The sequence below is a fragment of the Flammeovirgaceae bacterium SG7u.111 genome (genome assembly GCA_034044135.1).
GTDB lineage: Bacteria > Bacteroidota > Bacteroidia > Cytophagales > Flammeovirgaceae.
The window spans coordinates 6,415,343-6,530,685 of the sequence record CP139021.1; the positions used below are offsets into that span (position 1 = coordinate 6,415,343).

The following is a 115,343-nucleotide window of genomic DNA, read 5'->3' on the forward strand; positions in this document are numbered from 1 at the left end:
CATCAATTACATTTTGGCTACCTACCTGAATTTCTTCTGATAAATATCCAATGTAACTAAAAACTAAAATGTCTTCTGGGTTAGCTTTGATGGAGAACTCTCCATCTATGTTGGTTGTAGTACCACCTGTCGTACCCTTAATTATAATATTCACGCCCGGTAAGAGACCACCGTCATCTGAGCTTGTAACCACACCCGTGATCGAGCTTTGAGCTTGCAAAGCAACCATAGCCATCAAAACAAAAAATAAGGTTAAGCCTGGCCTAATTTTCCAGTAATTCATTTTCATATATTTACTTTTAGTAGTTAAGAAATAATTAGTATTGTCAAAATCAGTCCGATGATCAGCATTGCTAAAATCATCATCCTTCGAACTAATTTTCTTTGATATAATTTAACCTGATTCATACCAGAATACTCTTTTGAATCAAATGTAGGGGGGAATAAAAAAAGAAGAACCACTCCAATGTAACCAAGCAGCCTCGGTAATGATACCAAGGTTGCTTTTGTGTTACAAATGAACACGGTATTTGTTACTTATTGGAAGAAGAAGAGTCGGGAGATTCCGAAAAAGAAGCCATATACTTTGTTGGTGTTTGTCCAAAATACTCCTTGAATTGTTCTCTGAAATAGTCTGCATGCTGGTATCCTACGGAATACCTGACCTCTGAAATACTCAACTTACCAGTCTTGAGCAACTGCGCTGCGTATTCTAACCGGATTTTTTTAATAAACCCAACAGGAGTTAGGTTTGTTAATGCTTTTATCTTTCGATAAAGGTGCACTCTGCTCATCCCTACCTCGTTGGCTATTGACTCAACAGATAGATCCGATTCTGAAATATTCTTGTTTATATAGTCAATCGTCTTATTCAGAAAAGCTTCATCTACAGAAGTCACCGACACGTCCTCTGGAACCAGTTTAAATGTATTTCCTGTTTGTTCTCGAAGAGCAATTCTTTGGTCGATTAAATTCCTTGTTCTTGCCTTAAGCAAATTGCTGCTAAAAGGCTTCGTCACATAATCGTCTGCCCCCGTTTCAAACCCTTTTATCTGAAAAGTAACCGCAGTTCGGGCAGTAAGCAAAATTACAGGAATATGGCTAGTTCTTTGGTCAGTCTTAATTTTTCTACATAATTCCATTCCATCCATCTCAGGCATCATCACATCGCTAATGATGAGCTCAGGTGTGCCCTCAAGAGCTTTTTCAAAACCGACCTTCCCGTTTGGCGCCTCAACCACCTCATATTCTGATGAAAACAGCTCTACCAAAAGGCTTCTAACCTGTTCGTTATCTTCTACAATCAGAACCGTATATTTTTCATTTCCTCCCTCTACCTCTGTATTTTGTCCACTTTGCGCAGGCTCTCTATGGCTCGGTTGGCTTTTGTCGTCAACATCAAAACTTTTGGTATACAAAGAAATATCCTCGCTACTTTGAAAATCGTGGATAATTTGGGTATCGGTCAAATGCTCTTTTCCTCTTGGAATCCTAATTGTGAACTTTGTGTTTCCTGGTTTTCCTTCTTGAGCTTCCACGCTATCCACCTGAATAACCCCTGAGTGCAGCTCCACAAATTTTTTGGTGATTTCCAGCCCGACCCCCAACCCAAGTCTCCTTCGTTTAGTATCTTTTTCAGTTTGATAAAACCGATCAAAAATATTTTCCAATTGATCTGCCGGAATCCCCACACCGCTGTCTGCCACTACAATTTCCACATACCCATTTTTGTAACGCTTTTGCTCTTCCTCTTGCAAAGCTTCTTTGGCAAACTCTGCTACGCACAACTCTATTTTTCCTCCTTCAGGAGTAAATTTTAGTGCATTAGAAAGAAGGTTATACATCACAATCTCCATTTTGTCACGATCAAACCATAACTGCGTCTGTTCATTGTTGAATATTACTTCAAAATCAATTTTTTTCTGGGATGCCGGTTCCCGAAAGGCCAAAGAAATTTCTTTGACAAAAGAGCTTATATTTCCTTCTGCTGCCTCCAAAGCCAAATGTCCTTTTTCTAGCTTTCTCAAATCGAGCAGCTGATTAATAAGCTGAAGCATCCGCTCTCCATTTCGTTGGATGATTCCCAGTTGGTTTTTAAGTCGAGGGCTTCCAGAAGTATTGGTTATTAAATTCTCCAATGGAGCCAAAATGAGCGTTAGAGGAGTTCTCAGTTCATGGGATATATCAGTAAAAAATATTATCCTTTGCTGGTGCAATTCGTTTTCTTTTTCCCGCTGCATGTGCTCCCACTCCAAATTGCTTTTTAACCTTCCCCATTTCGAAGCAAAAACGAAAAACAAGTACAACAGACCCAACAATACCACAGCGTACATAATATATGCCCAAACCGTCCTCCACAATGGAGGTGAAACAATGATGTGTAATATATTCTCGTTTGTCCCCCAATCACCTACATCATTCGTTGCTTTTACCTTTAGCGTATAATCGCCTGGTTGTAGCTTTGAAAAGCTAATTCTTCTTTGGTTACCAATTACATTCCATTCTTTGTCAATAGGATCTAACTTATAGGCATAGTTTATTTCATTGGGCTCAAAGAAGTTCAAACCCGCAAATTCGATTGAAAAATCTGAATACGAGTACGCTAAAGATATTTTAGTATTTCTCTTGAGAACTAGGGAATCAAAAGAGCTCCTTACCGATGAGTCGGAAACGAGAAGGGTTTTGAAAACGACGTCAGGATGGTTTACGGTTGTTGTTACGTCCTCAGGAAAAAAAGTGGTGAACCCATAAGACCCTCCAAAAAACAGTTGCCCACTTTTTGCTTTGTACGCACTATTGGGGTAGTGTTGGTATCCTTGAACTCCATCAGATTTATTAAAATTCATGATTTTGTTTACGACCAACGACTCCTTTTCTGGATCACGAATTAAATCTAGCGTCGAAATACCTTTGTTGGTACTAACCCATAGTTTTCCATTGTCATCTTCCAAAATTCCATTAATGGTATTGTCAGCCAAACCATCGCCAATGCTGATATTTATTATTTCTCCAGACTGGGTATCATAAGCTAAAAGTCCCCTCCCTAAAGTCCCTATCATCAACACGTCTTCTTTTGACAGCAGCATGCTAAGCACCTCAAGATTTCGGGTTTTTTCAAAAACGGCATCGGTTTTTAGTTTCTCTCTAGTAAAAAGCCCCTTTTCGGTATCAAAATACTCCAGCCCCCTTTCCGTACCAACCCATAAATTTCCTTTTCTATCTTCGGAAATAGCCCAAACATGGGAGTCTACATATTTATCTGTCTCATTTTCAAGCTCAAAGTAGGTAATAAATGACTTATTAATTTTATCATATTTCTTCAGCCCTCCTCCTTGAGTCCCAATCCAAATTTGCTTTTTAGCATCTTGGTAGATAACCTGGATGTGATGATTTCCAATAGAACTTTTACTATCAGGTTTATCTCTAAAACTAAAAGAATTACCAGATTTTGTATTCCAAATACTTAAACCAACAAACCCTCCGGCCCAGAGGTTACCGCTTTCATCCAGTAAAATAGATTTGATTGTATTTTCAATCAACCCAGCATGCTCTTCATAATAATGTTCAAAAACACCCGTAGACACATTGAAAAAGTTCAAACCGTTTTCAGTTCCTATCCAGATATTCCCCGACGTATCTTCACAGAATGAAGAGACGAGGTTGTCACTAAGCCCTTCATTAGAAATTATTTCTTCTTTGTAATGCTTGAACCTGCTAAGGGCAGAATGCGTGTAATTCACGCCTCCGTTATAAGTTGCTATCCATATTCCTCCTTCTCTATCTTCGTATATATCTCGAACAGAGTTCTGGCTTAGCGATTTATCGTCATATTTGTTATGAGTATAAATAAAAAATTCCTCATTCAAAGGATCATAAATACTCAAGCCACTGAATGCGCCTATCCAAACAGACCCATTGGAAAGTTGTTTCAAAACCCGAACCCTATTACCAGGCAGGGTATTTTGGTCATCCGAATCACTAGTAAAAACCTCAACAGAATCTTTACCACTGCCCAATACAAAAACCCCAACATCTTCTGATTCAGTTGCAAACCAATGATTCCCCTGCTTATCAATAAGCAAATCTCTAAAAGGCTCACCGCTCTCAAATACTGGGAGGTTTCGAGGGCTGAACTGTTCTATTTCCAAACCATTTTCCAGCCTATAAACGCCTTTATTAGTACAAAACCACAAAATACCATCGTGCCCTTCTACTATCTTATAAACACTCACATCAGAAACTAAACTAAAACTATCTCCTCGTTCATCTAGCTTGATGAACTCTTGAGAGGAGGGGTTGAAACAGTAAACCCCTGAAGATGTACCAAGCCACAAATTATCATGTCCATCTTGGATAATAGAATGAACAAACAGTTCTTGAGTATTGGTGTTGGGGGGCTGGAATCTATGGAAGCCTTTATTCTCATTTACATACAAATTCAACCCTTTAGATGTGCCAACCCAAAGCTGCCCATTGTTCGACCTATACAATTCTGTTATTCTACTACTGCTCAGGGAAAGAGAATCAGCCCCATCATTCCTAAAAACAGTTAAGTCATATCCATCGTACCTATTTAGCCCATCATTTGTTCCAAACCACATGTACCCTTCATCATCCTGAATTATGCTCCAAACAGTATTATTTGAAAGCCCTTCTTCAATACTGAGATGGCGAAACTTGAGATCTTGGCAATAAGCTACAGTATCCCAAATACCAAAACTTAAAATGATGGCGATAAAAGATAGTTTTATGTAATGTTGAATCACAACAATAAGATGTTTTATCAAAAACTAGTGACATGCAGTTCAAATGTAGTATTTCGGGCATGATATGACAAACTGTTCTTGGTATCAATTAATCCCCAACAAATTAACAAGCCCCATTTTAATAAAACAACTCTTTGTTATAAGATCCATAATTAACTTTACCCTATTCTACTCACACTTTTTAGCAACAGTTTTTATGTCCAAAAAAATAGGAAACAGATATTTTCCCATCATTACCCGATACACACTCGACAGCAAGTACATTTATGTGTAACTACCTTAGCTCGACTTTAGGCTTTTTGAAAACCCAACTATTGCCTAGAAAGCAAATTGACTGGATTTTCACATTTAATTATCAACTTCGTTCTTAAAAGAGTGGAAAAAACGAAGTTGATAATTATAAAACATGTCTTATTTTGCTTTAAACAAAGCTTTTTGACCGTTGGCAAATGGCTAAAGTCGAGCTTAGAAGCTGTTTTGAAATATACCGTTATAATTCTCAAACAGTTCTTTATCATTTCTTCCTCCTTTTTATTGCCAGTTCCCTTGTTTCCAGCGGAAATTCATCGTGGTCTGTCCTAATATCTTTTAGCAAACCGAGCATCTCCTTTAGCTTTTTTGGCTCTTTTAGAGCCAAATCATCCGTTTCTCCAATATCACTTGATAGGTTATATAGCTCAGGATCGCCATCCAGTTTCCATACAAGTTTGAAGTTATCTTTGCGTATGGCCTGAATAGGACCTTTGCTCTCATTAAACTCCCAATATAAATACTCGTGCTTTTGCTGATTCTTTTTGTCCCCCATCAGCTCAGGCATAAAGGAGATTCCATTAATATCCGTATTCAAAGGCTCAACACCAGCCAAATCGCAAGCAGTAGGTAAAAAGTCCCAAAAAGCTGAAATATGTTCACTTTGAGTACCCGGCTCAATATGTCCTGGGTATCGGACAATAAACGGGATGCGTATTCCCCCTTCGTACAGTTCACGTTTCCCGCCCCTCAACTGTCCGTTACTGTTAAAGAATTTGTCTTTCTTCTCGTATTCTGGTCCATTGTCACTAGTAAAGAAAACGATCGTATTCTCATCAATCCCTAGCTCTTTCAGCTTGCCGAATAAGTTGCCTATATCCCTATCCATACGAGAAACCATTCCGGCGTAGGTAGTATTTCCCTCCTCATCATTTTTATAATGCCCTTTGGTATTCATCTTCCGCTTGGGCCAACCAAGCTCCATATAGGGTGTTTTTGACTCTTCGGGTACGGTTAATTCCAAATGTGGAATAGTCAATGCCAGATAAAGGAAAAATGGATTATCCTTTTCCTTCTCTATATAATTTAGCGCCTCTTCAACAAATAAATCGTGTGTGTACTTGCCTTGTTTCAGTGCAAAATTATTTTCTTCCAAAATATATGGGTCATTGTTCTGATATAGCGTATCCCAATAGTAATGGTGGGCATGGCCATGTTTTTTGTACCCTAAGAAATAATCGAAACCATGTTCAGAAGGCATATTCCCTTTGGTATTTCCTTCCGAAAGCCCCCATTTCCCAATAACAGCAGTTTTATATCCAGCTTTTTTGAGCTCAGTAGCAACAGTGGATTCATTTGGCTTTAAATTGACCGGGCTACCGCTATGCGTCCAAACCGGATTTCCCCTTACCGAAGCATGTCCTTGGTCGTAGCCTGTAAGCAGGCTTGCTCTTGAGGGCATACAAACAGTAGAGCCAGAATAATGATTCGTGAAGGTTACTCCTTCGGCTGCCATTTTATCCAGATAGGGTGTTTTGATTTTTTCCTGCCCATAACAGCCCAAGTCTGCATAGCCCAGGTCATCAGCCATGATGAAAATAATATTTGGCTTGGATGGGCTTTCAGCTTTTTTGTTCTTTGTGCATGAGCCGAACAAGAAAACAGAAAATACCAACCAACTAAAAACCAGTAATAAAGACCTTTTTTTTGTATTCATATTTTACTTTGTTTCAAATGGTTGGATTGTATAATTGTAATAATATTCGCTCGGAAGCAGCTGGTATATCAAATGCGGTTCGTCTCCCCAACTATTATCACCTCCTATGCCCATCATTCCGTAATCAATGTTTAGGTAAATTTCGTTGCGTTTTTTCAAGTCGAACTGGTGTTGCATATTATCCTTTTTGTTTACTTCATTATTATAATCGCTCTTTTTATAATACTGAGCTCCAAAACACAAAACAGGCTCGCCACTCACTGTAAACCCTATCTTATCATTTTGGAATTTCACCCAGCGTACATCAGTCCGATAACCATTTTCCTGTGGGCGGATGTATGGAAAATACAGGCCATCGACCGTGTTGGAATAGAGCCCAACAAATGCTGATGACTTACGGTCTGAATAGTTCTCGTGCGGGCCACGTCCATACCACTCCACATTTTCTAATGAGGAATTTATTACAAGCTCGTTACCAACACGTGGCATATTTGGTTTTCGCACATTAGGAGCCTGAACAATTTTATTTTTAACTTCAATTTTTGCAGAGGCATACACATGAAATTCTGTAAAATAAGTAAGGTTAACTTTGGGCATTTTTCGCTCTACAGAAATAACAAGCTCTTTACTGTCGAGTTCTTTAACTTCAAAACTTGTCACTTTCGCCTCCTGATTGGCATCTTTCCAGACTTTCCTCTTCTTCACCATGTTAAAACCATAATCATTGTCGGTTGGTACACGCCAGAAATCAGGTAAGGGACCTTTCTTAATTATTACCTCTCCAAGAAATGACATGGTGTGAAATGTCCCTTCCTGCTTATCGAAAGAGACAACCATATCCCCAGCAGTTACCTCAATGCTCAACTCTTTTTCTTCCCATTGAAGTTCTCCCACATTTTCAGGGGTTTCTTGCCCTATTCCTGCTTTTAGCAAAATCTGCTCAGTTGCAACAACATGCCCCTTAGGCAGCAGATCAGTTTCTTCTTTTTGCAGAAAATAGAAGTTTACAAAATACTCTCGCCCGTCGTTTTCAAATCTGCCCAATTCAATTTCAATCTCTTTTTTTGCTTGAGGTTCCAAATCGACAGAACCAACGGATTTTGTTTCAACAACTTCGCCATCAGCCAAAATCTCATAGCGATAACCATACTCGCTAAGGTTGGTGAAGAAGAATTTATTGTAAATTTCAAAGAGCCCTTTTTTTACATCAATCGCCGAAACCGAAACATTCTGATACACTTTTTTTACTTCAAAAATGTGTGGGTTTGGTTTACGGTCTGGCCCAACCAAGCCATTCAAACAAAAGTTATTATCATTTCGCGAACCTTCTGGCTCTAGGTCACCACCGTAGGCAAAATATTCTTCGTCTGAATCGTTTTTAGCAACAATTCCCTGATCAACCCAGTCCCAGATGAAACCTCCCTGAAGTGCCGGGTATTTTTCAATAGCCTCCCAGTAATCTTGCAAATTGCCTACACTGTTTCCCATGGCATGAGCATATTCACATTGGATTGCCGGGCGGTAAATCCCAGGCATTTTTGCATAGTTTTCCAACTCCCATTTGCTAGCGTACATCGGGCAATAAATATCGGTATGCCTTCGTAGGCTAGCTTGCTCGTATTGCACAGGGCGGTAGTCATTTTCTTTCAACCAATCATAACCAGCTTCAAAGTTACAGCCATCTGCCGCCTCGTTCCCTAGTGACCAAACAATAACCGATGGATGGTTTTTGTCACGTTCGTACATACTCTGAATGCGGTCGAGATGGGTCAGTTCCCACTCGGGTAAATCGGCAATATGCGGCAATTTGTATGGCGCTTGTTGTGCTGCACCCATTCCGTGCGATTCGATATTTGCCTCATCACAAATATATAAACCATACTTGTCGCAAAGTTGGTAGAAATAAGGATCGGAAGGATAGTGACAAGTACGAACAGAGTTGATATTATACTTTTTCATTAATTTAATATCTTCTTCCATCAGCTCTCTTGTGATGTAGTGGCCAGTAACAGGGTCGTGCTCGTGACGATTTACCCCCTTTACCAATACCGCTTTGCCATTTACCAGTAGCTGTCCATTTTTAATTTCAGTAGTTCTAAAACCTACTTTTGAACTATGAACCTCAAGCACTTCACCCTTCTTGTTTTTTAAAGTGATGAACAGGTCGTATAAATTCGGTTGCTCTGCCGACCATTTTTTAACATTTGGCACTTCACCTTGAAGGGTACTTATGCCTTTGCCATTTTTCAGTTTCAAACGAACATTTCCACTGAACTCTCCCGTTTCCCCTTTCAATAAATACTCGACATTTACAGTTTCGCTTTTGCCTGCTACAGAAGAAATTTTTGTTTGGAGATTAAAAATCCCATTTGTGTAGTTTTCATCCAAAGAAGCAATCACTTTGAAGTCTTGCACCCTCACTTTAGGAGTCGAATACAAATAAACGTCGCGTTCAATGCCGCTTATCCTCCAAAAATCCTGACACTCGAGAAATGACCCATCCGACCAGCGATAAACCTCAACTGCCAATGTGTTTTCACCCTCTTTCAAGTATTTCGAGATATTCCATTCGGCTGGTGTTTTTGAACCTTGGCTATATCCCACCTTTTCTCCGTTCACCCACAAATACATAGCTGACTTCACAGCACCAAAATGAATAAACACCTCTCGGCTTTCCCATCCAGCCGGAATAGAAAATGTTTCCCTATAGGAGCCAACCGGGTTGTAATCATCCGAAATATAATCCATAAACGGAGGGACGGGACGTTTTCGAGGAGAGAAGTCAAATGGGTGGTTCATGTACATCGGAATTCCGTGCCCCTGAAGCTCCCAGTTTCCAGGTACTTTAATTGTTCCCCAAGCCGAATCATCAAAATCAATTTTATAAAAATCAAGGGGTCGGTCAGCTGGTTTTCTGACCCAGTTAAACTTCCAGCTTCCATTTAATGATTTATAAAATTTTGATTCTTGCAAATCGAAAGAACGTGCATTCTCTTTACTCGCAAAAGGGACTGAACTTACTCGGGGTTTTTCCTTATTGATACCAACCACAGATGGGTTTCGCCAATCCTGAGCTGTTAAATAATTGTACGTCAAAAAGCAAAAAAATGCGATAATTACTGTCTTAGCCATTTTATTAATTTCAATTTACTAGGTTAAACTATTTTTTACCTGCAAACCCGACCCTGTTTTTGTTCGGGATGCCTAATCCTCCTTATTCCAATGTACTTAGTAGCACTTGCCAAGGTTGAACGAATCCTACTCTACTAAAAGCAGCTGTAGATTCGGTCCGCTTTGCCCTGTAGTTCGCAATTCTATATGGTTGGCCCCAGCCACCAAAGCCTGAACAGTAACTACTTGTTTCCAGTTTGAACTCCACGAACCACTTGGTTCGAAAGTAAGAGTTGCCACTTTTCTATCATTAATAACAAGATCCATCGGGCGCAACGATTTTTTATCATTACTGGCATAACTTATTTTTAAAGTAAATTGTCCAGCACTCCCATCATTCTCCTGGTACCAAGTTACCTTTCCTTCTTTCCCCTTAAAATCGAGGTATTTTATATCCTTGTTGGCCTGAGCAGAAGCTCCAGAGAAATCGGCATCAACGGCTCTCATTCCGCTAACATGTTTTTCGGTTTTACGAATTGGCTTTTCCCAACTAAGCCCCAAGTCTTTGTCAAAACGTTCTTCCATGGTTAAAATAACTTTCCCATTTCTTACTACTATGGCTTTAACCAAAGTTCCCAATTGGACAGAAAAAGGTTCTTTGTACAAATCACTGTTTTCTGTAGGTTGGCTGCCGTTGGTGGTATAAAATACTTTATAGGTTTCGGGCGAGCTCTTTCCATTCAAACTAATAGACTGAATATCTATACTTACCCTATTGGAAGTTAGCAGTTGTTTTTCGCCAAGTATGGCACCCGCAAAAAGGGTACAAGGTTCATCTGCATTATCGTGCTGGTAAAATGCCCGTGTTAAGCCCATAAAAGCCTTTTTGGTATCAACTCCAATGTTTCTTGTAGTATCAACAGGGTCGCCATTTTCTAAAGCCAGCAATTTAGCTGAACCAGCTAGGTGGAAGTAGACCTTGTTTTCACCATAAGGATATAAAACGCCCAGTGAATCGGTGATAGCAATAGTGACTATTTTTAAGCCTGTATTTTCTTTTGCATTCTCCAAACTCAGCTTCAATTTCGCTGGCTTCCCAGACGTAGTATGTGACGAACGCTCCACTTCTTTTCCGTTTTTATACCCGATGGCAAGCAAAGTCCCCTCCTCGTACGGAACCATCCATTCGCACTGCATCTCATCCCATTTAGTACCTGGCTTATTTTTTCCTAAAGATTTTCCGTTGAGGAACAACTCTACCTCATCACAATTGGAATATACCCAAACAGGAATCTCTATTCCTGCTTCCATCAACGGATGCGTCCAATGGGGTAAAATATGCACCATCGGTTTTTCTGTCCATTGGCTTTGGTAGAAATAAAACAAGTCTTTCTCGAAACCTGCAACGTCAATTGCCCCACCCATAAAAAGACGGAAGGGCCAGCCTCCATGAACATAACCGGCTTCGCCATAGTAATCGAAACCGGTCCAACGGAAATGGCCGCTGTACCAAGGCAAATCGCGCATTAACTCCCAATTTTTACGGGCCGAAATGCGAACCATCCCATTATCGTAAGATGAATTAAAGTGTTGCTTCCCATTTACCCATGTATCTTGAGAAGCCCACTCGTAATGAAATATTTCTTTTTCAGTTAAATCTGGCAATTCAAAAGGTTGCTGGTTCTTATTCGGATAGCCATCTCTGAACCAAGTTTGTGTACGATAGTACCCACGTGTTTGCCAAGTGTGTGGCGCTTCGGTAGCTACAAAAGGTTTATCGGGCCGCTTTTTAGTATAAAAACCTTGCTTTTCACTTCCTCCATTCACCCCAAATACATCCATGTACTGCGAAGCACTATGTCCCGATGTTACTAGCCGTGTTGAATCTATCTCGTGGCATTTGGCAACCAGTTTTTCCCCTATCTCTCCTCTTGTTTCATTTCCTAAACTATAAATTACAATAGACGGATGGTTGCGGTTTCGCTTCATCCATTCCGTTAAATCAGCTTCCCACCAACTACTAAATGCCTGTGCGCCATAATCCTCTCGGGCTTTACGCTTCCAACCATCAAAAATTTCATCCATTACCAGAAGTCCCATTTCGTCGCACAGGTCGTAAAACATTGGGGGATAAGGGTTGTGAGCCGTCCGGATGGCATTTACACCCATTTTTTTCAATAATTCCAATTTCCATCTAAGTAGAGGTTTTGTCCATGCTCCGCCAACTGGTCCGCCTTCATAATGCTCACACACTCCCAGCAGCTTAGTGTTTTTTCCATTTAGCCAAAAACCAGTTTCATTTTTCCATTCAATTTTCCGGATCCCATAGTTTGTGACAACCTCATCAACGAGCTTATTATTCACCCATAAGCTACTGGTTATTTTGTACAAATAGGGTGAATCGGGACTCCACAAATTGACTTGTTTTAACGTAAATTCTTTAACGGCATTCAATTCAGCATTCTCCGTCCACTTTAATGGTGTCCGGTCGTGCTTCAAGAGGTTGCCCGATCCATCGGTAATAGACGTTTCCAGTACCGCTTTTACTTTCTTTTTAGTGGTATTTAAAAGCTCTGTTTTAATTTTTAAGCTAGCTTTCTCTGCCGAGGCAAGGGGTGACGTTATGGAAATTCCGTTGGGTGCAATGTATTGTTTATCAGTTACTATTAACCTAGCAGGGGCGTAAATTCCACAAGGGTGGTACCAACGCGCTGACGGTTCTTTGGAATTATCAACACGGACGGCAATACTGTTTTTGCCTGGCTTGAGGTATTCTGACAAATTATAGCGGAATGAAATATAACCGTACGGACGCTTACCCAAGTGATGCCCATTAATCCAAACTTCGCTGTTCATATAAACTCCATCAAATTCAATTTGAACATGTTTGGATTCCCAGTCTTTCGGAACATTAATACTGGTACGATACCAGCCAATCCCGCCTTCAAAATAACCGCCATTTGCACCTTGCGCACCATTTCTGACAACGCCTTTTTCATGCGCCCAGTCATGAGGAATACTTAGCTTCCGCCACGCTGAATCGTCAAAATCTGAACTTGAAAAGTGCGGATCATCTTCTAAGATAAACTGCCAGTTGGAATTCAAACTTATGTACTCACGTTGTGAATAAACATTTGTGTACAGAAACAAGGTAAATAATATACAAAGTAAAAACTTAACTCTACTCATCTCTTAATTGATTTGTGTTGTTCTTTTAGCCGAAATTGAGGGGGAGTAGCTTCAAAAATAATTTTTATTTCTTCAGCCCGTCAGAATATTAAGCGCCACATTATCAAACTTTGAAATATACAAATTGTGCAAAACCCATTACAATACACTACAACTATATCTCTGAAGTCTATTCCTTTAAAAAAATTTCGATTACAGGTATTTCTACATTCGGTTTGTTTGTAGGCAATATCAGGTTAATATCGTTATCACTGGTTTCCTGCTGAACCCAATGCCCATAAGGCTTACCAACTTTAATCTCTGATGCATCATGAAGAAACTGAGCATATTTGACTTTACCGCCAAACCCACGCATTAAAAAGTTTTTCATAGGGTAGTCGAGAAGGTGCACATATAACCTATTTGTTTTAGAATTATATGTTAACAATGTATTGTCTGGTATCAAAAATTCACTAGGAGCTTGTGTACACTCATAAATAGAACGACTATTATATTTCATCCACTCCCCCATCTGCTCTAGGGCTTTATCAGCACGATGATCGAAAGTTCCACGAGCTGTTGGCCCAATATTTAATAGCACGTTACCACCTTTGCTCACCGATTCGATTAACAAAACCAGTAGTTGCTTTTTATCTTTCCATGTATGCTCGTCACGATAGTACCCCCATGACCCTGAAAAAGTCTGACAGGTTTCCCAAGGAATGCGCACTCCGTTTTCCTCAGGCCACTTTTGTACTTTAAACTGCTCTGGTGTGGTGAAATCCCATCCGCCTGCATACTCCTTTAAGTCTGAACGATCGTTTACCAAAATTCCGGGTTGTAGATTACGAACCATTTTCATTAGCTCAATGGCTCCCCAATCATCCTTATCTTTTCCAAATTTCCCAGGATACGAGTAATCGAGCCATAAAACATCAACCTTTCCATAGTTAGTAAGTATTTCACGAACCTGATTTTTTAAATATTCACGATAAATACTCATATCTCTGCCCTTGTTCAGTTCATCGTATTCTTTTGGTGTATAGTTTGATTTTTTGGGGTAAACCTTATCAATAGTAAATTCAGGATGATGCCAATCGATAAGTGAATAGTAAAAGCCTATTCCAAGTCCTTCAGCACGGAAAGCATCCACCCATTCTCTTATAATATCTTTCTTGTAAGGCGTGCTTGTTATGTCAAAGTCGGTATATTCCGAATCGAACATACAAAAGCCATCGTGGTGCTTTGTTGTAATTACTGCGTATTTCATTCCGGCAGCTTTTGCTTTTTTTGCCCATTCTGTTGGGTCGAACAGATCAGGATTAAAAACCTCAAAATACTTTTGGTATTCCTCATCCGACATCTTTTCATATTTTTTCACCTTCTCGTGCCGGGCAGCCTGTGCATAAAGCCCCCAATGGATAAACATACCAAACCGGGCATCTGTCCACCACTGCATTCGTTCTTTTTTTGCTTCTTCGGTTTCGTCCCAGATTTTCTTCTGAGAAAAAGAGTTTTGACATATTACCGTCAAAAACAGGATTGCTAGTACTATTTTCTTTATCATTATTTGATATTATTTATTTAATCAAACTATTTATGTTGCCTGTTAATTTACTCGGCATATTTTATGTATTGAACCGCTTAAAAATTTTATAAATGGATGTTGGTAGTTTTCTAAAAAAATAATGAAGGGGATAAAAAAAGAGGGTTTCATTTCGATAGGTTTTGCTTGTCCAACTAGAAGATCTTCAACTGCTTTAGTAGCCGTAAAATGAGTCACCACAACTTCTTCCATCAATGAATTGCAAGTCCCTAAACAAACAAGACGAGTGCAATAATGCCTGCTGCCATTAATATGAACAGTGTATATAGGAAGTATATAAAAATGCCCATCCGTCTTATTTGCTTTTGTTTTTTCATCGTACACTCAACAAATTTTTAAATCCAGATGGAAAACTAGTAGGAAGAGTATTTTACGATTAACACAAATTCGTATGATGCTAACACAAATTCATATTCGGCTATTATGAGTCATTAATGCCCCATTTTTGATAAAAAATGACCCTATAAAAGGTTATGACCCGTAAGACTAATAAGGGGTCAAAGAACTATGGTTGGGGAAACATCAATCAAGATAAAACCCAGTATGGGTTTCACTTTTGTAGTTTTGGCAACTTAAAATCAAAACAATGCCGCATAGCCTATCCCGTATTTCGGCAGGATATTGCAAAATTTCAGCTAATAATGAGGTTTCTGCAACCCATACTGGGTTGTTTTATATAATTTGAAACTTCCTACAATAATGGGACCCTCAGCAGGGCTCTTTTCTCAAAACCCCTACAAGATTAGCACGGGAGGGGCCAGGCTTCGTCGAGAGCCTGGTGGCCTACGAACCATTAACTCTTCAAAAAAATAATTCAGCTATTTTTGGGCAGCAAACTGACTAGGAGTCATCCCGTACATTTCCTGAAAACACTTTGAAAAATAGGATCTGTTATTAAAACCTACCTGATAAATGACATCGGTAATATTTGAGCTAGAACCTTTCAGGAGTTGACTTGCTTTTTTTAGTCGAATGTTTCGTATAAACTCATTCCCCGAAAGCCCGGTTATGGATTTGATTTTTTTATATAATGCAGAATGACTCATGCCCATAGATTTGGCTAAAAAAGTCACTTTAAGATCAGAATCAGATATATGAGCTTCGATAATATCAGTTACTTCAGAAATAAAATTTTCATCAATTCCCGTAGCCGTAATATCAGAAGGGTTGATTAGTGTCCCCTTATTAAACTTTTCACTAAGCAGTTTTCTCGAATTTATTAAGTTCTCAACCCTCGCTAAAAGGTGTTTGGTAAAAAATGGTTTGGTAATATAATCATCCGCGCCCTCTTCAAGTCCATCTAGGACATTCTCAGGTGAGTTCTTAGCTGTTAACAATATTACAGGAATATGACTTGTATCGAACTCGGATTTGATTTTATGACAAAATTCTAATCCATTCATCACTGGCATCATGATGTCGGAAATGATTAGTACAGGATTATGCTCTCTCGCCAACTCAAAACCTTGCTTCCCGTTTTCAGCTTCCATTATCTGGTATCGTGTTACCAGGTTATCACATAGGAATTTCCTCATATCATGATTGTCTTCTACTACCAATAGAAGTGGGTGCCCCTTACCCAAAGTTGAATTGGGAGGATCAGCTTTAGGTTCAATGGTTTCCAGCATTTGTTCTTTCACAAAGGGTTGTTCAACCATAGCGGCTTTTCCATTTGCGACAGACTCCACAGCCAGAAGCGGAATGAGGACACGAAAAACGCTTCCTTTTCCCAGAGTGCTATGGACTAGAATTTTCCCTTCGTGCAATTTGGCATAGTCACTACTCATGGATAAGCCAATACCAGTACCTTTCTGAATATTATTATCTAAGCCCTCTACGTGGTAGAACCGCTCAAAAATATGCTCCAATTGGTCCTCGGGAATCCCCTTACCGGAATCTGTTACGGAAATCTCAATATACTCGGTTCCTTGTTCTTGAATAGGGTAAGATAATTTCACCTCTACCTTCCCATTCCTCCCCGAATATTTGAATGCATTCGTAATGAGGTTAAATAAGATTTTATCAATTTTATCCTTATCAAATTGGCATAAAAGCTCCTTGTAATTAGTTACAAAAGAATAAGATACACTTTCGGCTTTTGCCAGTTCTATAAAATAGGTATAAATATCCTCAACCATTTTGACCATATCCCCATTTTGCAACCTAAGTTCTAGCCCTCCTTGCTCCAGCTCCCGCATGTCCAAAATTTGGTTAACTAGCCTCAGAAGCCTTGAAGCATTCCTTTTCATCATTTTCAACTGACCTAATACCACCTTATCTGAAAGTCTCTGAATCATTTGGTCAACAGGTCCTAATATGAGCGTGAGAGGCGTCCTGATTTCATGAGATATATTAGTGAAGAATTCCATTTTTAATTGATGCAATTCTTCATCACGTTCGTGCTGCAGCTGTTCAAATTTGATCTCATTCTTGAGTTTCGTTCTAATAATCGTCTGCCGGGTAGCCAATCCCCCAACCATAATTAGGGTAAGAATATAGGATATAAAAGCAGTAGTAGATGCCCACCACGGAGTGTCTATGTGGACTTTTATTATTCTTGTTACATCACTCCAAATCCCATCTGAATTAGCTGCCTTCAGACTAAAAATGTAATCTCCAGATTTAAGGTTGGAGTAAAGAGCCTTTGGATAAGCGCCATCAGTCATCCTCCATTCGTCATCGAAACCGTTAAGGCGATAAGCAAATTGATTGGATTTTGGTGAAGCAAAATGAAATGCGGAAAAAGTAAATTCAATGGAATTCTCGCTATATCTTAAGCCCAACTCATCGGTCAAATGCACTACCTTGTTGGTCAGCCTTCTGCCATTAAACTCGTCTTTAGCGCTTAGCTCATTATTATTAATGGTGATTTTTGTTACAAGAGGAGCAGAAACATATTTATCTTCATGAATTTCAATAGGGTCAAATGAGATATAGCCATCTAAGCCTCCAAAATAAATAATACCTTGCTCATCTCTGAATGAACTATTCTTCACGAATCTTTTAATTGCCAAATCGGTCCCTACCATATATCGTTTAGCAATCTTGTCCTCTTCATCTAATTCGATAATGCTGTTAGTACTGGAAATCCACAGCCTACCCGTTTTTATATCCTCTTCTATACTATAAATATCAATATTCTCCAGCTCTGATACCTTTTCAAAATGATCCGATTTTGAGTTCAATTTATAAGCTCCATGCCTTGTACCAATCCAAATTTGCCCATTGCTATTTGGGTATAGGCAAACGATATTAACCACGTTCTTTTCAATTGACTCGCTGGCCAACATGTATTGAGTAATTGAGCCACTACCAATCGAGTATTTATAAACTTCGCCGAACCCTCCAATAATCCAAACATCATCTTCCTTTCCCCGAATGATATCATTGACTTGTATGTCTTTCAAAAAGATAAAATCTGGATTCGATACTTTTCCATCTAAAAGATCAGACGAATTAATATCAAATTTCAGCAATCCTTTACCGCTTGACCCTACCAAGTACTTATCAGGCTCATATTCGAGAATGGAGGAAACATATTTTGAAACCCTAAAATCTGTTTGAATGTCAAAATACAGAAAGTTATTCTTTTCAGGGTCATAAAGGCTTAGCCCTCCTGTAGTACTTACCCATAGGTTATTTGAATGATCTGAATATATTTCACCGATAATATTAGACCCCAAACCAATATCCATTTGTTGGGTGTACCATTGTTCATTTCCTTCAGTATCAATTTTAATAAGCCCTGAAGAGCCGCCTAACCAAAGGCCTACATTTTCTTGTTTGTAAATCGCAGTCACTTCAGTCCCTGTAGCAGCTCCAGACTGATCGATCTTTGCAATAGGGTAAAGATCAAACCGCTTTCTATTGAGGTTATAACTTGATAGCCCGTTGTTTGTACCACACCACACCAACCCAGACCTATCCTTATAGATATCGATAACAACATCGTTGCTCAAAGAATTACTCAGGAATGGATTGTGCCTGTAAGTGGTGAACTTTTCCTCATCAATATCAAATATTGACAAGCCTTCATCAGTCCCCACCCATAATTGATTACTTGAAGGACTCTCAATGGATTTTATTGTATTATTAAATATCCCATCATACCCTAACTCTTTTCGAAATACCTTAAACTGTTTGGTCACCAAGTTAAACTTAGCCAATCCTGTTTGCATGCCTACCCAAAGCATGTCAGGATCTTCTCCTCGGTGAAGGGATATTACAAGGTTGTTGATCGGGTCAAAATCCTTTCTCACCACAGGATAATAATGACGAAATGTTTCCGATACAGGATCAAACTCGTTCAACCCATCAAAAGTACCAATCCAAAGATGCCCATTGCTATCTTTCGTTATTGCTCTTACAATATTGTGAGATATACTCTGACTAGTTGCTGTGCCTTGCTGATACTTTTTGTAAGACCCATCCAAAGGATTAAACTTTATCAACCCTTCATTTGAACCCAACCAAATTACAGAATCTGATTTGATAAAAATTGCACGAATAAAATTTAACTGTTCCGACCCTTCTAATATAAAAGATGTAAAAGCTCCAGATTCCCTTGAATATTTGCTGAACCCTTGTCCTGTACCCAGCCACAAGTCATCAGCATTATCACTGTCAATGCAATTAACTGTTGAGTTGACCAGGCTTGTACTATCGTTGGGTATATGAAAAAAGGTTTTCATATTATAACCATCATAACGGTTTAGACCATTACTAGTACAAACCCAAATGAACCCATCCTCATCTTGATGAATGTCATTGACCATAGGGTCGGATAGCCCTTCAGCAACACCCAATTGATTGAATATAGGGTTTTGAATTCCATACAAATAATCAGAACTGACTAATAAAATAGTCCAAATGATAAAGTATCGTCTGATCATTCTATTTAATTTCTTAAGTCATAATAGTAGCTACAAAAGCTTCAATGCTTTATGCCTGTCCAGAAAAATCTGATTTACAATTATAGTAAATTAATCAGCTTCGTAGTAGAACTTGCTTCGTACTGAAATAAATTGATAGGCAATCAACTTATTTCAAAAAGTGGAAAAGTGGAAAAACAAAAAAAGGCAGTCACATTTCTGTAACTGCCTGATTTTCAAGAGCCTCCTCCCCGGATCGAACGGAGGACCTACTGATTACAAGTCAGTTGCTCTACCAGCTGAGCTAAGGAGGCTTGCTTTTTGATTAGCGAGTGCAAATATAGATATTGTTTTATTTTTGTCAAATATCCACCTGGAATTTTCTTATTTTTTTTCTTAAAAGGGCCATAACTAACAGATTACCAGTAAGTATAATCTCATATTTTTTCCATAATCATACATTTCACCTTTCCCTTCTTATATTTGTCGCCTATCAAAATTGATGTAAAACACCATTCCCTATGACAAAAAAAGAGAAAGCGACCGAGATCATGAATATGCTCGAAGAGATTTACCCCAAAGTCCCTGTGCCTCTTGATCATTCTGATCCATATACCTTGCTGGTTGCGGTACTGCTTTCCGCCCAATGTACCGATGTACGGGTCAACCAAATCACTCCCAAGCTTTTCTCAAGGGCAAACAATCCTTACGACATGATAAAACTGTCTATCGAGGATATAAGGGAAATCATTAAACCTTGTGGGCTTTCCCCTTCCAAATCGAAAGCGATCTGGAACTTGTCGAATATCTTAATAGACAAACACGGTGGCGAAGTTCCACAGACATTTGAAGAGCTGGAGTTTTTGCCAGGCGTAGGCCACAAAACGGCTTCGGTGGTCATGTCACAAGCTTTTGGTGTTCCTGCTTTTCCTGTAGACACCCACATCCATAGGCTCATGTACCGGTGGGGCTTATCGACAGGCAAAAATGTAGAACAGACGGAAAAAGATGCCAAAAAACTCTTTCCTAAAGAAAAATGGAACAAATTGCATCTTCAGATCATCTTTTATGGCAGGGAATATTGCCCAGCAAGGGGCTTCGTATTAGAAAAATGCCCCATAACAAGTAAATTCGGGAGGAAAAGCTTCATCAATAGCTTGAAGTAAACCCCAGATTTTTATACATAAGCTATTCACTTTATTTAATTATTTACAACTGAAGATTATGCTACATAAACTATTAACTTTTTCACTATTGATGACCGTATTGGCATCTTGTGGTACTCAAAAAAACGAATCCCCAGCCGAAGAAGAAATTGTGGAAACTGAAACCGAACCTCAACTTATGAACCTATCCGCTACGCTCGAACTAGATGCGAAGGCACAGCTTGGTGAAGGTGCTATTTGGCATCCTGAAGAAAAGAAATTCTACTGGATAGATATAGAAAACAAAAAGCTCCACATCTATGACCCTGCCGATAAGTCTGATAGAGAAATAACCATGCCTTCGCGCATAGGTACCGTTGTCCCGGCCAAAGAGGGGGGCGTACTCGTCGCATTGGAAGGAGGTATTTTCCATGTGGATTTGGAAACAGAAAACCTTACCTTGCTCAATAACCCTTTGGAAGGGCAAGAAGCCATCCGCTTCAACGATGGAAAATGTGACCCTCAAGGACGTTTTTGGGTAGGCAGTATGAAACTTGACCAATCTGCCAAGCAAGCAGATTTGTACAGGTTTGATACGGACGGCACCGCTCATCACATGCTTGACAGTATTACTATTTCAAATGGAATAGTTTGGTCTCCAGATCACAAAAAAATGTATTATATTGATACGCCAACAGGGAAAGTCCAAGGGTTTGACTACGATGCCGAAACAGGTGAAATATCCAATGGAGAAGTTGTTGTTCAAATACAAGAAGGAATGGGCTACCCAGATGGCATGACCATAGATAGTGAGGGAATGCTCTGGATAGGCATGTGGAATGGCTTTGGAGTAACCCGATGGAACCCAAATACAGGGGAGTATTTAGGCAAAGTAGAAGTACCTGCTCAAAATGTGACAGCTTGTGCATTTGGTGACGAAGATTTATCTACCCTTTACATCACTACGGCTAGCATAGGTACAGACGCCCAAACACTTGAGAAATATCCACATTGCGGTGGAGTTTTTTCTGTGAAAACGAACTTTAAAGGCAGCCCAGCTTTTTATTATGCTGGCAAAACCTCCCAATAAAAACACAAAAGGGGTTGGCAAACCTTTTCATACTTTTGCCAATCCCTTTTGCCCTATACCTTATAATCTCATACACAATTAAAGCGATCCAATCAACTAAACTTTAAGCACTCGCCATGCAACTAGTTTGTAGGTCCTGAAAACCAGTAAACTGTTTGTCTTTGCGTATAAATGTCTACATTTGTGAACTATTTTTAATCCAACATACTATAAAATGTTAAAGGATTATTTCTTAAAAAGGAAAATAAATAAAGCTTTACAGAAGGAAAAGAGCCCACACACCACCTTGAACTATGATGATGTTCGTAAGGTGGGTGTATTGATATACCTTCCCAAAAAAGAGCAACACAAGTATATTAACAAGTTTGTGAGCGATTTGAAGGGAGAGGGAAAAGAAGTGGTGGCCTTAGCTTGCTTTGACAACAAGGCTCCGGAAGAAGCTTTCAATTTCAGATTTCATTACCTCAGCCCCGAACATGTTTCTTTTTGGGGAAACATCACTTCAGAAAATGCCTTGAGCTTTGCAGAAACCAGCTTTGATTATTTGTTTTGCATCACTGCCGACCCAGATATGATGGGCGTTCAATACGTATTGGCACATAGCAAAGCCAAATGCCGAGTAGGTATCTACCAAAAAGGCATGACTAATTTTTATGAGCTAATGGTCGCACTGAAAGAGGGAGAAAGCATTGAAAAGGGTATTAAGGACATGAGGCATTATACGAAAGCCATTAATAAAAATGAATACGAAATGGCTTAAGCAGCCTTAGAAAGGCTTTGATCAGGACACCCTTTCTAAGCATTAATTTTCATTTAGTTACCTCAAGTAGGGACTACTTTTTATGACTAAATTATTACCAGATTATTGAGAAATGGCAAATTACATTCAGCAATATAGCGGAACAGGAGTAGCGCTGGTCACCCCTTTTGATGGCAATGGAGAAGTTGATTACCCAGCACTTAGGAAGCTGCTGAACCATACCACTCCACATGTAGAATATTTAGTCGTAAATGGCACTACAGGAGAATCTCCTACTATTTCTGTTAGCGAAAAGGCGAAAATTTTAGAATTAATCATAGAACATGCTGGTGGCAAACCGGTGATGTATGGAGTTGGCGGAAACAATACTGCCAACGTAACTAAAGAACTTAAGGAGCTATCTTCGACAGGAATAGACTCAATATTGTCCATTTCTCCTTACTACAACAAACCTTCACAAGAAGGTATTTACCAACACTACATGGCTGTGGCTGATGCTTCGCCTGTACCTGTTTTAATGTATAACATACCGGGCAGAACTGCTTCTAACATGTCTGCCGAAACCACTTTGAGGTTGGCAGAACACCCCAACATTATGGGGTCGAAAGAAGCTGCGGGAGACATCACCCAGTGTTTTCAGATAGTAAAACATAAACCAGAGGACTTTCTACTTGTTTCTGGTGACGATCTAATGGCTCTTTCTATGATGGCTATTGGCGGAGCAGGTGTGATCTCGGTTATAGCCAATGCATTTCCTGCCGAGTTTAGCGCTATCATCCGCAAGGCTCTGGAGGGAGATTTCAAATCTGCTCACCAAGACCTTCTTCCATTTGTTGAAAATACCATTTTGCTATTTGAAGAAGGCAACCCTGTTGGGGTAAAAGCAACCCTTGAGCTACTAGGGCTTTGCAGTTCACAAGTAAGGCTGCCTTTGATGAAAGGATCGGAAGAGCTAAAAAGAAAAATATCAAAAGCACTGGAACAACTACAAAAACCTGTAGCATAATAGCTTTATATAAGCGATAAAAAAATGGGCCGCTCTTTTAAGGAAAGCAGCCCATTTTGCATAAAAGAGATGACTTACTAGAACGTATCCGTTTCAAACTCGATCACTGCCTCCGAAGTATTTCCTAAAAGATCGTGGGCAATTATTTTTATGCTGTATTTCCCATTCTTTTTAAACCCTTGAACCGGCGCTATATAACGCTGCATTTTTCCTTCATCTATCTGGTATTCTACATAGTCCACACCCACTTCGGTATCTATAGCCGCTAAAAAGATAGTTGTATAAGAAGGATATTTCCCCTCAGCATTTGGCGTAATAGCATGTTGCGAAGTAATAGTTGGACCTTGAGCATCTACTATAAAATAGGCATCCAACATATTTTTATTATTTACATTATCATACCCATTAAAACTCAACTTGTTCAAGCCAACTTTCTCAATGGAAATTGGAGACTCATAATCCAACTCTCCTGCTTCGTCATTTAGGCTATACGTGATTTTTTGAACTCCCGATTCTTTATCACTGGCAGTTAAGACAACCTTTGTCTCAGGTGAAATGTAAACCGTATCTCCTTTGTCAAAAGTAACCCCTTCAAAAGAGTGGCTGATAGTTGGGCCAGTAAGGTCAACATAAATTACCCCAACGCTATGCTCGAAGTTTCCATTAACTTTGTTATCCGTACTATCTATAGCATAAAATTTCACATTATGAATACCAGAGCGGTTTGGTAAGTAAAAAGGACCATCATAGGTAATAAAAGAATCAGAATTTATGGCATACATCAAATCTTTAACTCCCGATTTATTATCTACTGCGGTAAGTTTCAGTTTTGTTCTTCCAGAGAAATATACCCTATTCCCAACTATAAACTTATCTCCCAATACGTCTGCCGACATAATAGGAGCACTTTTATCAAGATAAAACTCTACCGACTTCTCTTCTTCTTGATTTTTGACATTATCAATAGAATAATAACTCAATGTATGGTGGTCATCCGATAAATATTTGAAGGGAATAGCCCCTCCTTTGTACAACCTATATTCCTCGTTATCGAATTTATAATACGTCTGCGCCAAACCCGAAACCGAATCTCCTGCGGTCAAATAAATAGAAGAATTGACTGAAACTATACCCTCCGAAGAAATCCCAACAATATTGTGGAATGACTCGGGAGGAGTGGTATCCACTATAAACTTTTTATCCTGAGCCACTTCAACATTTCCTGTTTTGTCAACAGCATAGTATTTATAAGAGTACTCCCCCTCTTCAGTAAAATCATATTCCGCATACTCTGTATAAGCGCTACCATTCACCGAATGATAAACCTGACCTAGACCCGACATTTCATCTTTAGCCATTAATGTTACCGAAAGTCCTTTTCCATAAAACCGCCCTTTTGAAGATGAATACGTTGGAGCATTTACAAAAGAGGATGATGTTTTAGGAGCTAGACCATCGGCATGGATCATGAACTTATCGATGTCATTCGTGATGCTATTAGCATGTTTTAATACATGGACACCGTGCCCTTCTAAATAAACCCCCTTAGGTTTGTTAGATTTTAGCTCAAGGCGTTCTCCATCAGGACTTGTAGATATATACAGATAAACAGGTTCTTCAGCTTGCTGAAAATAGCGCCCTGCTGTATCCAAAAAAGCATTTTTAGGATGTTCCAGCTGGTTTTGCGAATAACAAAGGCTCGCAGTAGCAATAGCTAATGCTAGTGTAAAGAATACTTTCATCTGTCAAAAAATTATGAACAAAGCAGTTAAAAATTAAATCCTAATTAGTTTAACGGTAAAACAACCCTAAACTCCGAGCCTTGCCCCTTGACACTTTCTACCTCTATCCTCCCACTCATCGCCTCCACCTGCAATTTTACCAAGTAAAGCCCCAAACCTCTTCCTCCTCCAAACCTAGTCTTTCTCTTATAAGGCTCAAAAATCTGATCATAATCGCCTTGATCTATCCCTATTCCATTATCGATGACTTTCAGGCAACAGGTCTCACTATTAGACGAAGATACAACCTGAATTTCAGCATTCTCGTTTAGCTGTTTATATTTTGCCGCATTTGAAATAAGATTAAACAAGATATTTTCCAAATACGCTTTAACCGATTTGACCGTGGGCAATTCGTCGAAATCTACTTTAAGTGTTGCCTTGGACAACTCTAGCTCATCTTTTAAAGAAGCGGTTACACAAGAAGTAATTTTTTTTAAATCTATATATTCCAGAGGAAGTTCTTCATTTTCAGCAATGTTTAGTAGAACTGTTATTTCTTTCACCACCATATCCATTCGACCGACTGTAGAAACCAAACCATCAAACACTTTGGCATTCAAAGGGTCTGCAAGGTTTTCTTGGTTGATAGTCTGGCTCAACCCCAAAACTGTAGCTATTGGACCTCTTAAATTGTGGGAAATGACATGGGAAAACTGGGATAGCTCCAAATTTCTTTTTTTCAACTTAATAACCGTAGTCTGCAATTCTTCTGTTCTAGCCGCTACTTGGGTTTCTAAATCCTCGTTCAACGCTGTTATTTGAGCATTTTGCTTGTCGAGGGAATGATTCAACTTCTTATTTTTCCGATAACCTATAAAAAGTAATATTGAAAAAACAAAAACAAACCCAAGACCTATGGAGATTATTTTTGAAAGAGACTTTTGATAAACCACTTCCCTTTCTCCATCTAATATTCTTGCTTTATCTAGCTCTCTTTCTTTTTCCAAAAGAGATACGGCAAGATCCTGCTTACTCATTTTTTCCATCAAGCCTTTCACCTCTTTATTGAGCATAGAAACCTCTTCCTCCTTTTCCCTAAGTTGCTTCTCTGCCCTCAACAAAGCCAGCTCTTTTTGCTGTTTTTCAAGCTCAAGGCGCAAAGCCCCTATTTTTGTCTCCTCTACCTCCTTATTTGCCTCTTCAACTTTCTCTCGCTGGATCATCTCATGAAATGTACGGTAGAGGTTAAAATAATGGATTGCCTGCTCTTCATTTCCCGCTTTTTCGTAGGTTTCGGACAACATCCCATAGCAGCTTTTCATCTGCGCCGCATCGCTCATCTCGGTAGCTAGCGCCAATGCTGCCTCAAGATGTTTTGCAGCTTCTTGGTGGCGCGTAAGGTTATTCAGCACCACCGACTTATTTATATGTGTAGAAATTATTTCTGGTTTGGCCCCATAAGCCAACCGGTATTCTAATGCTTCGTTAAAATACCCAAGAGATTTTTCATACTCCTCAATATCCGAATAGATCATCGCTAAATTGCTCTGAATTTTGGCAATCCCACTCTGGTTATCTATCAACTCATTCAGTTCTACCGACTTATCAAAATATAGGATAGCTTTACCGTGGTCTTTTTGCTCCCATGCCTTTATTGCTGCTTCGTTCAAAAAGCGCGTAGCTTCCTTGTAATCCTTTTTTTTCTCAAACTCAGCAGATTTCTTTAACAAAGCCTGTACATCAGACTCATAATCAACGTTTTTTTGACCATAAGCAAAGAATGGCATAAAAAACAATAAAAAAACGAGTATTTTTCTATTCAACATCGCTGATCAAAACAAATAGTATTCGTTGGACTCTATTGCAAAATTAGATACAGAGGCAATAGCATGATAAAAAGTCATATCTGAAACTCAAAGATACCTATTTCAGATTTCTAACAACCTAAGCTTATACTTTGTTGTAAAGTATTCCATGTTAATAATTCGTATGTTTTTTAAACATTTACAACCTTATCTGTACAATTTTACTTATAACTTCCACCTATCTAAAGTAAACGACTTCTATTACTTTTTTTTGAGAAATAGAAATCTTATATAGACTAATCTCAGAGTAAATTTAAGATAAATATTTTCAAACATCGCCCTAATCAAGATGAATATTAGAGAAGCTACAGAATATGACTTTGAAAAAATTTGGCCATTTTTTCACTCTATTGTTTCTGAAGGAAAAACCTACTCTTATCCTCAAAACACCACCAAAGAAGAAGGAATAGAGCTTTGGATTAAAAAGCCAAGAAAGACCTATGTATACGAGGAAAATGGAGAAATACTAGGAAGCTATTATATCCTAACCAACAAACTAGGAGCAGGAAGCCATGTTTGTAACTGTGGGTATATGGTATCGCCAAAGGCAAGAGGCAAAGGCGTAGCGACCGCTCTTTGCAAGCACTCTCAAAAAACAGCCTTGGAACTGGGCTACAAAGCCATGCAATTCAACTTTGTTACCTCTTCCAACGAAGGGGCGATCAGGCTATGGACAAAACTTGGCTACGACATTGTTGGTAGGCTACCAAAAGGATTCAACCACCCCACCAAAGGCTTTATTGATGCTTTGGTTATGTATAAATGGCTGGTTTAATCCACTATTTTCAGCATTATTCGTTATATTTATTGAGAATCAAATTCACTACGGGATTTTTTTAGCCCTTTTTATCACTCACAAATACATACTATCAACTATGAAACTCACTACTTTAACAGTTGTGCTACTTTGCACTACAGTGAGCCTTTTTGCCCAGCCGACCAAGCAGGTAAAATACGGTAATGTGCAATGGCTCCAATATTACAACCAAACCAACATCAGCGAAAACTGGAGCTTGCTAGTGGACGGTGGCTACCGTTGGTCTGAACAGTTTTCCGCTAGCTCGCAATATGTAGCAAGAGCCGCAGCAGGGTACTATTTGACTGATGATATAAGAATAGCGACTGGAGTTGCGCACCTCGGTTTTTATTCGGACGGAGAGGTCAATAGAACAGAAATAAGACCGTACCAGGAATTAAGAATAAGGCAGAAACTCAATCGTATTGGATTCAATAACCGGCTGAGACTAGAGCAACGGTTTTTCCATATCAAGGCAACAAAAGAGGCGAAGGCTTCCGATTCATTCAATTACCGGTTCAGGTATCGCTTCCAGTTTGCAATCCCCCTTGTAAAATCATTTCCCAACCAGCCCGACCAAGCGCTCTCGCTCCAATTAGGCGACGAGATATTCTTGAACGCAGGCAACGAGGTGGTTTATAATATTTTTGACCAAAACAGAATACTTCTAGGCACTACATACAAAGTGAGTCCACACTTGGCATTTAGCTTTACTTACAGCAATACTTTTGTAGCAAAAAATATTGCTGAAACCTATACCCATCTTGATATTTTTTGGGTAGGGATCAAACACAAAATTGATCTTACAGAACCGGTCAATTAAGACAGTCAGGTAAAAAACATGCATGAGCATTGAGCTGCCCATGCACGTTTGTGACTATTCAAACCCAAACTCGGTAAGGTAATCGGCTTCTGCTTCCAGCACAGTTCTAATCTCTTCGGTAGTGTAATCTAATCCCTCTAGCATGGCTGAAGTACGGATGAATCTTACTATTTTATTGTGGCTCGTCCCTTCATAATCTGCTCCAGCAGTTTTTTCATAATAACGGTTTTGGTATTCCAAAATCAGAAATACATCATTGGGACTTAAGTCTTCTTGGTAAGTATCGGGCAAGTGTTCGAAAGTCCCATTCAATACACCTTCAGGAGAATACATTTGTACAGATATCATAAGCTTTTTTAGGTTTGGTTAAATCTATCGCTACTAATATCCGAAGTCAGACCGTAAGCTATTTATGTTGTCATTTTTTTGATCAAAAAACACCTAATATAATTATAATAAACAATCTTGTAAGTGATAGCAGCCCTATCTCTCTCCAAACCCCTTTATTAAAAATCTTTGAATTGCATTTGGGAGTAAAGCAGCAATGTTTTACTTTTGCAGCGGCAAGTCGATACGACCAGCTCCTGAGAACTCCCCCAGGTCCGGAAGGAAGCAAGGGTAATCGGTCGTAGCGGTGCGATATTGGCTTGCTTTTTTTTATGACCAACCAATAAGATAACCAACAACATGCCCTTTGGCATGTCCCGACGATGAACTAAGCGGTTCGGAATGGAATTGACTAACACAACCAGTTTGGTTTGTTGGGAACAAAATATAGCTTTCCCCCTTTACCTATTCTTTCATTTTTAAACATCTTAAATTCCAATGAAATTCTTCATCGACACGGCTAATCTTGACGACATCAGAGAAGCTAAAGATTTTGGTGTGCTTGACGGCGTTACTACCAACCCTTCGCTTATGGCGAAAGAAGGCATTAATGGCAAAGAAAACATTCTTAAGCACTACGTAGATATTTGCGAGATTGTAGGAGAAGGTGATGTTAGTGCTGAGGTACTTTCTACCGACTTCGATTCTATGGTAAAAGAAGGCGAAGAGCTTGCTGCTTTGCACCCAAATATCGTGGTAAAAATACCTATGATAAAAGACGGTATTAAGGCTATCAAATACTTTACTGACAATGGTATCCGTACAAACTGTACGTTGGTATTTTCTGCTGGTCAAGCTATTTTGGCTGCAAAAGCTGGTGCTGCTTATGTTTCTCCGTTTGTAGGAAGGCTTGACGACATCACTTTTGATGGAATGGAGCTTATCGAACAAATCGTTGACCTTTACGATACTCAAGGGTTCGCTACTGAAGTATTGGCTGCTTCTATCAGATCTGGCCTGCACATCGTTCAAGCTGCTGAGCTTGGTGCTGATGTAGCTACTTGCCCACTTAGCGCAATCTTAGGATTGTTGAAACACCCATTGACTGACAGTGGCTTGGCTAAGTTCTTAGAAGATGCAAAGAAAATGTAGTCTTTGTATTTAAGAAAAACAGTTGGAACGCCTCTTGTATTCACAAGGGGCGTTCTTTTTTTGCACCTGCCCCATTCATTTCTTTACAAGAAAATGGGGTATCTTACTTTTTGAAAGGATATTTATAATAAACATTTTACTTTTGAACACACTTACTCTCATAGGTGTTTTGATAGCGAGCTATTAAGCAGCAACTTTAAGTTTAATTGTCAGACATATGCATATCATTAAAGTAAAAGGAAAGGCTAAAATCCCTGATTATATTCAGCTTCGCGATGATGACTTTGTGTTGGTTGCCTATTTTAGGGCGGATCGACCCATTAAAAAGCCCGAAAAATATGGGCTAGAAGGAAAAGAAGAAGCTTTTCAAGAGTTGATAGATTCCCTTCCTTTTGGTAAAATCCAAAAACTGGAACTATAAGCTATTTTTAAAGAAAGGTCTTTCAATTATTAACTCAGATTCAATTGGCAGAAGACAACGAAAACATCATAAGTGTAAGGAATACCAGCATTGTTCGTGAAGGGAAAACTGTTATTCGTAACCTGAGTTTCCAACTAAGAGAAGGAGAATTTGTATACCTCATTGGAAAAACGGGCAGCGGCAAATCATCTATCCTCAAAACGCTATATGCTGACCTAGAGCCGCTGGGCGGAAGTATTCATGTGGCGGGCTATGACCTTGGCAAAATCTTGAAAAAGCAAGTTCCTTTCCTTAGGAGAAAACTGGGAATCATTTTCCAAGATTTCGAGCTCCTCGACGATCGCTCCGTAGAAGAGAATCTCACCTTTGTGCTAAAAGCTATGGGCTGGGCGGAGAAGCAAAAAATAAAAGATCGCTCTCATGAAGTATTGGAGCGGGTCGGCTTGCATAACGTGAGCCACAAGCTCCCCCACCAACTGTCGGGCGGTGAGCAGCAGCGGGTCGCCATTGCCAGAGCATTGCTCAACGATCCACTCGTGATTTTAGCAGATGAACCTACGGGCAACCTCGACCCAGAGGTAGCCTACGAAATACTAGACCTTTTTGCCAAAATAAACCAGAATGGAACTGCCATTTTGATGGGTACGCACAACCACTCCTTTTTGCGAAAGCTTCCGGCAAGAGTACTTTATTGCGAAGAGCAAGAACTCAAAGACGTAAGCAAAGACAGGGTGGAAAAAAGAATGGGTTGATTTAGGGTTTAGGGTTTAGGGTTTAGGGTTTAGGGTTTAGGGTTTAGGGTTTAGGGATAAACGAAAACTATTTATTTAAAGAACAAAAAATAAACTTTCCATAGAAAAAATGAAGAGACAGAAAGTAAGATCGACGACGGTATTGGCAGTAATGCATAATGGAAAAGTAGCAATTGGGGCAGATGGCCAAGCAACCATGGGCGATACTGTAGCCAAAGGAAATATCAAAAAAATCCGCAAGCTGAGCAATGGGAAAATTGCCGTTGGATTTGCCGGCTCTACCGCCGATGCTTTTTCACTATTGGAAAAGTTTGAAGAAAAACTAGGTGCTTACGGTGGCAACTTGAAACGAGCTGCTATAGAATTAGCCAAAGACTGGCGTACAGATAGGTATTTGAGGAAATTGGAAGCCATGATGATCGCTGCTTCTAAAGAGGAAATATTAGTTATTTCGGGCACTGGAGATGTACTAGAACCAGATAACGAAATAGCTTCGATTGGTTCGGGAAGTAACTATGCTAAGTCCGCTGCTTTAGCACTGAAAAAGCACGCCACTTCTATGAGCGCTGAGGAAATGGTGAGAGAAGGCTTGACCATAGCCGCAGATATTTGTATCTACACCAACCACAATTTTGTGATAGAAACACTGGACTAAACTACTTATTGAAACATGCCAAAACCTTTCCTCATATTGTTCGGGTTTTTCCTATTGGGAATAAGTTCTGCTGGGCTTTGCCAGCCAGATACCCTTCGGTATGAGGACGGTGCTTTAAAAGCTTTTGGAAAACTAAAAAACGGGAAAAAGCAAGGAAAGTGGCAATCATTCTACCCAAATTCTGTTCGGAGCGCAGTAGAGTTTTACAAGCAAGGCGAACTCGATGGCTCTTGTAAATACTACTCTTTTGAAGGGAAGTTACTTAGTGAAGAACAATGGAAAATGGGCTTGCCCCACGGTGAGGCCAACTATTACCTCCCAAACGGAAAGCTTGAAAAAAGCGGTAGCTACTTAAACGGAGCTTACGAGGGAGAGTGGAAGTTCTATTACGAATCGGGGCTCTTAAAAAGGCAAGGGAGCTATAGTTCAGGTTTGCCCAATGGCAAATGGACTTTCTATCATGAAAATGGGAAAAAGTGGCAAGAAGGCAACTTCATAGCAAGCAAAGAAGATGGGCACTGGGTTTTCTATACTGAAGAAGGAAAAATAGAATTTGAAGGCAATTTTGAAAAAGGCAAAAAAGTAGGAGAATGGTTTAAATACAACAAAAAAGGGAAGAAAAAGCCTATGAAATACTAAGCTTTCCCTTCCCTTTTATACAAGCATAAATAATCCTCCTTAACTTAGGTTAAAAAGCTCCGATTTCTTTGTTTATCCCTTCATACATTTCCTCATTTTTCTGCACAACCCTTGGAGCTGCCATTCTCTTCCCTTCAGCACTAAACGCCCCATTTTCAATATAATACAAGGCTTCTTTGAGACAGTCTTCATCCACATCCCCAAAGTCATAAGTCAAGCCATCTGGCACTTTTACATCGGCAGGGATACCGTCAAAATATTCAGCTACGCCATCAGCGTTGGTAATTTTGAAGGTAATGGGGGTAAATACATAACCATCGAAGCGGAAAGAGCTCGCCCCTACCGGCTTACCATAGCTGTCATCTCCTACGGTTTTTACATCTAAGTAAGGCTTCAGTCCATTTATAACTACCTCACTAGCCGAAGCAGAGCTTTTTGTCGTGATGATTACCACCTTATCGAAATCAAAACTATAAGGTGTTTCTTCGAAGTTTACAGGAGTATTTTCGTCAGCTTTTTCTTCATTGAAGGTGATTTGTACCAATAACTCATCTTTGAGAGTTGGTGGGGCTATAATACTAGAAAGATATCCGGCAATATTGAGCAAGCCTCCTCGGTTATAGCGAAGGTCTAACACCAATTCATCCACTCCTTCAGCAGCAAAAAAATCAAACGCTTCATTCAAATCCTCTTTAGATCGTTCTATGAAATTGTTAAACACCACGTAGCCCACTTTCTTATTTCCCAATTCTATCACGCTCCTATGGGGGACGGTAGTAATATCCACCACAGCCTTTGTCATTTGTAACTCTTCCTCCGCTTCTCCAGTTTTTTTCACTTTAAGGCTTACCGACACCCCTGCTTCGTCCGCACCAAATGCAGCATTAAAATTTGATATAGCTTGGACAGGCACTCCATTCACTTCCAAAATCTGCATTCCTCGTCTTAGCCCTGCTTCGTAAGCAGGCGAACCCTTGTACACCAAACTTACTCTCAATTCTGTATCTGAAAGCCAAGTGCTGGCAAAACCCAAGCCTACATACTCGGCAGATACATAATATTGATCAAAAGCCACCTCTTCTTGGATACTGCTCCATTTGTCTTTTGCATTCCTAAGCGAACTAATGAGCGCTTCGGGACTATCGAAATCATTGACATCAACCTCGGCTGAGAGACCATCGTTCCACAAATACCAATCAGTCATAACAGCTACTACCTTGTTTTTAACCGTAACATCTATCGGCTCCACATCATTTTCCTTGCAAGAAAAAACAGAGAGTAACAAGACAAATGGTAAAAGCAGTTTGCTGATCTTCATAGTATAAATTGATTAAGTGAATCCTCTTTACTAAAGCTCTTGTTGCTTGTATAAGTTTGAATAATAAACAAAAACCCCGACAATAAGAGTATTGTCGGGGTTGAATGGTTGCAAAATGTATGCAAACTTATTTTTTCTTGTTCTGCTGCTTCATTGCATCTTCCAATCGTTGTTGGAAAGATGACTTCTTCTTGTTCACATTCTTCTTCTTATTCTCATCCAAAATCTTTCTGATTTTGCTATCATCTACAAAACGCCTGATCAATAACTGCTGACCAACAGTGATTACGTTCGAAACGAAGTAATAATACGTAAGACCTGAAGCGAAATTATTAAAGAAGAACATAAACATTAGCGGAGTAATGTAGCCAATTGTTTTGGCTGGTCCTTGCGCCGCAGCGTTCATTTGATTGCTATAATAGGTATATCCAATCTGAGAGATTGCCATCAATAAGGTGAATAAACTGATGTGGTCACCATAAAATGGGATCTCGAAACCAAAATTATAAATAGAATCGAATGAAGATAAATCTTCTGCCCAAAGGAAACTTTGTTGCCTAAGCTGGATAGCATTCGGGAAGAAGTTGAAAAGTGCCAAGAATACGGGCATCTGCGCCAACATGGGTATACAACCGCTTATCGGGTTCACACCTACTTGCTGGTAAAGCTTCATCTGTTCAGACTGCACTTTTTGCATATCGTCACCGTGCTTCGCTTTGATCTCATCTAGCTCTGGCTTCAATACTTTCGTCTTGGCCATTGAGAAATAAGATTTGTAAGTAAGAGGGAAAAGAAGTGTTTTTACGATGAAAACAAGAATCAAGATAACGATTCCGTAGTTACTGAAAAGTCCTTCTAAGAACTCGAAAAGAGGAATAACCAGATAAAGGTTGATAGTAGCGAAGAAAGCCCATCCAAGATAAACGTTGCGCTCAAAGCTAGGAGCTACACCTTCACAAATATCATAATCATTCGGTCCGAAATAGTATCTTATATTTCCATCATCGCCTTTCAATGACTTGATAGGCATTTTGAAAGCCATCTCACTGGCTTTTACTACTGTCTGATCTTCGGCAGGCACTACCGAAGCAACTTCTACATCTTCGAAAGTCTTATCGGTAATGATGGCAGAATTAAAGAACTTGTGCTTGAACGAAACCCATTTGGCTGGCAATTCAAGTTTCTTAGTTTCCTTATCATTTGAACTCACATTCAAATCATCGAAATTGAGGTCAGCCGTAAGGTAATTGACTGTAGATCGGGTACGACTCTGGTCGATTGCCTTCTCAAGCTTCGGCATTTTGTAGAACCAATAATAGTCAACATCTTCAGACTGGATCACATTATCCAAGCCCGCTGTCTCCCACGTGTAGTCCATCACAAAACCTGTTTTTTCCAAAGAGAAAACTCGTTTAAAACTTTGCTCACCCTGAGTAATGGTAAAGGCAATTGAATTCCCTTCTCTCTCTACTCCGTAGTAAAGGTCGTTTAGGTCAATATCACCTACATTAGATTTTACCACTTCAGACATCGTGCTACTTTCTTCACTTATCAGAATCAAAGGCTCTTTCAAGTAATCCACGTAATTCTTAAGCAATACATTTTTGATTTTTGCTCCGTGAGTATCGAAAGTAACTACCATCTCATCGTTTTCAAGCTTTACCTCTTCAGAAGTACCACTTACCGCAGTAGCAAAAAATCCGAATTTTTCTTGAATGGCTGAGTCGGGTAAATCATCAGTAATGAGAGGAGCTTGCTCAGGGCGTATTTTTTCTTCTACTGGTGTGTCAATTACTTGTTCGGCTGCTTGCTGGCCTTCAGTCTGCTGAGGCGCTTGTTCTTCTGGGTTGAAAAAGAAGAAGTATGCCATCAGCAGCAAAGAAATCAGCAATAAACCTGTGACGTTATTTTTATCCATTATAAAACATTTTGCAGACCTTTAAAAGTGGCCCAAATTTGATTTCATTTTTTGAAAAATCTTGCACTTTGGCATATCTGAAAGCTTTTGCCAAAAGAACATTTTTATTCGGCTGCAAAAATACAGCTTTTTTGATCAATTCAGGCTTTGCATTTTGATTAATTAGGCAATTGTGGATGAGAGGTAAAAAATAACCCCAAAACCTTCCTGTTTTGGGGTTGAGTATATTTTAAATAGATTGTAAGAACCTGGTTGAACAGAGCCCCTACTCTTCCTCACACTTCATTATTGGTTATCACCCTTTTCTAATTTGCTTTTTGCAATAGCAGCAGCTACAAAACCTACAAAAAGAGGATGAGGGTTCTCTACTGTACTTTTAAGCTCTGGGTGGAACTGCGAACCAATGAAGAAGGGATGACCTTTCACCTCCATGATTTCAACCAATCCGGAATCAGGATTGATACCCGAAGCTACCATTCCCGCTTTTTCGAACTGCTCTAGGTAGTTATTATTAAACTCATAACGGTGACGGTGGCGCTCCGAAATACTTGTTGTCCCGTACACTTTATGAGCAAGGCTATTCTTTTTCAAGTTACATTTGTATGCACCTAGCCTCATTGTACCGCCCATTTGCTTTAGGTTCTTTTGATCTTCCATAATGTCGATCACCAAGTTTTTTGACTCTGGGTCAAACTCTGCCGAATGAGCATCTTCTAGCTGGAGAACATCTCTTGCAAAACCAATTACAGCACATTGCATTCCTAGACAAATTCCGAAAAATGGGATGTTATTGTTGCGGGCATACATCGTAGCCTTCACTTTTCCGTCTATCCCCCTCTCTCCAAAACCTGGAGCTACCAGCATTCCGTCTAAATCTTTGAATGTAGTTTCGAGGTTATCCTCTTCTAGCTTTTCAGAATGAATCCATTTTACGTTCACCTTGCTTTCGTTCATGGCTCCCGCATGAATCAGCCCTTCTATAATCGATTTATAGGCATCTGGCAATTCTACATATTTACCAATCAAACCGACATTGACCTCGGTAGTTGGATTTTTTAGCTTACCCAAAAAGTGTTTCCACGAATCTATATTTGGCTCAGGCTCTTGTGGTAAGCGGAATTTATCGAGTACTATCTCGTCCAACCTTTCTTTGCGCATCATCAGAGGCACATCATAAATAGTTTCCGCATCTAACGATTGGATAACAGAATTGTAATTTACGTTGCAGAAAAGAGCGATTTTACGCTTCATATCCGAAGGAAGTGGGTATTCGGTACGGCAAACCAAAATATTAGGCTGCACCCCTGCTTCCGAAAGCGCTTTTACAGAGTGCTGGGTTGGTTTGGTCTTGAGCTCTCCAGCAGATTTGAGGTAAGGAACCAAGGTCAAATGAATAACAATTGAGTTATTCTCACCCAAATCCCAGCGTGCTTGGCGCACAGCTTCTATAAACGGTAAAGATTCGATATCACCTACACAACCACCAATTTCAGTAATGACGATATCGTAGTTTCCAGTTTCACCCAACTTAAACATGTTGGCTTTGATCTCATCGGTAATATGCGGGATTACCTGAATGGTTTTTCCCAAATAGCCGCCTTCACGCTCTCTGGTGATCACATTATTGTAGATCCTACCTGTAGTAACATTGTTCGCCTGAGAAGTAGGCACGTTCAAAAAACGTTCGTAATGCCCTAAATCCAAATCAGTTTCAGCGCCATCGTCCGTAACATAACACTCTCCATGTTCATAAGGATTCATTGTGCCCGGATCGATATTGATATAAGGATCGAATTTTTGAATAGTGACCGAATAGCCCCTTGCCTGCAATAATTTGCCCAGTGAAGCTGAAATAATACCTTTACCCAATGAGGATGTCACACCTCCTGTTACAAAAATGTACTTTGCCGAAGCCATTTCTCTGTCCGCTTGTGTTGTGTATAAAAAAAGAAAACCACCCTTGTAGCCCAAGAATTCCCAAAAAAATGGGCATTACATGAAAAAAAGAGAGGTGGTATGATAGGCAAGACCGGGATATTCCCAGCGGTTTGTTTGCCCTTGCAAAGGTATAGCAAAAAAGCCCTTTCGCAAACTTTTTAAATGATAAGGCATTTTAACCTCATGAAACAAACAAGGCACAACTCACTGAAATACAGAAACAAATAAGAAATAACATAAAACAATGCCCTTTTTTAAAGCGGGTTTTAACGCTTGTTCACAGCAATTGGACAAAACTTAATTAATCTGTACCAAAACAAAGAGGCCTTCGTTGATTTGATGAAAAATGCCTAAAAACAGGCTAGCATTTAAATCAACAGTAATTCAAATTTATTATGCGCTCACCTGAAATAGATAAACTATACGATACTTACAGAAGGGTAAAAGTTTGCAAAGTTAATAATGAGCAATTTGGAACATTAGTCCTTTTTTTCCCAGCATTGCTAGTTGTTGCTTGCGATGGAGTGGTAGATGATGAGGAATGGGTTTATGTTAAATACTTGTCAAAATTCATTGCGGACACCTTTAAAGACCAGCTTTCAGAAGAAGAAATTGCCGCTCTGCAAGAAAGTATGTTTGCCGAATTGGAGTTTTTAACTAAGTATTTATCAGACTGGGAGCAGAAGTTTTTGAAAGTATTGAAAGAGTATTTAGCCCATAACTCTCATGTAAAAGAAGATGTGGTTGACATCTTACACATGTTTGCTGAAGCTTCAGAGGGAGAGTCTGATGAAGAAGAAGCTAAAATTGAAGAGTTGACAAATTATCTCGAGTTGTCTGAGATAAACATCTAAAGACCCGTTTATACATAAGTATAATACTTAAAATAGAGTAAAAAGAGAGGTGCTTCACCTCTCTTTTTTTTGTACTAACCCTTTCTAAAACAGCTATTACTGCCCATTTAAATACTATTGCAAAAAAGAAGCATTTCTGGAAAACCCAAACTTTAACCTAATTTTTCAATCGGATTGTGAATAAAAACAGATTAAAAAGTTAGATTAATCGTAAGCAATCCTATTTTTGATTCATCGACCTAACCTATTAGTATATCCTATGTGTGGAATAGCAGGATTTGTTTCTAATTCATTTTCCAAATCAGATTTGGTAGGCATGACGGACCTCATTAAGCATAGAGGCCCTGATAGCGATGGTTTCTTTTATGATGAAAAGAAACATGTCGGGCTTGGCCACCGGAGGTTAAGTATCATTGACTTGAGCAATGCAGCCAACCAACCTTTCTACTCCGAAAATAGCCGGTATGTAATGGTTTATAACGGAGAAGTGTATAACTTCAAAGAAGTTGGCAACCAAATTTTGGCAAATAAGGGTAACGAACCTATACCCCACTCCTTCAAAACCCACTCTGATACAGAAGTACTCATTGAAGCTTTTGCAATGTGGGGTACTATGAAACTACCCGAAAAACTGAATGGCATGTTTGCTTTTGCCATTTACGATAAAACAGAGGAAAGACTCTTCCTTTTTAGAGACCGAGTAGGAATTAAGCCTCTTTATTATTTCCACCGCGAAGGAGAAATAGCATTTGCATCCGAGTTAAAATCACTTGTGAAACTCTTGAAAGGCAAAAGAAAGCTCACGATCAACCAAAGTGCTATCCACCAGTTTCTTTACCTTGGATATGTACCAGGTGAACAAACCATCTACAATGAAATATCGAAATTCCCAGCAGGGCATTGCGGCATTTTTGATAAGGGAAAATTGCACCTAGAGCAATACTGGAGTCCTGAAAAAATCATCAGAAATGAAACTACCACAAATGAGGAAAAGGGAATCAAACAACTGGATGAACTGTTAACTAAATCGGTAGAGCGAAGAATGATCGCCGATGTGCCTTTGGGTACTTTCCTAAGCGGAGGAGTTGATTCAAGCGTGGTTACTTCCATTGCTCAAAAACTAAGCGACAGGTCCATTAATACATTTTCCATTGGTTTTAAAGAAGCAAAATTTAATGAAAGTGAGTGGGCGGAAAAAGTCGCAAAGCACTTGGGTACAGAGCATCATCCCTTTCTTCTTTCTGAAAAAGATGCTATCGAACGGGTTGATTTAATCACTAAATCCTATGACCAACCTTTTGCCGACGCCTCGGCAGTACCGACCATGCTGGTCTCTGAAATGGCTCGTAAGCACGTAACAGTAGCACTTTCTGGCGATGGAGGAGATGAACTTTTTATGGGCTACGGTATGTATCAATGGGCAAAAAGGCTTTCTAAACCACACATTAAATATGGTTCTCCATTTTTAAAACTTGGGCTTTCTCTTTCTCCCAAAAGCAGAGACCAACGAGCTGCCTGGATGTTTGCTTGGAAAAACTCTCAACGAATAAAAAGCCATACCTTTTCACAAGAACAATATTTCTTTTCGGAAAAAGAGCTGAGCAAAATACTGAAAAATACTCCTGAAGAATTACAATGGATAGATGAAGGCTTTGGGAAATTGAACAGAAGCCTTTATTCTGATGAGCAGCAAGCTCTTTTCGATCTTAAAAATTACTTAAAAGATGACCTACTTGTAAAAGTAGATATTGCATCTATGCTTCATTCCCTTGAAGTTAGGGTCCCCCTACTCGATCACAAAGTAATCTCATTTGCACTCAACCTTCATAAAGATCTGAAGTGGAAAAACAGTACTAGTAAATACCTTCTCAAAGAGGTTTTGGCGAAATATATTCCTCAAGAGCTCATCAATAGACCCAAGTGGGGCTTTGGGATTCCATTAGGCAATTGGCTCAAAGCTGACTTAAAATATTTGATAGATGAATATCTTAATCCAGAGATAATTGGAGACTATGGAATAGTAGAACCTGCTATAGTAGAGAAACTCAAACGTGCCTTTTTTGAAAAAGGAAAGGATTACTTATACAATAGACTTTGGGCATTGGTCATTCTCCACAAGTGGTTAAAAGAGAATGAAGCTTAGAAAAAAGAAAGCTAATTGCTAAAAAACTCTGTAGCCTAGCTACCAAAAACAAAAAACCACTTGTCAGCTGACAAGTGGTTTTTTAATTCAAATAGCGTTATTTTTTTTATGTTTTCAGGAAACTTAGTCCTGCAACTCTCGGTCAGTTCTGAAACGTTCCTTAGAATCCAATAGCGCTTCATATTCATCCATTGAAGCTACTCTTGCACCTTGGAACTTCCTGATTCCTGTACCTGCAGGGATTAAGTGTCCAACAATTACGTTTTCTTTCAGACCGTTCAATTGGTCCATCTTACCTCTAATAGCAGCCTCACTCAAGACCTTAGTAGTCTCTTGGAAAGATGCGGCAGAGATAAAGCTGGTAGTATCCAACGATGCCTGCGTAATACCTTGAAGGTTCGGTCTTGATACTGCTGGTTGAGCATCTCTCACCTTCACAATATTCAAATCACGACGCTTCAAGTTAGAGTTTTCGTCTCTCAACTGTCTTGCCGAGACGATCATTCCAGGGCGCATTGTAGCAGAATCACCTGCTTCAGTCACCACCTTCTTGTCCAATATCTGATCATTGGTTTCCCTAAACGTGAACTTGTCCACATTTTGGTTATTCAAGAAGATAGTATCACCACTATCAACAATCATTACTTTCTGCATCATCTGCCTAACGATCACTTCAATGTGCTTATCATTGATACCCACACCTTGCAATCTATAAACATCCTGAATCTCGTTTACCAAGTATTCTTGAACCGCTGTTGGACCTTTAATAGCAAGAATATCAGATGGTGTAATCGCTCCATCAGAAAGAGGCATACCTGCTTTCACAAAGTCATTTTCTTGTACAAGAATATGTTTTGAAAGATTCACCAAGTATCTTTTCTTCACACCTTCTTTAGACTCTACAAAGATCTCACGGTTACCACGCTTAATAGCGCCATAAGAAACAATACCATCAATCTCACTTACTACAGCTGGGTTAGATGGGTTACGTGCTTCAAACAACTCAGTTACCCTCGGCAGACCACCCGTAATATCCCTGTTTTTGCTTATTGCTCGAGGGATTTTCACAAGAATCTGACCTGCGGTCACTTTTTCACCATCTTCTACTGCTAAGTGGGCATCAACAGGAATGTTACTACTTACACTTTCCCCATCATCTGAAACAATGATCAACGTTGGGTTTTTCGCTTTATCTTTAGTTTCAATGATTACTTTTTCACGGTGTCCAGTCTGCTCATCATACTCCTCACGGTAAGTGATACCTTCTTCAATAGCTTCAAATTCTACGTGACCGTTGAATTGAGAAAGGATAACAGCATTAAATGGATCCCAGAAACAGATAGTATCACCTTTCTCGACCATTGCACCTTCAGGTACTTTTAGGAAAGAGCCGTATGGCAAGTGATTGTTAATTAAGGTTCTACCTTCTTTATCAACAACTTTTACCTCACTAGTACGTGACATTACTACATCTAACTCTTCCCCTTCAGGACCTTTAGATGGTACAGAACGTAACTCTTCGTAAACAACCTTACCGGCAAATTTTGCTCTGATACTTGCATCTACAGCAATGTTCGATGCCGTACCACCAACGTGGAATGTACGTAGCGTAAGCTGAGTACCTGGCTCACCAATTGATTGAGCTGCGATAACACCAACAGCCTCACCATTTTGAACAGGATTACCCGAAGCAAGGTTGCGACCGTAGCACAAGGCACAAACACCTTTTCTCGTCTCACAAGTAAGTACTGAACGTATTTCTACAGCTTCAATAACTGTTTCTTTATCAATATAAGCAGCGATGTCTTCTGTTACCTCTTCGCCAGAAGCCACAATAAGTTCGTCCTCATTAAGCGGGTTATATACATCATGTACAGAAACTCTACCTACTATTCTCTCAGCCAATGGCTCAATAACATCATCGTTATCTTTAAGAGCCTCTACTGTGATACCTCTTAAAGTACCGCAATCATGCTCAGTAACAACTACATCTTGCGCTACATCAACTAGCCTACGAGTAAGGTAACCAGCATCGGCAGTTTTAAGAGCCGTATCTGCCAAACCTTTCCTCGCACCGTGAGTAGAGATAAAGTACTCTAGTACATCTAGCCCTTCTTTAAAGTTTGAAAGAATTGGGTTTTCGATGATTTCACCAACAGAACCTTGAAGGTTTTTCTGTGGTTTTGCCATCAAGCCCCTCATGCCTCCAAGCTGCCTAATTTGCTCCCTAGAACCCCTTGCTCCAGAGTGCATCATCATATAAATAGAGTTGAAACCTTGTTGGTCATGCTCCATCTGATTCATCAGCGTAGCAGTCAGCCTCATGTTTACTTTCGTCCAAATATCAATAACTTGGTTATAACGCTCATTATCAGTGATAAGCCCCATCTGATAGTTAGCAGTAACTGTCTCTACGTCTTCCTTAGCACCTACAATCAAGCTTTCCTTTTCTTCTGGAATAACAATTTCATCCAGACCGAAAGAAAGACCACCACTATATGCCATTCCAAAACCTAAGCCCTTGATATCATCCAAGAACTTGGCAGTTTTTGCCATACCCACAATCTTAAAGATTCGAGCAATAATTTTTTGGAGTGCTTTTTTGCTAAGAAGCTCATTTACATAACCCACTTCTTCGGGTACAAACTCATTGAAAAGTACTCTACCCGCTACAGTTTCTATGATTTCAGTACTAAGCTCACCTGTTTTATCATTACGAACTTTCGTTCTGATCTTGATATTAGCATGCTTAGATACCCTTCCCTCATTAATAGCAATAGTAGCTTCATCAGCACCATAGAAAGTAAGACCTTCACCTGGCACCTCTTCTTCAGGAGTTGTCCTTTTACCTTTAGAGAGATAATAAAGACCTAATACCATATCCTGAGAAGGTACCGTAATCGGTGCTCCGTTAGCAGGGTTCAATATATTGTGTGAAGCTAGCATTAGCAATGATGCCTCTAGCACAGCTTCGTGACCTAGTGGTACGTGTACCGCCATTTGGTCACCATCAAAATCGGCGTTAAATGCAGTACAAACAAGTGGATGTAACTGGATAGCTTTACCCTCAATAAGCTTAGGCTGGAATGCTTGAATACCAAGCCTGTGAAGCGTAGGAGCCCTGTTCAAGAGAACTGGATGACCTTTCAAGACGTTTTCCAAAATATCCCAAACTACAGGATCTTTGCGGTCTACAATTTTCTTTGCAGACTTCACTGTTTTCACAATACCCCTCTCAATCAGTTTCCTGATTATAAAAGGCTTGAACAGCTCAGCAGCCATGTTTTTAGGAAGGCCACACTCGTGGAGTTTCAATTCAGGACCTACTACGATCACCGAACGACCAGAGTAATCGACCCTTTTACCCAACAAGTTTTGACGGAAACGACCTTGCTTACCTTTGAGCATGTCACTCAATGATTTCAATGGACGGTTACCATCAGCCCTTACAGCGTTGACTTTACGAGAGTTGTCAAACAATGAATCTACCGCTTCTTGAAGCATCCTTTTCTCATTTCGAAGGATTACCTCAGGAGCTTTAATATCTATAAGCCTTTTCAAACGGTTGTTACGAATAATAACACGTCTGTAAAGGTCATTTAAATCTGAAGTTGCAAAACGACCTCCATCCAATGGAACTAGTGGACGAAGTTCTGGTGGGATAACCGGTACCATTCTGATAACCATCCACTCAGGGCGGTTCTCGATACGAGTCCTAGCATCCCTAAATGCTTCTACTACTTTCAAACGCTTCAACGCCTCAGCTTTACGCTGTTGCGAAGTATCATTGGCAGCACTATCTCTCAAGCTATAAGAAAGCTCATCGAGATTGATACGGCTCAACAACATTTCTAGAGACTCTGCACCCATCTTAGCGATGAACTTGTTAGGATCGTCGTCGTCGAGAAGTTGGTTCTCCCTAGGCAGTTTATCCAAGATATCAAGGTACTCATCCTCAGTCAAGAAGTCGAGGTAGTTGATACCATCTTCAGCTTTTATACCAGCTTGGATTACCACATAACGCTCGTAGTAAATGATTTGGTCAAGTTTTTTGGTAGGCAAGCCTAGCAAATAACCGATTTTATTAGGCAGGGAACGGAAATACCAAATGTGAGCTACAGGAACTACAAGTTGAATATGACCCATCCTTTCCCTTCTTACCTTCTTCTCGGTCACTTCAACACCACACCTGTCACAGATGATACCTTTGTACCTAATTCGCTTATATTTCCCACAATGACATTCCCAGTCTTTTACTGGTCCAAAAATTCGCTCACAGAACAATCCGCCCATCTCAGGCTTGTAAGTCCTATAGTTGATAGTTTCGGGCTGTGTTACCTCTCCATGAGAGCTTTCCAGAATAGACTCGGGGGATGCTAAACTAATGGTGACTTTTGTAAAGTCATTGGTGATTTTTTTATTCTTCTTAAACGCCATTTGAAGCTTCCTTTTTTTTGAACTTGCAAATATAGACAATTAATAATTATTTACTAAACCAATAGTTTGAATTCGCAAATTTATTTTGCTTTTTTTTCTTACCATTGTTTATACAAAAATTCCAAAAACCAGATCATACACCTGATTTGCAATACAATAGCTGAGTATAATATATTTATAAAAAATTGGGTGAGTTATAATGACCAGTCGGGACATCCTTATAAATTCTCCTTTCAAAAAATGAATTTGCCATGAGGAACAAAAAGTGGAAGTTGCTCAACAGGCTATTCGGGCAAGGATAGTTTTTATGCATAGTGAGATTTATGTGAAGGGATAAAAGAATAAGACTGGATTGCCTTAATATAGCATTTTTTATCTGCTTCCACAAAGCATTGCCAAATTTTATTATGAAAAAAGAAGTAAACCTCCATTTTGCCCCTTTTTTTGTGAAATCAACCCAATGTTTTTAGTATTGCAGGCTTTAAATACACCAGTTAAACTATAACCTCACGCTATCTATCAACAGCTCTCGTCATGAACGAATTCTTCCAAATCACTCAATTCCAAGGAGCTCTTGTGCTTATTTGCGGTCTGCTCATCGGACTGTCAAAATCAGGGGTGCGGGGTGCAGGAATGATTGTTGTCCCCATAATGGCAAGTATATATGGAGGAAAATTATCTTCTGGTGTGGTATTGCCTATGCTTTCATTTGCCGACCTTTTCGCCGTTATGTATTACAATAGGCACGCTGAATGGAAGTACGTTTGGAAACTGTTACCTTGGACAATGGCAGGCATTGGGATTGGCGTAGTAACAGGAGAAGCTGTTTCGGACGTAGTGTTCAAGCAGCTAATCGGTGCTATTGTTATAGTTGGGCTAGGCATTATGGTCTGGCAAGATATAAAAAGAAAGAAAAGCAGTAGTATTAGCATTCCTGACGCTTGGTATTATTCTGCCCTTTTTGGATTAGCCGGAGGCTTTTCTACCATGATAGGCAATTCTGCTGGGGCAATTATGGCAATTTACTTACTATCCATGCACTTGCCCAAAAACTCATTTATAGGTACAGGCGCATGGTTTTTTCTCATTGTCAATCTTTCCAAAATCCCGTTCCACGCCCTAGTTTGGAAAACAATCACCCTCGAAACTCTTACATTTAACCTTACACTCACACCTCTTATAGCAGTTGGAGCATTTATTGGCATAAAAGTGGTCAAAAAAATCCCAGAGCGACCTTACCGTATTTTTGTCATTTGCATCACCTTTCTCTCCTCTGTGTTACTTTTCATCTAGCTCAGGTCAAAAAGTGACAAAAAATTTGAAGTATTTGATTTAACCGAGTAGTGGTCTTCTATCTTTTTTCTTGCCTCTGCCCCCATCTGCTTTCTCAGTTCAGGAGAAGCAAGAAGTTTAGATAATTTTTCATACCATTCCTCGGGATGTTCACAGATAAACCCATTCACTCCATCATCCACAATCTTGGTATTTACACCAACAGGTGATACAATAGCAGGAATACCTAATGCCATATACTGCAAAGCCTTAAATCCACACTTTCCGTTTGCCCAAATATCATCCGTAAGTGGCATTACCCCCACATTAAACTGGAGCAAATCCTCAATCTCAGATTCTTTCTTCCAAGGAATAAACTTAAAAGATTCCAAGTCGAACTTTGGTGCCTCATTGGAAATCATTTGAAACTCGAATTCGAAATCTTGCTCCAACCCTCCAAGGATAGGCACTAGCTCTTGAAGGTATTTTGCAGTAGTGAGCGTCCCTGTCCAACCAATAATCGGCTTTTCAGCAGCTTGCGGGTTTACCTTATTGTGGTAATGTTCGGTATCAATAGTAGTAGGGTTGCACACAACCGACCGATTATATTCTGAAGCTTTACTTACCAAATAATCATTCCCTGCGCTCACTTTATAACTCCATTTCATAATGGAATAGACCTTTTGGTAAAACTTGAGCCAGTGAAAACGAGCATTATGCTCAGAATAATTCGGCAACCAAATAGCATCATCAAAATCATAGATGATTTTCTTCCTAAAGACTTTGGCAATAAGCCATTCGAAAATGGGAGGTCCAATGTGAGAAGCCTCTCGATGGATAAATACAAAGTCATATTTCCCAAGCTGTGGCAATAAAGCAAGCCTACGAAGAAAGGCAAAAACAATCCCTAATGCTTTTTGAACAAAATACCCTGGCTTATGAAGAATCCCCCAAGTTTGTTCGCTGATAAAGGGCTCGTAGTCATAAGCAATACCTTTTTCATCAAAGAGGTACAAATACTGCTCAAACCTAAACCGTTGCGAAGGGGCTTCACCTTTGGGATAAGGCGCCAAGATCAAAATCCTCATTTCCAGTCTTAATTCAGCTAAAGTTCCCCGTATCCAACACTCGTTTTATCCCTTGCTCCAGCGGCAACATTTCTCTACCTAGCAGCTCTTTCATCTTAGATATATCAGGTTGTCTTCTGCTCATATCGCCTTCAGCCAATGGTGGCAGATGAATCAGCTTAGAACTCGATCCGGTAATGTCAACTATCAATTCTGCAAGCTGCTTAATGGTCACAAGATTATCGCTACCTATATTGGCTACATCATCTAGCACCTTGTTCTGGATAAGCGCGTTTACCGTAGCATCAATATTATCGTCTACATAGCAGAAAGTTCGAGTTTGACTACCATCGCCATATATTGTGATATCTTCATTGTGAAGTGCCGCTTTTAGAAATTTGGACATCACAAAATCAGTGCTTTGCTTTGGACCGTAGGTATTGAAAAAGCGAAATATGGTGTAATCCAAGCCAAACTCTTTTTTGTATGACTTACAATAAGCTTCGCCTATATTTTTGACTATTGCGTAAGGAAGGCGGGAATTGAGTGGAGTAGTGAGTTCATTTTGCGGAAGCTCTACAGGTTCGCCATACACTTCGGAAGACGAGGAATAGAATACTCGCTTAACACCTGTATTTTTGCACAAGTCCAATACATTTTTAATCCCTTGCACATCATTGAGCACCATTACCGGATTATCCAAAGTACGCTTCACCCCAACCACAGCGGCATAATGAAACACATAATCGAACCGATAGGCAGTCATCACAGGCGCAATGTCGTAGTAATTGTTCACATCGCACTTTACAAACTTACACCTTTTATTATCAGGGACTTTAGACAAATCCCCTGTAAGAAGGTTATCTACCAACACTAATTTATTTTCAGGATTTTCTAACAATTTGTCTGCTAAAGAACTTGGAATAAAGCCAGCTCCTCCCGTAATCAATATTCTACTCATCGTTTTTCAATTGTAGTTTATAAAAGCATCCGGTCTAAGGGTATCTTTTGAAATACACAGGCAAACCTCCCTGCAGTTTCATACTAAAAAGTACTTCTAAGAAAAAACTCGCCCAACGGTTTACTTTATTCTTCCCCAAATTTAGGCTTATAAAAAAAGGAAAAACAAAATTCATCCGCAACTTTATTTTATATAGGAAGGCTGTTCCTATATGTAATGTGTGCACATAGTGTTTTACCTAAAAATAAATCATTGAACCCTAGGGTAATTCGAGCATATTTTGGTTATTTGCGGAAAAAATCTGATGCTATGACTTACAAGCAAATAAACGAAGCAGCAAGTTATGTAAAACAGTTTTGCCAACAGAAACCTGTCTATGGGATTATTCTTGGAACCGGACTAGGAGCTTTGGTAGATGATGTGGAAATAGCACATGAAGTTCCGTACGAAGACATTCCGAATTTTCCCACCTCTACAGTAGAATCCCACTCTGGCAAGCTAATCATAGGTTTACTTTCTGGCAAGCCCGTGATAGTAATGCAAGGTAGGTTTCATTATTATGAGGGCTACAACATGAAAGAAATTACTCTTCCTGTAAGGGTGATGAAGCTATTAGGTGTAGAAAAACTTATTGTATCTAACGCTGCGGGCGCTCTAAACCCAAGCTACCAGATAAGCGACATAATGGTGATTGATGACCATATCAACATGCACTATGAAAACCCGCTTACGGGCAAAAACCTTGACGAGTTTGGCCCTAGATTTCCAGATATGAGCGAGCCTTACGACCAACAACTACTCGAACTTGCTCAAAAAGTAGCAAAGGAAAACAACATTACGATCAGGCAAGGAGTGTATGTAAGCCTTCCTGGACCTAACCTGGAAACCAAAGCAGAATACAAATTTATGAGGGTGATAGGTGCGGATGCGGTAGGGATGTCGACTGTGCCAGAGGTAATAGCCGCTCGCCATATGGACATGCCAGTTTTTGCCCTTTCGGTGCTAACAGACCTTTGCTCACCTGGAAAAGTCAAAAAAGTAGATATAAAAGATGTGCTTGCCGCCGCCGCAGTTGCCGAGCCCAAAATGACTCAGCTAATCAAAGAATTGATAAAACAAGATAGGTAAAATAGCTCCCAGTCTGTTAAAACCATATAAAACTAGCATTTTCATATCAAAAAACGCATTCAGATGTGTGATATGACGATTATTAAAGTTATAATTATCGGAGTTCGCTTTAAACCCATAAACTTTAATCGAAAACCATCATCAATCTAATTACCGATAACTAAAACAGGCAATACGCTATGTATGCACTAAAAACAATTTTGGTTGCACTAGACCTAACCAGTATTGACAATTACCTAGTAAGGTATGCTTTAAATTATTCAAAGCTGCTCGACTTGGATAAAATAGTATTTGTATATGTTGTCCAAGGTGTGAACCTTAAAGAAAAAGTAACAACCCCTGATGGGAACATCACAAAAAAAGAAGAAATAGCCACTAAGCTAAAAAACGAAGTAGACAAGAGTATCAGCGAGGCAGAACCTGGGCTTGAATTCGTTTTCTCAATCAAAAGTGGGGGGCACTTGAACGCGATACTTTCAGAAGCACAAAAACATGATGCTGGACAAATATTAGTTGGGAGGAAAAACTTAGCAGAAGGGCCGGGCAGACTTTCGAAAAGGCTAGCCAGAAGAGCCTTATGCTCTGTATTGACCGTACCAGATAAATCCGAACCTGATTTTAAAAAAATCCTAGTCCCTGTAGATTTTTCGGAACATTCCCACCTCGCCGTAGAAAGAAGCATCAGCGTAGCTAAAAAACACAACCTAGAACTACAATGCATGCATATCTACAACCTTCCTAATGGATACTTGGCATCGGGGAAAAGTAAAGAAGAGTTCTCCAAGATAATGAAGTCAAACGCACAAAAAAGATGGAACCACTTTTTAAGCGAAATAGATACCCAAGGCATGGAAATCAATTGTAAATTCTTTCTAGATATGCGCGCTAACCCTGCTAAGCTGATTTATAACACGGCTCTAATAGAACATGTCGATATGATCATATTAGGCTCGAGGGGAAGGACTAACGTAGCAGCAGCCTTTATTGGAAGTACCACAGAAAAATTATTAGGAGAAAACATGAGTATCCCAACCCTTGTGGTAAAAAACCGTACGTATAACCTAGGATTTTTCGATGCCTTGTTGAACTTCTAAGTTACAACTCGGCATCATCCCAAACCTTATCAACCACCAAATAGCACGACTTAAACTCATTTCAATGCTGGATATCGTATCCGTGCACCAGCATTTTTTTCGAACCATAAAAGTTAAAAAAAGAACATGAGTGAAATGCTCACCTCAGCAGGCCTCATTAGCTTGCTTACCCTCACCCTGCTCGAAATCATCTTAGGCATTGACAATATCATTTTTATCTCAATAGTAGCAGGTAAACTACCTGAATCACAAAGGGGTAAAGCTCGTTCTATAGGGATTTTGCTTGCATTAGGCGTAAGAATTTTGCTTCTCTTAGGAATCACATGGATCATTGGTTTGCAAGAGCCACTTATCGAGCTTGGCTTTTTAGAAATATTTGGACTAGACCCAAATTTGAGTGGCAAAGATTTGATTTTACTGATAGGTGGTCTATTTCTGATGGGTAAAAGTGTCGCAGAAATTCACGACAAAATAGAAGGTGAACACCATGATTCACCTAAGGCCAAAGTAAATAGCCTGGGAAAAGCCATTATCCAAATTGTATTGATCGACATCGTATTCTCTTTCGACTCTATCCTTACCGCTGTTGGTTTGGTAAAAAACGTGGCGATCATGATCACCGCAGTAATCATTTCTTTGAGTGTAATGCTGTTCTTTGCCAAGGCTATTGGTGATTTTGTAGAGAAGAACCCAACACTCAAAATGTTGGCACTTTCCTTCTTAGTGCTTATAGGCTTCTTATTAGTGGTAGAAGGGTTTGGCGAGCACATTCCAAAAGGGTACGTTTACTTCGCCATGGCATTTGCTTTTATTGTTGAGATGATCAACATGCGAGTTCGCAAGAAGACAATCCGGCAAGAATTACTAGATGAATAATCGACGGGGGGTATCTTGCCCTCTTCCTACGGGAGGTTCACCTTTCATGGTGTAAAGGTCGCCATTGTCAGACGGGTGAACTTCCAACACATTTGCCAACGTAAGCTTCACCAACACATCCGATGCTTCATGAGGCTTTATACTTGTATTTTCAGCCAAATACCGCATGTTTAACGTCTGGGTCCGATGAAAGCAGCGTAAAAGGGATTGCTCCACCTCCCCGTATTTAACTAAGTTGTCTTGATTTTTAGTCTGCCCTTTAAGCACCTTACGAACTTCCCGGCTCGTCTGCACGCTTTTGTCCTCCACCCTTATATACGCTCTGCCAATTTTTCTTTTCAAATTGTAAATCAAGAAAACTGGTTTCTGAATGCTTTCTTTTATTTTGAACACCAACACATCACGCTTCGCTGTCACTTTCACCCGCTCCAGTTGATAGTCTATAATTGGACTGCAGTGCTTGTCAATCACCTCCTGCATCGCAAACTCATCATCTTCGGCATGTTTGAGGCCTAGTACCGAACCATCATCATCTACTCCTATGAGTAAATACCCACCTTTCCTATTGGCGAAAGCCACGACTTCGCGCAGCACCTTGAGCGGATCAGCAACTTTTCGCTTAAATTCCACTTGAAGCCCTTCCCCCATTCCAGCGAGCTTCTTTACATCGTTCAGGTTCATGTCTTTTCGTTCTAAGTGATTGCCTATTAAACAGAGAACTTGGTAGTAGGGTTTCCCCACTTCCAACATAAGGGAATTTGGGAAATTTTCAAAATAGCAAACCTACTTTTGGAATAAAGATAGGTAAGAAAGGCAAAAGCAATTGGGCAAAAAAAGAGCCCCAGAAGGGACTCTCAATTTCAAATACGAAGTATTTTAGAATGCTAATCTTCATCTAGCACATAAATATGGGGCAAGTTCCTACCCAGACCATTATAATCCAACCCATAACCTACCACAAACTCATTCTTGATTTCAAACCCCAAATAATCAATCTTCACATCGGTCTGAAGGGCTTCAGGCTTAAACAGTAAAGAGGCAAGTTTGATAGAGGCTGGCTTATACTTAATCAATTCACCCAAGAGACTTTTCATAGTCAATCCCGTATCAATAATATCTTCTACTATGATCACGTCCCGGCCTTCAATCTCCCTATCGAAGCCGATCAACTGCACTACTTTCCCACTGCTTTTGGTATCGATGTACGAAGAATATTTAATAAAGGAAAACTCGGCAGGCATATCAATATTCTTTGCCAGCTCCGACAAAAACATAAAAGCGCCATTAAGCACTCCAATCAGAATTGGCTCCTTCCCCTCATAATCTTTCATCACTTGTGCACCAAGCTCTTTTACTTTTGCACTTACCGCCTTGTCGTCAATATAAATCTTGAATTTTTTATCGTGAACTTGCATCTTTAATCGAGGAGAATCATTGTTTTTGTAAAAAGAAGGCAAACTTACGAAGGCAAAAATAGGCATCGAAATATATTAGAACATTTTTTGGGAAAAGCATGGAGAAGAAAAGGTTTTATTCCATCCCCCCTGCCTTACGTAAAAAGCTCGTCGCTTAAAAAGCCTAATCACCAACCCCTAAAATCAAGTCCTCACTATCTAACCCTTAATCCTCTTCACCACCTCGGTAAAAAGCATATCCACAGAATCTTTCTCCTCCTGTTTATCGGTATGCACCACTATTTCGGGTGAAACAGGTGCTTCAAATGGGGAATCGATACCTGTAAAGTTCTTGATCTCACCCTTACGAGCTTTTTCGTACAAGCCCTTCACATCCCTTTTTTCACAAGCCTCCAACGAGCAACTCACGTGTACCTCCACAAACTGACCTTCGGGAAATAATGCCCTCACCTCATCCCTATCTGCCTGAAAGGGTGAGATAAACGCGCAAAGCACAATCACACCAGCATCGGTAAACAAACGAGCCACTTCCCCTACCCTACGAACATTTTCCTTGCGGCCATCAGCCGTAAAGGCCAGGTCCTTATTCAACCCACGACGAACATTATCGCCATCCAGCATATAAGTGTGGTAACCCGCCTTGTGCAACCGAATCTCCAACTGATTAGCCAACGTAGACTTCCCAGACCCCGAAAGCCCCGTAAACCAAATAGCCAAAGACTTATGCCCAAAGCTTTCATTACGCATTTGCTGATTGATAGTGACTTTTTGTGGTATAATGTCTTTATTTGCCATGGAGTCAGGATTTAGTTATTAGTTTTTGAGGTTTTAGATTTAAAAAAAATTGCCCACAGAGCTCGCTATAAAGATATTGCAATTGATCAATCTCCTGATTTATGCTCTAAAAAGCTAAAGAATTCCAAAGATAGAACAGATCTAAGAAAACCAAAGCCCAATCTCTAGAAACCAACACCTACCAACAAACCCCTAATCCCTACTAACTAATTCCTAAAACTTCTTGCATCTCAACAAAGGAAATTACAATTTTGGGTCAAGTAATCAGAACACAGTAACCTAACATATATGACTAGCAACCCTAGTTTGGAAAAGACGGCAAATACTGAACAGGAAAAGTGGGATATTGATATCCAACCTAAACATGGACTTTTTGACCTCCACCTTGACGAAGTTTGGAAGTATAGGGACTTGGTTCGTCTTTTCGTCCGACGAGATTTTGTAGCAGCTTACAAACAAACTGTATTTGGGCACTTATGGCACTTTTTAAATCCTTTGTTCACAACCTTCATGTTCTTTTTAGTCTTTCACAGGATAGCTAAGATCTCTACAGACGGGTTACCACCTATCTTGTTTTACATGTGTGGGAATATTTGCTGGGGCTATTTTGCAAAATGCTTTAACTCTACTTCCAACACCTTTGTAGCCAATGCAGGAATATTTGGGAAAGTATACTTTCCCCGCTTAGTAGCACCACTGTCCAATGTTATATCTTCTCTAATCTCTTTTAGCATCCAAATGCTCATGTTTTTATGCTTTATGGCATATTACCTATGGCAAGGAGCCAATGTACACCCTGGTTGGTGGATATTGGCAGTTCCAATATTGCTGTTAATCATGGCCACTCTTGGTTTAGGATTTGGCGTTATTGTTTCCTCACTCACTACCAAATACCGTGACCTTACAATTTTTGTAGGGTTTGGAGTAACCCTATTAATGTATGCTACTCCCGTTATCTACCCTATATCAAGCCTTTCTCCAAAACTCCAAAGCTTAATGTTGCTCAATCCTTTGGCTCCGATCATAGAAGGCTTTCGCTTCGCATTCCTTGGCCAAGGAATCTTTAACCTAAGCATGCTTGGTTACAGTGCGGGAGTTTCTCTTGTCGTCTTTATCGTTGGCATTATCCTATTTAACAAAACCGAAAAGAACTTTATGGATACGGTTTAGGAATTAGTTAGTAGGTGTTGGAGATTGGGTTTTAGGCAGTAGGGATTAGGAGTTTTGGAATTAGCTAATTCCAAAAGATAGTTTATGAAAGATGAAGATTTTGACTTTAAGAAGTTGACTGTATGGCAACAAGCTGTCGACTTTGCCAGTGATGTTATTGACTTATGCGAAAGGCTTGAAACATCTCGAAATCATTTTCGATTAATAGAACAAATAGAAGCTGCTGTAACTTCCATATCAATGAATATAGCAGAAGGAAAAGGCAGAAATTCCTCAAAAGAGTTCATCCAGTTTTTAGCATATGCAGAGGTCCTTTGTATGAAACAATCACCTTATTAGAAATTTTCAAAAAGAGAGGTTGGATTTCATCAGAAGAATATCAAACTTTAGAGCTGGAAAGTATCGAAATTGCCAAAATGCTAAACGCATTAATTAATTACAGCAATAAGAAAAAGGATTAAATAAAAGCCAATACCCAATATCTAACACCCTAATCAAACAACTAATCCTTAACAACTAAACATGCCAGTACTAAAAGTAGAAAATCTATCCAAACAATACCGACTGGGAACGGTGGGAAGCAAGACCTTGCGGGACGACATGGCTCGTTTCTGGGCAAATGTGCGTGGAAAAGAAGACCCAACGGCAAAGATAGGCGAGGTGAACGACCGTGCCACCAAAGGAGACAGCGACTACGTTTGGGCATTAAAAGACATCAATTTTGAAGTGGAACAAGGGGAAATATTAGGCATTATAGGAAAGAATGGTGCTGGAAAATCTACCTTACTAAAAATACTCTCAAAAGTAACCGGACCCACCACAGGAAGGATACGAGCAAAGGGTAGAATAGCTTCTTTGCTGGAAGTAGGCACAGGCTTCCACCCCGAACTAACAGGCAGGGAAAACATCTACCTTAACGGAGCTATATTAGGCATGACCCGAGTAGAGATCACTGCCAAGCTTGAAGAAATAGTGGAGTTTGCAGGTGTAGCTAAATACATTGACACCCCCGTAAAACGCTACTCTTCTGGTATGACCGTTCGACTAGGCTTTGCTGTAGCGGCACATCTTGAACCTGAAATCTTAATAGTTGATGAAGTTCTTGCAGTAGGTGATGCAGAATTTCAAAAAAAGGCTATTGGAAAGATGCAAGATGTAAGTAAAGGAGAGGGGAGAACTGTATTATTTGTGAGCCATAATATGGCAAGCGTAAGAAAATTGTGTAACAGAGGGATTTTACTTGATCGGGGAGGTAAGACGCTAGAAGATAATATTGACAAGGTCATATCGTCTTATCTGAGCTATGGTGAGAAGGCTTTGAATAAAACATACTTTAGTTTTGATAAAGATACTAGCTTACCTATTCAAATTAGAAAAATTTTATTACTTAATAATATAGGGCACGAAACTACTTTATTTGACTATTATGACAATGTAAGCCTAGAAATCCACTTTGATATAAATATCCCTAGTAAACATTACTACTCTGTCATAGTACTACACGACAATATGGGAAATATATTATTTACTTCAGCAAACGATGATATGAAATATTCCGAACTAGCTAACCTCAGACCTGGAAGTTATGAATATCGTATTAAGCTACCTTCTAAAATTCTTCGAGCAGGTGACTATACTGTAACCCTAAGCTTCATTGATAGATCTACAAGAATCAAAGATAAAAAAGAAAGACTCATTTCTTTTTCTATTGAGGATACTACATCTTACAGAGCCATTAATAATCAGTATAGACCAACTATAATTGCTCCTGAAATACCCTGGCACATAACTTTATAACTATTTATTATGTTTATCGATAGAAATATTAAAAGCTTTGTTATATATGAAGAAACTTCCATTGTTGAGGCTTTAAAAATTTTAAATGCTAGAAAAGGAAGAATCTTAATCGTTGTTACAGATAAAGACATAGTGTTAGGGCTTATTACAAATGGTGATATTTTGAGAAGTATTATGAATGCTCAAACACCAGATTTGCAGAAAAATATAACAAGCATAGCAAATCAAAACTTTAAGTATGTGTATGAAGATTATAATAATTACAACCTTCATAGCTTGTTACAAAAATATACGCATATACCAATACTTAATACTCAAAAGCAACTAGTTGCTGTAGCCAGAAATAAACAAATAAAAGAAGCGTTTTTTATTGATAAAATAGAAATAGGAAACACACATACTTTTATCATAGCCGAAGTAGGAAATAACCATAATGGAAGTATAGAACTTGCCAAACAATTGGTCGATTATAGCATTCAAGCAGGTGCAGATTGTGTGAAGTTTCAGATGCGTAACTTAAAAGAGTTATACAGTAATGCAGGAGATGCTTCGGATTCCAGAGAAAACCTAGGAACCCAATATACTTTAGACTTGCTGAATCGCTTCCAACTATCAGAAGAGGAACTCATTGAGGTTTTTGATTATTGCAAAGAAAAAAAAATCATCCCCCTCTGCACTCCTTGGGATATAAGCAGTCTAAACACATTAGAAAATTACGGTATGCCTGCTTATAAAGTAGCCTCTGCCGACTTAACTAATCATAAACTTTTACAAGCTATTGCCAAAACAGGCAAACCGATTATATGCTCGACCGGCATGAGTTCCGAAAATGAAATTATACAAACTGTTGAGCTTTTGAATGATTTAGGAGCAAATTTCATATTACTTCATTGTAACTCTACCTACCCTGCTCCTTTCGAGGACATTAATCTAAGCTATATCAAAAAGCTACAAAAACTCACAAACTCTTTTGTAGGATACTCAGGTCACGAACGTGGTATTTATGTATCTATAGCAGCTGTAGCCTTAGGAGCAAAAGTGCTAGAACGCCACATTACTATAGATAAAACAATGGAAGGAAATGACCACAAGGTAAGCTTGTTACCTACCGAATTTGAAGAGCTAGTAAAAGGAGTTAGGATAGTTGAAAAAAGTTTAGGGGCATCGACATCAGAAAGCAGAATCATTTCGCAAGGAGAAATGATTAATAGAGTGACTCTTGCCAAAAGTTTAATTATTAATCAAGACCTCAAAGAGGGGGGAATCATAGAAGATAATATGATAGAGGTAAGAAGTCCAGGCAGAGGACTACAACCCAACTATAGGTCTAAGTTACTGGGTAAAAAGGCTAAGCATTCTTTCAAAAAAGGAGACTTTTTTTTCCCAAGTGATATACTAGAAGAAGTTGTGACACGTCGAAAATACAACTTCAAAAGACCTTGGGGAATACCCGTACGCTATGCAGATTATCAAGAACTTATAAAAGAAACTAATCTTGATTTTGTAGAATTCCATTTGAGCTATAAAGACTTAGAAGTAGATTTTTCAAAGTTTATAACCAAACCACAAAATATAAACTTTGCAGTACATAGCCCTGAGCTTTTTGCAGGTGATCACATTCTCGATTTGTGTGCTTTAGACAAAAATTACAGAGAGCGTTCTATAAAGGAACTACAAAAAGTAATATACACCACAAAAAAATTAAATAAACTTTTCTCTCATACCAAACGGCCACTTATAGTAACTAATGTAGGAGGTTGGACACAGCAAGGCTTTCTAAGTGAAAAAGAAAAAAAAGAAAAGTATAAAATATTAGAAGAAAGCCTTTCTCTATTAGATTGTTCTGGCGTTGAAATCGTACCGCAAACTATGCCGCCTTTTCCTTGGCATTTTGGAGGTCAAAGCTATCATAATCTATTTGTAGAAGCAGAAGAGATTTGTGATTTTTGTGAGAAAAACAAAATGAGGATATGCCTAGATATTTCACACTCCAAACTTGCTGCTACTCACCTGAATACTTCCTTTCACAATTTTTTAAAACAAGTAGCACCAATAGCAGCTCACTTGCATATCGCAGACGCAGATAAAGCAAGTGGAGAAGGCCTACAAATTGGAACTGGAAGTATTGATTTTATAACCATTGCAGAAGTCCTGAATAGCCTAGCTCCAGAGGCTTGGTTTATACCAGAAATCTGGCAAGGGCACGAAAACAAAGGAGAAGGTTTTTGGATAGCATTAGAAAAACTAGAAAAATATTTGACATATCGCCAAACATTTTAGACAAAACCAAGTAAAATTATTTTCTATTTTACTTGGTTCATCGCCCGATTTTTAAGAAAGGCTTTCAAACTAGACCGAGAATAAAAAACCGTTTTTTTATTCTGTAATTTTTAATTAAAAAAAACAGAAAACATTCTGCAAATAGTTCCTTCATAGGTATATAAATAACAGAGATTTTTAAAGTTTTTAGCAAGTTTATAATTAAATTATTTGTTTTATGATAGAACTACCTGATTTTAATAAGAGTTTTGAGTACGAGAATAATTTTTTCCTTAGTTGTAATACTCAAAGAATAAGTAAGCTAATTGCCCATCATCAGCTATTTCTAAAAACCTTAAACCTCACAGGGCATATTGTGGAGTGTGGTGTTTTCAAAGGTGCATCTTTAGTTCGTTGGGCACATTTTAGAGAAATGTATGGTGGGTCTTTCACAAAAAAAATCATTGGGTTTGATGTATTTGGAGAGTTTCCTAAAACAAACTTTGACGCAGATAAAAAGACACTAGACAAATTTGTGCATAACGCAGGAAGCCAGAGTATATCTCTAAAACAATTAGAAGATACACTTACTAAAAAAGGGTTAAATCAGGAAATTGAGCTAGTAAAAGGGGATATAAATGCAAGTGTCCCTGAGTATGTAGAAGCACACCCCGAACTAAAAATATCATTGCTAAATTTAGATACTGATATTTATGAGCCAGCAGTAGTCATTTTAGAACATTTGTACCCTAAAATAGTATCAGGAGGTATTATCCTTTTAGATGATTACGGTGTATTCCCTGGCGAAACTCAAGCTGTAGATGAATATTTCGAAAACAAAACCGATGTCATTATAAAAAAACTTCCATATTCTAAAACCCCTTCCTTTATTATAAAAAAATGAGAAATATTGCAATTATACCTGCACGTGGTGGCTCAAAAAGATTACCAAACAAGAATATATTACCTCTTGCAGAGAAACCCCTAATTCATTACACCTTGGAAGCAGTGGTCAATAGTGCCTTGTTTGAGACTGTTATCTTGTCATCAGACGATGATAAGATTCTAGATATAGGAAGAGAGATTGAAGGAGTTACGCTAGAAAAAAGGGAAGTTACTTTGGCAGGAGATAATATCAAAGTAATAGATTTAGTCAAGTCTATCGCAGCTAGAAAAGGTTATATAAATCAGTTTGAGACAATCGGCTTATTTCTACCTACTTGCCCATTTAGAACTGCGAAACATATTCAAGAGGCTTATCAACTGCTTAGTGAAGATGATTTATCTGTAGTAAGCGTCACAGAAATGAGCGACCCTGTTCAGCTTACACTTACTATAGATGAAAGCAAGTTAGCTAACCCAGAAGCTCTGCTAAACCCGTCGCCTTTGATTACAGGCGAAACGCGTTCTCAAGACTTCCAAACATTTTATAGAGTCAATGGAGGACTTTACATTGCTTGGTTGAAAAAATTCATCGAAAAAGATAATTTTTTTCAGGGAAAAATAAAAGCATACAATATGGATAAGCTTCATTCGGTAGATATAGACTATAAGTTGGATTTAGAATGGGCTGAATATCTTTTGAAAAATAATCATGTAAAAATATGAACAATTACTACAGTAAACTTAAAAACAAAATTAATGGTCCTGTATTTTCTATAATGACCCCTTTTAAAGAAGATGAAAGTATTGATTTTGCATCTTTAGAAAAGTATTTAGAAAAAATTCATGAGGCAGGTGGTAATATATTTTATGTCATGGGCTACAACAGTCGTTATAGCCAACTTTCTTGGGAAGAAATCAAAACCCTTAATCAATTTGTTTCTAAGAAAGTAAAAGAATTAGACAAGAACCATATTATGATTGTAGCTGACCCGCTACATTGCTCTACCAAAACATCTATTGAATTTGCCAACCACGCCGAAAAAATCGGCGCAGATATGATATCACTTATTGTCCGAGAAAGATTCTATTCAGAAGATCAAATATTTAATCATTATAACCTGATAGCCCAAAACTCTTCTACTGCAATACTAATCCATGAAATGCCTTTTCTAAATGGGTATGGAGGCCCTACGGTAAATTGGCCAATTTCATTGTTAGATAGACTTGCAGATTTGGAGCACGTCGTAGCTGTAAAAGAAGATGCCAAAGATGATGCTTATTCCAAAGATGTAGTAGCTAAACTGAGAGATAGAGTTTCTATAGTCATTTCAGGTGGTGGAAAAAGGCAATGGCTTCGTTTTGCTGACATCGGATGCCAGGCTTGGCTTAACGGTATTGGAGTGTTCGAACCTAAGTTGGCTACACTATTTTGGCAATACTATCAAAATGGAAATAAAGATGGGTATATGAAAATCATTGAAGAAGTAGAAGTTCCCTTTTTTGAAAGAGGTGTTCAAAAATATAGTTGGCACCTGACCATTAAAGCTGCCCTAGAAGCTAGGGGGATTATGAAAAGAAAAGATAGAATGCCCTTACAAGAACTTGGAGAAAATGAATACAAAATAGTCCAAAAAATAATACAAGAATTACCTATAGATGATATCATAAAGTAAATTACAACTTATAGGGTAAGTTTGTTTTTATATAGTCATAAACTTTTGGAGTTTGAGTTGAAAATAAGTCCATTATTCTCAACTCAAACCTCATGGCTTCTTGATGTAATTATTTGACAAAGCATATACAAAATCATACATGCTAAGCAAAAAAGAATATATAGAACTTATAAATAATATTGAAACTAACTTTCCTGTCGAAACCATAACCTACAAAAGTCTAAGAATATGGCCTTGGCTTAGGCAAATATTGTCACAAACCTTACTTACTAAGAGCACTTCAAAACCCACACAAATATCCGAAAAAGAGAAATGGAATGTTAGAGACTTAAGGTACAAAATTAAAGATAGCTATAAAGCTTATTACCAAGTAAAAAAAAAAATAAAAAGTAATAACCCACAACAAGAAGACAAAAGACAAATTGATGTTTTATATCTTAATACACCAAATGGAAAAAGAGAGCTTATAGAAGGAAGATATTTTAATAAATTCGGAAATAGTTTAGAATTTTTTTGTAAAAAACTTGAGTTAAATACCAAACTTATTGAGTTTTTAGCAACACGTGATTTCAATACCGAAATACATGGAGAAACTATCTATATAGATGCCAGTTTAGCAAAAGTAAAAATCAACTATTATTGGCAATTACTAGCAGAAAAGTGTTTAGTACACAAAACTGCAGAAATAGAAAGTTGGACTGAGTTCATGAAGTTTCTGAGCAAACACGATATTACTTTTCCATCCTCACATTCTGTAGTCGTTGAAAAACTAGACATACTTTTACTAGCTAAAAAAGAGTTCTACAAAGTTCTCAATAAATATAAGCCTAAATTGCTATTTATAAATTGTTTCTATTATGATTGGGCTTTTGCTATGGTTTTAGCTGCCAATAAATTAAGTATCAAGACAGTAGAGTTTCAACACGGGCAACAAGGGAAATATCACCCTATGTATAGCAACTGGGCGAACTATCCAAAAAATGGATATAACCTAATTCCTTCTCACTTCTGGATGTGGGGTTCAGAAAATGCTGAGATAATTAAAAAATGGGCTAATCATAGCCAAAGACATGAAGTAGTGATAGCTGGTAATACATGGCTCAGCATAAATGTGAAAGGTAAAATACGACTCGATAGTTTTGATAAAAGTAATTTAGGGTTAAAAAAATATAGAAAAGTCGTTCTAATTTCCTTACAATATTCTGTATTACCAAAATTTTTATTGGAAGCCATAAAAGCTGGAGAACATATTTATTGGCTGATAAGATTACACCCACGGTTCTCAGATGAAGTACAGAACATAAAAAAAATATTAAATGAAAGTATTCCAAATCAAAACTATGAATTGAAGTATGCTAACCAGTTTAATATCTACTCTCTGTTCAAGATAGTAGATATCCAAATTACATTTTGGTCTACAGTGGCTTATGAGGCACTTTCTTTTGGCATTCATACAATACTTATTCATGAAAATGGAAAAAATGATATGCAAAGCTATATCAACCAAAGAATATTTTACTACACAGAAAATACGGAACAACTCTTGGAGATAATTCTAAATTCTAAAAAATATTTCAAACCTGAAGTAGTAAGCTATATTAATATTAATCACAAGCTAATCAAAGATAGTTTAATGTATATTTTAAATGATAGCTATTACAATAAATATATTTTGACAGAAGCCTATTCTTGAACACGACGCAAAGTTAACGCCGGAGTCTTCCACAAAATTTGCTCAACTATACTATAATAAAAAGGTAGACGTGGCAGCAAAACGAGTAGTATCGACAAAAGACGATCTATTTGATAATAAAAATTAGCGGAGAGAGACGAATGCTTGACATTAAAAATAGGTTTAAAAACTATAGATAATTTCTACTAGTAAAATCCTTGTAAAAAGGATTCAATATACTTGAAAAAAGTAATTATCTACCCTGAAAGAAAACCTTATCATTAACTTAATAAAAATCGATGATAATATTGAAGGACTGAACTTAAAAGTATTAAAATCTAATAATTGGGAAGAATATAGAATGCAAGTGCATCTCATTAACTTACTATACAAGAGTTATTTATATACAGAGGTAATTCAGTTCTTATTAAGAACTGAAATTATTCTTTAATTGGAAAAATTTTTGAAGCACAACCTTTCAAAATATTAATTTGAAAAATTAATGACCTTAGCACCTATAGTATTATTCGTATATAATCGTCCATGGCATACACGCCAAACCTTAGAAGCATTAGTCCAAAACGAATTAGCTGACCAGTCAGAACTTTTTATCTATGCTGATGGACCAAAAGAAAATACAACAGAAGAAAATCTTCTTAAAATCAATGAAGTTAGAGAACTAATTAAAGAAAAAAAATGGTGCAAAGAGGTTCAAATAATTGAATCACCTATAAATAAAGGGCTTGCAGACTCAATAGTTGAAGGGGTTACAGAAATAGTAAATAAATATGGGAAAATAATAGTACTTGAAGATGATCTAGTAACCTCTAAGGGGTTTCTCCAATATATGAATGATGCTCTTGATATTTATAAGGATGAGGAGAAAATCATGCACATCAATGGTTATATGTTCCCATCAAATGACAATAATTTATCTGAAACATTCTTTGCTCAAATCACATTTTCATGGGGATGGGGGACTTGGAAAAGGTCATGGAGACAATATACCAATGATAGCATAGCTCTATGGGAAGTTATACGTAAAAAGGGTTTACTTCATAAATTTAATATAGAAGGCACCTATTCTCTTCAATCACAATTAGAAGATAATATCAAAAAAAAGATTAAAACATGGGCGGTCAAATGGCATGCTATCTTGATTATTAACGATTTACTAGCGCTAACTCCTAAAACTTCATTAGTTAGAAATATAGGCAATGATGCATCTGGTGAAAATTGCGGTATTGATGACAACTATTCCAGACAATTAATTAGCGAAAAAATAATACTAAATAATAACCTATCCATTACGGGATCAGAAGAGGGAAAACAAATAATCAAGAATTATTATATCAATTTAAAGAACAATAAAAAACACAAACCTTCTAGTAACATTATTAAAAAGTTAGTTGGTAAAAAAAATGCTTTAAAAGAACATTTACAGTTTTTTAAGCAAATCTATAAAAGGAAAGAGTATTATTCTGAAATGCAAAAATCGTTTGATATTATCAACAATATTAGGTCTAAGAGCACAAACTGCTTTATAGATTATTCTAATAGGTTTAATTATTCTGACTTAAGTTCAATTCTCTTATCAGAGGGAGTTCATATAGGTTCAGGAAATGTTTTTTTCATTATTGGAGAAAATTATGCTGACCATAGATCTGCATTAATAATTGGTAAAAACACATATATTGGAGAATTAAATAATATAAGAGCATCAGGAGGGAAAGTCATTATTGGTGAAAACTGTTTGATTTCCCAGCAAGTCAGTATCATAGTTGCAAACCATAAGATAGAAAAACACAGTCCCATTCAAAAACAATCGTGGATTAATAAAGGGGATATAACAATTGGGGATGATGTTTGGATAGGATGTAATTCTCAGATATTGCCTGGTGTAACAATTGGAAATGGAGCAGTAATTGCAGCAGGCAGTGTGGTTACCAAAGATGTCCAGCCATATACTGTAGTTGGAGGAGTACCTGCTAACAAAATCAAAACAAGAACCTAAACTATGGGCTGGAAATCTTTTATACCCACTAATATTAAAGATGGTGTAAAGCTGATTTTTAATATCAAGGCTAAATCTGATAGTAAAAGTAAACATTCTAACCCGTATGAGATATTAAACCTATTTCCGAGGTTTACGCCAACAGAGACTGTTTTATTTGACAAAAAAATAAAAATTGTAGATTCAGCATCTTTTCTTTTTATTTTCAACGAGATTTTCAAAAAAGAAATTTACAAATTTAGAGCTTTGAATGAATCACCCTATATAATAGATGCAGGTGCAAATATTGGTCTAGCATCTATTTACTTCAAAAAACTATTTCCAAATTCTGAAATAGTTGCATTCGAGCCTGATTCAACAATCTTTGAAACTTTAGAATTCAATATCCAGTCATTTGAATTCAATAACATTACTCTCGTAAAAAAAGCCCTTTGGAAAGAGGAGACAGAGCTCACATTTTATCATGAAGGTGCGGATGGTGGAAGAATTGATAACTCTATTAAAACTAACAAAACCACAGTAAAGACAGCTATTTTACTAAAGTACTTAAATAAACCTGTAGATTTTTTAAAAATAGATATTGAAGGAGCAGAGTTTGAAGTTTTAAGTAGCTCTTTTAACCAGCTAACAAACGTTCATAATATCTTTGTGGAGTACCATTCATTTGCTGGTAAAAACCAACAGTTACCTGAGTTATTACAGCTACTTAAGAATTCAGGATTCAGACTTTATGTTAGCTCTCCAGGTCTAGAATCCCCACAACCTTTATTAAATATCAAAACATATGAAGGAATGGATATGCAACTAAACATTTATGGGTTCAGAGATGAAAATACTACACATTAACACTTATGACCGAGGAGGTGCAGCTAATGCATGTACAAGGCTACACCTGGGATTATTAGAAAAAGGAGTAGAAAGTAAACTCTTACTAAAACAAAAAACAAAAAACCTCCCCTCTAGCTTTGTCTATGTCCCCCCTCCTTTAAAACAGAGTTTTTTATCAAAGGTAATAAGAAAAGGTAGGTCTATCATCAACAAATTCTTCTCAGCAGAACTAAAAGAGAAGAGAAAAAGACAGTTTTTTTTGAACAAGCGCTCAAAAAAGCTAGAGATGTTTAGCTTTCCATATACTGACTTTGACATTACCACAAGTCCTTTATATCAAGAAGCAGATATCATCCATTTACACTGGACAGCTAATTTTCTTGACTATTATTCCTTCTTTCGTAAAAATAAAAAACCTGTTATATGGACTATTGTAGATGAAAACCCTTATTCAGGTGGAGAACACTATCGAGAATATTATAGTGATATAAATGAAAAAGGAGAATTACTGTCCAGAGAAATAACGGATATTGAACAAACCATTTTTTCAGAAAACCAAAATTTAAAAATCAAGGCACTGGAGGGTGTTAAAAACCTACATATAGCCGCCATGTCTGACTGGTTAGTAACAAGCTCGAAGAAAAGCCCTGTTTTTAACCAATTTCCTCATTTGAAGCTAGGTTACGGAGCTAATCCAAACATCTACCACCCAAGAAACATTGAATTTACTCGCGATATTTTTGGGCTTCCTAAGGACAGAAAAGTAGTATTATTTTTATCAAGTTCGCTGAAAAACCCAAGAAAAGGATATGGTTTTTTAATACCAATCATCCAAGAAGCCGAACGCCAAAAACTTGATGTCACATTTTGCACAGTTGGCAATGACAGTAGAATTAAGAGTCGACATAAAAATGTAATGCAATTAGATTATATACATGACGAATTACTGCTAAGTCTACTTTATGCAGCTTGTGATGTTATACTAATCCCTTCTCTAATGGATAACCTACCTTATACGCTCATCGAAGCATTGCTTTGTGGAACACCTTGTATTGGTTTCCCTGTGGGAGGAATTGAAGAATCTATTACACACAAGAAAAATGGATTACTTTGTGACGAGGTTAGCAGTGAATCATTAAAACACACATTTTTTACTTTCTTAAACGAAGGTGTTGAGTTATCGCGAGATGAAATAGCAAGTGAGGCTCGTAAGATATATGACTACAAAATCCATGTAAATGCATATATTGAAACTTATAAAAAGTTATTGAATTGAATATATTTTAAATGATCATTGGAAAAGGATTGATTGCTTCTAGATTTGAGTCGAATGAAGACTACCATTTATTATCAGATAAACCCATCATATTTGCTTCTGGCGTATCAAATTCTGCTGAAACTGATGAAAAGGCTTACAATCGTGAAAGACAACTATTATATGATATACTTTCCTGTCAACCTGCGGAAAAGCTTATCTACTTTAGCACGATCTCGGTTTATGACCCCTCCTTGGAAGGCAGCAAATATATACAGCATAAAATTGAGCTAGAAAGATACATTCAAGAAAACCATCACAATCATTTGATAATACGCACATCGAATATTGTAGGTAAAGGGGGAAACCCACATACTTTGGTTAACTACTTTGTAAATGCAGTTTTAGAAGGAAAGCCTATTAAAATATGGAAAAATGCCACTCGTAATATTTTGGATATTGATGATCTAGTCAAAATCGTATTATTTTTATTACATATGAATAAATCGGGTACTCACGATATTTACTTTCCTCTTTCTTACACTGCTCTTGCACTTGTGGAAACAATAGGAATACACACTGGTATATTTCCAAAATATGAACTTATAAATAAGGGGGCAGATTATATACCATCTGCAACTCGGGAATTAACTGGCTATTTTAAATTCAATGACATAGCTGTTAATTATTCTTATTTTGAAAAAATCATGGCAAAATATTGGCCTAATCCATAAACACTATTTCAGCCTATAGAATGAATACATAGCAAAGGTATTGCTATATATTCATTCCCTTTGTAAGGAAAAATCATGATTTTTTTATGCGCCCCAATATGATAAGTGCACGTTAAGTACAAGTTTTAAATTCCAACATTTATATGGCAAATTCCACATGGCCTAAAGAGGAAATAAATCCAACTATCTACTCTGAAGATATCAAATGGCCTAAAATATCAATAGTAACTCCTAGTTATAACCAAGGTCAATATATTGAAGAGACTATTCTTTCTATAAAAAACCAAAACTATCCAAATATAGAATTCATCATCATTGATGGGGGAAGTACTGACTGTACATTGGAAATCATAAAAAAATATGAGAAGTATATCACTTACTGGGTAAGTGAAAAAGATAGAGGACAAAGTCATGCTATAAATAAAGGCTTAGAAAAATGTACGGGGGATATCTTTAATTGGTTGAATAGTGATGACTATCTTGAACCTTATGCTTTATATAATATAGCACTTGGATTCCAAGCTCCACATACAAAAGTTGTATCAGGTATTAAGCGAACACTCTCAGGCAATAAGCGAAATTTAAATGAGCCATTCCCCTTAGTAGGGTCAACAATGGAAGCTTTAAGCGAACCTTCTTATGCCCAGCCCGAAACATTTTACAAAATGGATGTTGTTCGAAAAATAACTCCACTAACAGAAGGATTACATTATTCTATGGATTTAGCAATGTGGTACCAATACCTATTACTATATGGAATAGAAAATGTAATTAGTATCAAAAAAGTAATAGTAAACTTCAGGTATCATGGAGAGTCAAAAACTGTAACTGGTGAATCAAACTTTGGCAAAGAACAATTATTGATATATCAAAGTATTTTTGACATTCTTCGTTCACCCCAAACCTCTAACAACCTTATTATTACAAAATCACAAATTATTATTTCAGAGGATGAAATAACACAAGCAATACATTTAGGGTATTTCAAAATGGTACTTAAATACAAAGGGCTATTTTCAAAAAAGGATGTAGTACTCCTCATTCAGAAAATTGATTTAAAGGCTCTTGGCAGACAGCAACAGCTTGAGCTTAATGAAATAAACTTTACTTACACTGCCTCCTCTCTCATAAAGACGATGGTCTCAATAATAGGCTGTTTTTCCAAAAACTTTTATCAAAGAATTTTGATATCAAGATTTTTTTGTATCATACCACCTAACTAAGTAAAAATGAAAATCCTCTTAGTAGTTGCAGACTTAGGGCTTGGCGGTGCTCAGCAAATAGTTGTTCACTTAGCTAATGGACTAGTTAATGTAAAAAATGAGGTTTATGTACTAGATGTTTACCCTTACCTCAGAAAGCGGGAGATAACCTCCCAACTCAATGAAAAGGTAAATCTCATTAGCCCAAGGCTGACTTTTTTCAGTAAACTGTACCTAAAAGTTTGCGACCCGTTATTCAAAGCCTTGAATATCAATAAGCGGCTCAATTACAGTTGGCAAGAAAAGCAGCAAACCAAACAATTAAAGTCGCTAGATAAGGAAAGGCAAGTGGATGTGATCAACTCTCATGTATGGTGGGCAGATAAATTGGTCTATGATGTACTTGGTAAACCCTGTGCAAAGTGGGTGCTCACCATGCATGGTTCTTACCGCTATTGCCTTTCACATCCTCAAGAATTTCCTTCATTCAAAGATGCTGCTGAAAATGTTTTGGCTACAGCAGATGGGTGTATCTATATCTCTGAGCAAAACAAAGATTTATTAGATAATTTCGAATCATTCAAAAAACTGCCTTCAAAAAAGATTTGGAATGGAATACCCAAACCCATTTCAACTTATTTTACTCGAAAAGAATTAAACTTACCTGAAAGCGCATTTATAATCTTTTGCGCCAGCAGAGCTATCAAAGAGAAAGGATGGGAAGAACTATGCGAAGCATTTATTCAGACAAATATTCCAAATGGATATCTATTATTTGCAGGTGAAGGACCTGATTTAGCTTACTTCAAAGAAAAATATGCTGACCTCCCAATTATTCAATTTCTAGGCTTTACCAATCAGGTGAGCCAATATATATATATCAGTGATATTTGTGCGCTACCAACTTATTATCAAGGGGAAGAATTGCCTACCTTTATTATAGAGGCTATGGCACAGGGAAAACCCATACTGGGAACAGACCTTGGAGAAATACGGGAAATGATTACTTTAGAAGAAAAAATAGGCGGTAAAATCATTCCACTTCACAATGGAAAGTCTAACATTTCAGATATCAAAAATTCATTAACCGAAATGGCTCAAGACCAACATCTATTAGAAAAGTGCGCTGATATCTCCTTTCAAAGATCAACGTATTTCGAGCTTAAAGAAATGGTCAAGAATTATATCCAGTTTTTCAATAACCTTAACTAATGCACCAAAAATCAATACTCATCATTGGGCATGAAGCATCACTTTCTGGTGCTCCAAAAAGCCTATTGTATTTTGCTAAATGGCTTAAGACAAACAAGCAATATACTATATATTTTATTTTGCAGCGAGGCGGGGAGCTATTGGATGAGTATGAAAAAATAGGTAGTGTTTTTATTTGGAATAGGAATTATGAAGACAAGAAGCTGTTAGAAAGATTATTAAATAGGCTATATGATTACGAACAAAAGCGTAAGGAAAAGTTTTTGTTCGGCATCAAAAATGAGATAGACACCATTTACTGTAATACCTGCACTAATGGTGAAATTATAGAATCAGTAAAAAATATTATTTCTAAACCTTTGATCACAAGAATTCCAGAACTCGAATATGTAATCAGGCTATTCAAAACGCTTGGAAAAGTAAAAAACACTTTCGAGCAAAGTGATGCGATCATCGCAGTGGCAGAAGCAGTAAAAACAAACCTGATTGCCAATCATCAAGTCCCTGCATCCAAAATACATGTCTGCTATGGAGCTATCCCTCCTCCAAAGCCCATCTCTCAAAATAAAAGCTCCTTAAAAAAATCACTAGGAATAAGCGAGCATGATTTTGTGATAGGAGGATGTGGGTCGCTAATCTGGAGAAAAGGTTACGACCTTTTTATCCAAACAGCCAAATTAGCAAAGGACCTACACCCAACAGCTAACTTCAAGTTTCTATGGGTTGGAGGCAAAGAAAATTCAAATGCAATGTTGGAAGCTCAACGGGAATTAGAATTGCTCGAACTTGTCGATAGGGTGATATTTCAACCTTCTATACCCAATGTAGAAGATTATTACCAACTGATGGATGTATTCTTTATGACATCCCGTGAGGATCCATTTCCTTTGGTAAACTTAGAAGCTGCCAGCTTTGGCTTGCCTATTATCTGTTTTGACAAATCTGGAGGAAGTACAGAATTTGTCAATGAAGAAATTGGCTTTGTAGCACCTTATGAAGACTTAGAGTTTGTGGTAGATAAAATTTCATTACTTAATGAAAACAGTTCATTATTACAAAACCTGTCTATTGGCGCCAAAGAAAAATCCAAACAATTTAACATGGAAAAATCTGCTAATGAGATATTTGGGGTAATTCAAAAAATAATAAAATAAATATGGGCAAAATATTTATTTCACTCCTCAATTGGATTAATTTCCAAGACTGTATAAAGTGTGTTAAATCGTTAGAAAAATTATCTTCTCCTGAAATAACCATCCTTATCAGAGACAATGCCTCACCTAATAATTCTGTTCAAAAATTAAAAGAGGCATTACCTAACTATCCCATCTATGGATCTAAACATAACAATGGATATGCAGCAGGGCATCTGGCAAATTGGGAAATAGCTAAAAAGGAGGGAGCTGATTTTTTTTGGATTCTAAATTGTGACTTAATCGTAAGCTATAACTCACTTGATGCTTTTTTAGATGCTTACAAAAGAAATGGCGAACATATATATGGTTCTATTTCACTCCAACCAGAAAACCCCAATCTTATAGATTTTGGAGGAGGTATCCAGCCTATCACCAATCAAGAACCTTTTACCTACAACCTTTGGGAAGGCAAAAGCTACCGAGACTATTCACAAATATACCCCCAAGAAAGAGAAATTCAATCTGTCGAAGGATCATCTATGTTTCTGCCAGCCTCTTTGATACACAAATACGGCTTTATGCATACAGACTTTTTCATGTATGCCGAAGAAAATGATTACGCCTACCGACTAAGGAAAAAAGGGGTAAAATCTATTCTTGTAACCAACTCAACAGTTATCCACTATAGTGCTAGTTCATTTAAAGGAGAAAACAAACTATATTTGGTAAGTGCTTACTACAGAAGAAGAAACTTTATGCGGTTTCTCAAGACCCATTACAATTGGAATAGTATGAATATCCTTAACCATCCAGACTCCTTTCTCTCAAAAGTGAAATTTTTAACGAAGTATTACCTTTCCCCTTCATTTAGAAGAAAGAATGAAAAGCAGTTTATATACCTAAAAGGAAGTCTGGATGCTGTCTTTGAGAGGGCAGGAAAAACAATAAAACCAGAAAAGTTTATATAAAATGAAAGCAACAAGCCTTATTTATCAACTCTTTACAGGGTTCTATAAAATTATCCCTTTTAAGAAACAGGTTTGTTCTCTTCTTAGAAAGATTCCTTTTAAAGAAAATTTTTATACGGATCTGAAGTTTCGTGCCCCATTTCAAGTTAAAATAAATGAGCAATCCTTTTCGCTATTTCATTGGGAAAGCACTATAGAGAATGAAATTTTTTGGCATGGATTAGGCAACACTTGGGAATCTGAAACCATCTTTGTCTGGAAAAAGATCTGCCCTCATGTCAATATAATTTTAGATATTGGAGCCAATACGGGAGTCTATTCTCTTATGGCCAAAGCGATTAATCCTTCAGTTAATATATTTGCTTTTGAACCGTCAGACTTGGTTTACAACAAACTAACGTTCAACAATAAAATGAATAATTTTGATATTCATTGCATCAATAAAGGCGTGTCAAATATTTCTGACTCACTTACATTTTATGATGTAGAAGGAACCCATCAAACAAGTGCCTCATTAGAACCTGCCAAATTAAAAGACTTACCTTCGTTTAAAGGCAAAATAAGAGAATACCAAATTTCAACAATCACTATTGATGAATTTATCAGGGATAATAATTTAGAAAAGGTGGACCTCATTAAAATAGATGTAGAGTTGCATGAACCCCAAATATTAGAAGGCTTTTCTACTTATCTTACACTATATTACCCCTATATCATTATTGAAGTACTTACAACAGAAGTTGCAAAAAAACTAAATAAAATAATTACCAAAACTGAATATGAAATATTTAATATAGAACATAACAAGCTAACTAAAACTGATAAATTAACACCAATTGGATGCTACAATTATTTATTGGCACATCCTTCAAAAAAAGTAACGTCTCTATTCAATTAAGCCTAATATTTACCTTCATGTCGCCATTTTTCTCCATCATCCTACCAACCTATAACCGAGCAAACTTTCTTCCAAAAGCGATTGAAAGTGTATTGTCCCAAACCCACACAAGTTGGGAACTTATCATTGTAGATGATGGCAGTACGGACAATACCAAAGAAATTATCACTGAATATAAAGACGAAAGAATAAAATATATCTACCAAGAAAACGCCGAAAGAAGTGCTGCTAGAAATAATGGGATAAAAAATGCTAAAGGAGAGTATATATGTTTTTTGGATAGTGATGATTTTTATTTACCTGACCACCTCCATTTTTTTCATGAATTCATATTAAAAACAGAACAAAAGTGCAGCTTATTTTTTTGTAACTACAGACTTTGTACAAAAGGAAAACTAGAAGAAAACCAAGTAGTTTTTTCTAAAAAAACAAATCCATATGAGATAATTTTATTGGGAAATATCGCTAGTCAAAGGGTATGTATTCATTCATCAATACTAAAGAACAACTATTTTAACGAATCACTAAATGTAGCAGAAGATACAGAACTTTGGTTTAGAATTATTGAACATTATCCTTTCATATATGTAGATCAGGCTACGGTTGTAATAGTTTCACATGCCAATAGGACTATAGATAGAAAAAATATATCAAGTTACCTTAAAAGCTTAGAGGTCAAAAAGAAACTAGCCAAGTCAGTAAAAGCTACCCTTTCAAAGCACACTTACTCAAAAGTGATTCATGATTCTTACTTTTCTTTGGCACAAAGCTATGAAGTTCACCATAAGTTTTGGAATATGAGTCGTACACTCCTAAAAGCATCTTGGTATTTGCCTACTTATCGATGGAAAGAAAAAGTATATATGGTTTATGCCAACTTAAAATAAGTTTGCAACTTTAACAAGTTCTGCCTATTTTCAATATAAAAGTAAGCTTCTAACGAAAGCTAAAACCTCTATTAAAAAAAAATAAAGTACTTGAAAAATATCCGCCATTTTATCAGACGATTACTCCATCTGTTCATTGTAAAATACAATCGTCTTGCCTCCTCGTTCAGAACCCCCAACAAAACCAATAATCTACTAATGATTATTGGTTTTCAACGATCAGGAACAAATGCACTATTTGATTCACTATCATATGATAATGAAATAAGAGTATATAATGAAAGTGATAAATATGTTATGAAAAAATGGTTGCTCAGACCTGAAAAAAAAATAAGAAATATTCTTTGTAGAGATAAAAAAATTCTTTTAAAACCTATTACTGAAAGCTATATACGAAATACAGGCGATCTTTTAGAGGAATATAAAAAATATAATATCACTCTGGTATTTATTTTTAGAGACCCTATTAATGTTTATTATTCTAATATGCTTCATGATAGTTATTATCATGAAGTAGATAATTTCATTCATTTATATAAAAAAAGGATGAAAAATATTATGGAAGGATTTCCTACTGATAAAGAAAAAGGTATAATAGTTAAATATGAAGATTTGATATCTGATAAAACCTTATTTGACTCTCTATGTACATCCTTAAAAATAAAAGGGAATTTCATTTTTAAGCCTGATTCCAATAAGGGTTATAAAAACCTATCTAAAGAAATAATTGAAAAAATTAATAACACTACCAACGAAACTTATAGCCAAATAAATAACCTATATGCTGAATATCGGAAAGAAACCGAAAACGCTTAAAACCCTCCAAATCATCCCTGCCCTTCCAAAAGGAGGCGCCGAACGCTTGGTACTGAATATTTGCCATGAACTTACTAAAAGAGAAGCCATTGAACTAACTTTAATTACCTTTCGAGAAGACAATGCCTACCCATTCCTTACTACAGGAATCAACTACAAAGTTATTCAAGCTAAGTTTGTCCCCTCTCTCAGTGGGAAACCGTTGAAACAACTCGATGCCCTGCAAGAGTTTATAAACAGTTATCAACCCGATATTATTCATTCCCATCTCTTTGAAGCGGAGATGGTAAGCAGGCAAGTACTTTACCCAACAGCTACATATTTTACCCACTTCCACGATAATATGCACCAGCTTCGCCCCTTCTCGTGGCAGGTGCTTACAAATAAAACATATTTGACTGAATTTTATGAAAAGTACTTACTTCAAAAGCAATACAAGCAATGCAACAACCATTGCATTGCTATCTCGCAAGATGCGTATCAGTATGCCCAAAAAGCATTGAAATTAACAAGCAAAGATGTCACTTTACTGCACAATGCCATCGACCTTTCCCGTTTCAAACCCTCTAATGAATCAAAAACCAAATTACGGCTTGTAAGCATAGGAAGCTTAGTGCCCAAAAAAGCCCACGCATTTTTAGTAGATGTAGTTGTCCATTTACACCAAATAGGAATAAAAGCAGAATTAGATATACTAGGAGATGGACCTGAAAAGGACGCCATTTCAAATAGAATAAAAGAGGTAGGTTTAACTCAATCAATTCGCTTGCAAGGCAATGTCCCTTACCCAGAAGAATTCCTTCAAAAAGCAGATGTATATATACATTCGGCTAACTATGAGCCTTTTGGCTTGGTACTTATAGAAGCTATGGCTTGTGGACTGCCCGTAGTCTGTACCGATGGAAAAGGCAATAGAGATTTGATAAAAGAAGGAGAAAATGGATTTATGGTCTGGGAAAGAGACCCCAAGCAATTTGCCGAGAAAGTTTCCCTTCTCTTGAAGGAGAAAGACCTCTATGCTAGTATGTCCAAAAATGCTTTGGCATTTAGCCAACAGTTTGGGATAAAGGAATATGTTGATAAACTACTGGAATTGTATAAAAAACAATCGAGCTAAAACTATTCTTTCAATAACCCCACAAACTCCTTATAATTCAATTCTGCATTGTATTCCCTCTCCCAAGTTTTCCGAGCCTCTTTTACATATGTCGAATACTGACCCGCGTCTAATGTTACAAAGTATTTGATGGCTTCAGCCACTTCATTTACTGTTGGATCAGAGGCTAGCAACAGGCCATTTTCTTGATGACGAAGGATTTCATTATTCCCGCCCACATCTGTAGCAATGGCTGGAATGCCAAATGACATCGCTTCCATGATAGAAACAGGAATTCCTTCCGAACTGCTCACATTGATGAACAGAGAAGGCTTTTTCGCAGCGTATGCTTCCAACAATTCTGTATTGGAGACTGCTCCTGCGAAGGTATATTCAGTTTTTGTTGAAGACAGTTTCTCTGCTGCCAACTGTTTTACTTCCTCTGCTTGCGGACCATCGCCAAAGTGAAACCACTTTACAGGCAAATTCAATTCTCCTAAGGCTTGGACAATCAAATCAACCCTTTTCCGTGTAATGATGTAAGAGCAGCTTACTATCAAAAATGGGGCATTTTGTTTTTCAGTTGAAAAAGGGAATTCATTAAAAACACCCAACTTTGACATTCGCAGCTTTGAAAAACAAAGCTGTTCCACTCCCCATTTACTTTTGATATACTCAATTCCATCTTGAGAAATACTGATCACAGCATCTAACGTTTCTAACATCAATTTCCTAAAAGGCAGATAATTGATAGAAGCATTCTCAAAGTAAATATCCCACCGATGCCCCCTACTCACCGCTTTAATAGTTGGCAACTCATTTTTCAACATGGCCAGCCCCACTGCCGTATCATTGCTCCAATAGGAATACGTGATGGCTTGCTCAGGAGAAACACCTTCTTTTTGCATTATTCCCTTCATGTATTTTATTAGCTTTTTCCCCTTATACAAAGAAAATAGTATTGTGCTTACAATAGGCTTTGAAGGTTTGAGCTTATAAAAACTTAGCTGTTTAAATTCTTTCCAGAACAATGGATTAAACAATTGGAACAGAGCAAATAATTTTTCAATAGCACTTAGTTCGTAGGGAAACCGGAATAGCTCTACATTGTCAGGAGTCGATCTTGTCTGCTCATTATTCAGATCATTTGATATTAAAATAATTTTCTCAAAAGCCTCAGCCAAAAATGGCATTTCCCCCTCAATAAAAGCCTCTCCAAAGCCATAAGGATAATTAGCCGTCAAAAAAATAAGAGTATTTCTTTTTTCCATGTTCAAGTTTACTAATTCCTACTCATACACCAACTCAAAGTTATCCACCAGAAGGGTGCTGTTTTCTGCACCTTGGAATTCTGCTCCGTAGGCACTGGAGGCGAATACTACATTTATATGGGTGGGGGTTTCGCCTAGGGCTGCGTAGGTTTCGCCTTCTTTGGGCAACATGTAGGATGGGGTGCGTGCAGGAAGCTCTCCATACGTGTATGTTACCTGGATACTTTGAATATCTCCGCCGTTGCCCGTAGTTCTCAGCCACGCTGTTGCCACTCGCTTTACTTGGTCGCCTTCTCTCCTTTCCAATACGGAGTAGATATCACAAGAATCGGGGAAGGAAAGAGCGTTGCCGTTTTTATCTATATTTTTTGGCCCTGCTTCGTAAAGGTACTGCAGCTTAAAAGATGCTGGCGTGGCGGTAAAGGGTATCCCAAAATCAATAGCTGCCTCAGGGTCGTTGATATCGATATTGTCTACATCAAAAAAGCCCGTAAAGGCAGACCCTGATGCAATCGGCTTTTTAAAAACAGCCGCCAAGCTGCTATATCTCGTCACCATTTTGATAGCAAAATCATCGTTACTTACTTCTTCTTGCAACACATTGGCATCCATTCCCCCAAATTCCACACCTGGATTACTCGTCCCCCAAATGGTCGAATTGACATCTGCCCCTATTTCCAAATACCCTTTTTGGGAATCGTACCATTGGTTGAAATCGGAGTTGGGTAGCTGTGGATTGCTCCCTACTTCAAATACATGCACTTTCCAGTTAGTCTGACTTTGGTCTTCGCTAGTAACTACAAAGTCGGCACTGCCAGAGGTAAAATCGACAAGGTCGCCAACCTTCCGAGAGGAAGCGGCAAATGAAGAAAGCTCTAGCTTGGTCAGCTGGACTTGGCTAAGGTTCGTCCCATTGGCTAGCTCCACATACACCGAGTCGTTGCTGCGGTTTATGCTCGCACTTCCATTCTGGTTCTTGAACTCGATGGACAAAATATTTCCCGCAGAAGACAGCCCAAAATGGTCTTCTTTGATACATGATTGCACCAAAATAGCAGAGAATATGAGTATAGGAAAGATATTTTTCATGATAAATCGTGTTTGCTAGAAGTAATAGGCTACCCCAAAATTGAGGCTGAGCAGATCAATTTTGAAATTAAAATCAAGATTGGTGGCATCTCCCGTTTGCCCATTCCCATAGTCCGATTTTATATAGTCCATTTCAAACCCTATCAAATCTATAGCTATTTCAAAGGAAAAGTTTTCCACAATGAAAGCATTTATGCCTGGCCTTATTCCAAACCTTGCTATGTATGATTCCCCATAATACTTCTCTATTTTATCCTCGCTTACTGTTTTTCTTCTCAGTGTCTGCCCATAGCCAAAGGTCAAGCCTGTCTCATTGAACACACTAAATCTGTTGTTTTTGGAAAGGGGAATATAGTTCCGAAGGAAAGGAGTAAACGCGAAACTATGGTTCAACCGTTTGGTGTTCACTGTATCGGCATCTTGCAGTGTATTCAGATTCGAATTGGAACGGTTAAACTTAATGTTTAAACCTGCCGACATTTCATCTTTGAAAAAATAGCCTCCCGAAAAACCTACACCATAGGAAAAAGTATTCCCATCAATCACATTTGCCAACAGGTTTATCTGGTTGCTTTCCTCCGTTTGGGAAAAATTCAGGACTAAGTTCGTATGCCAATTTCCTTTTGTAAAAGGCTGGAAGCTTTCATTATAAAAATCATTCCATGACTCGGCATCCCCTTCTACATCGGTTTGGGCAACAGCATAGCCGCAAATCAACAATAGCCAAATAAACAGGATTGTATAGTGTTTAAGCATAGTGTAAGTGCTAGGTTCAGTAATTTACCACCCTAAAATTCACTCCTTAAAAAATGAAAAGCAAGCATTAAGCTTTCCACTTCCCCAAAACAGCTCTCTTATTGCACTCCAAATAACTTCAACAGCTCCTTATCCTCTTCAGAAAGATCGGCGAGGCTAGGTGCAATAATTTCAGATAGACTACTGAGTTTCAAACTCAGGTGAAGTGAATCCGTTTTTGCAACATATCCTTTCATCCGTTGTTGATAATCATCAGGACCAAAGTTTACATCTTTATACATATCCCTGAGCAATGGCAGTGCGCCATTAAGTTTGTTATCGTACAGGTAAGCCAAGGCTAATTTTGTGTTGATCCATTTATAAGAAGGATCTTTTTCCTTACCTAGTAATGCTTTTGCTTTGCCTTTTTCTACCTCCCCTATTTGGGTGTAGTAGTAAGAAAGTGAATTGTAATTATTGGCTGCATATCTTCGGAATAATGCTTCGTTCCGGCTACATTATCCTCCAAAATCTCATTATATAATTCTTCTACTTTTTCAAAAGCCTTAATTTTGAGGGCAAGCTGCTGGCTACCATATTTCTGAATAAGGTACTGGGCCACAAAATGCTTCTGCTCGGGTGAAGCCAAAGTAAACATTTCATCAAAATCGGGCAGATTATCTTGCGCTAGCCAAAGGGGTAGTTCCAATTCAAACCGTAAATCGGCTACTTCTACTTGCGAATAAACTGAACCATACTCAAGCTCATTAATTTTGTTATAAATAGCCAATGAACGTTCTAAATTCAATTTTTTATCCTCTTCGTTTAGCATATTCCCTATCTCATTTTTGAAATAATTGGCATATACATGCAACAGTGAAGAATCCTCTGAGGCAATTACCTCCTGATAGTCGCGGATAATGCCAAACCGAAGTCGATCCACCTCCGCCATTTCCATAGTACTGGAAGAATGTTTGTCGAACCATTTATTAATGGTTGTTTTGAGGTTTCCATTATTATTCGAAAGCAATTGTTCCAAATTCCGTTGGGCAAGCACCGTATCCGAGGCGCTCCACGCTTTCAGCACCCCTTCATCCGAAACAGTGATCAACTTTTCTTTTTCTATTGAAAAACCAATATGACTAATCTTAGATTTATGAGCTTTTAACACGGCAAACTCTTCCCCGTTCGCTTCCCAAATAGAAACAGTTCCCGATTTATCTGTTCGCAAAATTAACTTACCTCTTGGCGAAAGTCTCACCAAATCGGTCGGGCTCTCCTCTCTGCTAAAATCTACTTCGCCCAATAATTCCCCATTTAACTCCCAAACAGCCGCATGGCCGTCTTTTCTATAAGTAAGAACCACTTTTTTATTTTCCGAAAGGATTACCCCATCTATACTTTCTTCTAACTGGGAAAAAGTAGCCAGCTCTCTGAAAAAGCTGCCATCTACTTCCCTAAGGCTCACCCTATTTCCTCCTTCTTGTATAAGAACAAGATCGGGCACGCTGGTAAACCGCACATAGGTTACGCCAGAATATTCAGTATGCATTACCAACCTGTTGTTTTCAACATGCCAAATCACTACATCGTTGTTCGAAAAATGAGTCAGGAGCTTTTCCCCATCTTCCGAAAACTCGGCAAACTTGATGGTATTTGGCGCAATTTTTATCTCGTCCAGAAAATTATTACTAAACTTTTTGAGCGACCAAAGTCTTCCTGTTTTATCTTTCGAATAGGTAAAAACACGGGTTTGGTCTGGGGAAATAGCCATTCCTTCCACAGCCATACTATGGTTGAAAGTACTCATCCACACCCAGCGTTCTTTTAGTTGGGAATAAAGTCTCATTGCCCCACTTTCTTGGGTTACAAACACGCCTCCTCCCCCATCAAAAAGGTGAATTCCAGTAGCTGTCCCATAGTCCGACACATCCTGTATTTCAAGGTTTTGACCATCACCTATATCCACAGCATAAACCTTTTTATCCATACCCAATACAAATGCTCTGTCTATCCCAAATACTAAGCTCCTGATAGGCTCAGGAAACAAAACTTCCGCGTTCTCATTTATTTTCTTACCTCTTAAATCCCTTACCATCAACTTATTTCCCGCATAGGTAACAAGCAAGGTATCTGAACCATTTCGGGGAATACTTAAGCCTCTAACCGGTCTTTCAAACTGCAATGTATGCTCGCTTAGCGAATTGGAAATTTCCCTAAGTACAGGTAAAAGCTTGTTCAGCGACTTATTGCTAATGAGCAAAGAAGCCTCTTTGGCGATGCTCAACGCACGCATGGGATCATGCTCTTTATCCAACACCTGCTTGGCTGCATAGAGATAGTTCAACGCCTCCTTTTCCTTCGATTCTTTTACCGAATAGATCATATAAATAGGTGGAGCCAACATGGCCATCACCAGTAAGCTTAGCCAAAAGTGTCGTCGGGTCTTCAAGAACCGAGAACATATTCTGAGGTACTCTTTTTGGAGGGGAGTTGGCGTCGGGATTTTCTTTTCGGCAAGGGAGCGGGAAAACCACACCTGAGACTGCACAAACTCCGACTTCTTGAGCAAAAGATCTACATCAGCCCTTCTAAACAAAAAATTCAATACTTTCTTTCTACCCTGTTTGTCCCATTCTGCCGCTTTTTGCTGAAGGCGAGTATGCTCTTTCACATGCTCACGATCTATGTTGAGCGTATGCATGAGGGAGCTAAATGCTATATCAAATTTATTTTCCTTGAAGTCTATCCATTGTACTTCTTTGAGCGCAGCGGGCATCGTTTCAGGGTCAACATCATCAAGCAAAACAGTAATAAAGCGCTTGCCCATTTCTGCGGCAAACCTAACTTCTTCTTCGCAAAATTCTGAAGCTAGGGAGTTGGGAGAAATGATAAACAAGAAATTATCAGAAGTAGAAATCCCTTTCTTTATCTCTTCTTCAAAATTGCTGGCAGAGGCAATGCTTTCTTGGTCGAACCAAGTGGTTTTTCTAAAACTCTGAAGCTTCAGGTTGAGCTTTCGGGCAAAGTCCGCATCTTTTTGAGAATAGGAAATAAATACCTCGGAGGAGAGAATTCCTATCTTGGACATGCTTGTGGCAATAAACTTATCATGCAATGAAGTAGGAGCATTTACTTTTCTATGCTTCCCTTCATCTAGCCACTCTTGGGATTGTAAAAGATTAGTTCCTCTCAGCAGAAAACTATCGCTTTCTCCCATTCGCTCCCATTTGAGAGCTTGCACCAGTAGTTGCTTATGCTTATGGAAATATTCTCGGTCATCTTCCAACTGTATCATCAGCTCGTCCATGTCTCGGTCAAAGTCGCTCTTATCTTTTTTGGCGATCTTCACCTTGTTTGGATCATTGTCCGTCAGGTCGATGGAGTTTAAATTACTCAACTCCTTGGGGAGGTGTTCCTTATCAACATTTTCGCAGATGATGGGGATAATTCGTTTGCCAAGAGAAGTTGCATAGCACAAATCTTCTAAGCAAATCTCCGAAACCACAGAGCGCTTCGAAATTACAAAAATCACATTATCCGAAAGCTCAATGCCCTCTTGCAAAGACTCCCGCAAGTCAGAGCCAGGCTTCATATCTTGCTTGTCCAGCCAAGTGGTGGTCCCGCTTTTTTGCAGCTCTTGGTTTATTTCCCTCACTATGGCAAGGTCGTTATCATCGTAGGCAAAAAATGCATCTGCCATCATGTTCTCCGCATTCTTCCGAGCCTCGCAGATGTACTCACAATGGATAGGGGAAAATGGATTGGGAACATCCAAACGCTTATTATTTTCCAAGTGCTTTTGCGCATCTATCCGTTCTTGGGCATAGAGCAAAAAGCTTTTCCGCTTATTATTATTTTCCCACTCTAGTGCCCTTAACAAAAGGCTAGTATGCAACAAGTTATAGCTTTCATTTTCTTCTATTTTCGATGTTAAAACACCAACACCCTTATCAAAATCATCAATGCTTTCCCAATCTTCTGGGAGCTTGGTCGTATCTTCCTTTTCCCTTATAAATAAAAAATTGATCTCGCTGATTACATTGTTCAGCTTATCAATATCTCGCTCAATGTGCATCACAGGAATAATCCGCTTGCTATACGCAAGTGCCAGCTCTATTTCTTTTTTGCAATGGGGCGAGCTAATAGCGTGAGGGGAAATGAGAAATATAAAGTTCTTGGCAGAAGCAATACCCTTGTCTATCCTATCTTGCCAGTCCGTACCTACATCAATCTCCTCAAGATCTAGCCATACCTTTAAGCCCTGGCTTTCCAAGTACGATTTCACCCTCATGGCAAAATGCTTACTTTCCTTTCTTCCATAGGAAATGAATGCATCGATAAGAGGAGGCGTTTGAGGATCAGGTTTCATTGAATTATCTTCTGTACTTATTGGTTGGTTTAAGTTATTATTTTGCAAAAAACCAATAATCCACACAATTTAATGAAATTTTATTATTCTCCCAGTAAAAAAAGACAGGGCAGCTCTCCAAAAAGTAAAATATGCTCTTCTAGGTAAAAAAGTGCTTAAAGAGCTAAAGGGAAATCTACTGTCTAACTCATCAGAATAAAAGCATAGTTCAACGCTTCATATATAACCCTCTCTGCTCCAGATAGGAAAAACTAGTACATACAATCCTCGGGTTTGAATATAAAATGTGATAATAAGCCTACTAAAGCATCTTGCTCCATCTCTTCAACAAAAGAAAGCCCAAGTTTTTTGAGTTGTACCAAATCAAAAAGCAAATCTACCCGAAAGGGTTAAAAACCAATCAAAGGTACGATGGAATATAAGCAGACCAACAAGATTGAAAATCCTCCTTCCAAAGAGTTATAAGTGGAACAAACCAACTTCTTCTAGCAATTTATATGTAAAAGAAACAATTTTAGAATTCGAAACTTCTGATGCTCAAATACAGATGAAAAAAAGTCTTAATTCAACCCACACTACCACATGAAACTACGGAAAAACAAGTCAATAAGTAAACTATTGAGGCATACTACTTCCCGAATCTTAATTCTCTATATTTTCTCATCCTTAGTGGCATGTTCTAGCCCCCAAAAGCCTTCCATTACTTTTACGGTGGCTATGGAAAACCCATCAGAACACACTTTTCAGGTGAAAATGGAATGCACGGGGATGGAAAAAGAATACGTCGATTTTAAAATACCAATGTGGTCGCCAGGATACTACCAAATCCTGAATTTTGCAGAGAATATTGAAAACTTTGCCGCGACAGACGAAAATGGGACCGAACTCGCTTTTGAAAAACACAATGAAAACACTTGGCGAGTTACCAGAGGGCAAAGCTCCAGTATTGTACTGAACTACGATGTAAAAACTGTCCGCACTTTTGTGGCGATTCCTTACCTTGATGAGGAAAGAGGCTATATCATTCCTACTGGCGTGATGCTCCACCCTACCGAACTGGTGCAAACCCCCTCAAAAATCATCATCGATCCCTACGAAGGCTGGGATAAAGTGGCCACAGGGTTGGATGCCGTAGAAGGCGAAAACTTCACTTTCATGGCAGACAACTTCGATGCACTCTACGACAGCCCGCTCTTGGTAGGGAAACTGGAAGAACTTCCTTCCTTTACCGTGAAAGGTGTTCCCCACTATTTTATGGGCTACAAAATGGGCGAGTTTAATAAAGAGGGATTCATCAACGATTTGAAAAAAGTGACTGAAGCAGCTACCGATATCATTGGCGATGTTCCTTTCAAACACTATACATTTATCGGGATTGGGCCAGGTCGTGGTGGCATTGAACACCTCAACTCTACTACCGTTAGCTTTAATGGAAACAGCCTAAGCGACACAAGTAGTTATCAAAGAATGCTCAATTTTCTCGCCCACGAATATTTCCACCATTACAATGTAAAACGAATCCGCCCCATAGAGCTTGGTCCTTTTGATTACGACAAGGAGAACCGTACCAAAATGCTGTGGCTTTCGGAAGGCGTAAGTGTGTATTACGAATACCTAGCGGTGAAACGTGCCGGGCTTTGCAATGAAACTCAGTTGTTAGGACATTTAAAAAATGACATCTTGGCTTATGAAAGAAAACCAGGGCGCTTATTCCAATCTTTGGCCGAGTCAAGTTATGAAACTTGGGAAGACGGTCCTTTCGGAAGAGTTGGAGACGAATTCAACAAAACGATTTCTTATTACGACAAAGGACCAATTGTTGGATGGCTTTTCGATTTTGCCATTAGGCACGAAACTAAAAATGAAAAATCGCTGGACGATGTAATGCGCTTTTTGTACAACCATTACTACAAAGAGCTGGGAAGAGGCTTCACTGAAGACGAGTTACGCGAAGCATTGGAAACTGCCGCGGGCACAAAGTTGGACGAGCTATTTACCTACATCTACACCACCGAAGAATTGGACTACAACAAGTACTTGGCATATGCTGGTTATCAAATAGATGTAACTCCTCAGCCTGTTGCTGGCGGATGGCTTGGGGCTACTGCAAGCAGCAAAAATGATTCGCTTTTTATAAAGGACGTGGAATGGAAATCACCCGCTTGGGAAGGAGGATTGCGTAAAGGAGATTTAGTCTTAGACATCAATGGTGCTGAGGAGCTGAAAAATATTATTTCCACCAAAAAAGAGGGGGATATTATCCAAGTGACGGTTCGAAAAGATACAGAAAGCAAGAAAATAAGCATTCCACTAGGCACCAAAATGTTCCGTTCATTTGAATTCAGCAAATTGGACAGCCTGACCGAACTACAGCAAAAAATCCAACAATCTTGGCTGGGGGAAGTAGCCTTGTAAACTGCTTGTAATTACTACTTTATCAGGTCGTGACCGCACAAAAAGAAATTGTATGGTCACGACTTTTTTATTCACACCTACTCCCTACCTCGCCTAATCACAACTAACTGTAAACAAGAGTACTACATACAAAAAGAGTAACAATCATCCATCAAAAACACTGTTCACAATTATATTTAACCCTCAATTGCTAACATACTAATCCTTTTATTTCTTAATAATCAATCAAATAAAATAGCTCTCTTATTTGTTATAAGCTCGAAGTAGCATTCTATAAAATACCAATAAAAGATACTACATAACAATTCGTAACAAACATTTTTTTTAACCATATACTATTCAAATGATCAAAAGGACAACAATGGTACTAGCGCTAGTACTAACAGCACTTTTAACTCAAGCACAAACCTTTGCTCCTGGCTTTGTCGGATTTTCTGTAAAGAAAACTACTTACATCACTATGAATGATGGCAGTGAAGTAGAAGGAAGATTGAAAAAACTTTCTTATAAAAAAGGGTTGGTCGAGGAAATCAAAATTGAAGATGCAAGCACTGGCAAAAAAGTCAAAATCAAACCTGAAGATATCAAATTCATGTATGTTCCACCAAGTAATATGGGCAAACTAGCTCAAAAAATAGAGGCTTCGAATAACCTCTCAAGGCTAATTGATGGTGAATTATCTTCAGAACACTTGAACGATGGATACCTCTATATGGAATCGTCTAAAGTGCAGCTTAAGAAAAAAACAGGTACGTATATGCTCCAGTTAGCAAACCCTACTTTTAGTGCCAAAATAAAAGTATACATTGATCCTTTTGCAAAGCAATCAGCTGGCATAGGTGTAGGAGGAATGACCTTGGCTGGTGGTCTGGACAAGTCGTACTACATCAAAAAAGCAACAGAAGACGTAGCTCAAAAAATCACAAAAAAGGAGTATAAAAAAGAAATGGCTCTGCTTTTTGCCGAAAGCCCTGAGCTATTGGCCAAATACAACGATGACCCAAAATGGAGCGAATTCGAGAAGTTTATTTACGAATACTCCACTTCGGTTCAATAAACAAATCACACATTCTCTTAAATTTATGAAAGCATCAGACCTTGGTCTGGTGCTTTTTCTTGTTTATGCCTTTTCTTCACTGCTCTTTTAGGTTAATTTAATGTATTCCCCAACTAATTCTAAATGAGCTGTACACCTATCTCTATGAAGCAAACAGTTAATTCTCAAAATAACACATGTGCTTTTGCCATTTACCCTGCGATTGTGGCATTCGCATTTCTTCTTTTCTCCTCTTGCTCCCCAAAAGAAGAAAAACAGAGCGTCAGTAATCATAACACGCCAAATAGAATTTTGAATATTGCTGATTTTAAGTCATTAAACCCAATCAATAAACGACTTTCAGAAGCCAATCCTGGAGAATGGCTTTATACTCAAAAGGAAAATGGGCAGTCTTTTAAGGAATATATTAATTCGCAACCAGTACGTCCAAACTCTAGACAGAATAAAATCTACCTAAAAATGCTGGGCGAGTTTGATACTGTGGATTTTTATGTGATAGAAATGCTAAGTGAATACTTGGATATCTTTTTGGGTCTAGAAACCATTATAATGGAGCCAGTTTCTGACTCCATTATTCCTGCATACTCCAGAAGAATACATATGGATATTGAACAGCTTCATACAAAATACATTTTGGATAGTATTTTAGTCCCATCGATTCCAGCAGATGCGATCACCTACATGGCTTTGACTAGCAAAGATCTCTATCCAAAAAAATCATGGAACTTTGTATTTGGTCAGGCGTCTTTAAAAAACAGGATCGGTGTATCGATACAAGAGTGAAAAAATAGATACCACAAACTGTCAACTTTATTTCAATAGAATTGCAAAAACAGCATCCCATGAAATAATACATATACTCTCTATAAAGCATTGTACCAACTACAAATGTCTTATGAATGGAAGCATCAGTTTGAAAGAGGCAGATAAAAAACCATCTTGGTTATGTCCCGATTGTTTGGCAAAACTTATTTGGTGTACAAAAAGTGATGTTTTTGATAGGTACGATAAATTGATTAAGTTCTTTGATGAAAATGACTTTCCCACGAAAGCAAACTTTTATAAAAAGTCCAAGAAACTATTATGGGATAAAGTAGAATCATAATTCAATATTTCAAGAAAACAATCACCATAAATATGCCCCCGGCCAACCTCATAAAAAACAGGATTTCCAACTCGTGGGAGCTGGATAAACTTCTTATTTCTCACAACATTCTTGATTACCAGTCGAGTGGGAAGATGGTATCCAAAAATGATTCGGAATTTGTCAGGATGCACTTTGGCTTACAGGGGAGCTATTCCTTTCGTTTTTCCCAGTTGGATCGTTCGTTCGACCTTGGGGGGCATCACAACAACATCATGTATTCTAAGGGGTTGGAGATTGAGGTGTTGAATAAAAGCCAGCGTATCGAAACTTTTGGGGTGAACTTTACGCCCGAGGCTTTCATAGAAATAGGGCAAAATGGGAACGAGCCGCTGAAGCGATTCACCGAAAAGGTGATCAACCAAAAAGATTGCATGTTATCTGCCCACTGGAAGACGAATAATTTCAAAATCCAGCAAGTGATTCAGGAAATTATCCAATGCCCTTACACCAACCAACTGAAAAATTTATTTCTCCTTTCCAAAAGCATTGAACTGCTCGTGCTCCAAGCTGAACTCTACGAAGAACAGGAAACTTTTCAATTCATAAAATCGGAGCAGGATAAGAGAAAGTTGATTGAAGCCAAGGAATTGCTCAACTCCCGAATAGGTACCCCCCCTACTATAGTTGAGCTTTCAAAATTGAGCGGCGTCAACGAATACAAACTCAAAAAGGGCTTCAAAGAGCTTTTTGGCACTACTATTTTTGGCTATATCCATCACTGCCGGATGAGCTTGGCGAAGAAACTTTTGCTGGGAACAGACAAATCTGCCAAAGAAATTGCCTACGAAACTGGCTACAGCTCGCCCCAGCATTTTTCCAATGCCTTCAAAAAAGAATTTGGCGTCACTCCCAATGGTGTTAGGATAAATCCCGATGCTGCAATCGGTTAAACCAATGGTTCTTCATTTTTGAACTTCAACCAAAAACACAAAAAGATGAACGATTCAATGGTTTTCAAAGAAGAAGTAATATTTCAGGCAAGCCCTGAACAAGTATGGGGTTTATTGACCAACCCTGCCATGACCAAGCAGTACATGTTTGGCTGCGAAGTGATTTCTTCTTGGAATATTGGCAGCCCAATCCACTGGAAAGGGGTGACGGAAGATGGCAAAGAAGTGGTGTATGTGAAAGGAACCATTCTCGAATATGAAGAAAACAAAAGGATCACTTTTTCCATGTTCGATCCCAACATGGGCATCGCCGATATCCCTACAAACTATGTCAACATGACTTACTCGGTAATATCAAATGGGCTTGGCACTGCGCTTACCATCACCCAAGGCGACTTTGCCGGAGCTGACAATGCTGAACAACGGTTTGAAGAATCGAAGAAAGGTTGGGAAATGGTGATCCCGCTGATGAGGAAGGTTTTGGAAGGCTAAACCATCGATTTCTTGATGTTCCCATATTTAGTTTCAAAATTGGTAGTTGGTTTCTAACTTAGCTGCCATGAAAAGACTATTCGTATTACTACCCAGTTTATTATTTTTTTTCGCCTTAAATGCACAAAACTACCCTTATAGAAGCAATGTCCTTTGGGTCACCACTCCTGACCATACCGATTGGCTTTACAAAGTAAATGAAGAGGCTAAAGTGACCGTATCGCTTTATGAATACGGCATGTTGCTAGAAGATGGAATGCAAATTAGCTATAGCGTTGGCCCAGAGTTGATGCCCTCCGATAAAACCGGAGCGGTTGTGATCAAAAAAGGAAAAGCCGTTATTTCTATGGGGACTTCATCCAAGCCAGGCTTTAGAGACCTAAAGCTCAGCGTGACTCGGGATGGAAAAGAATACAAGCACCACATAAAAGTAGGCTTCGAGCCAGAGAAACTTAAGCCCTACACTCAATTCCCCAACGACTTTGATAGTTTTTGGGAAGAAGCCAAGGAAGAAGCTGCCAACTGCCCAATGGTGGTAGAGAAGGAATTCATTCCCAAATATTCAAATGATAAAATCGACTGCTACCTAATAAAACTCCAAGCCTACAAAAAGAACCAATTCGTTTATGGCTACCTCACGCTCCCCAAAAGAGCGGGAAAATATCCTATAGTTTTTGCACCTCCAGGAGCTGGCATTAAGCCAATGAGCTTGAAGCACCTTTTCTATGCGGAAAGTGGAATAATCCGTTTCGATATGGAAATTCATGGAATCCGACCTGATTTGGACAGGGAAAGATATAACGAAATCAGCCGTGCTTTTGGCAACAGGAACAATAGCTATTTGGTGAATGGGCTGGATAATAAAGACAACTATTACATGAAAAAAGTGTATCTCTCTTGCGTGCGCGCCTTGGACTTTTTGACCTCCTTGCCTGAGTGGGATGGCAAAAACCTGATTGCCCAAGGGGGAAGCCAAGGAGGAGCTTTGGCACTAATCACCACTGGGCTGGACTCACGAATCACCGCTTGCGCTGCCAACCACCCTGCGCTCAGCGATATGGCAGGTTACAAAGCCGGTCGGGCTGGAGGTTACCCTCACCTTTTCACCAAGTTTGATGGAATGGATACGGCTGAAAAACTCAACACGCTAGCTTACTACGATGTGGTCAACTTTGCAAAACTGATAAAAGTACCCACCTTCATGACCTGGGGCTACAACGACGATACCTGCCCTCCTACCACAAGCTATATTGTCTACAATATCTTGGACACAGAAAAAGAAGCACTGATCACCCCTGTGAACGAACACTGGGTTTCCACCGAAACTCGCCATGTAATTTTGAATTGGATAAAGAAGGGGTTGAAGGTGAAATAATAAAAGTATAATCAAAATGATGTTGAAACCCCTTATCATTCTAATAACTCTACTTTCTGCGGCTTACACAAGCTTCTGTCAGAATCGAGATGATACACAAATTGATACTATCCATGTACTGAACAATGATGGTGAATAGAATAGGTTTTGGAAATATAAAAATGAAGCCGGAATCCTTCAAAGGAGTGGGTTTGATCCAGATCCTGAAAGTTGGGATGATGAATATAGAATTGAACTCTCGCTCATTATCCCTAACTGGTCATCTATCGAGTTGAATAGGAAATATGATGTATCAAATATTTTATCTCCAATCTCAGAATGCCAAAAAGAAGGATATGGGATAAGTTACACATTAACTTCCCCCACTGGTTTTATCACCATAATCAATACAACAAAGAATCATCTAACCGTTGACCTTGATTTACATATGCCTTCAACTGACAATAAGATTCTTATTATATATAAGGGTATAAGAACTTTTAAAAGAGACTTCTAAAAAGTTCTTTATTGAATAACATAAATGTGCCATTAAACAGCTTTAGATCACTCAAAAAATACAATGAAATCAAAATACCACTTTATCTATCTTTCAATAATCTTAATTCTTTCCACCCTTCTGTTAAAAGAATATTGGATGTATTTTCAGGTAGAAAAGAATATTGAAGAAGCAGGAAATTTATTCTTCCCTGAAAAAAGCACATTGACCGATGAACAGCTTATAGGTTTATATGAAAACGTTAAAGCTGATATTGAAGAAATCAAATCACCTTTTAAAAACTGTTTCAATGTAGAGCATGTATCAATACTCAATGAAGATGTCTCATTATCAATATTTTCAAAATCTTTAATCGAAAACCCAGAATTATTCCATAACACTCCAAATTTCAATCTTGGTATGTTAGGTATTGAAGAAAATATTCAAATAAATGTAATTGATGATAGCCTCGTAATCTCAACAAATGATTCTACTCTTATTTCTACAATTGATTGGAGAGTTGAATTTTACTATAATGAGCTCATTGAGGAGTTTTCAAATTTTCTTCTAGATCAAAAAATATCGATAGACAAAATTATTGAACAGCTTAATAGAAGTAACTTATATGCTGTCAAGTCTCTGCCTATAGCTAATTCTAACGAGCTCCTTCTTTTCTATATAGGCGACGATAATGGTAATCATTTTATTTTTATGGAAAACTATCAAATTATAGCTCAAGACTTTCCTCCAGAAGAAGATATAGCAATTGAACAAACATTTTATCAGATCCATGTTATTAACAATAAGGCATTTTTAACCCCTACTGGAGCCGAAGCTAGTATTATTAAGTTAAATGAGTAAAACCGATAGTTTGGTAGTCGCAACAAAGAAGGAGTTTGAAGCGTAGATTGCCATTTTTTTTACATTCAATCATTTTAAAAATGATTCTATTCAAATCCCTTCTAAGTAAGCTTTTAAAGCAAAATACAACACCACTACTAAAAATAAGGCTCTTCTTCATTCACAAAGGCACAAGAACTTTTAAAAGAGATTTTTAAGAACCCACCCCTCCTCCAAACCGTATATATCACCAATTAGCACTTTATTTTTTTTACTTAAAACACAAACAAATGGGGTTTGCAGGAGATGGCTTTAACAGAAGTCGCCAAAATAGGGACTTATTGAGGGACAAAGTGGACAAGTATTTTAAAAGGGCAAGCCCGAAGAACAAAAGTACTGGCAAGTTGAAAGTCAAACCAACTGACCCTAAAAAAATACGAGAAATAACAGAAAACATTCAAAAACAAGAAAGAGCAGCAGTTATAAAAATCCTATCTACTTTGGCTGTTATAGTGATATACTTCTTCGTGATACAAAAGTTTCTTAGTTGACAATCGTATAAAACTAGTCCGCAAATTCCTTTTCAGAAATATTCCCACACCCTAGAAGTAGAACACACTCCTTGTCAACACTCAGCCTCTTGAAAAGAAGAAAGAAAACAAGCAATACGATCAAAAAGAAACTGTTTTACCATCAAGTTAAACAGACTTTAGCACATCATAACCAATGAAGAAACCTCTATTTTTTTTAGCAGTTACAGGTTGGGTATTAGGGCTCACGGTTCATTTGCTTTCCGTCGCAAATATCGATCTTACGGAAAAAGCCCCCTATGTCTGGCTATTGCATATTGGAATTTTTGCCGTTTGGCTGCCAGCTGTCCTCGAGCTGCGAAACAACAAAGAATTCAAAAAATACAGAGACGAGGCTACGAACGACAGCATGAACCCGGTTGCCTTCTACAAACTTATTTTTAGCAAAACCCCTACTTGGTTTGCCATACTTGCCTTAGGTGGATTTGCCTATGCCATGATAAACTTTATGCTGTTCATAACCTCCCAAGCCGGTGTTCCAGACATTCAGGAGGGGCAGTATGTATTGCATAATCATGGCGAAATCCTCAGAACGATCACCGAACAAGAGTACCACCACTACAAGGCAAATGAGGTGAGAGGCTTTTCGGGGCATTGGATGGCTTTTTATGGAATGGCCGCAGCTATTTTGTTCCCTTTCAAAAAGAGAGGGAATACATCTTCACAAAATAAGTAGAAAAAGCTTATTACACCTCTTCAGGATTTTCTACCAAAGCCCTGCTCTCACTCAGCACCTTACAAACAGATTGTTTTTATCTTTGCACAACCGCTTAATTCAAGAAATTGTAGACAATGATGAAGTATATCAAGTTCAACAAGACGCTTTGTGGAGTAGACTTTCTTTTGAATGTAATTGAGATAAGAGAAGAAAAGGCGAATAAGATTCCTAAAATGGTTCATGCAGCGGACTTTTTCCAAATTATATTTGTGAGAAATGGAAAAGGAACTCTTATGCTAAACAACCAACGGATTACTTCTGTTAAAGGATCGATCTTGTTTATTTCCCAACATCAAAAACATCAATGGATTAGTAATGAGGAACACTTTCACATCCAAGTGCTCGTATTCCAAGAAGATTTTTTGAATGAATACTTCTCCGATAAATACTTCACTTTTCGCCTACTATATTTTTATCAAACCCAATTCTCGTTACGTCTACAACTGGTAGAACCTTTATTTGATGGGCTATTAACCAAATTGAATGAAATAAAGGCAGAACTTTGTAATACTAAAAGTGATAGTGTCCATCTCATCAGGTCTGTCTTATATTATGTGCTTATCCTACTAAATAGAGAATATGCTAAGAGCAATAATATAAAAACAGCTATTGCACTAAACAACATAGCTTATCAATTCAGAAAATTAGTGGAAGAGCATATTTGTGCCAAACAAAGAATTGAAGACTATACAGAACTAATGAAAATTAGCCGAATCTCTTTGAACAAGGCTGTAAAAGAACAGTTTAATGTAACAGCCTCAGATTTTATAAAAGCCCGGCTACTACAGGAAGTAAAGGCTCTATTGATTTTTAGTAATTTATCGATAGCCGAAATTGCCAATAAGCTCCATTTTTCCGAACCGAACCATCTTACTCGGTTCTTTAAGACTAGGGAGGGCCAAAACCCTACTCAATTTAAAATAGATTATCAAAATGGTAGCCATTGACCCAACTTTGGTAGCACCCAACACTGTCAAAAGCCTCTATTTTGCATAAAACAAAACACGATTAATTATGCAAAACATAGAAATCCAACTCATCAGAAATGCTACACTCAAAGTAACATATGCAGGGGAAACCTTTTTAGTAGACCCCATGCTTTCTTCCCCAAAAAGCTTTCGATCTTTTGTCAAGCCCGAGGAAAACCTGAATCCCACGGTAGATCTACCATTTCCTACTGAGAAAATAACCCAAGGAATAACAGCGATATTATTGACACATTCTCATCCCGACCATTTTGATCCTGCCGCAATGGAAGCCTTGCCTAAAGACCTTCCTTTTTATATGCAACCACCGGATTTAGCATTGGTGAAAAATGCCTCTTTCACTAAAGTAGAAACCATACATACATCAACAATATTTGAGGGTATTACCATTACTCGTACCGGTGGAAAACACGGGCCTAAAGAAATTTTAGAACAGCTTGGTCAAGTTTCCGGCTTTGTGCTGCAAGCGATAAATCACCCCACTATCTATATCGTTGGCGATTGTCTGTGGGATGATGAGATAGAAAACAACATTAAAACTTATCAACCTGATATTATCATCACCAACTCTGGTGGAGCAGTTTTTATGGGAAAATACAGGATTTTGATGGATGAGAAAGAGACGATAAAAGTAGCCAAAACAGCACCTAAAGCAAATATAATCGCCGTGCATCTCGAATCATTAGATCATTGCCAGACCACCAGAGAAGTACTCCGCACAAAAGCAGCAAAAAAAACATTGAATATTCTTGTGCCTGAAGATGGGGAAGTGATAAAAATGTAATACTATATTAAGCTTTGGCTAAAACTATTATGTTAGCCAAAGCTCAAAAAATACTTTCCAGTAGGCTACTCCACTTTTTCCCAAATAGAATTCACTTCATTATAGGAAAATCCGTTTATTTTCACTTCGCTATCGGCTTTAAAAGATACTTGGGTATATGGACTTTCGGGAAAGATCAATTCTGTAAAAACATACCTCCCATCGTTGATAAAGATCTCCACCGAAGCAGCATCTATAAATACTTCAATATTTTGCAACTCGAAACCTTCTTTCAAGTCTAGCTGGTGTATATCAGCAAAAGCAGGATGAAAATCTACTAGCCCAGATTGGCTTCTATCGGTGATCAACTGCTGCGAATCCAGGTCTACGATCAACTTGAAGCGTTCCTTTTCATTTCCCATTATCATTTCTAGGCGGCGAGCATCACCCATGCTTGCATTAAAAAAGAAATGCGCGGTTTCTGCCAACTCCAACCCATCTACCGTGTCTATTCCTGCAAATTCAAAATCTTCAATTAATTGAGCAGACCGCATGATATTGCCCAGTTCTTTCACAGGTTTTTGAAGTAAGTAATTATCAACTGTAAGGTTGAGTGTCCTAGGAATGGTCATCGCACTTCGCCAGTCGTAGGTGGGAACAATGTTGGCATATTGCCAGTTTGATAGCCAGCCTAAAAATAGCCGCCTTCCATCTTCCTCGGGGATATCCGACCAAGTTACGCCGGCATAATTATCCGCACCGTAATCTATCCAGCGAATAACGGTATCGGCAGGAGTAAAAGTTTTGCCATCAAAGTCTCCCACAAAATATTGGGTAGCCGAACCGCCTTGTGGGCCGCCCGGGTTTATGCTCAGGAAGGTCACCCATTTTTCATTTCCCTCGCTATCGACCATAGGGAACATATCGGGACATTCCCACACGCCACCGTGAGCACCAATGTTGTTTCCAAAATCGCTTTCCAACGTCCAATTCTTCAGGTCAGGGGAAGAATAAAAACTAATATGATCTTTCACCGCCAAAGTCATGATCCATTTCTGCTGAGGCTCGTACCACCTTACTTTTGGATCTCTAAAATCCCAAATACCCGGGTTTTTTAACACAGGATTTCCTTCGTATTTGGCCCAGCTTCGCCCTTTATCGGTTGAATAAGCAATGCCCTGCGTCTGGTGCTCAACAACACCGGCTTTTTCTTTTTCCATGTCATGATAGGTAAAAATAGCCACCAACGGAGGATTGGTTTCTGTCCCAAAACCTGAGGTGTTTTTCCAGTCGACTACGGCAGATCCAGAGAAGATCATCCCAAGGTCATCGGGGTAAAGCGCAATGGGCAAATTCTCCCAGTTTACCATATCGGGGCTCACTACATGCCCCCAGTGCATCGGTCCCCATACATTGCTGTCGGGATAATGCTGATAAAAAAGATGGTATTCCCCTTCGTAATACACCATGCCATTAGGATCGTTCATCCACTGCTGGGGAGGGGAAAAATGGTATTGTGGACGGTATTGTTGTTGGTAATTAGGAGCTTCGGCTACGAGTTGCCCTTTCGACTCCGTATCTGTTTGCTGTGTTTCGCAACTGAGCAGCGAAATGCCCAAAAGCATAATAAGGAGACAAATACTTGAATGGTTTTCAGTTTTCATATCGTCATTCTTTTATAAAAAAAGTACTTAAAAATAGCCCAGTACAAGATAATGGGCTATTTGGTCAGTTAATAATTAGGGTTTTGTTCATATAACCCTTTTGTAAGGTCGATTTCTCTTTGAGGAATTGGGAAATATTCATCCCTACCTTTCGTAAAACTAGCTTGAGAAAGATATGCCCTACGTTTTTTTTCCACTTCAAGATAACCATTTAGCGTTTCGGCCGCAATTCCCCACCTTACCAAATCGAAAAACCTTGGGCTCTCCATCGCAAACTCTAACCTCCGTTCCCATTGTAAAGCAATTCTGGCATTTTCTTGTGTCCAATTGATATTCACCCCGTCTTCATACTCCGAAATACGGTAATTTGATGGGTTGCTACCATCAGCATATTTCAGCCTTTCGGTACTTTGCTGCGCCCTAGCCCTTACTTGGTTGATAAGCGGCAACGCTTCACTATGTCTTCCGAGTTCGATCAAAGCTTCGGCTTTCCAAAGCAACACGTCCGCAAAGCGTATGATATCAATATTGACCGAACTTCCATAAAATGGCCCTACTTTACTAAAACACGGGCAATCTGATGCCTGCTGTTCTTTCATGTTCCCAAATCCGCCATACAATGCTGGCACTCTTTCCCAGCTATGGTCATACAAAACATCTGGTTGGTATTTGAAAGGATGACCTTGGATACCTACCGTATGGTCTAGGCGTGGATCAACACCATTCGTCATGAAATCTTCCGGCTCAACCATTGACTCTTCGTTGAATGTATCGAACATCGGTATTCCATTATCATCTGTTTTAAATGCATTGACCATGTTTTGACTAGGGATATGAAACCAGCAGCAGCCGTATTGTGGCGCCAAACTGTAATTCAAACTCGTTGACATACTTAAACGCCCGATGTCAGTACCGTCATCAATAGAATATTGAATGGCATAAATTGACTCAGGACCATTGTCATATCCTACTAGAAAATTCTCGGCAAAATCAGGCTGGAGAGTGTACTTACCTGAGTTGATTACATCATTAGTCAACCTCACTACTTCATTCAATCGTGAAGCATTGATCCCTATTACAGTATGAGATTCGTCTTGTTCGTACGCTTGGTATAACCTCACCTTAGCCAAATAAGCTTTCGCTGCCAGTTGATTTGCCCGACCAACTTCTGACTGTGTTTCTGGAAGGTTATCCACTGCAAATTGGAAGTCTTCGGCTATTTTATCCCAAAGTTGATCATTAGTATATTCTGTATTGGAAACCAGCGCTCTCTCATCATCTGAAATAGTCTCTTCAATATAAGAGATTTTTTTGAAAAGCATTTTTAACATAAAATGGCTGTGCCCTCTCAAAAAACGCATTTCTCCTTGGCGAACAACCTTTTTTGAGAAGTCATTGTCAGAAACCTCATTTAAAACTGACAAGGCATAATTGGCTCTTGAAATAGCTTTGTAAAAATTTTCCCAAGTAGTTGGCGCCAAAATTGGGTCAGACTGAGAGGCTTGTGTCAGGTTATATTGTTCGTACTGGTTAAGTACCCCAACATCATCAACACTGCCCCCTCCTTTATAAGCATCGTCGGAACGAACACTTCCATACATCCACATGCTGGTGATAGAGCCATTCCAAAAGTCATTGCCCGTACTTGCATAGGCTGCAGTTACCAAACCATCAATATTTTCAGGGGTAGAAACATCACTTGACGTAAGCGAGCCTTTTGGCTGAAAATCAAGATGTTTCTCACAAGAAGTCACAAACAAAAAGCTTAAAGTTATGAGCGAGGAATATATATATGTTTTCATTATTATTTCTTTTTGAAATTAAACATCGGGGTGTTTGATCGGGAATGAAACTAGATTAATTGAATACTGCATTTACTCCAAAAGTGAAAGAAGTAGGCACAGGTATCAGATCAAAATTGGAGACTTCAGGATCAGCCCCTTGGTAATCTTTGCTTTTGATCCACATCAAATTTTCACCCATCACAAATACCCTCAAACTCTCCAAATGTATAGGTTGAAGCATGTTTGTTGGGAAGCTATATCCTAACTGAATATTCCTCAATTTGAAATAGGAAGTGTTGATATTGAAATAGTCAGAAGTACGGGTTTCATTATTGACATCCACTAGCGTAAGCATAGGTATATCCGAGTCCATATTTTGCGGAGTCCACGCATCCAACACTCCAGAGCCCATATTTTCCCTTACCCTCAAAAAGTTATTCCAGAAGATGTATGGTTCGAAACCAGATCTGCCCCCAACACCTGACCCGAAGACAGAAAAATCAAAGTTTTTGTAAGCAAGGTCTATCCTTATACCGTATTCAAATCCAGGTAACGTAGTTCCCAAATAATCTTGGTCAAGAGCATTGATCACTCCATCGTTATTCAAATCCACATATTTGATTCGCCCAACTCCTGCTCCCACTTGTTCAGCATGGGCATCAACCTCTGCCTGATTTTGGAATAGGCCATCGGTTTTGTAACCAAAGATGGAAAGCTCGGACTGGCCTAAGATTGTTTTCTCGGAATTTCCAGGAAATGCAGTTCTTACTTCTTCAGGAAGCTGAGTGATTTTATCGCGATACCTGCTGAGATTTCCATTTATTCCGTAGCTAATACCATTGTCTAATGTATTGCGATAATTCAAAACAAATTCCCAACCTTTATTGGTCTTGGTGGCACCGTTTACCCATTTTATTTTTCCTTCACCAACGGCAGATGCCAATGGTGGTTGTAACAAAATATCATAGGTTTCCCTAGTAAAATAATCAAAAGACCCAATCAATTTATCGTTCCAAAAACCAAATTCAACACCTACATTCACCTCTTCGGTGGTTTCCCATTTCAGATCAGAGTTTGCACCCTGCACAGAAACAAAGCCAGAGGGGAGGCTTCCTGAGTTTACTCCTCCCAAATCATAAGCAGTACCTACATTGAGCCACTGCCCTGGGAAGTCTACACCATTGTTAAAGCGAGTGCCATACCTAGGCTCGTACAAACCTAACCTTGCTACGTCTCCTATTTCTTGGTTACCTACTCTACCTACACCTGCCCTGAGCTTCAGGTTAGAAACCGCGGTCATGTTTTGCATAAATGGCTCATTGATCACCCTCCAACCTACCGTGGCCGCAGGGAAGAAACCATATTTATTATCCTCTCCAAATCGAGAAGAACCATCTCTACGTAGGGTCACGGAAGCAAGGTACTTATCATCAAAAATATAATTAACCTTACCAAATTGAGCCAGCAACCTGCTGCCTGTTGCCCTACCAAAATTAGTATTTCTCCCTGTACCTGAACTTATGTAAAAGAAATCTTCTGTTTGTTGAGCAAAACCTTCTCGGTAGGCACCAAATTCTTCAGAGTCATTCCAAATAGCTTCTACACCCGCCAATACGTTAATCCTACTTCTTCCCAGCTCTACTTCGTACTGCAATGTATTTGACCAAGTTAAACCCAGAAAGTCACTATTAGTGCGGTTAAGGCTATTTACATCCCTACCCAAAAAACCTTCTTGAAAAGTGACGTTGATGTCTTTCATGGAAACATTGGAATAGTCAATACCTATATTTGACTTAAAAATTAAGTTTTCAATAGGTTCTATCTGTACATATGCATTTGCAAAAAGAGATTTACGGTTGGTATTATCCCAACGGTTGATATATTGCATGTGCGCTGGATTGTTCCTATCAGAATAGCCCGCCCCAACTGGCCCAGCAAATTCTCCATCGGCAGTATATACAGGGATAGTTGGGGCAAGTGTGATCGCAAGGAATGGAACTGGAGCTCCTCCCAAGTCATTGGACTCCAATGTTTCATTAGAGGTCACAAACTGAGAGTTGACTCCAATTTTCACTTTGTCATCTAGAAACTTGGTGTTAGCATTGATACGAGCACTATACCTTTCATAACCCGTATGCACCAACACACCCGAGTTGTTTACATAACCTAGGTTAATCAACAAACCACTTTTATCGTTTCCCGCTGTTAGGGTCAGGTCATTGGCAGTCACATACCCTGTTTCATAAGTTGCATCTTGCCAATCGGTATCTCCAACAGGCACATTCGGATCGCCCCCTACAAATGGTTGTACCGTAACGCTATTTAGGACAGGGTTGTTGAAATCGTTATTCCAATCATAAGTGTATATAGCTGAATGCTCTGCTGGATCCGTACCATCATTAACCGAACCTTGCCAAAGCGCCCTACCTCTGTCTTCTGCGTTCAACATATCCAAACGTTGGGCTTTTGTGTTTTGGATGGAAAAGGTAGAGTTGAATGCAACACTAACTTTGTCACCGCTTTTCGAAATCCCATCTTTGGTGGTAACGACAATCACTCCATTAGAAGCCCTTGAACCATAAATAGAAGCGGCTGAGGCATCTTTTAGTACTTGAACCGACTGGATGGTACTCGGGCTTAAACTTTGGAAAACCTCAGACCTTTTGGTAGGAACACCATCAATTACATACAGAGGATCGTTGTTGCCCAAGGTATTGACACCCCTGATAAGTATTCGACTATTTCCTCCTGTTGGTGTACCCGTTTTTTCAACCAATAGTCCTGCTACTTGCCCTTGCAACGCTTGCATAGGATTGCCCGAAGAATTATTTTTGATAGGCTTTAAGTCTACCACGGCAACCGCTCCTGTCACATCTACCTGCCGTTCTGCTGTATAGCCTGTTACCACAACCTCTTCTAGTTGGGAAATATCTTCTACCAAAGAGATATTAATCTCAGTTTGGCTACCAACTTCGACTTCTTGTGCTAGCATACCTACATAAGAAAAAACAAGTGTAGCTGAAGGATCGACCTGTAAGGCGAAGTTGCCATCAAGATCGGTCACAGTACCTCTGGCAGTACCTTTTACGAGTACAGATACTCCTGGGATAGGGCTTCCGTCATCGGCAGTCACTACCCCTTTTACAGTAAATTGAGCCCATGCTAAAGGCGAAAGCGCCATAAGCATGAAATAAAGTAAGACTGATTTCATTTTCATAAAGTTTATGTTAAAAAGAGATTCTAATGAGAGCTTATTTGTAGGTTACTCGTTCATCAAAGCGGTTATATCTTGCTCTTTGATGAGAGGGTTTGCACCCTTGAAAGTAGAGACTACAGCACCAACAGCACATGCAAACTGAAGGCGTTCATAAGGGTATTTTTGTTCCATCCATTTGGTGATATAGGATGCCAGAAAAGCATCGCCTGCACCAATAGTATCTTCCACCTCTACAGGAAATCCATATTGTTTGTAGATTTGTCCGTCTTCCAAAAGCCAAGCGCCTTTTTCCCCACGAGTAAGGCAGATGGTATTTATGCTGAATTGTTGTTGTAAAAAAAGGAGCTGTTCTTCTTCTTTGCCAAAAAAATCTAGCCAACTACACAAAAGTGAAAGTTCATCGTCATTGACCTTTACCAAATCGGCTTTTGCCAATACCTGTTGGATGAATTCCTTCTCATAAAATGGACTGCGAAGATTCACATCAAAAATGTTGAACTTGGATACTTCCAAAAAAGCAAGGAGCGATTGCCGCGTTACTTCATCTCGACTGGCTAGGCTACCAAAAACAAAAGCATCGGCTTCTTTCACTAGTTGTAAGTTTTCTTCGGTTACTTCAATGAAATCCCATGCGCAAGGCGTGTCAAATACATATTTCACATTTTGCCGATCATCGGCAATTACTTGGACTTTGCAGGTATCATGAAAAGGATCGACTTGCAAAAAAGTGGTATCAAGAAATCGGCCATTAAGATAATTTTCAAGCTCTTTTCCAAGTGGATCGAGCCCTACTCTGCTTATTAGAGAGACACGTGTACCAAGGTTTTGCAAATGGGAAGCCACGTTCATAGGGGCACCTCCTGGCGTTCTTCCTTCAGGTGCAACGTCCCATAAAACTTCACCAAAGCATACAATATTCCCATATAGGCTATTTTTCATCGTAAAAAATTTTAGGTTAAAAATTTTGTCCTACCACTATTGCTGGCTCTTCCTCTTGTTCTGTAATTCCCAGCTCCAGTTGTTCAAGGGATTTCCCCTTGGTTTCGGGCATGAGTTTCCAAACAAAAAGGAGTTGCAATACCATCATGAAAGAAAAAATAAGAAAGGTATTCCCCCCTCCTAGTGTACTGGCAATGTAGGGGAAGGAAAAGGCAATGATGGCGGCAAAAAACCAATGGGTAAAACTTCCCAATGACTGCCCTTTGGCCCGCACTTGGTTGGGAAATATTTCCGAAATAAATACCCATATAACAGCTCCTTGCGAAAAGGCAAAAAAAGCGATGAAGGCGAATAGGTAAATAGGAACAGCTATGCCAAATGTTTGAGTGTAAAAGGCATGTGCAACCAAAGCTAGCGTCACAATCAGCCCTACAGAACCTACATACATAAGTTTTTTCCTACCGTATCTGTCGATCAGGTTCAGCCCGATTAGGGTAAATACGAAGTTGACGGCACCCATGCCTGCAGAGGAAAGCAAAGCCGATTTCGTCCCTAAACCAGCCATTTCAAATATTCGGGGGGCGTAGTAAATAATAGCGTTGATTCCTGAAAATTGGTTGAAAGTGGCAAATAGTACTGCTAGAGTAATGGGAAGTGAATATTTTTTCGAGAAGAATTTTTCTCTGTGATTGGCTATTTCATGGTATTTGGAAGTTAAGATTGCCCGAACTTGCTCCTCCGAAGTTGCGCTATCTATGATTTCTAGCGTCAGCTTTGCTTCTTCCACTTTTCCTTTCTTCACTATCAACCAACGAGGACTTTCTGGCACAAAAAGGATGGAAACAAGAAATGCAAATGCAGGGAAAACTTCTACTCCTAACATCCATCTCCAAACTCCATTTCCTCCACCACCTATTAGATAATTGGAGAAGTAAGCGATAAGGATTCCAAAAACGATATTGAACTGGAAAAGAGCTACTAATTTGCCTCTTTTATTTGCGGGGGAAATTTCTGAAATATACATGGGGGCCGTAACAGAAGAAGCGCCTACTCCCAGCCCACCTAAAAACCGGAAGGCTAAAAAAGAGTACCAATCAAAAGCTAAGGCTGAGCCTAAAGCTGAAATGAAATACAATGCCGCAATCCAAAACAAGGTTGGTTTTCTTCCTAATGTATCAGAAGGTATTCCTCCGAGCATAGCTCCTATTACAGTGCCTATTAAAGCGATTGAAACAGTGAGCCCATGCTCGAATGCGGTGAGTTCCCATACTTTTTGGATTGCTTTTTCCGCTCCTGATATTACTGCCGTGTCGAAGCCAAATAAGAAGCCACCAAGGGCTACGGTTATTGACCATAATAATACTTTTCCACTTTTCATTTTCATACATGTTTTTGATCGTATCCAAAGGTAATTGGAGCATTACCCGAAACGATTTACACATGTATCAAAATGTTTCAATCTTGTACCATAAAAATAAAATTACGTACAATTAATTTATAATCAACCTATTACAAACAAAATACAGACCCTTTCAGTCTGAAAGCTTTTAGATTTTGTATCACCACTTTCGAAATTGTATCAGGATTTGGGTAGCTTCTTATTTTTCAAGAACTCCGAAGGGGAAACATGGTACTTGGTCTTGAAGGCAGTGGAGAAATAGGCAGGAGAAGAGAAGCCAACTTGGTAGGCAACCTCAGCTATTGTCATGTCATTTTCCAGAATTAAAACCCTTGCTTTCTTCAACCTCACCGATTTTATATAGTCATTTATCCCGACTCCCATCAAGGCTGTTATTTTTCTATAAAGTTGTACCCTAGAAAGCCCCAACTCTTCTGCAATCTCGTTCGCTCCATAATCGGCATTGCCCAGATTTTCTTCTACTATCGCTTTAAAGTGGTTGATAAATTTTTTATCTATAGAATTCCCAGCATTTATAATTTCAGTTGCAGGTAACTCATGGGAATATTTACCTTTGAGCAACTCCCTCGTTTTGATGATATTTCGGATATTTTCCAAGAGATACTGGATACTGAATGGTTTTACGATGTAGGCGTCCGCCCCAGTCTGAACTCCTTCAATTTTTTGCTCGGTTGTGCTTTTGGCTGTAAGCAAGATGATAGGGATATGAGAAGTTCTTATATCATTCTTTAAGGTTTTGGTAATGGCTAGCCCATTCATTTTCGGAATCATTATATCGCAGATAATTAAATCGGGAATCTTATCATAGGCTTTATCCAGACCTATTTTTCCATCTGCTGCTTCAAAAACCTCATACGTCTCCTTCAGCTTATCAGTTAATAAGTCACGGAGTTCATCATTGTCTTCAATAATGAGCAAAGAATAACTCCTCTGCTTTTTAGTGCCTTTTTCTGGTTCTTTTAGAGAAACAAGCTCAGAAGTTTCTACAAAAAGCTTTAACCCTGTTTGCTGGGTATTGTGGATGCCTTCATCGGAAAGCTGGTTAGAAGAAAAGTGGTTTTTTCCAAGTGGCAATGCAACTTCAAAGCGAGTGCCTTTACCTTTTTCACTTGTCACGCTTATTTCTCCATGATGCAGCTTTATAATTTCTTTGGAAAGAGAAAGCCCTAAACCGATACCGAAAGTTTCATAATTATTCCCCTTATAAAACCGATCGAATGCATGCTCTACATGTTCTTTGGACATTCCCCTCCCGCTGTCTTCTATTACCAAGACCACATTGTTTTCCAGAGCTTTCTCTTCAATACCAACCCTTATATAGCCACCTTCCTTGGTAAACTTAAAAGCATTGGAAAGCAGGTTGAATAATACCTTATCTAGCATTCCTAAGTCGAACCATACCTCAAGATTGTTGATGTTCGAGCTTAAGTAAAAATCGATTTGTTGCTTGGTAGCCAAGTTTTCAAATTCGACCATGATATCCTTTACAAACTTCACAATATCATGTTTGGAAGCCCAAATATCCATTTTGTTGTTCTCGATTTTTCGGAAATCCATCAACTGATTAACCAAACGGAGCAATCGGGCGGCATTTCGGTTGATAAGGTCTAAATCTTTCTTGAATTTTTTGGAATAGGAAGATGTAAACTCTTGCATCTCTTCTACCGAAGCCATTACCAATGTTAAAGGCGTTCTAAACTCGTGAGAGATGTTGGTAAAAAACTTAAACTTAGCTTGTGTTGCTTCTCCAGCTTCTTTTGCTATTGCCTCAATCTGGTTTCTCTGGTTAATAATTTCCTCATTCTTCGATTTGAGGTTTCGATTGACCTGTTGTTTTTCTTTTAGAGAGTACAAAATATAAAAACCAAAAAGCAGAGAGCAAGTAAGGCTTGCCAGTAAGATGTACATAAGTACTTGCTGGTTTTGGTAGATCTCTAACTGATTTTTGATGTGATTTTCCTGCCTTACTATGTCTTTTTGCTGGGAGAGAATTCTATCTGTTTGTTGCTTCATTACTTTAATGTTCCCCTTATTTATTAAAGTAGTCTGCAGAATATTTTCTTTGTTTACAGTTTTCCCACTTAAGATATCCATGGCAATTTGTATGGCCTGCTCACCTCCGGTAGGATATAAAAATGTGGCATCCAAAATACCATCGCTCACAAACTGTAAGCCTGCCTTAGGTCCAGGCAAACCATCTATCCCCACAAAATAAAAATCATCTTCTCTTCCGTAGTCCTTACATACATCGTACGCTCCTAAACCCATAATATCGTTATGCGCAAATATCAGATCTGCACCTGCTATTTGTTCTAGAACGGCGGGAAAAACATTCCGGACCGTATCTACTTCCCATTTCCCCTCGACTTTTTCTATAATTTCGACATTGGGAAATTCACTTAACGACTCCGTAAACCCCCTGTGCCTTTCTACAGCGGGAGTAGAGCCCGGTAAGCCCCATATTTCAATGATTTTACCATTTCCTTTCAGAAGCTCACCAATATATTTTCCAGCAATTTTCCCTATTTCATAGTTATCCGCCCCTATATAAGCTGTGTAAAAATTAGAACTCGTTTTCCGGTCAATCACAATCACTGGAATACCCTGATGGAAAATTTCATCTATAATTGGTGTTATAGGCTCTGCCTCGTTGGGAGAGATAATCAGAAGGTCTATACCTGCCTTTAGCAGTTCTTCAATTTGGGCAAGTTGTTTTTCGCTACTATTTTCCGCATCTTTTATAATGAGCTCTGCATTTGGATGAAATGAGATTTCCCTTTTCATATCTTCATGCATAGTCCTCCGCCAAGTATCGGCACCTGTGCATTGTGAAAAGCCTATCGTATAGGAAATCTTTTGACCTTGTTCCCTACAGGCTTGCAAAGACAATATAATTACGATCCAAAATATTGGATATAGCTTTCCTAAAAGAAATACACTCCCCTTTTCTTTTCTCATATATTTTCAAGTTCATAATTACTACCCTCTAATTTACTAAAAATACGATAGGATTCTTGCTTGTAAAACCAGTCTGCTACTTCCTGTTGCAGAAATAAGCCCAAACCTGATAAAAAGCAATTCGTTGAAACCGACAATGAATTAATAGCTTTTTTTGCGGGTAAACATGAAAGTAAAAGCAGCCAAGAACTAGAGCATATACTTAAAAACAAAAGTAAATACACACCGGAAATAATTGAGGCAATAGAAAAAACTTTAGTGATGAAAAAGAACACATCTTCACAAAACAAGTAGAAAAAGCTTACACCACCTCAGGCTTTTTAGCAGATTCCTCATACTCGCTAAGCATTTGAAATGCCTGAGCGATGTGCCGCTGATTGTGGTAGATCACTATACGGAAAGTATCCCCAAGCTTGAGCGTTAAATATTTGGTGATGCTCATCCCTGTGATGGTCTTGTTTAGGCTTACTTTCCTTGCCCTTCCGAGTAAATCCAGCAGCCTTTTTTGCTGGTCTATGAATTGCTCAATAACGGTTTTGTCAAGCTTGCTGCCTATCGGATCATTTTCCTTCAAGGTTTTCATCTTTTTCACATTTTCCTTCGCGCTTAGCATGTTGGCAAAATAATTCCCCAGCCACCTACTTTTAAAATACGCCTCAGGAGTTTTATGCGGAGTTTGGGCTATTTGCAGGCTGATCTCGGGTAGGTAATACGCTCCATAAATGTTCAAATGCTCGATGCACTCTAAGGCATTCCATTTTTTCGGGTTGCTTTTCCAGTTCAATTTTTCCACAGAAAGTTGGCACAATTGCTCAGCTTTGTTCAAGTTTTGCATTGTCCTTTTTATCAAATCTTCAATAAGTATTTCCGTTTTTATGTTCATCGTTTTTTTCTTCAAAGATGGGGGAGTTCTCTGCCATTTTCCTTGATCCAAATCAAGACTTTTTAATTCTTGACAGCGTTTCGGGAGTCATCCGCAGGTAAGAGGCTATGTACTTATGAGGGATTTCTTGGAAAAGCTTTGGGCTGCGTTCCATTACCCTTTTATAGCGTTTGATGGGCGAAGAAGTCAAAATATCCCTTTCCCGCTCTAGCTGTTGGGAAATGATCTGCTCCAAAATCTTGTTCCAAAGTTCTTGGTTTTCCGATGAAGAATGGACAAATGCCATGAACTGCCGCTTACCCATCACTTTCAGTTCAGTTTTTTTTATTGCCTGAATGTAATAGTCGGATGGCAGTTCACCAATAAAAGAATCGAGCGAGGCAAAAAAGCTTCCTTGGTAGCCAAAGCGGATGGTGTGTTCTTCATATTCGTCCATCACAAATATCCGCAAGCTCCCACTCACCACAAAATACATGTTCGTGTCTACACTTCCCGCTACTTTCAGGTATTCATTTCGGCTGAGCGTAAGATCTTTTTCCCACAGCCTTTGCTCTTCAATGTCTGCTTTTAATTTTTCGAGAATGTTCATCTAAAAGGAGTTGTTCCAGCTATTCCAAATAAGTAAAACCCCTTTTGGGGTTTTACTGTAGCACTATATTTTACCTTTAATTACTCCACAGCCTTATCATCTTCTTTGAAGGCACTGAGGAAATAATCCCGGTTGTTCCATTTCACTACGCTGGAGCGCACATGCAAATACACTTTTTCACCTCCTTTGTTGGTAATAGTAGTGTCCACATAATGATGGTCTATATCTTCTTCAAGTTGCTCAATATCGTGGACGGTAAAGTCCCTGTCAGCAGGGTCGGGATAGATATATTCCAAAAAGAAGGGGGCATTGTTCGCATCCTCTTTGGAGTAGCCTGCCAAACGCTCCATCTTCTTGTTATAGATTACAAAATCCCCTTCCTTATCGCTCATTGTGATTCCTCTGTCCAAGTGGTCAAAAATAACTTGGAAAACCCCTTGCAACTCTTCCAGTTTAAAGCTTTTAAGCTCCAGTTCCTTGTCCAAAATACCGTACTCCGCTTTCAACTTATCCAATTCTTCGCAGCAGTTATCATCACTTTTTTGGGCAGCAGTAGCAAGTGCAGTTAACTCCCCTTTCGCCAAAATCAAATCATTCTGCGCTTTTTTGTATTCCTCTTTGAGTGTTTCCAATTCTGCGCAACAATCGTCTTTCTTGTCTGCTGCCATGGTTGCCAATTCTCCTTTTGCCAGCATCAGTTCATCTTCCAGCTTTTTATAACTAGTTTTCAAGGTTTCCAACTCGGCACAGCAGTCATCTTTAGTAACAGCAGCACCTTTTTTTGCATTTTCTATTTCAAGCAGCAATGCCTCACGTTCACTTTTCCTCTTCCACATCCAGTAAAGCCACGAGATGATAAATCCTATTAAAAAAGCAACCAACACTATAATGGTAATCTCCATCCATGCGGTTGACTTGGCCATGGGGTTCATTTCTTCAAACATATTCGTTTAGTTGAGATTTAATGAAGTTGAAAATTTCAGTTTCTTTATTTCTTTTTGAGGTAACATCTACTGCTCTAGCCCTGTCACCTTCACCTCTACCCTTCTGTTTAAGGCTTTCCCCTCAGGGGTTTCATTGTCGGCAATTGGTGCTGTTTCCCCCTTCGAGGAAATCGACATTTTAGTGGAATCTAATCCGCTTTGCACGAAGTAGTTCCCTATGGACTCCGCTCTTTTCAAGCCTAACCTATAGTTGTAGTCGGCGTCTCCCGATGAATCTGTATGCCCTACCAAGGTCACCGTTCCATCAGGGTTTTGGACTAAATAATCTACCAACTCAGTGGTAAAATCATCTAGCACATACAGGTCGGAAGGCTTAATTTCATCCACCCCAAAATGGACATTTGCATGGTTCGCATTGATACGCTTGAGCTCAATGCTCGGTTTGATGGTGTCCATTGGCAAAACCTCCTCCGCTTTCGGCTGCACGGGCGGGAGCGTTTCTACCACTTCGGTAGTTTCTTCATCGCACAAATACTTTATGTTACAAATGTACCAATGGGCTGAGGCAAATAACCAAATGGTTATAAGTACGGCACCTAATAGTAAAATTCTCATGTTAGAAAAATATAGTGAATAAATAGAGTCTAGCTAATTTGAAGTATGTTTGAGGTAATAGATACCAGCTTGCAATGCATAGCAATTCCTACAAAATGCGCAGAAAGGCATTAGTGTAATAAAGAAAGGAAATTAAAAGGCGAGAGTCTTTAATCTGATGTTATATGTAGGTTAAATTAAACACAAAATATTATTAACCAAAACTTTGGCTATATAAATGAAGGATAATTTGAAGAGATAAATCAATTACCTTGATCAACTGTGTGAATTAAACCTTACTTTCTATGGCTTCTCCCTCCAATACAGAAAAAAAAGCAGCCCACCAGCTATCCCAAAAGCCATAGTGAAGGCCCAAACTGTTCACACATTTTTTCATCTACAGTTTTTTTCTTGTAAAGAAAGTGTTGAGAAATATCAATTTCATTGACCTTGGTTAATAAATGAATCTATCGTTTTGTCATTCGTTTCCTAATTCTGTTCAAAGACTGAGGTTTAACCCCTAAAAAGGAAGCCAAGTAATATTGAGGAATCCTATTCACCAATTCAGGGTTTTGCTTTGCGGGAGTTTTCTCGTAAGCACTTACAAACTTGTTTTACACATAAAAAAACGTTGTTTTCTCTTCTACTAGAACTGCATGCGAAGAAAGAAAAGTCAGTAAGGCTTCGGTCACAGAGTTACGGATTTTGAAAAACAGAGGTTATTGAACAATACCTAAGGTAAAGAAATTTACTTACCTGAATCTTTATACAGTGTCACCCAGTCTTTTGGGTTCAGGGTATAATTTAACATCCAAAAAAATATTTTTTAGCACTTTACCTTACCTTACTAAAACTAAATAGACAGACATTAAAACATTGATAGGCAGCTAAAGGCATAACTAATTCATAAAGAACACTTCTATATAAATAAAATACACAAAACACGTTATAAATAACACAATATATACACCTACTAGCAAGAAATTATCTATTGCAAATGGCTCATAAAGCACCTTACAAATTGTTTTAATCAACTGAATTTTCAAGTTGTACATTAGGTTATGTGAAAATAAAATTTAAAATTGTACAATAACTAGTGACTATTAACAACTTGGAGCATACTTATCAAAAGTATCATCTAAAACAAATCATTTCCTTTTGAAAGCAAACAAGCTAAAACCTTTCCCATTTATCAAACAAGTAGGTTTTATGGAGTGTGGAACGACCTCCCTCGCCATGATATTCAAATATTACGGGTACTATGATGTAAGAAATTTTTTATCGAAAAAATCAGAAGTCAATACAGAAGGAATCGATCTATACACTATTAGTGGATTGGCAGAAGGTTTTGGTTTTGAAACCAATGGCTTTCAACTTAATTTTGAAAACCTGGGCAAACTCCACCTTCCTTGTATAGCGCATTATAATGGGAACCATTTTGTAGTTGTTTATAAAGTGAACGCTAAGCAGGTCTGGATCGCCGACCCAGCGGTTGGAAAATACACGCTTACCCGAGAAGAATTTGAGGCAAAATGGAACGGTATAGTCCTAGAGGTACGGCCTACAAATGAAATATTTAAACATACGGAACTTGCCGAATTAGCCGAAGCGAACCTAACAAAAAGGAAAACCCTGTTCTCAAAATTTTATTGGAGCTCCTTACTTCCTACCAAGGGAATCGTTTTCCAAATACTTCTAGCAACACTTTTTCTTCAACTCCTTGGCTTAGCACTCCCTTTCTTTACCCAGACTATTATCGATCAAGTGCTTGTAAACGCTAATATAAAATTGCTTTACGCAATCCTAATTGGCATGTTAGTTTTACTTACTAGCCAAGTGATGTTGACTTATGGGCGAAATATGCTCATTACTCAGTTTAAATCGACCTTTGAACTAAACTTCTTCTCCAAGTTTTTTAACCACTTCCTCCAGTTGACCCAAACTTTTTACGACAATCATAAAAGAGAAGACTTTATCAACCGCTTTCAGGTCAATTTAAAAATAAGAAATGCATTGAGGCCCTCAATTTTGGAGGGAGTCATAGATTTTGCATTTATCATGACATACCTATTGGCCCTACTTGCCTACAATGTTCAACTAGGGCTTATTATCGTATTATTCACCTTGTTTTATACTGTTCTGACTGTTTCCTTCAGCCCCAAGCTTAGGCACCTAGAAAACAAAATATTCACTGAAAACCAAAAAACCATGGGCCAATTTCTGGATACTCTTCTGGGCATCCAGTCGGTAAGGTTGCTGGGAATTGAAAAGCTTCGCTATTGGCAATGGAAAAACCAGTACACCAGCGCATTGAATAAGGTGATGGATACCGAAAAAAATTATATCCAACTAACTACGCTACTCAGCTCACTTAAATTTACGTGCCAGATTGCCATCTATTGGTATGGAGCATACCTCTCTTTCAATGGGGTAATTACCATTGGACAATACATTGCCTTTATTACCATTTTCACCACTATTATAAACTCATTATCTCGAATTACCCAGCTTTGGTTTTTGTTCACAGAGATGTCGGTCAATTTAAGTAGAATGAACGATGTCTTTATAGAAGAAACTATAGATTATTCCCCGCTAAACAAAGTTTCAATTAGCGGTCCCATCGGGATAGATATCCGCCAAGTCAATTTTAAATACAGCAGTCGCAATAAAGATTACACATTAAAAAATATCAATCTTGAAATACAACCAGGAACTTTCCTCGGAATAGTAGGTAGAAATGGGTCGGGTAAAACCACTTTGATCAAGTTACTAAGCAACTTGTATGACCATTATGAGGGGGAAATATGCATGAACGATGTGAGCCTAAAAAACATACTACCTGCCCAGCTAAGGAAAAAAGTGGCGGTCATACCCCAAGATATATTCTTGTTTGATGCCACCATCAAAGAAAATATTTTGTACGGAAACCCTAATGCTACAGATGAAGAGGTAATAGAAGCTGCTCAGATGGCCGATATTCATGATTTCATTAAAACATTGTACCTAGGCTATAATCAAAAAATAGGGGTAAATGGCGCCAATTTATCTGGAGGACAGCAACTCAAAATAGCTTTTGCCCGGTTATTTGTCTCTAATCCGGAAGTGGTTATTTTGGATGAGGCCAGTAGTGCGCTAGATGTGGAAACAGAACATAGGATTATGCAGAATGTTTTCCGAAAGTTTAAAGGAAAAACAATAATCTCAATAGCCCATCGGCTACATACGCTGCAACACGCTGATTATATTGCCGTACTAGAAAAAGGTGAACTCGCTGAATATGGATCGCATAATGTTCTGATGGATAAACAAGGTATTTACAGCCAATTTATTAACACTTACATAAACTTTTAGCACAATGCCTAACACCAATAACACCTTGGCTAACTTACAAGAACATCAATACAAAGACCTCTACCACGAAGACGATGTCCCTCTTAATAACATTGGTAAGAAAATTGCCAAACTACTAATTGTTTATGGAATTGTTATTACATTAATAAGTATCGTTATTAGTTGTGTGGTTATCGTTCCTAACGAACTGGACCTAACATTTGAACTTAGGGGAGGGAGAACGGAAAATATCATCCAGTTTCAGGAAGATTTGTATGTGAAGCAAACCTATGTAACAGTAGCCCAGCCTATAAAAAAAGGGCAACCGTTAGTAACCATTAGTTCTCCACGGATAGTGGGGCTCATTGCCGATATCAATGAAAAAGCATCCGCTCTTCACTTTTATGTAAGCCAGCAGGAGAAAGCTAACCATCAAGAAACGTTGATGATCCAAACAAAGATTAAAGGAACTAACAATAACCTTAGCCGCCTAAGAGCAGAGCTAGCTGTATTAAAAACCTCAGCGGAACATGAAATTGGTAACCTAACCAATCAGGTTAAAAATATAGAGGGGCAGCATAACCGGATTACCAAACTATATAAAAATGGAGCAATTGCAGCACTTGAATATGACGTTTCGCTAAAATCACTTCAAGAGGCCAAATACAAGCTAATTGCTGAAGAAGAAAATTACAATATTGAACAAGCGACCCTGAGAAGCCGCATAGAAGTACTCCAAAATGAGCTTGCCAATACCAAACAGGAATTGGAAAGTTTTATCAGTAACAGTACAGTGAAACAAGCCAACCTTGAAGAACAACTTGAACTGAGCAAAAATAGACTAGCACTCTTGTATGGAGCAACACGTATTAATGGTAATGCCATAACCCTACTGAGCGAAGCAGATGGACATGTTACCTTGCTCACAGAAAGTGAGATAAAAGTGCCTTCTGGGCAAATTTTGGTAAGAGTACAGACCGATACCCAATCGTATTATGCTTATGCATTGGCAGAGCCAAAAGATATTGGACTGATTGGCAACAACATTTTAGCAGTGTTAAAATTTGAAGGGCTGCCGCATTATTACTACGGCACTATGAAAGCAGAGGTAGTGTCGACTAGTGAAAGCCCCGATGCTTCTGGAAAATACCCTGTACGGATGAACATCCATGACCAAGGACAATTGGCTAACAAAGTAAGGAAAGGGATGCGAGGGACGGCTTCTGTAGTGATAGAAGAAAGACCGATCATAGGCTATTTGCTGCGTGCTTTCCTAGAAAAAACAACATTTGAGTAACCAATATGGCCTGATTGCTTCACGCCATACAAAATCGTAATTTCTTTTTTTTAAACCTAAAATCATATAAAAACAATGAGAACAAAAGCAGAGAATTCCAACGCACAACCTACCAACAAAAACGAGGTGAGGCAGCTAAGCCAAGAGG

The 115,343-nt window shown here is 38.6% G+C and carries 84 protein-coding genes, 1 tRNA gene, 1 other RNA gene and 1 pseudogene (2 of these 87 running past the window's edge); 51 read left to right on the top strand and 36 right to left on the bottom strand.

What is annotated here, in order from left to right:
• The 9 genes from R9C00_24840 to R9C00_24880 all read right to left on the bottom strand — a co-directional run.
• Positions 1 to 289 carry the 5' end (the start) of a TonB-dependent receptor gene (locus R9C00_24840; GenBank protein WPO34926.1) on the bottom strand. Its footprint begins 2,645 nt before the window's first position, so 289 of the gene's 2,934 nt are visible here — the first part of the coding sequence; the start codon lies at positions 287 to 289; the stop codon falls past the left edge of the window.
• A gap of 244 nt (positions 290 to 533) precedes the next feature.
• Entirely contained in the window at positions 534 to 4,766 is a 4,233-nt protein-coding gene (locus R9C00_24845) for a two-component regulator propeller domain-containing protein (GenBank protein WPO34927.1), read from the bottom strand.
• Between the two features lie 514 nt (positions 4,767 to 5,280).
• A complete protein-coding gene (locus tag R9C00_24850) occupies positions 5,281 to 6,732 on the bottom strand; it encodes an arylsulfatase (protein WPO34928.1) in 1,452 nt (483 codons plus the stop codon).
• 3 nt (positions 6,733 to 6,735) lie between these two features.
• Positions 6,736 to 9,864 carry a glycoside hydrolase family 2 TIM barrel-domain containing protein gene (locus tag R9C00_24855; protein WPO34929.1) on the bottom strand — a complete coding sequence of 1,043 codons (3,129 nt, stop codon included), beginning with the start codon at positions 9,862 to 9,864 and terminating at the stop codon, positions 6,736 to 6,738.
• Between the two features lie 126 nt (positions 9,865 to 9,990).
• Entirely contained in the window at positions 9,991 to 12,948 is a 2,958-nt protein-coding gene (locus tag R9C00_24860) for a DUF4982 domain-containing protein (protein WPO34930.1), read from the bottom strand.
• A gap of 253 nt (positions 12,949 to 13,201) precedes the next feature.
• The gene (locus R9C00_24865; protein WPO34931.1) at positions 13,202 to 14,578 is read right to left on the bottom strand and encodes an alpha-L-fucosidase; all 1,377 of its coding nucleotides are present in this window, start codon (positions 14,576 to 14,578) and stop codon (positions 13,202 to 13,204) included.
• A 42-nt stretch (positions 14,579 to 14,620) separates the two neighbouring features.
• Positions 14,621 to 14,941, bottom strand: coding sequence for a hypothetical protein (locus tag R9C00_24870; protein ID WPO34932.1), 321 nt, complete (start codon positions 14,939 to 14,941; stop codon positions 14,621 to 14,623).
• Positions 14,942 to 15,435: 494 nt separating this feature from the next.
• Positions 15,436 to 19,509: a two-component regulator propeller domain-containing protein gene (locus R9C00_24875; protein WPO34933.1), complete on the bottom strand. Its 4,074-nt coding sequence runs from the start codon at positions 19,507 to 19,509 to the stop codon at positions 15,436 to 15,438.
• A 220-nt stretch (positions 19,510 to 19,729) separates the two neighbouring features.
• Positions 19,730 to 19,802, bottom strand: a tRNA-Thr gene (locus R9C00_24880).
• A 207-nt stretch (positions 19,803 to 20,009) separates the two neighbouring features.
• On the opposite strand from R9C00_24880, the gene nth reads away from it, so the two are divergent.
• From nth to dapA, 4 genes are all read left to right on the top strand, one after another.
• Positions 20,010 to 20,654: an endonuclease III gene (nth, locus tag R9C00_24885; GenBank protein ID WPO34934.1), complete on the top strand. Its 645-nt coding sequence runs from the start codon at positions 20,010 to 20,012 to the stop codon at positions 20,652 to 20,654.
• 58 nt (positions 20,655 to 20,712) lie between these two features.
• Entirely contained in the window at positions 20,713 to 21,723 is a 1,011-nt protein-coding gene (locus tag R9C00_24890) for an SMP-30/gluconolactonase/LRE family protein (protein ID WPO34935.1), read from the top strand.
• 214 nt (positions 21,724 to 21,937) lie between these two features.
• Positions 21,938 to 22,483 (top strand): hypothetical protein, encoded by a 546-nt coding sequence (locus R9C00_24895; protein ID WPO34936.1) that lies wholly within the window; start codon positions 21,938 to 21,940, stop codon positions 22,481 to 22,483.
• A 112-nt stretch (positions 22,484 to 22,595) separates the two neighbouring features.
• On the top strand, positions 22,596 to 23,489 hold the full coding sequence (dapA, locus tag R9C00_24900; protein WPO34937.1) for a 4-hydroxy-tetrahydrodipicolinate synthase: 894 nt from the start codon (positions 22,596 to 22,598) through the stop codon (positions 23,487 to 23,489).
• 77 nt (positions 23,490 to 23,566) lie between these two features.
• On the opposite strand, the gene R9C00_24905 is transcribed toward dapA, so the two are convergent.
• Together R9C00_24905 and R9C00_24910 are read right to left on the bottom strand one after the other, a co-directional pair.
• A complete protein-coding gene (locus R9C00_24905) occupies positions 23,567 to 25,231 on the bottom strand; it encodes a hypothetical protein (protein WPO34938.1) in 1,665 nt (554 codons plus the stop codon).
• Between the two features lie 44 nt (positions 25,232 to 25,275).
• The gene (locus tag R9C00_24910) at positions 25,276 to 27,039 is read right to left on the bottom strand and encodes an ATP-binding protein (protein WPO34939.1); all 1,764 of its coding nucleotides are present in this window, start codon (positions 27,037 to 27,039) and stop codon (positions 25,276 to 25,278) included.
• Positions 27,040 to 27,367: 328 nt separating this feature from the next.
• Between R9C00_24910 and R9C00_24915 the strand changes: the two genes are divergently transcribed.
• Positions 27,368 to 27,853 (top strand): GNAT family N-acetyltransferase, encoded by a 486-nt coding sequence (locus R9C00_24915; protein ID WPO34940.1) that lies wholly within the window; start codon positions 27,368 to 27,370, stop codon positions 27,851 to 27,853.
• Between the two features lie 100 nt (positions 27,854 to 27,953).
• Positions 27,954 to 28,697 (top strand): DUF2490 domain-containing protein, encoded by a 744-nt coding sequence (locus R9C00_24920; protein WPO34941.1) that lies wholly within the window; start codon positions 27,954 to 27,956, stop codon positions 28,695 to 28,697.
• A gap of 54 nt (positions 28,698 to 28,751) precedes the next feature.
• Here the strand turns inward: R9C00_24920 and R9C00_24925 are convergent, their stop codons facing one another.
• Complete coding sequence (locus tag R9C00_24925; protein WPO34942.1) at positions 28,752 to 29,045, bottom strand: hypothetical protein; 294 nt, start codon at positions 29,043 to 29,045, stop codon at positions 28,752 to 28,754.
• A 212-nt stretch (positions 29,046 to 29,257) separates the two neighbouring features.
• On the opposite strand from R9C00_24925, the gene ffs reads away from it, so the two are divergent.
• The 6 genes from ffs (at position 29,258) to R9C00_24955 (ending at position 32,643) form a co-directional block, all read left to right on the top strand.
• Positions 29,258 to 29,354, top strand: an RNA gene (ffs, locus tag R9C00_24930) — signal recognition particle sRNA small type.
• Positions 29,355 to 29,522: 168 nt separating this feature from the next.
• Complete coding sequence (gene fsa, locus R9C00_24935) at positions 29,523 to 30,176, top strand: fructose-6-phosphate aldolase (protein WPO34943.1); 654 nt, start codon at positions 29,523 to 29,525, stop codon at positions 30,174 to 30,176.
• 217 nt (positions 30,177 to 30,393) lie between these two features.
• On the top strand, positions 30,394 to 30,597 hold the full coding sequence (locus R9C00_24940) for a fructose-6-phosphate aldolase (GenBank protein WPO34944.1): 204 nt from the start codon (positions 30,394 to 30,396) through the stop codon (positions 30,595 to 30,597).
• A 44-nt stretch (positions 30,598 to 30,641) separates the two neighbouring features.
• Entirely contained in the window at positions 30,642 to 31,349 is a 708-nt protein-coding gene (locus R9C00_24945; GenBank protein WPO34945.1) for an ATP-binding cassette domain-containing protein, read from the top strand.
• 109 nt (positions 31,350 to 31,458) lie between these two features.
• Entirely contained in the window at positions 31,459 to 32,004 is a 546-nt protein-coding gene (gene hslV / locus R9C00_24950; protein WPO34946.1) for an ATP-dependent protease subunit HslV, read from the top strand.
• A 15-nt stretch (positions 32,005 to 32,019) separates the two neighbouring features.
• Entirely contained in the window at positions 32,020 to 32,643 is a 624-nt protein-coding gene (locus tag R9C00_24955) for a toxin-antitoxin system YwqK family antitoxin (GenBank protein ID WPO34947.1), read from the top strand.
• Positions 32,644 to 32,692: 49 nt separating this feature from the next.
• Here R9C00_24955 and R9C00_24960 read toward each other — a convergent pair whose 3' ends face one another.
• The 3 genes from R9C00_24960 to R9C00_24970 form a co-directional block, all read right to left on the bottom strand.
• On the bottom strand, positions 32,693 to 33,961 hold the full coding sequence (locus tag R9C00_24960; protein WPO34948.1) for a S41 family peptidase: 1,269 nt from the start codon (positions 33,959 to 33,961) through the stop codon (positions 32,693 to 32,695).
• 127 nt (positions 33,962 to 34,088) lie between these two features.
• Complete coding sequence (yidC, locus tag R9C00_24965) at positions 34,089 to 35,879, bottom strand: membrane protein insertase YidC (protein ID WPO34949.1); 1,791 nt, start codon at positions 35,877 to 35,879, stop codon at positions 34,089 to 34,091.
• Between the two features lie 285 nt (positions 35,880 to 36,164).
• Entirely contained in the window at positions 36,165 to 37,796 is a 1,632-nt protein-coding gene (locus R9C00_24970; GenBank protein ID WPO34950.1) for a CTP synthase, read from the bottom strand.
• 416 nt (positions 37,797 to 38,212) lie between these two features.
• Here R9C00_24970 and R9C00_24975 point away from each other — a divergent pair, with 416 nt between their 5' ends.
• Positions 38,213 to 38,671 carry a hypothetical protein gene (locus R9C00_24975; GenBank protein WPO34951.1) on the top strand — a complete coding sequence of 153 codons (459 nt, stop codon included), beginning with the start codon at positions 38,213 to 38,215 and terminating at the stop codon, positions 38,669 to 38,671.
• 259 nt (positions 38,672 to 38,930) lie between these two features.
• Entirely contained in the window at positions 38,931 to 40,814 is a 1,884-nt protein-coding gene (asnB, locus tag R9C00_24980; GenBank protein ID WPO34952.1) for an asparagine synthase (glutamine-hydrolyzing), read from the top strand.
• A gap of 123 nt (positions 40,815 to 40,937) precedes the next feature.
• On the opposite strand, the gene rpoC is transcribed toward asnB, so the two are convergent.
• Positions 40,938 to 45,251, bottom strand: coding sequence for a DNA-directed RNA polymerase subunit beta' (gene rpoC, locus R9C00_24985; GenBank protein ID WPO34953.1), 4,314 nt, complete (start codon positions 45,249 to 45,251; stop codon positions 40,938 to 40,940).
• Between the two features lie 534 nt (positions 45,252 to 45,785).
• Between rpoC and R9C00_24990 the strand changes: the two genes are divergently transcribed.
• The gene (locus R9C00_24990; GenBank protein WPO34954.1) at positions 45,786 to 46,544 is read left to right on the top strand and encodes a sulfite exporter TauE/SafE family protein; all 759 of its coding nucleotides are present in this window, start codon (positions 45,786 to 45,788) and stop codon (positions 46,542 to 46,544) included.
• Here the strand turns inward: R9C00_24990 and R9C00_24995 are convergent.
• Positions 46,541 to 47,611 carry a glycosyltransferase family 4 protein gene (locus tag R9C00_24995; protein ID WPO34955.1) on the bottom strand — a complete coding sequence of 357 codons (1,071 nt, stop codon included), beginning with the start codon at positions 47,609 to 47,611 and terminating at the stop codon, positions 46,541 to 46,543. The two genes, R9C00_24990 and R9C00_24995, sit on opposite strands and share 4 nt — an antisense overlap.
• A gap of 13 nt (positions 47,612 to 47,624) precedes the next feature.
• Positions 47,625 to 48,551, bottom strand: a complete 927-nt coding sequence (locus tag R9C00_25000) for an NAD-dependent epimerase/dehydratase family protein (protein WPO34956.1) — start codon at positions 48,549 to 48,551, stop codon at positions 47,625 to 47,627.
• 309 nt (positions 48,552 to 48,860) lie between these two features.
• Here R9C00_25000 and R9C00_25005 point away from each other — a divergent pair, with 309 nt between their 5' ends.
• From R9C00_25005 to R9C00_25015, 3 genes are all read left to right on the top strand, one after another.
• Positions 48,861 to 49,679, top strand: a complete 819-nt coding sequence (locus R9C00_25005) for a purine-nucleoside phosphorylase (GenBank protein ID WPO34957.1) — start codon at positions 48,861 to 48,863, stop codon at positions 49,677 to 49,679.
• Positions 49,680 to 49,858: 179 nt separating this feature from the next.
• Complete coding sequence (locus R9C00_25010) at positions 49,859 to 50,773, top strand: universal stress protein (protein WPO34958.1); 915 nt, start codon at positions 49,859 to 49,861, stop codon at positions 50,771 to 50,773.
• A gap of 126 nt (positions 50,774 to 50,899) precedes the next feature.
• Positions 50,900 to 51,649 (top strand): TerC family protein, encoded by a 750-nt coding sequence (locus R9C00_25015; GenBank protein WPO34959.1) that lies wholly within the window; start codon positions 50,900 to 50,902, stop codon positions 51,647 to 51,649.
• Here R9C00_25015 and R9C00_25020 read toward each other — a convergent pair.
• From R9C00_25020 to cysC, 3 genes are all read right to left on the bottom strand, one after another.
• Positions 51,638 to 52,330: an ATP-binding protein gene (locus R9C00_25020; protein ID WPO34960.1), complete on the bottom strand. Its 693-nt coding sequence runs from the start codon at positions 52,328 to 52,330 to the stop codon at positions 51,638 to 51,640. The genes R9C00_25015 and R9C00_25020 overlap by 12 nt on opposite strands.
• Before the next feature lie 203 nt (positions 52,331 to 52,533).
• Complete coding sequence (gene hpt, locus R9C00_25025; protein ID WPO34961.1) at positions 52,534 to 53,064, bottom strand: hypoxanthine phosphoribosyltransferase; 531 nt, start codon at positions 53,062 to 53,064, stop codon at positions 52,534 to 52,536.
• Positions 53,065 to 53,262: 198 nt separating this feature from the next.
• Positions 53,263 to 53,859 (bottom strand): adenylyl-sulfate kinase, encoded by a 597-nt coding sequence (cysC, locus tag R9C00_25030; protein WPO34962.1) that lies wholly within the window; start codon positions 53,857 to 53,859, stop codon positions 53,263 to 53,265.
• A 288-nt stretch (positions 53,860 to 54,147) separates the two neighbouring features.
• Between cysC and R9C00_25035 the strand changes: the two genes are divergently transcribed.
• The 20 genes and pseudogenes from R9C00_25035 (at position 54,148) to R9C00_25130 (ending at position 76,382) form a co-directional block, all read left to right on the top strand.
• Positions 54,148 to 55,029, top strand: coding sequence for an ABC transporter permease (locus R9C00_25035; protein ID WPO34963.1), 882 nt, complete (start codon positions 54,148 to 54,150; stop codon positions 55,027 to 55,029).
• Positions 55,030 to 55,113: 84 nt separating this feature from the next.
• A pseudogene (locus R9C00_25040) lies at positions 55,114 to 55,490 on the top strand (four helix bundle protein).
• Positions 55,491 to 55,551: 61 nt separating this feature from the next.
• On the top strand, positions 55,552 to 56,826 hold the full coding sequence (locus R9C00_25045) for an ABC transporter ATP-binding protein (GenBank protein WPO34964.1): 1,275 nt from the start codon (positions 55,552 to 55,554) through the stop codon (positions 56,824 to 56,826).
• Between the two features lie 9 nt (positions 56,827 to 56,835).
• Positions 56,836 to 59,106 carry an N-acetylneuraminate synthase family protein gene (locus R9C00_25050; GenBank protein WPO34965.1) on the top strand — a complete coding sequence of 757 codons (2,271 nt, stop codon included), beginning with the start codon at positions 56,836 to 56,838 and terminating at the stop codon, positions 59,104 to 59,106.
• Positions 59,107 to 59,323: 217 nt separating this feature from the next.
• Complete coding sequence (locus tag R9C00_25055) at positions 59,324 to 59,989, top strand: TylF/MycF/NovP-related O-methyltransferase (protein WPO34966.1); 666 nt, start codon at positions 59,324 to 59,326, stop codon at positions 59,987 to 59,989.
• Entirely contained in the window at positions 59,986 to 60,693 is a 708-nt protein-coding gene (locus R9C00_25060; protein WPO34967.1) for an acylneuraminate cytidylyltransferase family protein, read from the top strand. Before R9C00_25055 ends, R9C00_25060 begins: the two co-directional genes overlap by 4 nt.
• Positions 60,690 to 61,643 (top strand): dihydrodipicolinate synthase family protein, encoded by a 954-nt coding sequence (locus R9C00_25065; GenBank protein WPO34968.1) that lies wholly within the window; start codon positions 60,690 to 60,692, stop codon positions 61,641 to 61,643. The genes R9C00_25060 and R9C00_25065 overlap by 4 nt, the downstream gene beginning before the upstream one ends.
• Before the next feature lie 139 nt (positions 61,644 to 61,782).
• Positions 61,783 to 63,336: a hypothetical protein gene (locus tag R9C00_25070; protein ID WPO34969.1), complete on the top strand. Its 1,554-nt coding sequence runs from the start codon at positions 61,783 to 61,785 to the stop codon at positions 63,334 to 63,336.
• Positions 63,337 to 63,817: 481 nt separating this feature from the next.
• Complete coding sequence (locus R9C00_25075; protein WPO34970.1) at positions 63,818 to 65,329, top strand: DapH/DapD/GlmU-related protein; 1,512 nt, start codon at positions 63,818 to 63,820, stop codon at positions 65,327 to 65,329.
• A 3-nt stretch (positions 65,330 to 65,332) separates the two neighbouring features.
• The gene (locus R9C00_25080) at positions 65,333 to 66,175 is read left to right on the top strand and encodes an FkbM family methyltransferase (protein WPO34971.1); all 843 of its coding nucleotides are present in this window, start codon (positions 65,333 to 65,335) and stop codon (positions 66,173 to 66,175) included.
• Positions 66,144 to 67,433, top strand: coding sequence for a glycosyltransferase (locus tag R9C00_25085; protein WPO34972.1), 1,290 nt, complete (start codon positions 66,144 to 66,146; stop codon positions 67,431 to 67,433). Before R9C00_25080 ends, R9C00_25085 begins: the two co-directional genes overlap by 32 nt.
• Positions 67,434 to 67,444: 11 nt before the next feature.
• Complete coding sequence (locus tag R9C00_25090) at positions 67,445 to 68,146, top strand: NAD(P)-dependent oxidoreductase (GenBank protein WPO34973.1); 702 nt, start codon at positions 67,445 to 67,447, stop codon at positions 68,144 to 68,146.
• Positions 68,147 to 68,289: 143 nt separating this feature from the next.
• Entirely contained in the window at positions 68,290 to 69,369 is a 1,080-nt protein-coding gene (locus R9C00_25095; GenBank protein WPO34974.1) for a glycosyltransferase family 2 protein, read from the top strand.
• Between the two features lie 6 nt (positions 69,370 to 69,375).
• The gene (locus R9C00_25100; GenBank protein WPO34975.1) at positions 69,376 to 70,560 is read left to right on the top strand and encodes a glycosyltransferase family 4 protein; all 1,185 of its coding nucleotides are present in this window, start codon (positions 69,376 to 69,378) and stop codon (positions 70,558 to 70,560) included.
• Complete coding sequence (locus R9C00_25105; GenBank protein WPO34976.1) at positions 70,560 to 71,714, top strand: glycosyltransferase family 4 protein; 1,155 nt, start codon at positions 70,560 to 70,562, stop codon at positions 71,712 to 71,714. Before R9C00_25100 ends, R9C00_25105 begins: the two co-directional genes overlap by 1 nt.
• Positions 71,715 to 71,716: 2 nt before the next feature.
• Entirely contained in the window at positions 71,717 to 72,664 is a 948-nt protein-coding gene (locus R9C00_25110; GenBank protein WPO34977.1) for a glycosyltransferase family 2 protein, read from the top strand.
• 1 nt (position 72,665) lies between these two features.
• Positions 72,666 to 73,562, top strand: a complete 897-nt coding sequence (locus R9C00_25115) for an FkbM family methyltransferase (protein WPO34978.1) — start codon at positions 72,666 to 72,668, stop codon at positions 73,560 to 73,562.
• A 17-nt stretch (positions 73,563 to 73,579) separates the two neighbouring features.
• Positions 73,580 to 74,449 (top strand): glycosyltransferase family A protein, encoded by an 870-nt coding sequence (locus R9C00_25120; protein ID WPO34979.1) that lies wholly within the window; start codon positions 73,580 to 73,582, stop codon positions 74,447 to 74,449.
• Between the two features lie 198 nt (positions 74,450 to 74,647).
• Complete coding sequence (locus R9C00_25125; GenBank protein WPO34980.1) at positions 74,648 to 75,265, top strand: hypothetical protein; 618 nt, start codon at positions 74,648 to 74,650, stop codon at positions 75,263 to 75,265.
• Entirely contained in the window at positions 75,231 to 76,382 is a 1,152-nt protein-coding gene (locus tag R9C00_25130; protein ID WPO34981.1) for a glycosyltransferase, read from the top strand. The genes R9C00_25125 and R9C00_25130 overlap by 35 nt, the downstream gene beginning before the upstream one ends.
• A gap of 2 nt (positions 76,383 to 76,384) precedes the next feature.
• On the opposite strand, the gene R9C00_25135 is transcribed toward R9C00_25130, so the two are convergent.
• The 5 genes from R9C00_25135 to R9C00_25155 form a co-directional block, all read right to left on the bottom strand.
• Positions 76,385 to 77,632 (bottom strand): glycosyltransferase, encoded by a 1,248-nt coding sequence (locus R9C00_25135; GenBank protein ID WPO34982.1) that lies wholly within the window; start codon positions 77,630 to 77,632, stop codon positions 76,385 to 76,387.
• An 18-nt stretch (positions 77,633 to 77,650) separates the two neighbouring features.
• Positions 77,651 to 78,721, bottom strand: coding sequence for a PCMD domain-containing protein (locus R9C00_25140; GenBank protein ID WPO34983.1), 1,071 nt, complete (start codon positions 78,719 to 78,721; stop codon positions 77,651 to 77,653).
• Positions 78,722 to 78,736: 15 nt separating this feature from the next.
• A complete protein-coding gene (locus R9C00_25145; protein WPO34984.1) occupies positions 78,737 to 79,477 on the bottom strand; it encodes a hypothetical protein in 741 nt (246 codons plus the stop codon).
• A gap of 98 nt (positions 79,478 to 79,575) precedes the next feature.
• On the bottom strand, positions 79,576 to 79,812 hold the full coding sequence (locus R9C00_25150; GenBank protein WPO34985.1) for a hypothetical protein: 237 nt from the start codon (positions 79,810 to 79,812) through the stop codon (positions 79,576 to 79,578).
• Positions 79,813 to 79,895: 83 nt separating this feature from the next.
• Positions 79,896 to 83,828: a TIR domain-containing protein gene (locus R9C00_25155; protein ID WPO34986.1), complete on the bottom strand. Its 3,933-nt coding sequence runs from the start codon at positions 83,826 to 83,828 to the stop codon at positions 79,896 to 79,898.
• Between the two features lie 582 nt (positions 83,829 to 84,410).
• On the opposite strand from R9C00_25155, the gene R9C00_25160 reads away from it, so the two are divergent.
• From R9C00_25160 to R9C00_25205, 10 genes are all read left to right on the top strand, one after another.
• Positions 84,411 to 86,243: a PDZ domain-containing protein gene (locus tag R9C00_25160; GenBank protein WPO34987.1), complete on the top strand. Its 1,833-nt coding sequence runs from the start codon at positions 84,411 to 84,413 to the stop codon at positions 86,241 to 86,243.
• A gap of 343 nt (positions 86,244 to 86,586) precedes the next feature.
• On the top strand, positions 86,587 to 87,300 hold the full coding sequence (locus R9C00_25165; GenBank protein ID WPO34988.1) for a hypothetical protein: 714 nt from the start codon (positions 86,587 to 86,589) through the stop codon (positions 87,298 to 87,300).
• 144 nt (positions 87,301 to 87,444) lie between these two features.
• Complete coding sequence (locus tag R9C00_25170) at positions 87,445 to 88,083, top strand: hypothetical protein (GenBank protein ID WPO34989.1); 639 nt, start codon at positions 87,445 to 87,447, stop codon at positions 88,081 to 88,083.
• 354 nt (positions 88,084 to 88,437) lie between these two features.
• Positions 88,438 to 89,337 (top strand): AraC family transcriptional regulator, encoded by a 900-nt coding sequence (locus tag R9C00_25175; GenBank protein ID WPO34990.1) that lies wholly within the window; start codon positions 88,438 to 88,440, stop codon positions 89,335 to 89,337.
• Between the two features lie 45 nt (positions 89,338 to 89,382).
• Complete coding sequence (locus R9C00_25180) at positions 89,383 to 89,829, top strand: SRPBCC domain-containing protein (protein ID WPO34991.1); 447 nt, start codon at positions 89,383 to 89,385, stop codon at positions 89,827 to 89,829.
• Positions 89,830 to 89,896: 67 nt separating this feature from the next.
• Positions 89,897 to 91,204 (top strand): acetylxylan esterase, encoded by a 1,308-nt coding sequence (locus R9C00_25185; GenBank protein WPO34992.1) that lies wholly within the window; start codon positions 89,897 to 89,899, stop codon positions 91,202 to 91,204.
• A 559-nt stretch (positions 91,205 to 91,763) separates the two neighbouring features.
• Positions 91,764 to 92,540, top strand: coding sequence for a hypothetical protein (locus tag R9C00_25190; protein ID WPO34993.1), 777 nt, complete (start codon positions 91,764 to 91,766; stop codon positions 92,538 to 92,540).
• Positions 92,541 to 93,245: 705 nt separating this feature from the next.
• Complete coding sequence (locus R9C00_25195) at positions 93,246 to 93,785, top strand: hypothetical protein (protein ID WPO34994.1); 540 nt, start codon at positions 93,246 to 93,248, stop codon at positions 93,783 to 93,785.
• Positions 93,786 to 93,901: 116 nt separating this feature from the next.
• Positions 93,902 to 94,774: an AraC family transcriptional regulator gene (locus R9C00_25200; GenBank protein ID WPO34995.1), complete on the top strand. Its 873-nt coding sequence runs from the start codon at positions 93,902 to 93,904 to the stop codon at positions 94,772 to 94,774.
• A gap of 67 nt (positions 94,775 to 94,841) precedes the next feature.
• Positions 94,842 to 95,597, top strand: a complete 756-nt coding sequence (locus R9C00_25205; GenBank protein ID WPO34996.1) for an MBL fold metallo-hydrolase — start codon at positions 94,842 to 94,844, stop codon at positions 95,595 to 95,597.
• A gap of 65 nt (positions 95,598 to 95,662) precedes the next feature.
• On the opposite strand, the gene R9C00_25210 is transcribed toward R9C00_25205, so the two are convergent.
• From R9C00_25210 to R9C00_25255, 10 genes are all read right to left on the bottom strand, one after another.
• Positions 95,663 to 97,240, bottom strand: a complete 1,578-nt coding sequence (locus R9C00_25210; protein ID WPO34997.1) for a glycoside hydrolase family 32 protein — start codon at positions 97,238 to 97,240, stop codon at positions 95,663 to 95,665.
• A gap of 68 nt (positions 97,241 to 97,308) precedes the next feature.
• The gene (locus R9C00_25215; GenBank protein WPO34998.1) at positions 97,309 to 99,042 is read right to left on the bottom strand and encodes a RagB/SusD family nutrient uptake outer membrane protein; all 1,734 of its coding nucleotides are present in this window, start codon (positions 99,040 to 99,042) and stop codon (positions 97,309 to 97,311) included.
• Positions 99,043 to 99,097: 55 nt separating this feature from the next.
• Positions 99,098 to 102,235 carry a TonB-dependent receptor gene (locus R9C00_25220; protein ID WPO34999.1) on the bottom strand — a complete coding sequence of 1,046 codons (3,138 nt, stop codon included), beginning with the start codon at positions 102,233 to 102,235 and terminating at the stop codon, positions 99,098 to 99,100.
• A gap of 51 nt (positions 102,236 to 102,286) precedes the next feature.
• On the bottom strand, positions 102,287 to 103,180 hold the full coding sequence (locus tag R9C00_25225) for a carbohydrate kinase (protein WPO35000.1): 894 nt from the start codon (positions 103,178 to 103,180) through the stop codon (positions 102,287 to 102,289).
• 16 nt (positions 103,181 to 103,196) lie between these two features.
• Positions 103,197 to 104,558, bottom strand: a complete 1,362-nt coding sequence (locus tag R9C00_25230) for a sugar porter family MFS transporter (GenBank protein WPO38793.1) — start codon at positions 104,556 to 104,558, stop codon at positions 103,197 to 103,199.
• Positions 104,559 to 104,759: 201 nt separating this feature from the next.
• Entirely contained in the window at positions 104,760 to 107,558 is a 2,799-nt protein-coding gene (locus tag R9C00_25235) for a substrate-binding domain-containing protein (protein WPO35001.1), read from the bottom strand.
• A 301-nt stretch (positions 107,559 to 107,859) separates the two neighbouring features.
• On the bottom strand, positions 107,860 to 108,441 hold the full coding sequence (locus tag R9C00_25240; GenBank protein ID WPO35002.1) for a DinB family protein: 582 nt from the start codon (positions 108,439 to 108,441) through the stop codon (positions 107,860 to 107,862).
• A gap of 52 nt (positions 108,442 to 108,493) precedes the next feature.
• Positions 108,494 to 109,030 (bottom strand): Crp/Fnr family transcriptional regulator, encoded by a 537-nt coding sequence (locus tag R9C00_25245; GenBank protein ID WPO35003.1) that lies wholly within the window; start codon positions 109,028 to 109,030, stop codon positions 108,494 to 108,496.
• An 80-nt stretch (positions 109,031 to 109,110) separates the two neighbouring features.
• A complete protein-coding gene (locus tag R9C00_25250) occupies positions 109,111 to 109,974 on the bottom strand; it encodes a PAS domain S-box protein (GenBank protein WPO35004.1) in 864 nt (287 codons plus the stop codon).
• Positions 109,975 to 110,040: 66 nt separating this feature from the next.
• The gene (locus R9C00_25255; GenBank protein WPO35005.1) at positions 110,041 to 110,589 is read right to left on the bottom strand and encodes an OmpA family protein; all 549 of its coding nucleotides are present in this window, start codon (positions 110,587 to 110,589) and stop codon (positions 110,041 to 110,043) included.
• 1,137 nt (positions 110,590 to 111,726) lie between these two features.
• Here R9C00_25255 and R9C00_25260 point away from each other — a divergent pair.
• From R9C00_25260 to R9C00_25270, 3 genes are all read left to right on the top strand, one after another.
• Positions 111,727 to 113,919 carry a peptidase domain-containing ABC transporter gene (locus R9C00_25260; GenBank protein ID WPO35006.1) on the top strand — a complete coding sequence of 731 codons (2,193 nt, stop codon included), beginning with the start codon at positions 111,727 to 111,729 and terminating at the stop codon, positions 113,917 to 113,919.
• A 4-nt stretch (positions 113,920 to 113,923) separates the two neighbouring features.
• Entirely contained in the window at positions 113,924 to 115,195 is a 1,272-nt protein-coding gene (locus tag R9C00_25265; protein ID WPO35007.1) for a hypothetical protein, read from the top strand.
• A 75-nt stretch (positions 115,196 to 115,270) separates the two neighbouring features.
• On the top strand, positions 115,271 to 115,343 hold the 5' portion of the coding sequence (locus R9C00_25270) for a bacteriocin (protein WPO35008.1). The gene runs 65 nt beyond the window's last position; 73 of the gene's 138 nt are visible here — the first part of the coding sequence; its start codon is at positions 115,271 to 115,273; the stop codon falls past the right edge of the window.

What these genes read in the sequence shown, in the direction of transcription:
- R9C00_25175 (WPO34990.1), top strand. Translation starts at nt 88,438, where the DNA reads ATGCCCCCGGCCAACCTCATAAAAAACAGGATTTCCAACTCGTGGGAG.
- R9C00_25195 (WPO34994.1), top strand. Translation starts at nt 93,246, where the DNA reads ATGAAGAAACCTCTATTTTTTTTAGCAGTTACAGGTTGGGTATTAGGG.
- R9C00_25180 (WPO34991.1), top strand. Translation starts at nt 89,383, where the DNA reads ATGAACGATTCAATGGTTTTCAAAGAAGAAGTAATATTTCAGGCAAGC.
- R9C00_24850 (WPO34928.1), bottom strand. Translation starts at nt 6,732, where the DNA reads ATGAATACAAAAAAAAGGTCTTTATTACTGGTTTTTAGTTGGTTGGTA.
- R9C00_25235 (WPO35001.1), bottom strand. Translation starts at nt 107,558, where the DNA reads ATGAGAAAAGAAAAGGGGAGTGTATTTCTTTTAGGAAAGCTATATCCA.
- R9C00_25230 (WPO38793.1), bottom strand. Translation starts at nt 104,558, where the DNA reads ATGAAAAGTGGAAAAGTATTATTATGGTCAATAACCGTAGCCCTTGGT.
- R9C00_25135 (WPO34982.1), bottom strand. Translation starts at nt 77,632, where the DNA reads ATGGAAAAAAGAAATACTCTTATTTTTTTGACGGCTAATTATCCTTAT.
- R9C00_25075 (WPO34970.1), top strand. Translation starts at nt 63,818, where the DNA reads ATGACCTTAGCACCTATAGTATTATTCGTATATAATCGTCCATGGCAT.
- R9C00_25090 (WPO34973.1), top strand. Translation starts at nt 67,445, where the DNA reads ATGATCATTGGAAAAGGATTGATTGCTTCTAGATTTGAGTCGAATGAA.
- R9C00_24855 (WPO34929.1), bottom strand. Translation starts at nt 9,864, where the DNA reads ATGGCTAAGACAGTAATTATCGCATTTTTTTGCTTTTTGACGTACAAT.
- yidC (WPO34949.1), bottom strand. Translation starts at nt 35,879, where the DNA reads ATGGATAAAAATAACGTCACAGGTTTATTGCTGATTTCTTTGCTGCTG.
- R9C00_25015 (WPO34959.1), top strand. Translation starts at nt 50,900, where the DNA reads ATGAGTGAAATGCTCACCTCAGCAGGCCTCATTAGCTTGCTTACCCTC.
- dapA (WPO34937.1), top strand. Translation starts at nt 22,596, where the DNA reads ATGGCAAATTACATTCAGCAATATAGCGGAACAGGAGTAGCGCTGGTC.
- rpoC (WPO34953.1), bottom strand. Translation starts at nt 45,251, where the DNA reads ATGGCGTTTAAGAAGAATAAAAAAATCACCAATGACTTTACAAAAGTC.
- cysC (WPO34962.1), bottom strand. Translation starts at nt 53,859, where the DNA reads ATGGCAAATAAAGACATTATACCACAAAAAGTCACTATCAATCAGCAA.
- R9C00_25265 (WPO35007.1), top strand. Translation starts at nt 113,924, where the DNA reads ATGCCTAACACCAATAACACCTTGGCTAACTTACAAGAACATCAATAC.
- R9C00_25045 (WPO34964.1), top strand. Translation starts at nt 55,552, where the DNA reads ATGCCAGTACTAAAAGTAGAAAATCTATCCAAACAATACCGACTGGGA.
- R9C00_25055 (WPO34966.1), top strand. Translation starts at nt 59,324, where the DNA reads ATGATAGAACTACCTGATTTTAATAAGAGTTTTGAGTACGAGAATAAT.
- R9C00_24915 (WPO34940.1), top strand. Translation starts at nt 27,368, where the DNA reads ATGAATATTAGAGAAGCTACAGAATATGACTTTGAAAAAATTTGGCCA.
- R9C00_24905 (WPO34938.1), bottom strand. Translation starts at nt 25,231, where the DNA reads ATGAAAGTATTCTTTACACTAGCATTAGCTATTGCTACTGCGAGCCTT.
- R9C00_25155 (WPO34986.1), bottom strand. Translation starts at nt 83,828, where the DNA reads ATGAAACCTGATCCTCAAACGCCTCCTCTTATCGATGCATTCATTTCC.
- R9C00_25245 (WPO35003.1), bottom strand. Translation starts at nt 109,030, where the DNA reads ATGAACATTCTCGAAAAATTAAAAGCAGACATTGAAGAGCAAAGGCTG.
- R9C00_25205 (WPO34996.1), top strand. Translation starts at nt 94,842, where the DNA reads ATGCAAAACATAGAAATCCAACTCATCAGAAATGCTACACTCAAAGTA.
- R9C00_25095 (WPO34974.1), top strand. Translation starts at nt 68,290, where the DNA reads ATGGCAAATTCCACATGGCCTAAAGAGGAAATAAATCCAACTATCTAC.
- R9C00_24955 (WPO34947.1), top strand. Translation starts at nt 32,020, where the DNA reads ATGCCAAAACCTTTCCTCATATTGTTCGGGTTTTTCCTATTGGGAATA.
- R9C00_24995 (WPO34955.1), bottom strand. Translation starts at nt 47,611, where the DNA reads ATGAGGATTTTGATCTTGGCGCCTTATCCCAAAGGTGAAGCCCCTTCG.
- R9C00_25070 (WPO34969.1), top strand. Translation starts at nt 61,783, where the DNA reads ATGCTAAGCAAAAAAGAATATATAGAACTTATAAATAATATTGAAACT.
- R9C00_25085 (WPO34972.1), top strand. Translation starts at nt 66,144, where the DNA reads ATGGGTTCAGAGATGAAAATACTACACATTAACACTTATGACCGAGGA.
- R9C00_25160 (WPO34987.1), top strand. Translation starts at nt 84,411, where the DNA reads ATGAAACTACGGAAAAACAAGTCAATAAGTAAACTATTGAGGCATACT.
- R9C00_24990 (WPO34954.1), top strand. Translation starts at nt 45,786, where the DNA reads ATGAACGAATTCTTCCAAATCACTCAATTCCAAGGAGCTCTTGTGCTT.
- R9C00_25210 (WPO34997.1), bottom strand. Translation starts at nt 97,240, where the DNA reads ATGAAAACTGAAAACCATTCAAGTATTTGTCTCCTTATTATGCTTTTG.
- R9C00_25115 (WPO34978.1), top strand. Translation starts at nt 72,666, where the DNA reads ATGAAAGCAACAAGCCTTATTTATCAACTCTTTACAGGGTTCTATAAA.
- R9C00_25190 (WPO34993.1), top strand. Translation starts at nt 91,764, where the DNA reads ATGAAATCAAAATACCACTTTATCTATCTTTCAATAATCTTAATTCTT.
- R9C00_25220 (WPO34999.1), bottom strand. Translation starts at nt 102,235, where the DNA reads ATGAAATCAGTCTTACTTTATTTCATGCTTATGGCGCTTTCGCCTTTA.
- R9C00_24910 (WPO34939.1), bottom strand. Translation starts at nt 27,039, where the DNA reads ATGTTGAATAGAAAAATACTCGTTTTTTTATTGTTTTTTATGCCATTC.
- hslV (WPO34946.1), top strand. Translation starts at nt 31,459, where the DNA reads ATGAAGAGACAGAAAGTAAGATCGACGACGGTATTGGCAGTAATGCAT.
- R9C00_25100 (WPO34975.1), top strand. Translation starts at nt 69,376, where the DNA reads ATGAAAATCCTCTTAGTAGTTGCAGACTTAGGGCTTGGCGGTGCTCAG.
- R9C00_25065 (WPO34968.1), top strand. Translation starts at nt 60,690, where the DNA reads ATGAACAATTACTACAGTAAACTTAAAAACAAAATTAATGGTCCTGTA.
- R9C00_25110 (WPO34977.1), top strand. Translation starts at nt 71,717, where the DNA reads ATGGGCAAAATATTTATTTCACTCCTCAATTGGATTAATTTCCAAGAC.
- R9C00_25005 (WPO34957.1), top strand. Translation starts at nt 48,861, where the DNA reads ATGACTTACAAGCAAATAAACGAAGCAGCAAGTTATGTAAAACAGTTT.
- R9C00_25225 (WPO35000.1), bottom strand. Translation starts at nt 103,180, where the DNA reads ATGAAAAATAGCCTATATGGGAATATTGTATGCTTTGGTGAAGTTTTA.
- R9C00_25215 (WPO34998.1), bottom strand. Translation starts at nt 99,042, where the DNA reads ATGAAAACATATATATATTCCTCGCTCATAACTTTAAGCTTTTTGTTT.
- R9C00_25060 (WPO34967.1), top strand. Translation starts at nt 59,986, where the DNA reads ATGAGAAATATTGCAATTATACCTGCACGTGGTGGCTCAAAAAGATTA.
- R9C00_25035 (WPO34963.1), top strand. Translation starts at nt 54,148, where the DNA reads ATGACTAGCAACCCTAGTTTGGAAAAGACGGCAAATACTGAACAGGAA.
- R9C00_25145 (WPO34984.1), bottom strand. Translation starts at nt 79,477, where the DNA reads ATGCTTAAACACTATACAATCCTGTTTATTTGGCTATTGTTGATTTGC.
- R9C00_25105 (WPO34976.1), top strand. Translation starts at nt 70,560, where the DNA reads ATGCACCAAAAATCAATACTCATCATTGGGCATGAAGCATCACTTTCT.
- R9C00_24895 (WPO34936.1), top strand. Translation starts at nt 21,938, where the DNA reads ATGTTAAAGGATTATTTCTTAAAAAGGAAAATAAATAAAGCTTTACAG.
- R9C00_24940 (WPO34944.1), top strand. Translation starts at nt 30,394, where the DNA reads ATGCATATCATTAAAGTAAAAGGAAAGGCTAAAATCCCTGATTATATT.
- R9C00_24970 (WPO34950.1), bottom strand. Translation starts at nt 37,796, where the DNA reads ATGGCTTCGGCAAAGTACATTTTTGTAACAGGAGGTGTGACATCCTCA.
- R9C00_24865 (WPO34931.1), bottom strand. Translation starts at nt 14,578, where the DNA reads ATGATAAAGAAAATAGTACTAGCAATCCTGTTTTTGACGGTAATATGT.
- R9C00_24875 (WPO34933.1), bottom strand. Translation starts at nt 19,509, where the DNA reads ATGATCAGACGATACTTTATCATTTGGACTATTTTATTAGTCAGTTCT.
- R9C00_24960 (WPO34948.1), bottom strand. Translation starts at nt 33,961, where the DNA reads ATGAAGATCAGCAAACTGCTTTTACCATTTGTCTTGTTACTCTCTGTT.
- R9C00_24920 (WPO34941.1), top strand. Translation starts at nt 27,954, where the DNA reads ATGAAACTCACTACTTTAACAGTTGTGCTACTTTGCACTACAGTGAGC.
- R9C00_25255 (WPO35005.1), bottom strand. Translation starts at nt 110,589, where the DNA reads ATGAGAATTTTACTATTAGGTGCCGTACTTATAACCATTTGGTTATTT.
- R9C00_25165 (WPO34988.1), top strand. Translation starts at nt 86,587, where the DNA reads ATGATCAAAAGGACAACAATGGTACTAGCGCTAGTACTAACAGCACTT.
- R9C00_25130 (WPO34981.1), top strand. Translation starts at nt 75,231, where the DNA reads ATGCTGAATATCGGAAAGAAACCGAAAACGCTTAAAACCCTCCAAATC.
- R9C00_24925 (WPO34942.1), bottom strand. Translation starts at nt 29,045, where the DNA reads ATGATATCTGTACAAATGTATTCTCCTGAAGGTGTATTGAATGGGACT.
- hpt (WPO34961.1), bottom strand. Translation starts at nt 53,064, where the DNA reads ATGCAAGTTCACGATAAAAAATTCAAGATTTATATTGACGACAAGGCG.
- R9C00_25050 (WPO34965.1), top strand. Translation starts at nt 56,836, where the DNA reads ATGTTTATCGATAGAAATATTAAAAGCTTTGTTATATATGAAGAAACT.
- R9C00_25250 (WPO35004.1), bottom strand. Translation starts at nt 109,974, where the DNA reads ATGTTTGAAGAAATGAACCCCATGGCCAAGTCAACCGCATGGATGGAG.
- R9C00_25080 (WPO34971.1), top strand. Translation starts at nt 65,333, where the DNA reads ATGGGCTGGAAATCTTTTATACCCACTAATATTAAAGATGGTGTAAAG.
- R9C00_24975 (WPO34951.1), top strand. Translation starts at nt 38,213, where the DNA reads ATGCGCTCACCTGAAATAGATAAACTATACGATACTTACAGAAGGGTA.
- R9C00_25240 (WPO35002.1), bottom strand. Translation starts at nt 108,441, where the DNA reads ATGAACATAAAAACGGAAATACTTATTGAAGATTTGATAAAAAGGACA.
- R9C00_25120 (WPO34979.1), top strand. Translation starts at nt 73,580, where the DNA reads ATGTCGCCATTTTTCTCCATCATCCTACCAACCTATAACCGAGCAAAC.
- asnB (WPO34952.1), top strand. Translation starts at nt 38,931, where the DNA reads ATGTGTGGAATAGCAGGATTTGTTTCTAATTCATTTTCCAAATCAGAT.
- R9C00_25185 (WPO34992.1), top strand. Translation starts at nt 89,897, where the DNA reads ATGAAAAGACTATTCGTATTACTACCCAGTTTATTATTTTTTTTCGCC.
- R9C00_25020 (WPO34960.1), bottom strand. Translation starts at nt 52,330, where the DNA reads ATGAACCTGAACGATGTAAAGAAGCTCGCTGGAATGGGGGAAGGGCTT.
- fsa (WPO34943.1), top strand. Translation starts at nt 29,523, where the DNA reads ATGAAATTCTTCATCGACACGGCTAATCTTGACGACATCAGAGAAGCT.
- nth (WPO34934.1), top strand. Translation starts at nt 20,010, where the DNA reads ATGACAAAAAAAGAGAAAGCGACCGAGATCATGAATATGCTCGAAGAG.
- R9C00_25010 (WPO34958.1), top strand. Translation starts at nt 49,859, where the DNA reads ATGTATGCACTAAAAACAATTTTGGTTGCACTAGACCTAACCAGTATT.
- R9C00_24890 (WPO34935.1), top strand. Translation starts at nt 20,713, where the DNA reads ATGCTACATAAACTATTAACTTTTTCACTATTGATGACCGTATTGGCA.
- R9C00_25000 (WPO34956.1), bottom strand. Translation starts at nt 48,551, where the DNA reads ATGAGTAGAATATTGATTACGGGAGGAGCTGGCTTTATTCCAAGTTCT.
- R9C00_25125 (WPO34980.1), top strand. Translation starts at nt 74,648, where the DNA reads ATGATTATTGGTTTTCAACGATCAGGAACAAATGCACTATTTGATTCA.
- R9C00_25170 (WPO34989.1), top strand. Translation starts at nt 87,445, where the DNA reads ATGAAGCAAACAGTTAATTCTCAAAATAACACATGTGCTTTTGCCATT.
- R9C00_25140 (WPO34983.1), bottom strand. Translation starts at nt 78,721, where the DNA reads ATGAAAAATATCTTTCCTATACTCATATTCTCTGCTATTTTGGTGCAA.
- R9C00_25200 (WPO34995.1), top strand. Translation starts at nt 93,902, where the DNA reads ATGATGAAGTATATCAAGTTCAACAAGACGCTTTGTGGAGTAGACTTT.